The following is a 102,044-nucleotide window of genomic DNA, read 5'->3' as shown; positions in this document are numbered from 1 at the left end:
CGCGCGGGACGGAAGGTGCGGACCGCCGCCTTCCGTCCCGCGCGGTTCCCCGCGCCCCCGTGGGTCGCCCCTGATTCCGGGCTGCGCCCTAGCTCGCGGCCTGGTCGAAGGCGGTCGCGAGGACCGGGGCAACCAGGTCGGTCTGCCACTGGCGGGCGCCGAGCCGGCGCAGCGAGGCGGCGATGTTGTCGGCGTCGGACACCGCCGGAGGCTCCCAGCAGACCCGCCGCACGAGGTCCGGCGTGATCAGGTTCTCCGCCGGCAGGTGCTTCTCCTCGGCCATCGCCGTCACCGCGGCCCGCGCCGCACTGAGCCGTGCCGCCGCCACCGGGTCCTTGTCGGCCCACGCCCGCGGCGGCGGCGGTCCGTCGTGCGGTGCCGTGGCGGCCGGCAGCTGCGACTCGGGCAGTTCGCGGGCCCGCTGCAGCGCGGCGAGCCACTGCTCGACCTGGCGGCGGTTCACCCGGGGGCCGAAGCCCTGGACGGCGACCAGGCCGGCGGCGTTGGTGGGCATGGCGAGGGCGGCGTTGACGATGGCGGCGTCGGGCAGCACCCGGCCGGGGGAGACGTCCCGCTCGCGGGCCATCCGGTCGCGGGTCTGCCAGAGCTCGCGGACGGCGGCGAGCTGGCGGCGGCGCCGGACCTTGTGCAGCTGGGAGGTGCGCCGCCAGGGGTCGACCCGGGGGGAGGGGAGCGGTGCCGCGGCGAGCGCCGCGAACTCCTGCAGCGCCCAGTCGAGCTTGCCCTGGGCGTCCAGCTCCTGCTCGAGTGCGTCGCGCAGCTCGACCAGCACCTCGACGTCCAGAGCGGCGTAGCGCAGCCAGGGCTCGGGCAGCGGGCGGGTGGACCAGTCGACGGCCGAGTGCTCCTTGGCCAGGGAGAGGCCGAGGACGTTCTCGGTCATCGGGCCGAGGCCCACCCGGGGGAAGCCGGCGAGCCGCCCGGCCAGCTCGGTGTCGAACAGCGTCCGCGGGCGCATGCCGACCTCGCCGAGGCAGGGCAGGTCCTGGGTGGCGGCGTGCACCACCCATTCGGCGTCGGCGAGGGCCGTGCCGAGGGCGTGCAGGTCCGGGCAGGCGATCGGGTCGATCAGCGCGGTGCCCGCGCCAGCCCGGCGGAGCTGGATGAGGTAGGCCCGCTGGCCGTAGCGGTAGCCGGAGGCTCGCTCGGCGTCGACGGCGACCGGGCCCCGCCCGGCGGCGAAGGCCGCGACCGTGGCGGCGAGCGCCTGCTCGTCGGCGACGACGGGTGGCAGCCCCTCCCGCGGTTCGAGGAGCGGGACCGGGGCTGTCTCTTCTGGGATGGCTGCTACGGCGTCGGTCACCCCCCAAGGGTACGACGGCGTACGGGGCCGGGAGTGTTGTCGGACTGGTCAGACCGCGTTCGGACATATGCCCCCGGCCCGTGGCCGGTCGGCCATCGGTCCCGGACGGGTGGGCCGACCTGGTCCGGACCGGCCGATCACCGGTCTTCGGACCGGGTGGAGGCCCGGAGGAAACGTTCCTCCGGGCCTCCGCCGGACGGTTGCGCCGGAGCCGGCCCGCGCGGGGGCCGGGCCGGTCCGGTCGTCAGTGGATGATGCCGGTGCGCAGCGCGACCGCGACCATGCCGGCCCGGTCGCCGGTGCCCAGCTTGCGGGCGATCCGCGCGAGGTGGCTCTTGACGGTCAGTGCGGACAGGCCCATCGCCACGCCGATCGCCTTGTTGGACTGGCCCTCCGCCACCAGCCTCAGCACCTCGACCTCGCGGCCCGAAAGCTCCCGGTACGCGGTGGGCTGCGCACCGGGGGCGCCCGGCGCGCCGGGTGCTCCGGGCGTGCCCGCCGCTCCGGGGGCGCCGGGGACTCCCGGCATGCCGGGACGGCGCATCCGGCCCGCCAGGTGGGCGGCGCCGAGCGGCAGGCCGGGCCGGCCGGGCATGGCGAGGTTGGTGCGGGTGCCGGTGACCACGTAGCCCTTGACGCCGCCGGCGAGCGCGGAGCGGACGGCCCCGATGTCGTCGGCCGCGGAGAGCGCGAGGCCGTTGGGCCAGCCCGCGGCGCGGGTCTCGGCCAGGATGGTCAGCCCGGAGCCGTCCGGGAGGTGCACGTCGGCGATGCAGATGTCGCGTGGGGTGGCGACCCGCGGACGGGCCTCGGCGATCGAGGAGACCTCGATCACGTCGCGCACACCCAGGGCCCACAGGTGCCGGGTGACGGTGTTTCGGACGCGCGGGTCGGCGATGACCACCATGGCGGTGGGCTTCGTCGGACGGTACGCGACCACGTTTGCGGGGTGCTCGAGAAGGACCGACACCAGGCCTCCTGTGGGGAGTGGCGGACGGAACCCCGATGGGGGCGGTCGGAGTGTTCCGCGTTCGGAAAGGGTCACTGACACCTTCGGCATCATCCGTGCCCGGCTTTAGCGAAAGATCACGATCTAGTGAGTAACAATACGGACAAATCGCGCAGGTGACTGATACGACATGCCCTGGAATCGCACGGATTCGATCGCAACCGGATCGAAATGATCAATTTCAGCCGGGTAATTGACACAGACCGGGGCGGAAGTCACACTCCATCAGCCCTGGGGGTGGCGCTGCGCCGGACCGCCCGGGCGTCCCCCGGAAGGGCAGCGGCCCGGGACGGGCGGGGCCCGCCGGGGCTCGGTGCGGGGCCGCCGCGGGGCTCAGTGCGGGCGCGGCCGGCGCCGGGCGGGCATCGGCACCACGCCGCCGAGTGACGGGGCGTCCGGCAGCGGCATCGGCGCCCCCGCGGTGGGCGGCAGGCCGGCGCAGATGCACAGCAGGTCGCCCCAGGCCGCCAGGTGGCGCTCGAACCGCTTGTCGGCCGGCGTCCAGGACGCCCGCACCTCGATCTCGGTCGACGCCGGGCGTTCGGCCAGCGCGCCGAAGTAGTGCGAGGCGCAGCGGGTCACCGTGCCGCCGGGCTCCCCGTAGCCGGCGCCGTGCGCCTGCAGCGCGTCCATCAGCCAGGCCCAGCCGACCTCGCCGAGCATCGGGTCGCCGGCGATCTCAGGCTCCAGCTCGGCACGGGTCATGGTGACGACCCGGAAGTCGCCGTTCCAGGCGGACTGCCCGGCGGGGTCGTGCAACAGCACCAGTCGGCCGTCCGCGAGCTCGTCGCCGTCCACCTCGACCGTGGCGGTCACCGCCCACGCGAACGGTGCCAGCCGTCGGGGCGCCGGCGCGGGGGAGAGCTGCACCTCGGGCCGGAGCCGGGCGCCCGCGAGCGCCTCGACCGCACGGCGGAACTCGATCGGCGCCGCCTCCTTGTCCGTTCCGCCACCTTGTGCGGGGTGTCCGCCGACCGCTGCCATGGAGGGAAGCCTAGGTCGCCCGCGGCCCCAATCCGAGCAACTTCCCGCGGTGCGGCGCGCCGTAGCGCCACAGGTCGGACATCTCGGACGAACCTACGAGGCGCCCGGGGCCGCCGCGCGCACGGCGCGTGCGAAGATTTGACCCGTGAGCGAGACACCCGCGGCGAGCCCCGCAGCCCAGACCGACCCGCAGTCCACCGTGCGCCGCGGCGCCGCGTACGACTCCGTCTTCCTGCGCGCCGCCCGCCGCGAGCCGGTGCCGCACACCCCCGTCTGGTTCATGCGGCAGGCCGGCCGCTCGCTGCCGGAGTACCTGAAGGTGCGCGAGGGCATCCCGATGCTCGACTCCTGCATGCGGCCCGAGCTGGTCAAGGAGATCACGCTGCAGCCGGTCCGCCGGCACGGGGTGGACGCGGCGATCTTCTTCAGCGACATCGTGGTGCCGCTCAAGGCCGTCGGCATCGACGTGGACATCAAGCCCGGCGTCGGCCCGGTGATCGCCGACCCGATCCGCACGGTCGAGGACCTGCAGCGGCTGCGCCCGCTGGAGCCGGACGACATGCCCTACATCACCGAGGCCGTCGGCCTGCTCGTCGACGAGCTCGGCGCCACCCCGCTGATCGGCTTCGCCGGCGCCCCCTTCACGCTGGCCAGCTACCTGGTCGAGGGCGGCCCGTCGAAGAGCCACGAGAAGACCAAGGCCATGATGTACGGCGCGCCCGAGCTCTGGGCGGGCCTGGTCGACCGGCTGGCCGAGATCACCTCCGCCTTCCTGAAGATCCAGATCGAGGCCGGCGCCTCCGCCGTGCAGCTCTTCGACTCCTGGGTCGGCGCGCTCGCCCCGGACGACTACCGCCGCTCGGTGATGCCCGCCAGCACCAAGGTCTTCGAGGCGGTCGCCGACTACGGCGTGCCGCGGATCCACTTCGGCGTCGGCACCGGCGAATTGCTCGGACTGATGGGCCAGGCCGGCGCGGACGTGGTCGGCGTCGACTGGCGGGTGCCGCTGAACGTCGCCGCCGACCGGGTCGGCCCGGACAAGGGCCTGCAGGGCAACCTCGACCCGGCCGTGCTCTACGCCCCCACCCACGTCGTCGAGACCAAGGCCCGCGAGGTGCTGCACGCCGCCGCCGCGCTCGGCGACAGCGGCCACATCTTCAACCTCGGACACGGCGTCATGCCGACCATGGACCCGGACGCGCTGACCCGCCTGGTCGCCTTCGTGCACGAGGCCAGCGCCCGCTGACCGGACGGGCGGGGCCGGTCTCCCGGCCCCGCCGCCCCGTCACTCCCCGTCCGCCTGCTGCGGACCGGCCGGCGGCTCCGGGTCGACCGACGGCTCCGGGTCGGCCGACGGCTTCGGTCCGGCCGCCGCGGCCTGCGGCTGCGCGGGTGCCTGGACGGGCGCACCGGCCTGCCGCGGCACTCCCCAGACCGGCACCGGCGGCGCCGGCCGCGCGGGCCGGGACGCCGCCCGCCGCTTCAGACCGCGCCGCAGCAGCCAGGCCGCCGGGGCCAGCACCGCCAGGAACGGCGCCAGCGCGGCCAGCGCCACCAGCAGCCCGCGCACCAGCAGCAGTAGGGCGTGCCAGCCTCCCGCGAACGCGTGCCCGACCGCCGACCACAGCCCCCGCTCCGGCTTCTCCTCCGCCACCGGCACATCGGCGGCCCGGCGCAGCTCGACCGTGATCGTGGAGAGCGAGGTCTGCGAACCCAGCTCCTGCAGGCGCTGCTTCAGCGACTCCAGGTCCGCCTCCCGGCGGGTCAGCTCGCTCTCCAGCGACACCACCTCGGAGAGCGACTTCGCGTCCGCGAGCAGCGCCCGCACCCGGTCCACCGACGCCTGCTGGGTCTTCAGCCGGCTCTCGGTGTCCACCACCTGCTCGGTGAGGTCGTCCGCGTCGCTGCTGCGGGAGGCCACCGTGCCGAGGCCGGCCAGCCGGTCCATCGCCTGCTGGTAGCGGGCCGACGGCACCCGCAGCACCAGCCGCCCGGCCTCCGCGCCGCCGCTGTCGGAGAGCGACTCGCTGCCGACGTAGCCGCCGGTGTCCGTGGCCGTCCGGCGGACCGCCTCCGCCGTGCCGCCCTTGTCGTCGGCCTTCAACTGCAGCACCAGGCGGCCGGAGTAGGCGATGTAGCGGTGGTCGGCGGCGTTCTGGGCGGGGGCGCCGGACGGGTTGCCGGTGCCCGCCGCGGTCGGCTGCCCGGCCGGCCGGTCCGCCGCCCCCGCCCCGGCCGCGCCCCCGCCCGCGGTCGGCTCGGCCTTCGGCGCCGCCGCCCGGGCGGGTGCCGCGGCGTCCGAGGAGGAGCGGCCGCCGCCCTCCGCGCCGCAGCCGCTCAGCAGCAGCACCGCCGCCAGTGCGGTGCCCGCCAGCACCCGTCTGCCCGTGCGCCCCGTGTCCGTGCGCCCCATGTCCGTCCTCCCCTGGTCCCTCCGCGCGGCCTTCCGCGCAGGTCGCACCATTGGACGCGCCCGCGGCCCGTCCGGACCCGTCCCGGCGGTCCCGAACGGGTCACGGTCCGGCCTCGCCCCGGTGTACACCGCCCGTGCGGGGAAGCGGAGTTGACGGGCCGCCGACAGTCCGGCCGGGACGGACCGGCCGCGGCCGAGCGGGGCACCCCGGGCCCGGGGGTTAAGGAGTGCGAGACTGCGGGACATGGCAGAACCTCATGTCGTGGTGATCGGCGGCGGCATCGCCGGACTCGCCGCAGCGGTGTTCCTGACCGACGGCCCGCACCGGGTCACCGTGTTGGAGGCGTCCGAGCGCTTCGGCGGCAAGCTGATGGCGGGCGAGGTCGGCGGCGTCCGGGTCGACCTCGGCGCCGAGTCGATGCTCGCCCGCCGCCCCGAAGCGGTGGAGCTGGCCCGCGCCGTCGGCCTCGCCGACGAACTGGAGCCGCCCACCGGCGCCAAGGCCGCCATCTGGACCCGCGGCGCCCTGCGCCCGCTGCCCGGCGGCCAGCTGATGGGCGTGCCCGGCGACCTCGACGCGCTGGCCGCCACCGAGGTCCTCTCCGCCGACGGCCTGGACCGCGCCCGCCACGAGCGCCCGACCAGCGTCGGCGAGGACGTCGCGATCGGCGCCTACGTCTCCGCCCGGCTCGGCCGCGAGGTCGTGGACCGGCTCGTCGAACCGCTGCTCGGCGGCGTCTACGCCGGCCACGCCGACGAGATCTCGCTGCGCGCCGCCGTCCCGCAACTGCTCCCGCTCGCCCGGAGCGGCGGCCCGCTCGTCGACGGCGTGCACGAGCTCGTCGGCCGGGCCCGCCCCGACGCCGGCCCGGTCTTCCAGGGCATCCGCGGCGGACTCGGCACCCTGCCGGAGGCCGCCGCGGCCCACCTGCGCCGCGCCGGCGCCGACCTGCGCACCGCGAGCCCCGTCGACGCACTGCGCCGCACCCCCGAGGGCTGGCGGGTGGCCGTCGGCGGCGAGGTGCTGCACGCCGACGCCGTGGTGCTGGCCGTGCCCGCCCCGCAGGCGGCCGCGCTGCTGCGCCCCGACGTCCCCGCCGCCGCGGCCGAGCTGGACGCCGTCGAGTACGCCGGGATGGCCCTGGTCACCATGGCCTTCGAACGCACCGACGCGGCCGCCCTCCCGTACGGCAGCGGCTTCCTGGTCCCGCCCGTGGACGGCCGGGCGATCAAGGCCTCGACCTTCTCCTCCTACAAGTGGGGCTGGCTGGACCGCGCCGCCCCCGGGGCCTTCCTGCTGCGGACCTCGCTCGGCCGGCACCGCGAGGAGGCCGCCCTCGACCTGCCGGACGAGGAGCTCGTCGCCCGCTCGCTGGCCGACCTGGAACGGGCGACCGGGCTGCGCGCCGCGCCGTTCGCCACCGCGGTCACCCGCTGGCGGGCCGGACTGCCGCAGTACCCGGTGGGCCACCTGGACCGGACGGCCCGGGTCCGCCGGCTGGTCGCGCAGGCCGGCCGGCTGGCGGTCTGCGGCGCCGCCTACGACGGCGTGGGCATCCCTGCCTGCATCGGCAGCGCCCGCCGCGCCGTCAACGACTTGTTGACCCCGGCGGACGGCGTCGGGGCCCCGGAAGGGACAATGAGGACATGACTGAGAGCACTGAACAGCAGCCCGTGAAGAAGAAGGCCCGCGACCTCAACCAGGTCATCCGCTACACCATGTGGTCGGTGTTCAAGCTCAAGGGTGAGCTGCCCGAGGACCGTGCCGCCCTGGCCGCCGAGGTGGACGAGCTCTTCGCCCAGCTCGCCGCCAAGGACGTCACCGTGCGCGGCACCTACGACGTGTCCGGCCTGCGCGCCGACGCGGACGTCATGGTCTGGTGGCACGCCGAGGACTCGGACGACCTGCAGGAGGCGTACAACCGCTTCCGCCGCACCGCCGTCGGCCGCGTGCTGGAGCCGGTCTGGTCGAACATGGCGCTGCACCGCCCGGCCGAGTTCAACAAGTCGCACATCCCGGCGTTCCTCGCCGACGAGCGCGCCCGCGACTACGTCTGCGTGTACCCGTTCGTCCGCTCCTACGAGTGGTACCTGCTGCCCGACGAGGAGCGCCGCGCCATGCTCGCCGAGCACGGCAGGATGGCCCGCGGCTACCCGGACGTCCGGGCCAACACGGTCGCCTCCTTCGCCCTCGGCGACTACGAGTGGCTGCTCGCCTTCGAGGCCGACGAGCTGCACCGGATCGTCGACCTGATGCGCGACCTGCGCCCGTCCCGGGCCCGGCTGCACGTCCGCGAGGAGGTGCCGTTCTTCACCGGCCGCCGCAAGCCGGTCGCCGAGCTCCTCGCCGGCCTGGTCTGAGCAGGCTCCCTCCGGGCTGTCGCGCGGGCGGTGCGGCGGACTCAGGTCCGCAGCGCCGCCCGCAGCCGTTCGTCGGTCAGCGCGGCCGGGCCGACCATCGCCACCGCGGTGAGCAGCGCCTGCTCCGGGTCGCGGGTGTGGCCGAGCTGCCGGGGCACCCGCGCGGTGCGCAGCACCTCCAGGCCGGCGGGCGCGGCGAACCGGGTGTAGGTGTGCACGTCCACCCGGGCCATCAGCAGGGTGCCGCAGGTGAGGATCAGCGGCAGCGAGAACCAGGCGATCGCCGCACTGGCGTCCCCGCTGCCGGGGGCGGCGAGGGCGAGCGAGGCGGCCAGCAGCAGGACGCACAGCAGCAGCGCCGTCCGGACCTGCCGCACCGCCCGCGAGGTGTCCCGGCGGACGGTCTCCGGCGTCGCCAGCCCGGCACGGGCGAGGCGGTCACCGATCTCCCGTACGGTCGGGTGCGCCGCCAGCGAGGCCCGCAGCGGCCCCGTCCGGCACTGGCCCTCGGGGCCGATCTGCTCGATCAGCGCCCGCTCCAGCCGACTGCGGCCGCGCGGGTCGACCACGGTCGTCCAGCCGGTGTGCGCGAGGTGCAGCCGGCCGCGGCCGGCCATCAGCACCAGCGCCAGCTCCACCACCCGGCCCGGTCCACCGGCCAGGTAGGCGGTCTCGTACAGGCCGATCCCCACCGCCTCGGGCGGCCGGGGGCCGAAGCCGTCGAGCAGGTCGGCCCTGGTCGCGACCCGGACCAGCTGCAGGCAGGAGAACGCGGCAGCCGCGCAGGCCGGGATCAGGAGGAGCACCCACATGGGCTTGTTCTAGTCCCGGCAGGGGCGGGCGGGGAACACATGCCCCGCCCGCGATACGAAACTGTGACAAGCCGGGTCAGGAGCTGCCGCACCCGCCGCCGCAGCTGGAGCCGCAGGAGCTCCCCGACGAGCAGGAGCTGCCCGAGGACCCGCACGAGCTCCCGGACGAACCGCAGCCCGACGAGGAGCCGCAGCTCGACGACGAGGACCCGCAGCCGGACGAGCCGCAGCTCGACGAGGAACCGCTGTCCGAGCCGGAGCCGCACCAGGTCGCCGTGGAGCAGGACGAGGACGACGAGGCCGAGGACGAGGACGAGGAGGCCAGCTGCCGGGCGGTCAGCGCCGCCCGCATCTCCTCGTCCAGCTCGTCGGTGCCCTCCAGGGCGAGCGCGCCGAGCACCGTCAGCGCGGCGACGGGCGCCACCACGTCGTACGGGCGCCAGGCGCCGCCCTCCTTCATCATCGACAGCTGGCGGCGGCCCGCCGGGGTGACCCGCCCCCGGTCCGGCCTGGTCGCCACCAGGTAGACCACGCCGGCCACCAGCAGCACCGCGAACGGGAAGACCGGCGGCGGGCCGGTGTACCGGCCGTTGAAGGTGCGGTCCGTCCAGTCGACCATCGCGAACACGCCGAGCACCACCGTCGCCAGCAGCGCCAGGCCCAGCACCCGGCGGGCCCGCACCACCGCGCGGTGCCGGTCCGGCCGGCGCATCAGACCCCGGTCGGCCAGCCGGTCGCCGATCTCCTGCACGGCGGCGCTGCGCGCCACCCGGCGGCGCAGCACGTCGGCGTCCTGCTGCCGGCCGGGGCCGGCCGCGTCGATCAGCGCCGCCTCGACGGCGTCCCGCGGCGCCGGGTCGGTGACGGTGACCAGACCGGACCGCGCCACGATCACCCGGCCCTCCTGCTGCATCCGCACCAGGGCGGTGACCGCGACCCGGGTCGGGCCGCCGGCCAGGAAGGCCGTCTCCATCAGTTCCAGGCCGCGCCCGGACAGGCCCTGCGGATGCGGCACCCGGCGCAGCCGCGCCCGGGTGACGCCCACTGCCGTCCCGGTGGCCAGCACCAGGACGAGGGCCACGGTGAACTCCGTGCTCCACATCGTTGTCTCCCCCGTGGGTCGAACGGGTCCGGCGGACCCGGTGGTGCCGTGCTCAGCCCCGGGACGGGGCCGGCCGGCCGTGGGTGGCCGCGCCGCCGCGGCGGCGCAGGCGGTCGTGCACCGCGCGGGCCAGCACGGCCCGGGCCGCCCGCAGCGGGCCCGGGGCGTGCGCGTCGGCCGCGGGCCGCAGCCAGTGCTCCAGTTCGTCCCGCCAGGCGGCGGCCGGTTCCGCGGCCAGCGCCCAGGCGGCGAACTCCCGTGCGTCGGCCCGGTACCCGCCGCGCTGCGGGCCCTGCCGGGCGTACCGCTCGAACAGCGGGCGCCAGTCGCCGCCGAGGATCCGGGCCGGCTCGGGCACCACCCGTGCGGTGGTGTCCCGGCGTTTGGCGAGCAGCCCGCGGGCCTGGGTGGCGACCTGCGCCGGATCGAAGCCCTCCGGCACCGGCCCGCCCGCGACCAGCGCGGCCATCAGCCCGCTCTGCCGCTCGGCGAGCCGCGCCCGCGCCAAGGCCAGCTCGGCGTCGTCCCCGCGCAGCAGGTACTCGTCGGGTTCAGCCACCCTGCCGCACCCCCTCGGCGAGCGGGGCCCGCTCCAGGACGGCCCGGATCGCGTCGAGTTCACCGGCCAGCTCGGCCGGCGGCGGGAAGGCGTCGTCGCGCTCCAGCAGCACACCGGGCGGCACCGCACGCCCGCACAGTTCGGCGAGCACCTCCAGCACCGGCGCGGTGACCGGGTGGGCGTGGGTGTCGTGCCAGACGCCGTCCCGCTCCACCCCGCCGGCGACGTGCACGTAGGCGAGGGCCTCCAGCGGCAGCCGGGCCAGTTCGGCGGTGACGTCCAGACCCAGGTTGACCCGGTTGGTGTGCAGGTTGGCGACGTCCACCAGCAGCCGCACGCCCGTCCGCTCCACCAGCTCGGCGAGGAACTCGCCCTCGGTCAGCTCGTCGTCCGGCCAGCGCAGGTGGGCCGCGATGTTCTCCAGGGCCAGCGGCACCGGCAACTGCTCCTGCGCGATCCGGACGTTCTCCGCGACCACCCGCAGCGCGTCCCGCGACCGCGGCACCGGCAACAGGTGGCCGGACTCCATCCCGCCCGCCCGGACGAACGCCAGGTGCTCGGTGACCAGCGGCGCACCGAGCGCCTCGGCCACCTCGGCCAGCCGCTCCAGCCGGTGCGCGGCCGGCGGCTCGGCGCCCCCGAGGCCCAGTGACACCCCGTGCGGGACGACCGTGACGCCGCGCTCCCGCAGCACCTCCAGCGAAGGCGGCAGGTGACCGGCGCAGACGTTCTCCGCGACCACCTCCACCCAATCCACGCCGGGCAGCCGCTCGACCGCGGTGTCGATCTCCGCCCGCCAGCCGATCCCCACCCCCAGCCGGGGCGGCTCCGTCGAGTGCGCCATGCGCGCTCCCCCTCTCCTGCGTCCGATGCTGCCCGTGTCCGCTGCTGAGGGTGTACCGGCCGGACACGGCTGCCAACCACCGGCAGCCGAACTCAGAGCTGAACTTGAGCTTTCTCCGCGGTGCCACCCGATTCGCGGGCAACTCCCGTCCTGGAGACCGATATTCGAGGGCGCGGAGGCGGCCGAGTCGTTAACGTGACGTGTCTATGACGCTCACGATCCGCGCCTTCCGGCCCGACGACGCGACAGCGGCCTGCGCCGCCCTGCGCGCCGGCCGCCCGTATCTTGTCACCACCCCCGAGACGGTCGCCTGGCAGGTCGCCGCCCAGCCCCACCTGCGGATGCTGCTCGCCGAGGCGGACGGGCGGATCGTCGCCACCGCCCGGTTCGGCGCCTACCCGGACAGCGAGGAACCCGGCCACGGCTTCGCCGCCGTCCACGTCGTCCCCGGAGAGCGCGGGCAGGGCACCGGCACCGCCCTGCTCACCGCCACCGAGGAGGCGCTCGCCGCCGAAGGCGTCCGGCACGCGCACTGCTGGGTGGACGACGAACCGGCGGCGCACGGCTTCGCCGCCGCCCGCGGCTACACCCGCGGCCGGGTCGCCTACTTCGCCGGACGCGACCTCACCACCCCGCTGCCGCCCCTGCCGGCCCGCCCGCCCGGCGTCGAACTGCGCACCGCCGCCGAGTACGCGGACGACCCGCACCCGCTCTACCTGGTCGACGTCGAGGGCACCCGGGACGAACCCGGCGACGTCGACCTCGCCGACCAGGGCTACGCCTCCTGGCTGGCCGAGATCTGGCACCGGCCCGACCTCGACCGCGAGCTCACCACCGTGGTGCTCGCCGACGGCCGGCCGGTGGGCTTCTCCGCCGCACAGACCGACGGCGAGGGCCGCTACTGGTCGTCCTTCACCACCACCGTCCGGGCCCACCGCGGCCGCGGCCTCGCCAAACTCGCCAAGGCCGACTCCCTGCACCGGGCCCGCGCGGCCGGCATCACCGCCGCCTTCACCCACAACGACGGCGGCAACGCCCCGATGCTGGCGGTCAACGACTGGCTCGGGTACGAGCGCTGCGCCGCCGAATGGAAGTACAGCCGCGAACTCACCGCGTGAGCCGGCACGGGGAGCGGGAACTGCGCAGTCCGAGTGCGGCTGTCACCACGGATTCGGGCCGACCCCGATCCGTACGGTGGCCCGCATCCGAATTGCGCAGTTCCCCGCGCCCCTGACGGGCTGCCCCTCAGCCGACGTCGACGCCGTGGGCACGGGCGAGGCCGGCGAGGCCGTCCGCCCAGCCCTGGCCGACCGCGCGGACCTTCCACACCTCGGGGCCGCCGGCCGGCCGGTGCCGGTAGACCTCGGCGACCAGCATCGCCGACACCGCGGGGTCGGACGGCGGGCGGAACGACCAGGCGGTGCCGTCCTCGGCGTGCAGCAGCAGGTCCGCGTCGGTGAGTCCGGCGCAGGTCAGCCCGGTGTCGGCGTCCATGTTGACGGAGACGGCGACCCGGTGGACGTCCGGCGGGAGGTCCGCCGGCCGCAGCACCGCCGACTCGGTGCGCCGCCCGTCCGCGGCGGCCTTCTCGCCGAGCAGCACCGCCCCGCCCGCGGCGCTGCGCTGGTGGTAGAAGACGAAGTCGCCGTCGGAGCGGACCAGGCCCTCGGCGGTGAGCAGCAGCAGCGTCAGGTCGGCGTCCGCGCCGGCGGAGGAGAAGCGGACGGTCAGCGCGGCGAGCGCGCTCTCCGGCAGCACCGCGTTCTGCCCGGGTGCGAGCACCGTCGCCGCCGCGGCCGCCGCGGGCACGGCGGGTGCCGTCCGCCGCCCGGTGCCGCTGCCCGCCGCGCCCTCCGTCCCGAGCCGTCCGGCGAGCCCGTGCTCGCGGAGCAGGGCGACCAGCATCGGGCCGTCCACCAGGGTCAGCGGCCGGCCCTCGACCCAGCGCCGGGAGCCGGGCCCGAAGCCGGAGGTGGTGACGAGGATGCCGCGGTTGGCGCCGCAGCGGGCCATGGTGGCGTCCAGGTCGCGGACGGCGGTGGGCGGCACGGTGTGCCGGTAGCGCTTGGCCTGGATGACGATCTGCCCGCCGGTGATCGGGTCCGGGTCCTCCGCCAGCACGTCGACGCCCTCGTCGCCGCTGCGGGCGGTCGTCCGGGTGCGCAGGCCGCGGCGGCGGAAGAGTTCGGCGATCAGTTCCTCGAAGGCGATCGGATCCATGGTGAACAGGTCCGGCCCCTCGTCGCCGGCCGGCGCGGCCGCGGCGACGCCCGGGGAGCCGGTGGCGTGCGGACGGACGGCCTCCGGCTTGTCCGGGCGCGCGGACAGCCGGCCGTCCAGCGCCTCCACCAGGCAGTCCACCGGCTCGACCCGCTCCAGGTCGAGCGCGAGGAAGTCGGCCCGTCCGGCGGCCACCGAGACCAGGCAGCGGCTCTCCTCCCGGCCGGTCGCCGGGTCGACGGCCTCGACCACGCCGTGCACCACGACGGAGGAGAGCAGGCCCGCGTCGTCCGCCCGGAACGCCTCCGCGAGCACCCGCAGCGCGCACTGCGCCACGACCTCCCGGTAGAGCGCCCGCCGCTCGCCGGCCGGGCGGGCCACCTCGGCGTCCCGGTCGTCGGTCTTCACGTACCGGTGCCGGGCGACGGCCGGCACCACCGAGAAGTCGGGCAGCGACCACTCCACGACCAGTTGGCGGGCCCCGGCGTCCCAGCGGGCCTCGGCCGTGTGCGGGAAGCCCTCGGGCCAGTCGTCGCGCCACCCGAGCGCCGTCTCGAAGTACTCCTCGACGGCCTCCGGGGCGCCCGAGCGCAGTCCGGCCACCAACTGCCCGGCGTGGGCCGCGAGCCGCTGCCGGGAGGCCAGCCAGCCGTCGAACTCGGCCCGGTACTCGGCGAGCCGGCGCTGCCGTTCCTGCTCGGCGGCCTGCGCCGCGTACCAGTCCTGCTCGAACCGGGCGCGGGCCTGCGCGGCCTGCTCGTCCCACGCCCGCCGGGCCGCCGGGTCGAACGCCTGCGCGCCCGTCAACGGCGGTATCAGATACCAGGACTGGTCGGGCACCGGCACCGGCACGCCCAGCTGCCCGGGGTCGAAGGCGGCCGCGGGCGCCGCCAGGTCCGCGGGTGAGAAGGGCCGCCCGCGCAGGCCCGCGGCGAGCGTCCCGCGCAGCGCCGCGACGCGGTCCTCCAGTTCGGCCGTCCGCCGGGCCGCGTCCGCCTCCCGGCTCTGCCGGTACGCCTTGAGAGCCTCGCGCTGGCCCTGGGCGGCCGCCCGTTCCGCCTCCCGGCGGGCCCGCTCGTACTGCCGCTGCGCGGCCGCGTCGGCGCGGCGCTGCGCCTCCTCCCGGCGGTGCTGTTGGCGCTGTGCCTCCGCCAGCATGGCCAGTACTCCGGAAGTGCGACGCCCTGCCACCGTTGTCCTCTCGTGCGGTTCGACCGATGATCAGTCTGGCACGGTGTGGCACTGCGGTGACAGGGCGTGCGGGAGCGCGCTCCCGGGGCCGGGCCCTACTCGGCGGGCCGGAGGGTCAGCGAGATGCTGTTGATGCAGTACCGCTGGTCGGTCGGGGTCTCGTAGCCCTCGCCCTCGAAGACGTGGCCGAGGTGGCTGCCGCAGCGGGCGCAGCGGACCTCCACCCGGCGCATCCCGAAGGACGTGTCCTGGATGTACTCGACGCGGTCCTCGGCCAGCGGCGCGTAGTACGAGGGCCAGCCGCAGTGGCTCTCGAACTTCGTCTCACTGCTGAAGAGCTCGGCCCCGCAGGCCCGGCAGCCGTACACGCCGACCGTCTTGGTGTCGGTGTACTCGCCGGTGAAGGCGGGCTCGGTGCCGGCCTCGCGGAGCACGCGGTACTCCTCCGGCGACAGCTCGGCACGCCACTCGGCGTCGGTCTTCTGGATCTCGTGGGTCACGGAAGTCCTCCCATCAGGCACCGGGTGCAACGTCCGCGAGGCGGGCGAGAATTTCCGGGCCCAGGTTGGTCACGTCGCCCGCGCCCATGGTGAGCACCAGGTCGCCCGGCTTCGCCAGGGCGGCCATCCGCTCCGGGGCGGCGGCGAAGGCGTGCTCCGCGGCCACGTCGGCGCCGGCCTTCCGGGCGGCGTCGATGATCAGCTCGCTGGTGACGCCGGGGATCGGGTCCTCGCGGGCCGGGTAGATGTCGAGCACCACCGAGGCGTCGGCCATCGCCAGCGCGTCGCCCATCTCCGCGGCCAGCTGCTGGGTGCGGCTGAACAGGTGCGGCTGGAAGACCACCAGCACCCGGCCGGCGCCCGCGGCCTCGCGGATCGCCTCCAGGTCGGCGGCCATCTCGGTCGGGTGGTGCGCGTAGGAGTCGATCACCTGCACGCCGGCGGCCTCGCCCTTGAGCTGCAGCCGGCGACGCACGCCGGTGTAGCTGCCGAGCGCCTTCGCCAGGTCCGCGGCGGGCACGCCGAGCGCCACGCCGGCGGCCAGCGCGGAGACCGCGTTGTGCGCGTAGTGCCGGCCCGGCACGGAGACGGTGAAGGAGAGCTCCTCGCCGCCCAGCTCCACGGTGACCTCGCTGGTCATGCCGCGCGGCGAGACCGAGAGCACCCGCACGTCGGCGTCCTCGGCGGCGCCGACCGTCACCACGTTCAGGCCCACCCGGCCGCGGACCCGGCGGGTCAGCTCCCGGGCGCCCTCGTGGTCGGCGGAGACCACCAGGGTGCCGCCGGGCACGATCCGGCCGACGAAGGTCTCGAAGGACTGGTGGATCTCCTCGATCGAGGCGTAGTTGGCGTGGTGGTCCAGCTCCACGTTGAGGACGATCGCCACCTCGGGCGCGTACTTGTGGAAGCTGCGGTCGCTCTCGTCGGCCTCCGCGACGAAGATGTCGCCGGTGCCGTGGTGCGCGTTGGAGCCCGGCGCGTCCAGGTCGCCGCCGATCGCGTACGAGGGGTCGAGGCCGAGCTCGCCGAGGCTGACCGCCAGCATGCTGGTGGTGGTGGTCTTGCCGTGGGTGCCGGCGACGGCGAGCGCGCGGCGGCCGCCCATCAGCGCGGCGAGCGCGTCGGACCGGTGCACGACCGGGATCCCGCGCTCCCGGGCGGCGGCGAGCTCCGGGTTGTCCGCGCGGATCGCGCTGGAGACGACCACGCTGCTGGTGCCGGCCGGCAGGTTCTCCGCGGCGTGGCCGACGGCGACCTCGGCGCCGAGCGCGCGCAGCGCCAGCACCGTCTCGGACTCCTTCGCGTCGCTGCCGGAGACCTCGGCGCCCCGCACCGCGAGGATCTTCGCCAGTCCGGACATCCCGGCGCCGCCGATGCCGATGAAGTGCGGGGCGTGCAGGTCGTGCGCGGCGTCGTTCAAGGGATGCTCCGTACAGCCGGGGACTGGGAGGACGAGAACCGTCCTCGCGGTGGTTCCGCAAGGACGATTCTGCACCACCGGCGGAGGAGCTCAGGAGTCGCTGGCGAACAGCTTGAGCACCGGGACGCCGACCTTGTGCCGCGCCCGCGACGCCCAGTCGCGGTGGAAGAACTCCTCCACGAAGTGCGGCGAGGTCAGCACCAGCACCTCGTCCGCGCCGTGCTCCTCGACCACGCTCCGCAGGCCGTCGAGCGGATTCTCCTGCACCACCCGGCCGGTGGCCTCGGCACCCGACTCGCGCAGGTGGCGCAGGCTGTGCTCCAGGGACTCCTCGGCCACCGTGGGCACCGACTCGTCGTCGTGCTCGTGCACCGCCTTGTCGAGATGGCCCAGTGCCACGTCGTCGAGTGCTCTCAACAGCTCGTCCTGTTTTCCGCGCGGCTGCATCAGCACCACGAAGGAGACCTTCTCGTCGCCGTGCAGGGTGGTGACCAGCTCGACGTCCGCGTCGGACAGCGCCTTTTCGATCATCAGTACGGTCTTGAACACGTGAGTCCCTTCGTACAGTGCAGGCCCCGGGTCCGCTGTCCTCATCTTGCCCGGCGGAAGCTTTCCGCACGCTGCACACGCACCACACGGGCCACAGCGGCCGCCCGGGTCACCCCGCAGCCGGTCCGGTCGGGCCGACCGGACCGTCCTCGACCCGGACGTAGCGGGTGAACAGGAAGCCGCCCTCCTCGATCAGCGACTCCAGCCGCATCGCCCGCACCTGCTCGACCGCGGCCCCGTACGCGATCCTCGGCGCGTCGCCGGCCGTCAGCAGCGGCGCCAGCGACAGGCACAGCTCGTCCAGCAGCCCGGCCGCCGCCAGCCCGCCCAGCAGCCGCGGGCCGCCCTCGGTCAGCTGCCGGGTCCAGCCGCGCGCCGCCAGCGCCGCCACCGCCGCGGCCAGGTCCACCGACCGCTCGCCGGCCACCACCACGTCCGCCACCGCGGCCACCGCCCGGCGCGCCTCGGCCGGGGAGTCCTCCGTGGTGACCACCACCGTGCGCACCAGCGGCTCGGTGAACAGCGGCGCCGACAGGTCCAGCGCCAGCCGGCGGCTGACCACCGCGATCGCCGGCGCCGGGGCCTGGCCCGCCGCCGCCCGGGCCGCCGCGAACTCCTTCCGCGCCCGGGCCGGCCGGTAGCCCTCCGCCCGGACGGTCTCCGCCCCGACCAGCACCACGTCCGCGAGCGCCCGCAGCACCCCGAAGATCCGCTTGTCCGCGGCGCTCGACAGGCCCTCCGACAGGCCCGCCAGCCGGGCCGAGCCGTCCAGGCTGGACACCATGTTGGCGCGCAGCCACGGCCGCCCCCCGCGCACCCCGTCCGGGTAGGCGTACAGCGCGGCGAGCGCCTCCAGCGCGGCCGGGTCGGCGACGGGGGCTGTGAGCGGATTCATCAAGAGCTGCATGGTGGCGAGTCTTCCACGGGGCGTACCCTGTACTACCGTGCCCGCAGCCCCCCACGCCGACCCCACCGCCTCCGAGACGGCCACCGTGACAGCCCTCACCGACCGACGACCGGTCGTGCCCGCCGAGCGCCTGGTGGCCGAGATGGTCCCGCCGCCGCGGTTCGCCGGCGTCAGCTTCGGCAGCTACCTCCCGGACAGCACCCAGCCCAGCCAGTACGAGGCGGTGCAGGTCCTGGAGCAGTTCGCGGCCTCCCTCAACGGCAGCGGCGCGGCCCCGAAGCGCAGCTGGTTCCGGCGCGGTCCCGCCGCCCCGGCCGGTCCGGCCGGCATCTACCTCGACGGCGGCTACGGCGTCGGCAAGACCCACCTGCTCGCCTCGCTCTGGCACGCCACCCCCGGGCCCAAGGCCTTCGGCACCTTCGTCGAGCTGACCAACCTGGTCGGCGCCCTCACCTTCAAGGGCGCCGTCGAGACCCTCTCCGGGCACCGGCTGCTCTGCATCGACGAGTTCGAGCTCGACGACCCGGGCGACACCGTCCTCGTCTCCACCCTGCTCAGCCGCCTCGTGGAGAACGGCGTCAAGCTCGCCGCCACCTCCAACACCCTCCCCGACAAGCTCGGCGAGGGGCGCTTCGCGGCCGCCGACTTCCTCCGCGAGATCCAGGGCCTCTCGGCGCACTTCCGGCCCGTCCGGATCGACGGCCAGGACTACCGCCACCGCGGCCTGCCCGACGCCCCGCCGCCGTACACCGACGACGAGGTCACCGCCCGCGCCGCCACCGCCCCCGGCGCCTCGCTGGACGACTTCGACGCCCTGCTCGAACACCTCAAGAACGTCCACCCGAGCCGGTACGGCGCCATGCTCGACGACGTCCACGCCGTCTTCCTGCGCGGCGTCCGGCCGGTCGACGACCAGTCCACCGCCCTGCGGCTGGTCGTCCTCGCCGACCGCATGTACGACCGGGAACTCCCCGTCACCGCCTCCGGCGTCCCCTTCGACCGGGTCTTCCCCGAGGACATGCTGCGCGGCGGCTACCGCAAGAAGTACCTCCGCGCCGTCTCCCGCCTGGTCGCCCTCGCCCGCGACAGCTCCAAGGGCTGACACCGCCGCCCGGGCAGGGCCCGGCTCCCCGCACGGCCCTGCACTGTCGGTGCGGGGCCGTACGGTGGAGTGGTGCGCCCCATCACGAGTATCGAGCGGTCCACGACGCCCTTCGAGGTCGTCAGCCCCTACCAGCCCAACGGCGACCAGCCGGCGGCCATCGCCGAGTTGGAGCGCCGCATCCGCGGCGGCGAGAAGGACGTCGTCCTGCTCGGTGCGACCGGCACCGGCAAGTCCGCGACCACGGCGTGGATGATCGAGAAGCTGCAGCGCCCCACCCTGGTGATGGCGCCGAACAAGACGCTGGCGGCCCAGCTGGCCAACGAGTTCCGCGAGCTGCTGCCCAACAACGCGGTCGAGTACTTCGTCTCGTACTACGACTACTACCAGCCCGAGGCGTACGTCCCGCAGACGGACACCTACATCGAGAAGGACTCCTCGATCAACGAGGAGGTCGAGCGGCTGCGGCACTCCGCGACCAACTCCCTGCTGACCCGCCGCGACGTGGTCGTGGTCGCCTCGGTGTCCTGCATCTACGGCCTCGGCACCCCGCAGGAGTACGTCGACCGGATGGTGCCGCTCAAGGTCGGCGAGGAGATCGACCGGGACGCCCTGCTCCGCCGGTTCGTCGACATCCAGTACACCCGCAACGACCTCGCCTTCACCCGCGGCACCTTCCGGGTCCGCGGCGACACGATCGAGATCTTCCCGGTGTACGAGGAGCTCGCCGTCCGGATCGAGATGTTCGGCGACGAGATCGAGGCGCTCTACACGCTGCACCCGCTCACCGGCGAGATCATCAGCCAGGACGACTCGGTCTACGTCTTCCCCGCCTCGCACTACGTCGCCGGCCCGGAGCGGATGGAGCGCGCGGTCAACGACATCGAGAAGGAGCTCGGCGAGCGCCTGGCGGTGCTGGAGAAGCAGGGCAAGCTGCTGGAGGCCCAGCGGCTGCGGATGCGCACCACGTACGACATCGAGATGCTCCGCCAGATCGGCAGCTGCTCCGGCGTCGAGAACTACTCGATGCACTTCGACGGCCGCGCGCCCGGCACCGCGCCGAACACCCTGCTCGACTACTTCCCGGAGGACTTCCTCCTGGTCATCGACGAGTCGCACGTGACGGTGCCGCAGATCGGCGCGATGTACGAGGGCGACGCCTCCCGCAAGCGCACCCTGGTCGACCACGGGTTCCGGCTGCCGTCCGCGATGGACAACCGCCCGCTGAAGTGGGAGGAGTTCCTGGAGCGGATCGGGCAGACGGTCTACCTCTCGGCGACCCCCGGCAAGTACGAGCTGTCCCGTGGCGACGGCGCGGTCCAGCAGATCATCCGTCCGACCGGCCTGATCGACCCCGAGGTGATCGTCAAGCCCACCGAGGGCCAGATCGACGACCTGGTGCACGAGGTCCGCACCCGCGTCGAGCGGGACGAGCGCGTCCTGGTCACCACCCTCACCAAGAAGATGGCCGAGGACCTCACCGACTACATGCTCGGCCTGGACATCCGGGTGCGGTACCTGCACAGTGACATCGACACGCTGCGCCGGGTCGAGCTGCTCCGCGAGCTGCGGGCCGGCGAGTACGACGTGCTGGTGGGCATCAACCTGCTCCGCGAGGGCCTGGACCTGCCCGAGGTGTCGCTGGTGGCGATCCTGGACGCCGACAAGGAGGGCTTCCTGCGGTCGGGCACCTCGCTGATCCAGACCATCGGTCGTGCGGCGCGCAACGTCTCCGGCCAGGTCCACATGTACGCGGACCGGATCACCCCGGCGATGGAGCTGGCGATCGAGGAGACCAACCGGCGCCGGGCCGTGCAGCAGGCGTACAACGAGGCGAACGGCATCGACCCGCAGCCGCTGCGCAAGAAGATCGGCGACATCCTGGACACCCTCGCCCGGGAGGACGTCGACACCGAGCAGCTGCTCTCCACCGGCTACCGCGGGTCGGGCGGCAGGACCCGCACCCCCGTCCCGGCGCTCGGGGCGGACCGCAAGCCGGCCAAGAGCCTGCCCGCGGCCGAGCTGGCCCAGCTCATCCAGGACCTCACCGACCGGATGCACGCCGCCGCAGCCGAGCTGCAGTTCGAGGTGGCCGCCCGGCTGCGCGACGAGGTCGGCGAGCTGAAGAAGGAGCTCCGGCAGATGCGGGAGGCCGGGATGGCCTGAGCCCGCCCGGCCGGACGCGCTCCCACGGGCCGTCCCGAGCAGGAACACCCTGCATGACATGTGCCCGCAGGCCCTAGGCTGGCCTGCGGGCACCGGTCGTCGAACAGGAGACCCGGCCGCGCGGGCGCGGCGGGCGGCGGCGGTGCGGTCGCAGGGCACTGGGGGCCTCGGCCGGGGGACGGCAACGGGGTGTTCCGTCCGAGCGCGGTGGGACCGCTCCCGCCGGGCCGAGCAGAGAGAGGGAAGCACCGTGTCGGTGAATCTGGCCAAGGGGCAGAGCGTCAGCCTGCAGAAGAGCTCGGGGGAGTCGCTGACGGTCGTGCGGATGGGCCTGGGCTGGCGGGCCGCCGTCCGCAAGGGCCTGTTCGGCAGCCGCAGCCGCCAGGTCGACCTGGACGCCTCGGCCTTGCTGTACGCCGAGCGCACCCCCTCCGACGTGGTGTTCTTCCAGCACCTGGCCAGCAACGACGGCTCGGTGCAGCACACCGGGGACAACCTGACCGGTGGTGCCGGCGGGGGCGACGACGAGGTGATCCTGGTCGACCTGATGCGGGTGCCGGTGCACATCACCCAGATCGTGTTCACCGTCAGCTCGTACACCGGGCAGAGCTTCAGCGAGGTGCAGGACGCGCACTGCCGGCTGGTCGACGAGTCCACCGGCCAGGAACTGGCCCGCTACGAGCTGGCGGCGGGCGGCCGGCACACCGGGCAGATCATGGCGAAGGTGTACCGCGAGCCGGAGGGCGGCTGGGCGATGCAGGCGATCGGCGCACCGGCGCGGGCCAGGACCTTCCAGGACATGCTGCCCGCGATCGAGCCCTACCTCTGAGACCGCCGGGGCGTCCGGCGGCACCCCCCGGGCGGCTCCGCCCCCGACGGCTCTTTACCTTCTTTACCTTGTCTTGGGGATTCTGTTAGCCTCGGCGTAGACGGAGGGGAGTACTCCCCAGCGGCAGCCCCGTCATCACGGACGTCCGCCCATCGGGTGTCCCGGGGTGCCGGCCCGCGTGCTCCTTCGGTGAGCCGCAGGGTGGAGGAGACCTCCGGCAGTGACGATGCCTGTTCGCCTACCTGCCGGAGGAGCAGACGTGGACGTTTCCCTTGGCCTGTGGATCGGCACGATCGGGGTGCTGGTCGCCCTGATCGTGGCCGACTTCTTCATCGGCGGCCGCAAACCGCACGAGGTCTCCGTCAAGGAGGCCGGGATCTGGACGGTCGTCTGGATCGTCCTCGCGGTGCTGTTCGGCGCCTTCCTCTGGAAGCAGTACGGCTCGCAGCCCGCGAGCGAGTTCTTCGCCGGCTACATCACCGAGAAGTCGCTGAGCGTCGACAACCTCTTCGTCTTCATCCTGATCATGGGCAAGTTCGCGGTGCCGCGGATCTACCAGCAGCGCGTGCTGATGTTCGGCGTGATCATCGCGCTGGTGCTGCGGGCGGTCTTCATCGCCGGCGGCGCGGCCCTGGTCTCCACCTTCTCGTGGGTCTTCTACATCTTCGGCGCCTTCCTCGTCTGGACGGCGTGGAAGCTCATCCAGGACGCCCGCTCCGACGAGGAGGAGGAGTTCGAGGAGAACCGCCTGCTCAAGGCGATCGAGAAGCGCTTCCCGGCGACCGACAAGTACCACGGCACCAAGCTCTTCGTCGTGGAGAACGGCCGCCGGCTGATGACCCCGATGCTGATCGTCATGCTGGCGATCGGCACCACGGACGTGCTCTTCGCCCTGGACTCGATCCCCGCGATCTTCGGCCTGACCCAGGACCCGTACATCGTGTTCACCGCGAACGCCTTCGCGCTGATGGGCCTGCGCCAGCTGTACTTCCTGATCGGCGGCCTGCTGAAGAAGCTGGTCCACCTCGCCTACGGCCTGTCGGTGATCCTCGGCTTCATCGGCGTCAAGCTGGTGCTGCACGCGCTGCACGAGAGCGGCGTGCACGTGCCGGAGGTCAGCATCGGCGTCTCGCTGGGCTTCATCGTGGCGGTGCTCGCCGTCACCACGGTCACCAGCCTGGTCGCCTCCCGCCGGCAGGAGCGCGCGGCCCTCGAAGCGGCGGACGAGCGCGACGGCGCGGACGTCTGACCCACCCGATCCCGCAGCGGCGGGGTGCGACCGCGGGGACCGGTCACACCCCGCCGCTGCGTCCGCGTGCGGCGGCCACCGCGTCGGTGTACGCCTCGGCCGTGAGGTCCGCGGGCGGCACGCCCAGCTCGGCCAGGACGCCGCGGACGGCCGCCAGGGCCGCCGGCAGCTCGTCCTCCCCGCAGACCGTCTCCACCTCCAGGAAGACCCCGGTGAGCTCCGGGACCTCGACCAGGGTGGCCAGCAGCTCGCGGCCGTCCCGGCGGAGCGGATGGTTGCGGCAGTGCTTCTCGAAGGCCAGCGCCGGCCGGTAGCCGAGCCCGTGCAGCACCGCCGCGGCGCCCGTCGGGTCGGCGACGGCGGTCTCGGCCTCCGGCTTGGCCCCGGACACCGCGTCGAGGCGGGCGTCCTTCCAGGTCAGCAGGGTGCGGCTGCCCGCCGGGCCGGTGACGGTGCGCAGCCGCAGCTCGCGGTCGCCGCGGGCCAGCGAGCCGTCCGGCAGGTCGTAGTAGGTGTCCCGGTACACCTCGGCCCGGCCGGGGCCGGCCAGCGCGCGGAGCCGGGCCCGGACGGCGGCGGGGTCGCGGACGACGGCCTTGAGCTCGGCCTCGACCGTGCGGCCCGGTGGCGCGCCGCCGCCGTCCCGGTGCAAGGTCACCGGCCGGTCACCAGCCGCGCTCGCGCCACTCGCCGAGGTGCGGGCGCTCGGCGCCGAGCGTGGTGTCGTTGCCGTGGCCGGGGTAGACCCAGGCCTCGTCCGGCAGCACGTCGAAGATCTTCTCGTTGACGTCGCGGAAGAGGCTGGCGAAGGCCTCCGGGTCCTTCCAGGTGTTGCCGACGCCGCCGGGGAAGAGGCAGTCGCCGGTGAACACGTGCGGATGGCCCTGCGGGTCGTCGTAGACCAGCACGATCGCGCCGGGGGTGTGGCCGACCAGCTTGCGCACGGTGAGCTCGACCTGGCCGACCCGCAGCACGTCGCCGTCGTCCAGCAGCAGCTCGGTGGGGACGTCGATGGCCTCGGCGTCGATCCGGCCGGCCGCGGTGCGGGCGCCGGTGGCGGCCACCACCTCGGCCAGCGCGGCCCAGTGGTCGTGGTGCCGGTGGGTGGTCACCACCGTGGCCAGGGTGTCGCCGACCGTCTCCAGCAGGGTGGGCGCGTCGGCCGCCGCGTCGATCAGCAGCTGCTCGTCGGTGGCGCGGCAGCGCAGCAGGTAGGCGTTGTTGTCGTACGGCCCGACCGCCACCTTGGTGACGATCAGGTGGGCGAGCTCCCGCACGTCGGGCGGGCCGCCGACCTTGACCGCTCCGTGGTAGGACATCGCTACGCTCCTCGATCGTCGGGGCCGGGCACCGTGGCGCGGCCGGGTGCCGGCTGAAGGTCCGTCACCTGCAATCATCGCCTGTTCAGTTCAGCGGCGGAAGCTGCGGCAGCACGGTCCGCGGGTCGGGCAGCAGCACACCGGCCCGGTGCACCTGCAGGCCGTCGCCGTCGGAGCGGCCGGAGAGCCAGGCGGTGAGCGCCCGGACGGGACCCTCCACGGCCAGCTCGGGGCCGGCCGGCTCGCCGATCCTGGCGCGGGCCCCGGTGTCCTCGGCGGTCAGCGCGACGCCGGGCAGCCCCTCGGCGCCGTCCAGCCGGGCGGCGAGGCGGGCCAGCTCGGCCGAGGCGAAGGACTCCGGCCAGTGCGCGGGGGTGTACCCGGCGTCCAGGTCGACGTGGTGGTACTCGACCTCCATCAGCCGCTTCCAGGGCACGTCGTACGCGGGGAAGACGTAGCCGGTGCGGTGCCGCAGCGGCACCGTCCAGGCGGTGTCCGGCAGGCTCCCGGCGGCCGCGGCCAGCCGCTCGGAGCTCCGCCGCAGGTCGGCCAGCTGCTCGTCGAGCGGGCGGCCGGCGCCGTCCCGGATGCCCTGCTCGCGCGCCTCCGGGCTCGCGTACTGGGGGACGTCGACGCCGGTGCGGGCGGTCTCCAGCAGGTTCACCAGGGAGTCGGCGTTGCGCGAGAGGTGGGCCAGCACGTGGCCGCGGGTCCAGCCGGGCAGTGCGGAGGGGCCGCCGAGGGCGTCCGGACCGAGGTCGGCGACGGTGCGCAGCAGGTGGCCGGTGCCCTCGGCGACGGCCTTGAGGTTCTCGGCGGCCCTGGCCGCGGCCTCCTCGGGCGGGATGCCGGCGGATGCGGGGTCGGTCATGGCGGTCTCCCGGGTGGTGCCGTGGTGCGTCCGGCGTTTCCCCTCGGGGCCGCCGGTCGTTGTCACGGCGACGCTACCGCCCGTCGACCGCGCCGAGCTGGGGCTTTCCCCGCCTTGATGATCAACGTGCCGAGGTCGCATCACTCATTCGGGTGGTCTCCACTGGACAAGGTCGATATTCGAACGCCTGCGCTATAGGCTGGCTGTCCCGAGTCGGAAGAAATCGCCCGTCCAGCTGGTTGCCTTCCCTGGGGCATGCTCGCGGCCGCCACCGGTGCGGCCGCTGCCGCCAGGGCCGGGCCGCGGTGGGATCCGAGGACGCGCCGACCGCCCGCACGCATGCCCAGAAGCACCCCGAAGCACTCCAGAACCACTCCGGAGCGCTCCAGAACCCCTCTGAAGCGCTCCGAAGCCCTCAAGCCCCCGAAGCCCCACCTCCCCGGAGAAAGGCGCCAGAAGCAGTGGCCGACCGCCTGATCGTCCGCGGTGCTCGCGAGCACAACCTCAAGAACGTCTCGCTCGACCTGCCCCGCGACTCCCTCATCGTCTTCACCGGCCTCTCCGGGTCCGGCAAGTCCTCGCTGGCCTTCGACACGATCTTCGCCGAGGGCCAGCGCCGCTACGTCGAGTCGCTGTCCTCCTACGCCCGGCAGTTCCTCGGCCAGATGGACAAGCCGGACGTGGACTTCATCGAGGGCCTGTCGCCCGCGGTCTCGATCGACCAGAAGTCCACCAGCCGCAACCCGCGGTCCACGGTCGGCACCATCACCGAGGTCTACGACTACCTCCGCCTGCTGTTCGCCCGGATCGGCAAGCCGCACTGCCCGCACTGCTCGCGGCCGATCGCCCGGCAGTCGCCGCAGGCCATCGTCGACCGGGTGCTGGAGCTCACCGAGGGCACCCGCTTCCAGGTGCTCAGCCCCGTGGTGCGCGAGCGCAAGGGCGAGTTCGCCGACCTCTTCGCCGACCTGCAGTCCAAGGGCTACGCCCGGGCCCGGGTGGACGGCGCGACCGTCCAGCTCACCGAGCCGCCGGTGCTCAAGAAGCAGGAGAAGCACACCATCGAGGTGGTCGTCGACCGCCTGACGGTCAAGGAGAGCGCCAAGCGCCGGCTGACCGACTCGGTCGAGACGGCGCTCAAGCTCTCCGGCGGCATGGTGGTGCTCGACTTCGTCGACCTCGCGGAGGACGACCCGGAGCGCGAGCGGATGTACTCCGAGCACCTCTACTGCCCGTACGACGACGTCTCCTTCGAGGAGCTGGAGCCGCGCTCCTTCTCCTTCAACTCGCCGTTCGGCGCCTGCCCGGAGTGCTCCGGCCTCGGCAACCGGATGGAGGTCGACCCGGAGCTGGTGATCCCGGACGAGGAGAAGTCGCTCGACGAGGGCGCCATCCACCCGTGGTCCCAGGGCCACACCAAGGAGTACTTCCAGCGCCTGATCGACGCGCTCGCCGGCGAGCTCGGCTTCCGCACCGACATCCCCTGGGCCGGGCTGCCCGCCCGCGCCCGCAAGGCCCTGCTGTACGGCCACCGCACCCAGGTCGAGGTCAAGTACCGCAACCGGTACGGCCGCGACCGCTCGTACACCACGTCCTTCGAGGGCGCGGTGCCGTTCGTGCAGCGCCGCCACTCCGAGGCCGAGAGCGACTCCAGCCGCGAGCGCTTCGAGGGCTACATGCGCGAGGTGCACTGCCCCGCCTGCAACGGCACCCGGCTCAAGCCGGTGGTGCTCGCCGTGACGATCCAGGACAGGTCGATCGCCGACGTCTCGGCGATGTCGATCAGCGACTGCGCCGAGTTCCTCGGCGCGATGAAGCTGACCGCCCGCGACAAGAAGATCGCCGAGCGGGTCCTCAAGGAGGTCAACGAGCGGCTGCGCTTCCTGGTCGACGTCGGCCTGGACTACCTCTCGCTCAACCGCGCCGCGGGCACCCTCTCCGGCGGCGAGGCCCAGCGCATCCGGCTCGCCACCCAGATCGGCTCCGGCCTGGTCGGCGTGCTCTACGTCCTCGACGAGCCGTCCATCGGCCTGCACCAGCGGGACAACCACCGGCTGATCGAGACTCTGGTGCGGCTGCGCGACATCGGCAACACCCTGATCGTCGTCGAGCACGACGAGGACACCATCAAGACGGCCGACTGGGTCGTCGACATCGGCCCCGGCGCCGGCGAGCACGGCGGCAAGGTCGTGCACTCCGGCTCGCTGAAGGAGCTGCTGGCCAACGACGAGTCGCTGACCGGCCAGTACCTCTCCGGCCGGCGCTCCATCCCGACCCCGGCCGTCCGCCGCCCGCGGGACAAGAAGCGCCAGTTGATCGTGCACGGCGCCCGCGAGCACAACCTGCAGGACGTCACCGTCGGCTTCCCGCTCGGCACCTTCACCGCGGTCACCGGCGTCTCCGGCTCCGGCAAGTCCACCCTGGTCAACGACATCCTCTACACCCACCTCGCGCGGGAGCTCAACGGCGCCCGCAGCGTGCCCGGCCGGCACACCCGGATCACCGGCACCGACCTGGTGGACAAGGTGGTGCACGTCGACCAGTCGCCGATCGGCCGCACCCCGCGGTCCAACCCGGCCACCTACACCGGGGTCTTCGACCACGTCCGCCGGCTCTTCGCGGAGACCCAGGAGGCCAAGGTCCGCGGCTACCTGCCCGGGCGGTTCTCCTTCAACGTCAAGGGCGGCCGCTGCGAGAACTGCTCCGGCGACGGCACCATCAAGATCGAGATGAACTTCCTGCCGGACGTCTACGTCCCGTGCGAGGTCTGCCACGGCGCCCGCTACAACCGGGAGACGCTGGAGGTCCACTACAAGGGCAGGTCCATCGCCGAGGTGCTGGACATGCCGATCGAGGAGGCGCTGGCCTTCTTCGAGGCCGTCCCGGCGATCGCCCGGCACCTGCGCACCCTCAACGACGTCGGCCTCGGCTACGTCCGGCTCGGCCAGTCCGCGCCGACCCTGTCCGGCGGCGAGGCCCAGCGCGTCAAGCTCGCCTCCGAGCTGCAGAAGCGCTCCACCGGCCGCACCGTGTACGTCCTCGACGAGCCGACCACCGGTCTGCACTTCGAGGACATCAGCAAGCTGATCAAGGTGCTGGAGGGCCTGGTCGACAAGGGCAACACGGTGATCGTCATCGAGCACAACCTCGACGTGATCAAGACCGCCGACTGGATCGTCGACATGGGCCCGGAGGGCGGCAACGGCGGCGGCACGGTCGTCGCCGAGGGCACCCCCGAGGAGATCGCCGCGATCACCGCCAGCCACACCGGCAAGTTCCTGCGGGACATCCTCGCCGGGGTCTCCGACGCGGCCGTTCCCGCCGCCCGCCGCGGCGGCAGCCGCAGCACGGCGGCCAAGGCCGCGGGCAGCACCGCCGGGGCCGCGGGCGCCGCCGCCAAGTCCGGCACCGGCACCGCCCGCAAGCGGGCCGCCGCCAAGAAGTAGCCGGGCACACGCTCACCGAACCTCCCCGGCCCGCTGCCGGCCGGGGAGGTGGTGTGTCAGTACCTCTCGGCCGGGCGGGAACGCCCAGGTACGGGGCATAGACTGCGGCCGGTCCGCCCGTACCCGCGTCCGAGGAGTCGCCCGCATGAACGAGCCCGTCGCCACCGCCTCCACCGCCGAGACCGACCGCGGCCCCGCCGCCTCCCGCCGCACCCTGCTGTGCGGCGCGGCCGCCGTGCTCGCCGCGGGCGGCGCCGTCGCGGTCACCGGCTGCTCGTCCTCGGGATCCTCCGGGTCCTCGGGCTCGTCCGGTTCGACGGGCGGCTCCGGCGGCACCCAGGCGCAGAACGCGGCCCCGGTCGACCTCGGCCCGGCCGCCGACATCCCGGTCGGCGGCGGCAAGGTCTTCCGCGAGCAGAAGATCGTGGTCACCCAGCCCGCCGCGGGCGAGTACAAGGCGTTCAGCGCCAAGTGCACCCACGCCGGCTGCATCGTCGACGAGGTCAAGGACAAGACGATCGACTGCCCCTGCCACGGCAGCCGCTTCTCGATCACCGACGGCGCCGTCGAGGGCGGCCCGGCCCCCAAGCCGCTGCCCTCCTACAAGGTGGCCGTCGTCAACAACAACGTCCAGGTCACACCCGCCTGATCGGTTCGCGGCCGCACCCCGGGAAACCGGCCACGGGCGGTCATCGGCAGTCGGTACGGTAGGGGGCATGGCAGACCCGTCCACCTACCGTCCGGCGCCCGGTGCGATCCCGCTCTCACCCGGGGTGTACCGGTTCCGCGACGAGCACGGCCGGGTCATCTACGTCGGCAAGGCCAAGAGCCTGCGTCCCCGGCTCTCCTCCTACTTCCAGGACCTCGCGGGCCTGCACCCGCGCACGGCCACCATGGTCACCACCGCCGCCTCGGTGGAGTGGACGGTGGTCGGCACCGAGGTCGAGGCGCTGCAGCTGGAGTACTCCTGGATCAAGGAGTTCGACCCCCGCTTCAACGTCAAGTACCGCGACGACAAGAGCTACCCCGAGCTCGCCGTCACCCTCAACGAGGAGTTCCCCCGCGTGCAGGTCATGCGGGGGGCGCACAAGAAGGGCGTGCGCTACTTCGGCCCGTACGGCCACGCCTGGGCGATCCGCGAGACCGTCGACCTGCTGCTCCGCGTCTTCCCCGTCCGCACCTGCTCCAACGGCGTCTTCAAGCGCGCGAGCCAGGTCGGCCGGCCCTGCCTGCTCGGCTACATCGGCAAGTGCGCCGCACCCTGCGTCGGCAAGGTATCCGCCGACGAGCACCGCGCCCTCGCCGAGGAGTTCTGCGACTTCATGGCCGGCCGCACCGGCGGTCACCTGCGCCGCCTGGAGCAGCAGATGCAGGAGGCCGCCGCCGCCATGGAGTACGAGAGGGCGGCCCGGCTCCGCGACGACATCGGCGCCCTCAAGCGCGCCATGGAGAAGAACGCGGTCGTCCTCGCCGACGGCACCGACGCCGACGTGCTCGCCCTCGCCGAGGACGAGCTGGAGGCCGCCGTCCAGATCTTCCACGTCCGCGGCGGCCGGGTCCGCGGCCAGCGCGGCTGGGTCACCGACCGGGTCGAGGACGTCGACACCGCCTCCCTGGTCGAGCACGCCCTGCAGCAGCTGTACGGCTCCGGCACCGAGAACGTGCCCCGCGAGGTGCTCGTCCCGGCGCTGCCCGAGCCGGCCGGGCCCGTCCGCGAGTGGCTCACCGGCCTGCGCGGCGCCCAGGTCGACCTCCGCGTCCCGCAGCGCGGTGACAAGAAGGACCTGATGGCGACGGTGCACCGGAACGCCCAGCAGGCGCTCGCACTGCACAAGACCAAGCGCGCCTCCGACCTCACCACCCGCAGCCGCGCCCTCCAGGAGATCGCCGACGCGCTGGAGCTCGACTCCGTGCCGCTGCGCATCGAGTGCTTCGACATCTCCCACCTGCAGGGCGAGGACGTGGTCGCCTCGATGGTCGTCTTCGAGGACGGCCTGGCCCGCAAGAGCGAGTACCGGCGCTTCCAGATCAAGGGCTTCGCCGGGCAGGACGACGTCCGCTCGATGCACGAGGTGATCGGCCGGCGCTTCCGCCGCTACCTCCAGGAGCGCGAGCGGACCGGCGAGTGGGCCGTCCCCGAGGACACCGGCGCCGACGAGGCACCCGACGGCGCCCCCGGGCCCGGCGGGGACGCCACCGGCCCGGTCGACCCGGAGACCGGCCGCCCCCGCCGCTTCGCCTACCCGCCGCAGCTGCTGGTCGTCGACGGCGGTCAGCCGCAGGTCGCCGCCGCCCGCCGGGCCCTCGACGAGCTCGGCATCGACGACGTCGCCCTCTGCGGCCTCGCCAAGCGGCTGGAGGAGGTCTGGCTGCCCGGCCAGGACGACCCGGTCGTGCTGCCGCGCACCAGCGAGGGCCTCTACCTGCTGCAGCGGGTGCGCGACGAGGCGCACCGCTTCGCCATCGCCTACCAGCGGTCCAAGCGCTCCAAGCGCCTCACCACCGGCGGACTGGACGCGGTGCCCGGGCTCGGCGAGACCCGCCGCCAGGCACTGCTCAAGCACTTCGGCTCCCTCAAACGGCTGCGGTCCGCCACCGTGGACGAGTTGTGCGAGGTGCCCGGGATCGGCCGCCGCACCGCGGAGACCGTTGCGGCCGCGTTGGCCTCCCGGCCACCTGCCGTCCTCGCGGTGAACACCGCCACCGGCGAGATCATTGACGACAGCGCCGACCCCGCAGGGGCCGGCGCGCCCCGGGAGACGCCATGACGGCCGATGACGCCCGTCGCCGCGCTGTCCCCGGCACCGCCCCTGCCGGTGGTGCCGGGAAGCACCGCCGGGTCCGGGGCGTTCTTCCGAAGCGAATCACCGAGAGCGGGGAACCGAAGTGAACGTGTCCGACGTGGGCGACAACGCACCGGAGCTGGTGATCATCTCCGGCATGTCCGGCGCCGGCCGGAGCACCGCGGCCAAGTGCCTGGAGGACCTGGGCTGGTTCGTGGTGGACAACCTGCCGCCCGCGCTGATCCCCACCATGGTGGACCTCGGCGCCCGCTCGCAGGGCTCCGTGCCCCGGATCGGCGCCGTCGTCGACGTCCGCGGCCGCAGCTTCTTCGACGACCTGCTCACCTCGCTGGAGGAGCTGGAGAAGCGCGGCGTGCGGCTGCGCGTCGTCTTCCTGGACTCCTCGGACGAGGCGCTGGTGCGCCGCTTCGAGTCCGTCCGCCGTCCGCACCCGCTGCAGGGCGACGGCCGGATCGTCGACGGCATCGCCCAGGAGCGCGAGCTGCTGCGCGACCTGCGCGGCGAGGCGGACCTGGTGATCGACACCTCCAACCTCAACGTCCACCAGCTGCGCGCCAAGCTCGACGCCCAGTTCGCCGACAACGACGAGCCCGAGCTGCGCGCCACCGTGATGTCCTTCGGCTTCAAGTACGGCCTGCCGGTCGACGCCGACCTGGTGGTGGACTGCCGCTTCCTGCCGAACCCGCACTGGGTGCCGGAGCTGCGGGCCCACACCGGTACGGACAGCGACGTCGCCGACTACGTGTTCAAGCAGCCCGGTGCCCAGGAGTTCCTGGACGGTTACGCGGAGTTGCTGAGGATCGTGACCGAAGGGTATCGCCGGGAAGGCAAGCGCTACATGACTCTTGCCGTAGGCTGCACCGGTGGCAAGCACCGCAGCGTCGCCATGTCCGAGCGGCTGACCAGGCGTCTGATCGCGGACGGCGTCGAAACGGTGCTCGTCCACCGCGACATGGGCCGGGAGTGACCGGCCGGGGCTGACCCCGGCCGGACGTTCCGGTCCGCCCAAGGGAGCACGAGACAGGAACATGGGGTCGGTGTGACGGGATACTCGCCAGCACGGCAGTTCCAGCAGAGGTCTGGCGAGCGAGCCCCGGCCGGAAGCAGTCCGGCTGCCCAGAAGTCGCGCCCCGGTGCACCCAGGATCACCGCGCTCGGCGGCGGCCAGGGGCTGTCCGCCTCGCTCTCCGCGCTGCGCCGGCTGACCAACGAGCTCACCGCCGTGGTCACCGTCGCCGACGACGGCGGCTCCAGCGGGCGGCTGCGCGCCGAGCTCGGCGTGCTGCCGCCGGGCGACCTGCGCAAGGCGCTCGCCGCGCTCTGCGGCGACGACGACTGGGGCCGCACCTGGTCCGAGGTCCTCCAGCAGCGCTTCACCGGCGACGGCGACCTCGGCGGCCACGCCGTCGGCAACCTGCTGATCGTCGCCCTGTGGGAGAAGCTCGGCGACCCGGTCGAGGCGCTCAACTGGGTGGGCCGGCTGCTCAACGTGCAGGGCCGGGTGCTGCCGATGTCGGCCGTCCCGCTGGAGATCGAGGCCGAGGTCCGCGGGCACGACCCGGCCCGTCCGTACGAGCTCAGCGCCGTCCGCGGCCAGGCCAGCGTCGCCGTGACCCCCGGCACCGTGCAGTCGGTGCGGCTGCTGCCGGAGGAGCCGCCCGCCGTGCCGGAGGCCGTGGAGGCCGTGCTGGAGGCGGACTGGGTGGTGCTCGGCCCCGGCTCCTGGTTCACCAGCGTGCTGCCGCACCTGCTGGTGCCCGAGCTCGCCAAGGCGCTGGTCGAGACCCGCGCGCGCCGGCTGCTCACCCTGAACCTCGCCCCCCAGCCCGGGGAGACCGAGGGCTTCAGCCCGCAGCGGCACCTCGACGTGATCGCCGACCACGCGCCGGACCTCGAGGTCGACGCCGTGCTGGTCGACGAGCGGGCGGTCACCGGCGGGGCGTTCGGCCTCGCCGACCTGGCCGGGCTGGAGAAGGCCGCCGAGCGGATGGGCGCGGCCCTGGTGCTCGGGCGGGTCGCCCGGGCGGACGGGACCCCGCGACACGACCCGGAGCTCCTGGCGGCTGCGTACGACCGGATTTTCCGGACACATGGAAGGATCGGCCCATGGCGATGACTCCTGCGGTGAAGGACGAAATCTCCCGGCTCCCGGTCACCCGGGCCTGCTGCCGGAAGGCCGAGGTCTCGGCGATCCTGCGGTTCGCGGGCGGCCTGCACATCGTGAGCGGCCGGATCGTGATCGAGGCGGAGCTGGACACGGCCATCGCGGCCCGGCGCCTGCGCAAGGACCTGCTGGAGATCTTCGGACACTCCTCGGACCTGGTCGTGATGGCCCCCGGCGGGCTGCGCCGCGGCAGCCGGTACGTGGTCCGGGTGGTCAAGGACGGCGAGCTGCTCGCCCGGCAGACCGGCCTGGTGGACGGGCGCGGGCGGCCGATCCGCGGCCTGCCGCCGGCCGTGGTGTCCGGTGCGACCTGCGACGCCGAGGCCGCCTGGCGCGGCGCCTTCCTGGCGCACGGCTCGCTCACCGAGCCCGGCCGCTCCTCCTCGCTGGAGATCACCTGCCCCGGCTCCGAGGCGGCGCTCGCCCTGGTCGGCGCGGCGCGCCGGCTCGGCATCCCGGCCAAGGCCCGCGAGGTCCGCGGCGTCGACCGGGTGGTCATCCGGGACGGTGACGCGATCGGTGCGCTGTTGACCCGGCTGGGGGCGCACGAGGCGGTGCTCGCCTGGGAGGAGCGCCGGATGCGGCGCGAGGTGCGCGCCACCGCGAACCGGCTCGCGAACTTCGACGACGCCAACCTGCGCCGCTCGGCGCGCGCGGCGGTCGCGGCGGGCGCGCGCGTGCAGCGCGCGCTGGAGATCCTGGGCGACGAGGTGCCCGAGCACCTGGCCGCCGCCGGCCAGCTGCGGATGCAGCACAAGCAGGCCTCGCTGGAGGAGCTCGGTGCGCTCGCCGACCCGCCGCTGACGAAGGACGCGGTGGCCGGCAGGATCCGCCGCCTGCTGGCGATGGCCGACAAGCGCGCCGCGGAGCTCGGGCTGCCGAGCACCGAGGCCAACCTCACCGACGAGATGGCGCTCAGCTGACAATCCATGTTTCGCCATTCGGACACATAAAGGGGCGCGGGGAACGGCGCGAATCGGCTGGTGCGCAGTTGCGCCTTCCGATTCGCGCCGTTCCCCGCGCCCCTTTATGCACGCCCGCCACAGGAGTTACTCGCGGGTAATCCGATGGGCGGTCCGCGCTGTGCCTGGCCGCCCCCGGGCGGAGAGGCGATGTGCCCAGCGGAGCCGCGGGGAGGTAGGGTCATGGGTGGTCGGGGACATCCCATTTCAACCCCCGTCGGAATTCAGTCCGGCGTACCTAAGAGGAGATCGGTTCGTGACGATCCGGGTAGGCATCAACGGATTCGGCCGCATCGGCCGCAACTTCTTCCGTGCGGTTCAGGCTCAGGGCGCGGACATCGAGATCGTCGGTGTCAACGACCTGACCGACACGAAGACCCTCGCGCACCTGCTCAAGTACGACTCGATCCTCGGCACCCTGCAGTCCGAGGTCTCCCACACCGCCGACAGCATCACCGTGGACGGCAAGACCTTCAAGGTCGTCGCCGAGCGCGACCCCGCGAACCTCCCCTGGGGCGAGCTGGGCGTCGACATCGTCATCGAGTCCACCGGTATCTTCACCAAGGCCGAGCTTGCAAAGAAGCACGTCACGGCCGGCGCGAAGAAGGTCATCATCTCGGCACCCGCGACGGACGAAGACGTCACCATCGTCATGGGTGTCAACGACGACAAGTACGACCCGGCGAACCACACCGTCATCTCGAACGCCTCCTGCACCACCAACTGCGTCGCCCCCCTGGCGAAGGTGCTGAACGAGAACTTCGGGATCGTCAAGGGTCTGATGACCACCGTCCACGCGTTCACCAACGACCAGGTCACGCTGGACTTCCCGCACAAGGACCTGCGCCGTGCCCGTGCCGCGTCGCTGAACATCATCCCGACCTCGACGGGTGCCGCGAAGGCCACCGCCCTGGTCCTGCCCGAGCTCAAGGGCAAGCTCGACGGCACCTCGCTGCGCGTCCCGGTGCCGACCGGCTCGATCACCGACCTGGTCGTGACCCTGGAGCGCGAGGTCACCGTGGAGGAGGTCAACGCGGCCTTCCAGAAGGCGGCCGAGGGCGACCTCAAGGGCATCCTGCAGTACACCGAGGACCCGATCGTCTCCTCCGACATCGTGAACTCGCCGTTCTCCACGATCTTCGACTCCCTGATGACCATGGCCCAGGGCAACCAGGTCAAGGTCTTCGGCTGGTACGACAACGAGTGGGGCTACTCGAACCGTCTCGTCAACCTGACCACGCTCGTCGGCGGCCAGCTCTGACCCCTGCGCGGGAGCTGACGTGACGTGAGGTGCGGGGCCCGGAAGGCTGACGCCGTCCGGGCCCCCGCTTCGCGTCTCCACCCTCGCCCGTCGTGTTATCTGGTGGCCCGCCGCCGTGCCGCCGACACGCACCACCTTCCTCGGGAGACCCAAGACCGTGAAGACGATCGAAGACCTCCAGGTCGCCGGCAAGCGGGTGTTCGTCCGCGCCGACCTGAACGTGCCGCTGTCCGGCGGGACCATCACCGACGACGGCCGGATCCGCGCCGTCGCGCCGACCATCGCCAAGCTGGTGCAGGCCGGCGCCAAGGTGGTCGTCGCCTCGCACCTGGGCCGCCCGAAGGGCGAGCCCGACCCGCAGTACTCCCTCGCGCCGGTGGCCGTCCGCCTCGGCGAGATCCTCGGCGTCCCGGTGTCCTTCGCCACCGACACCGTGGGCGAGAGCGCGAAGGCCACCGTCGCCGCCCTGGCCGACGGCGAGGTCACGCTGCTGGAGAACCTGCGCTTCAACGCGGGCGAGACCGCCAAGGACGACGCCGAGCGCGGCGCGTTCGCCGACGAGCTGGCCGGCCTGGCCGACGTGTACGTGGGCGACGGCTTCGGCGCGGTGCACCGCAAGCACGCCTCGGTGTACGACCTGCCGGCCCGCCTGCCGCACGCGGTCGGCGACCTGATCGCCACCGAGGTGGGGGTGCTGAAGCGCCTCACCGACGAGGTGGCCCGCCCGTACGTGGTGGTGCTCGGCGGTTCGAAGGTCTCCGACAAGGTCGGCGTGATCGAGAACCTGCTCGGCAAGGCCGACAAGATCCTCATCGGCGGCGGCATGATGTACACCTTCATCGCGGCCCAGGGCCACGGCGTCGGTGCCTCGCTGCTGCAGGAGGACCAGATCCCGGTCGTCCAGGACTACCTGAAGCGCGGCGCCGAGCAGGGCGTGGAGTTCGTGATCCCGGTGGACACCGCGGTGTCCGGTTCGTTCCCGGACGTCAAGGGCGGGGCCCCGGTGGAGGACTTCGCGGTGGTCGACGCGGACGCCATCCCGGACGGCGCGCTCGGCCTGGACATCGGCCCGCGGACGGCGCAGCTGTTCGCGGAGAAGATCGCCGACGCGAAGACCGTGTTCTGGAACGGCCCGATGGGCGTGTTCGAGCACCCGGCGTTCGCCGAGGGCACCCGGGTCGTGGCCCAGGGCCTGATCGACTCCGACGCGTTCACCGTGGTCGGCGGCGGCGACTCCGCCGCGGCCGTCCGCACCCTGGGCTTCGACGAGACGAAGTTCGGGCACATCTCGACCGGCGGTGGCGCAAGCCTCGAGTACCTGGAGGGCAAGACCCTCCCCGGTCTCGCCGCCCTGGAAGGCTGAGGAAGATGACTGAGCGCCTCCCGCTGATGGCGGGCAACTGGAAGATGAACCTCAACCACCTCGAGGCCATCCAGCACACCCAGAAGCTGGCCTTCGCGCTGGCCGACAAGGACTACGAGGCCGTCGAGGTCGCCGTGCTGACCCCGTTCACCGACCTGCGGTCGGTGCAGACGCTGGTCGACGGCGACAAGCTGAAGATCAAGTACGGCTCGCAGGACATCTCGCAGCACGACTCCGGTGCCTACACCGGTGAGATCTCCGGGCCGATGCTGGCCAAGCTGAAGGTCACCTACGCGGTGATCGGCCACTCGGAGCGCCGCCAGTACCACGGCGAGGACGAGGAGATCGTCAACGCCAAGGTGAAGGCCGCCTACCGCAGCGGGATCACCCCGATCCTGTGCATCGGCGAGCCGCTGGACGTCCGCAAGGCGGGCACCCACGTCGAGCACACCCTGGCGCAGCTGGACGGCGCCCTGGAGGGCGTGCCGGCCTCGGACGCGGAGACGGTCGTCGTCGCGTACGAGCCGGTCTGGGCGATCGGGACCGGCGAGGTGGCGACCCCGGAGGACGCCCAGGAGGTCTGCGGTGCGATCCGCGCCCGCCTGGCCGAGCTGTACGACGCCGAGCTGGCCGGCAAGGTCCGCATCCTGTACGGCGGTTCGGTGAAGTCCTCCAGCGCGGCCGGCCTGATGGCCAAGCCGGACATCGACGGCGGTCTGATCGGCGGTGCCTCGCTGGACGCCGAGGAGTTCGTCAAGATCGTGCGCTACCGCGAGCAGGCAGTAGGCTAACGCCGCCGCAGCAACGTAGGCTTTGGGGCCGGACCGCTTCCACGCGGCCCGGCCCCTTCGCCGAAGATACGAGAGAGTTGGTCCCGCCGTGGTTCTCGGGTTCTCGATTGCCCTGATCATCTTCAGCCTGCTGATGATCCTCCTGGTGCTGCTGCACAAGGGGAAGGGCGGCGGCCTGTCCGACATGTTCGGCGGTGGCGCGATGTCCACCGGCGGCGGCTCCGCGGTGGCCGAGCGGAACCTCGACCGCATCACGATCCTGGTGGGCATCGCCTGGTTCGCCTGCATCGTGGTGCTGAGCCTGCTGCTCAAGTACAAGTAGCCGACGTCCCGTCCGCCCCCCGCGGGCCGGTCGCAGCCCGGTTCGGCAGGCGGTGGTGGCAGAGCTTTAACTCCCGCTTACACTAGGACGACTTCGCCACCGTCCGCACAGCCGCGGCCGGGCGGCACCAGCACGCAGGGAGTCCAACCGTGGCAAGTGGCAACGCCATCCGAGGAAGCAGAGTCGGCGCAGGCCCCATGGGCGAGGCGGAGCGCGGCGAGTCCGCCCCCCGTAACCGGATCTCCTTCTGGTGCGCGAACAAGCACGAGACGCGCCCCAGTTTCGCCGCCGAGGCGGCGATCCCGGAGACCTGGGACTGCCCGCGCTGCGGGTTCCCGGCAGGCCAGGACGAGCACAACCCCCCGGCCCCGGCCCGCAACGAGCCGTACAAGACCCACCTCGCGTACGTGCGCGAGCGCCGCACCGACGCCGACGGCGAGGCGATCCTCGCCGAGGCGCTGGCCAAGCTCCGCGGCGAGATCTGAGGGAGCGACACGAAGGGCGCCGCCGGTGACGGCGGCGCCCTTCGGGCTGTTCCGAGCGAGCCGTCCCCGTACCACCGACTGGAGTGACCCCGTGCGCAAGCTGACCCACGCCGAGTTCCTGGGGATGCGCAGGTTCGACGCGCTCGACGGTCTGCGCGCCTTCGCCGCGGTGATCGTGGTGTTCTTCCACTTCGCCGGGCCGCGCGCGGCGTTCCTCTCCGGCTGGATCGGAGTGCACGTCTTCTTCGTGGTGTCCGGCTTCCTGATCACCACGCTGATGCTCCGCGAACGGGACCGGACCGGCCGGATATCCCTGCGCGACTTCTACCTGCGCCGGATCTTCCGCATCATGCCCCTCTACTACGTGGTGCTGGCGGCGACCGCGGTCACCCAGTACCACAACGGCCAGGGCTGGAAGCTGCTCCGCGGCCACCTGACGCACTACGCGACCTTCCTCAACGAGTACGACCTGGCCGCCGACACGCCGTTCTTCCACTCCTGGACGATCGGCATCGAGCAGAAGTTCTACCTGGTCTGGCCGCTGGCGCTGATCCTGGCCGGCGCGGTCGCGCTCCGGCTGCGGATCCCGGTGGCGCTGCTCGGCATCGCGGTGCTGCTGGTGCCGTTCTCGGCGGCGTGGGAGTCGCTGGCCGTCCACTACACGGTGCTGATGACCGGCGCGCTGCTGGCCCTCGTCCTGCACAGCCGCCGCGGGTTCGCCCTGCTCGCCCCGCTGACCCATCCGGTGGCCGGGGCGGTGGTGGGCGCCGCGTTCCTGGTGCTGCACCTGTCGGTGCCCCGGCTCACCGCGGCCCTGCACGGCGAGCGCCACGCCGTCGTGGTCTACGGCGTGGGCGTGGCGCTGCTGTTGCCCTCGCTGCTCGGCCCGGGAGCCGGGCGCTGGCTGCTCTCCCGCCGTCCGCTGGTCTTCGTCGGCGAGCGCTCGTACGGCCTCTACCTGGTGCAGGCGGTGGCCGCGTCCGCGGTCTTCGGCATGGCACCGAAGCTGCACCACGGCTCGCCGGCCGCGGGCGTCGCGGTGGCGGTCGTCGCGTTGTTCGCGGCGGACGTGCTGTACCACCGGGTCGAGCAGCCGATGATCGTCCTCGGCCGGAAGCTGATCAAGCGGCTGGACGCCCGCGGTGCCGCGGGCGGGCCGACCCCGCCCGCGCCGGAGGCCGGCCCGGCCGCCGAGGAGCGGGCGCCCGCCCCGGCCGCCGCCTGACGCCGGCCGCCGCCCGACCCCGTACGCACGTGCGCCCCGCCGGACAGGACGTCCGGCGGGGCGCAGGCGTGTGCCGCAGGCTCGGTCAGGCCGAGGCGGGCGGGTACAGCTGGGGCGGCAGCTCGGCCGCCGCGGAGCGGTCGAGCAGCCAGAGGGTCCGGGCGGTGCCGTACGCGCCGGAGGCGGGCGCCTGGAGCTCCCCGGGGCCGCGCAGGGCGAGGGAGACCGCCCCCGCCTTGTCCTCGCCGGCGGCGAGCAGCCAGACCTCGCGCGCCGCCCGGATCGCCGGGAGGGTGAGCGAGATCCGGGTGGGCGGCGGCTTCGGCGCCCCGCGGACGCCGATCACGGTCAGCTCCTTCTCCCGGACACCGGGGTGTTCCGGGAAGAGCGAGGCGACGTGGGTGTCCGGGCCGACGCCGAGCAGCAGCACGTCGAAGGCCGGCACCCCGGCGTGCTCGCCGGGCCCGGCGGCCCGGGCGAGCTCCTCGGCGTACCGGGCGGCGGCCGCCTCGACGTCCGAGCCGTCCGGGCCGTCCGAGGCCGGCATCTCGTGCACCCGGGCCGGGTCCAGCGGGACGCCGTCGAGCAGTTCGGCACGGGCCTGGACGGCGTTGCGGTCCGGGTCGCCGGCGGGGACGAAGCGCTCGTCGCCCCACCAGAGGTCGAGCCGCGCCCAGTCGACCGCGTCGCGTGCCGGGGAGGCGGCGATCGCGGCCAGCAGGGCGTTGCCGTTCCGCCCGCCCGTCAGCACCACCGAGGCGGTACCGCGGGCGGACTGGGCGTCCACGATGCGGGTGATCAGCCGGGCCGCCGCGGCCTGCGCCATCAGCTCCTTGTCCCGGTGCACCACCAGCTGCGGGGTCGCCGCCGTCACGAGGTGCTCCGCTTGCGCGGGGCGGCCTTCTTGGCGGACGGCTTCTTCGGCGTCGGCTCGGCGTCCGTGGGCTCGGGACCGGCCGGCTCCGCTGCCGCCGGCTCGGCGTCCGGCAGCTTCGCGGTGACCCGGGCCGGCGCCGCGGCCTCGGCCGGGACGGCCTCGGACGACGGCGCGGGCTCCGCGGGCAGCTTCTCGCGCAGCCGGTCCACCGGAGTGCGGACGGCCGCCGCGTAGATGTCGTCCGGGTCGAGCCGGCGCAGCTCCTCCGCGATGAGCTCGGCGGTGTCGCGGCGCTTGAGCGCGACCATCCGGTCCGGCGAGCCGGGCATGGACAGCGTGCCCATCAGGCCGTCGGGACGGTCCAGGACGATCTCGCCGTCCTGGGTGCGCAGCCGGACGGCGGTGATGCCGGGGCCGCCGGTGACGATCCGCTCGACCGGCACCCGCAGCCGGTTGGTCATCCACAGGCCGAGCAGCTCGACGCTGGGGTTGTACGACTCGCCCTCGACGACCGCGCCGGTGATCGTGGCGGGATGCTGGTCGAGCGCGGCGGCCAGCATGGAGCGCCAGCCGGTGATGCGGGTCCAGGCGAGGTCGGTGTCGCCGGGGGTGTAGCTGGCCGCCCGCTGGGCGAGCTGGCCGACCGGGGACTCGGCGGTGACCGCGTCGGTGATCCGGCGCTGGGCGAGCGCGCCGAGCGGGTCGTTCGCCGGGTGCAGCGGGGCGTTGTCCGGCCACCAGACGACGACCGGGGCGTCCGGCAGCAGCAGCGGCAGGACGACGGACTGGGCGTGCGCGGCGAGCTCGCCGTGCATGCGCAGGACGACCGTCTCGCCGGAGCCCGCGTCGCTGCCGACCAGGATCTCGGCGTCGAGGCGGGTCTCGGCCCGGGCGCGCGGCGAGCGCCCGGCCCGCTTGATGACCGCCAGGGTGCGCGAGGGGTGCTCGCGGGAGGCGTCGTTGGCGGCCTTGAGGGCGTCGTAGGCGCTGCCCTCGTCGGTCACGATCACCAGGGTCAGGACCATGCCGGCCGCGGTGGAGCCGCTGGCCCGGCGGGCGTCCATCAGCGCCGCGTTGATCCTACCGGAGGTGGTGTGGGTCAGGTCGATCTTCATGGCCGGCGCCAGCTCCTGCCGTCTCGTGCGAGCATCTCGTCGGCCTCGATCGGGCCCCAGGTCCCGGCCGCGTACTGCGCGGGCTTGCCGTGGGCGTCCCAGTACTGCTCGATCGGGTCGAGGATCTGCCAGGAGAGCTCGACCTCCTGGTGCCGCGGAAAGAGGTTGGCGTCGCCGAGCAGCACGTCGAGGATCAGGCGCTCGTACGCCTCCGGGCTGGACTCGGTGAAGGACTCGCCGTAGGCGAAGTCCATCGTGACGTCGCGGACCTCCAGCGCGGTGCCGGGCACCTTGGAGCCGAACCGCACGGTGACGCCCTCGTCCGGCTGCACCCGGATGACCAGGGCGTTCTGCCCCAGCTCCTCGGTGGCGTAGGAGTCGAACGGCAGGTACGGGGCCCGCTGGAAGACGACCGCGATCTCGGTCACCCGGCGGCCGAGGCGCTTGCCCGTCCGCAGGTAGAACGGGACGCTGGCCCAGCGCCGGTTGTTGATCTCCAGCTTGATCGCCGCGTAGGTGTCGGTCTTGGACTCGGGGTTGATGCCGTCCTCGTCCAGGTAGCCGACGACCTCCTCGCCGCCCTGCCAGCCGGACGCGTACTGGCCGCGCACGGTGTGCTTGCCGAGGTCGGCGGGGAGCTTCACGGCGCTGAGCACCTTGAGCTTCTCGGCGACCAGGGCCTTGGGGTGGAAGGACGCGGGCTCCTCGATGGCGGTGAGCGCCATCAGCTGGAGCAGGTGGTTCTGGATGACGTCGCGGGCCGAGCCGATGCCGTCGTAGTAGCCGGCGCGGCCGCCGATGCCGATGTCCTCGGCCATGGTGATCTGCACGTGGTCGACGTACGACCGGTTCCAGATCGGCTCGAACATCTGGTTGGCGAAGCGGAGCGCCAGGATGTTCTGGACGGTCTCCTTGCCCAGGTAGTGGTCGATCCGGAAGACCTCGTCCCGGGGGAAGACCTCGTGGACGATCCGGTTCAGCTCCTGGGCGCTCTCCAGGTCGTGGCCGAACGGCTTCTCGATCACCGCGCGGCGCCAGGAGCCCTTCGGCGGGTCGGTCAGACCGTGCTTCTTGAGCTGCTGGACGACGGTGGGGAAGAACTTCGGCGGCACCGACAGGTAGAAGGCGAAGTTGCCGCCCGTGCCCTGGGCCCGGTCGAGGTCCTCGATGGTCTTCCGCAGGGTGTCGAAGGCCTCGTCGTCGCCGAAGTCGCCCTGGACGAACCGCATGCCCTTGGCGAGCTGCTGCCAGACCTCCTCGCGGAACTGCGTGCGCGCGTGCTCCTTGACCGCGTCGTGCACCTCCCGCGCGAAGTCCTCGTCCTCCCACTCGCGGCGGGCGAAGCCGACGAGCGAGAAGCCCGGCGGCAGCAGTCCGCGGTTGGCGAGGTCGTAGACGGCCGGCATGAGCTTCTTGCGCGACAGGTCGCCGGTGACGCCGAAGATCACCAGGCCGGACGGCCCGGCGATCCTCGGCAGCCGGCGGTCCGCCGGATCGCGCAGCGGGTTGGAGGGCAGCAGGGGGTCACCCTGCCCGACCTCGGCCCCCTCGACATCGGGAAAAGCAGGGGTGTTGCTCACTGGTGTTGGCTCCGCTCTCCGTGCGCTTGGTCGTGAGCAGTCGTGTCAGTTCTGGTCGCCGTGTGCGGCGAGCGAGGCCGCGACCGTGTCCAGCAGTTCCTTCCAGGAGGCCTCGAACTTCTCGACGCCCTCGTCCTCCAGCAGCTGGACGACGTCGTCGTAGTCGACGCCGGCCGCGGCGACGGCGTCCATCACGGACTTGGCGTCGCCGTAGTTCGGGGTGATGGCGTCGCCGGTGACCACGCCGTGGTCGTCGGTGGCGTTGAGGGTGGCCTCCGGCATGGTGTTGACGGTGCCGGGGGCGGCCAGCTCGGTCACGTAGAGGGTGTCCGGCAGGTTCGGGTCCTTGACGCCGGTGGACGCCCAGAGCGGGCGCTGCGGCTTGGCGCCGACGGCCTCCAGGGCCTTCCAGCGGTCCGAGTCGTCGCGCTTGGCGTCGACCGGGCCGAAGACCTCCTCGTACGCCTGGTAGGCGAGGCGGGCGTTGGCCACGCCGGCCTTGGAGCGCAGCTCCTTGGCGTCGCCGCCGATCTTGTCGAGGCGCTTGTCGATCTCGGTGTCCACGCGGGAGACGAAGAAGGAGGCGACCGACTCGATCTGCGAGAGGTCGAGGCCGGCGGCCTTGGCCTTCTCCAGGCCGGACAGGTAGGCGTCCATCACGGCGCGGTACCGCTCGAGCGAGAAGATCAGCGTGACGTTGACGCTGATGCCCTTGGCGATGACCTCGGTGATGGCGGGCAGGCCGGCCTCGGTGGCGGGGATCTTGATGAACACGTTCGGGCGGTCCACCAGCCACCACAGCTGCTTGGCCTCGGCGATCGTGGCGGCGGTCTCGTGCGCCAGGCGCGGGTCGACCTCGATGGAGACCCGGCCGTCGCGGCCGTTCGAGGCGTCGTAGACCGGGCGCAGCACGTCGGCCGCGTCGCGGACGTCCGAGGTGGTGATCATGCGGACGGCCTCGTCCACGGTCACCTTGCGGACGGCCAGGTCGTTCAGCTGGCCGTCGTAGGCCGCGCTGCCGCCGCCGATGGCCTTCTGGAAGATGGTCGGGTTGGTGGTCACGCCGACGACGTGCTTCTCCTGCACCAGCTCGGCCAGGTTGCCGCTGTTGAGCCGCTCGCGGCTGAGGTCGTCCAGCCAGATCGCCACGCCTTCGTCGCTGAGGCGCTTCAGAGCGTCAGTCATGGTGCTACATCCTCTGTGTTTCGTACGTCTGCTGTGGGGTCGTCAGACAGGCCGGGTACCCGATGTGCGGTCGGACACCCGGCCTGGAGCGAAACTGCTAGCGGGAGACGGCCTCGACCGTGCGGAGCGAGGCGCGGGCGGCGTTGGCCACGGCGTCGGCGGTCAGGCCGAACTCCTGGAACAGCACCTTGTAGTCGGCGGAGGCACCGAAGTGCTCCAGGCTGATGATCCGGCCGGCGTCGCCGACCAGCTCGCGCCAGCCCTGGGCGATGCCCGCCTCGACCGAGACCCGGGCACGGACGTTCGGCGGCAGCACGCTGTCGCGGTACGCCTGGTCCTGCTCGTTGAACCACTCGATCGACGGCATCGAGACGACGCGGGTCGGGATGCCGTCCGCCTCCAGGGCCTCGCGGGCCTGGACGGCCAGCTGCACCTCGGAGCCGGTGCCGATCAGGATGACCTTCGGCGAGGCGCCCTCGGCCTCGGCCAGCACGTAGCCGCCCTTGGCCGCGCCCTCGGCGGAGCCGAACACCTCGCGGTCGTAGGTGGGCACGCCCTGGCGGGTGAGCGCCAGGCCGACCGGGCCGGGGTGGCTGGTCTGCCGCTCCAGGATCGTGCGCCAGACGACGGCGGTCTCGTTGGCGTCGCCGGGGCGGACGACCGCGAGGCCGGGGATGGCGCGCAGCGCGGCCAGGTGCTCGACCGGCTGGTGGGTCGGGCCGTCCTCGCCGAGGCCGATGGAGTCGTGCGTCCACACGTAGGTGACGGGCAGCTTCATCAGCGCGGCGAGGCGCACCGCCGGGCGCATGTAGTCGGAGAACACCAGGAAGGTGCCGCCGTAGATGCGGGTGCGGCCGTGCAGCGCGATGCCGTTCATGATCGCGCCCATGGCGTGCTCGCGGATGCCGAAGTGGATCGTCCGGCCGTACGGCGAGGCGGTCTTCAGCGGGTTGCTCGCCGGGAGGAAGGAGGACTCCTCGTCGATGGTGGTGAGGTTGGACTCGGCGAGGTCCGCCGAACCGCCCCACAGCTCGGGGACGTGCTTGCCGACCGCCTTGAGGGTGTCGCCGGAGGCCTTGCGGGTGGCGACGTCCTTGCCGGCCGGGAAGACCGGGAGGGCCTTCTCCCAGCCGTCGGGCAGCTCGCCGATCTGGATCCGGTCGAACTCGGCGGCGCGCTCCGGGTTGGCCGCGCGCCACGCGTGGAAGGAGGCCTCCCACTCGGCACGGGCGGCCTTGCCGCGGTGCACCACCTTGCGGGCGTGCTCGATGACCTGCTCGGTGACCTCGAAGGTCTTCTCCGGCGAGAAGCCGAGCACCTTCTTGGTGGCGGCGATCTCGGCGTCGCCGAGCGCGGAGCCGTGCGCCTTGGCGGTGTCCTGGGCGTTCGGGGCCGGCCAGGCGATGATGGTGCGCATCGCGATGATCGACGGGCGCTCGGTCTCGGCCTTGGCGGCGGCCAGCGCGGTGGCCAGCGCGTGCACGTCGACGTCGCCGTCGGACTTCGGCGTGATCCGCTGGACGTGCCAGCCGTACGCCTCGTAGCGGGCGAGGACGTCCTCGGAGAAGGCCGTCTCGGTGTCGCCCTCGATGGAGATGTGGTTGTCGTCGTAGAGCGCGACGAGGTTGCCCAGCTTCTGGTGGCCGGCCAGCGAGGACGCCTCCGCGGAGATGCCCTCCTCCAGGTCGCCGTCGGAGACGATGGCCCAGATGGTGTGGTCGAAGGGGGACTCGCCCTCCGCGGCCTCGGGGTCGAACAGGCCGCGCTCGTAGCGGGCGGCCATCGCCATGCCCACCGCGTTGGCGACGCCCTGGCCGAGCGGACCGGTGGTCGTCTCGACGCCCGCGGTGTGGCCGTGCTCGGGGTGGCCCGGGGTGCGGCTGCCCGCGACCCGGAAGGCCTTCAGGTCGTCCAGGGACAGACCGTAGCCCGAGAGGTAGAGCTGGGTGTAGAGAGTCAGCGACGTGTGCCCGGGGGAGAGGACGAAGCGGTCGCGGCCGACCCAGGCGGGGTCGGTCGGGTCGTGCCGCAGGAAGCGCTGGAAGATCACGTATGCAGCCGGGGCCAGCGACATCGCGGTGCCGGGATGCCCGTTGCCCACCTTCTGCACGGCATCCATCGCGAGGACGCGGGCCGTGTCGACGGTCCGCTGGTCCAGTTCGGTCCATTCGAATGCGTTCGTCGGCGTGGTGCTCACCCTGTCTCAGGGCTCCTTCCTGGTGGTGAAGAGTGACCCCGTGAAGGGGACCGGTCGGCCACGTCGCTGTGGTCCTGACGTTCGCTGGTGCCGGTCACGGAGGGTTGATCCCGCTTCTCTGTGCGAGCCTACCGCTCACAAGGGGCCTCACCTTGCGTGCCGGGGCAACCGGGGTGGCGCTATCGGCATTCCCGAAGGGCTTCGCGGGCTCTGTCCTACCCTCACCCGGACGCGAACGGTCCGCTCGTCCGAGGGGCAAGACGGGCGGGCCGCGCCCGTCCGGTGCGAGCTGCGGCGATTCACCCGCGGGTGTGCGGCTCCGGCTCGCCGGGGCACCCCGGGGCGGGACGGGACATATGGAGCGTCTAAGGTGGCGTGGTACGCGCAGCGCGGACGCACCGGAGCCCACGGGCCCAGAGGACGCCTGTGGAAGTTCATCGTGAGTTGGGGTGTTCGTGACCGCCGTCGAATCCCGCCCCGCCGGGGCGGTCGGGGCGACGCCTGCGCACCGGCCGTTCGGGGCCCGTGTCGGCGCATTCGTCGCACTGACCAAGCCGCGGATCATCGAGCTGCTGCTGATCACCACCGTCCCGGTGATGTTCCTGGCGCAGCACGGTGTACCCGACCCGTGGCTGGTCGTCAAGGTCGTGGTCGGCGGCTACCTCTCCGCGGGTGGCGCCAACGCCCTCAACATGTACATCGACCGCGACATCGACGCGGTGATGTCCCGCACCGAGCGGCGGCCGATCGTCACCGGCATGGTGTCCCCGCGCGAGGCGCTGGTCTTCGGCATCGCGCTGGCGATCGGCTCGACCCTCTGGCTGGGCCTGCTGGTCAACGCGCTCTCCTCGGCGCTGGCGCTGGCCGCGCTGCTGTTCTACGTCTTCGTCTACACCCTCGGCCTGAAGCGCCGCACGGCCCAGAACATCGTCTGGGGCGGCATCGCCGGCTGCATGCCGGTGTTCGTCGGCTGGGCGGCGGTGACGAACTCGCTCTCGTGGTCCGCGCTGGTGCTCTTCCTGGTGATCTTCTTCTGGACGCCGCCGCACTACTGGCCGCTGTCGATGAAGGTCCGCGAGGACTACGCCAAGGCCGGCGTGCCGATGCTCCCCGTCATCAAGGGCAACCTGGCCGTCGCCCGGCAGATCGTCGCCTACTCCTGGGTGATGGTCGCCGTCTCGCTGGCCCTGTGGCCGCTCGGCCACACCAGCTGGCTGTACCCGGTCTCCGCGGTGCTGCTCGGCGGGTTCTGGCTGAAGGAGGCGCACGGCCTGCACGCCCGCGCCAAGGCCGGGGTCGTCGGCGCCAAGCTCAAGGAGATGCGCCTCTTCCACTGGTCCATCACCTACCTGACCCTGCTCTTCGTGGTCATCGCGGTGGACCCGTTCGTCAAGTGACGGCGAGCGCCTGACACCGACCGGAGCCCCGGGGCCTGCGCCCCGGGGCTCCGTCGTTCCCGTCGCTTCCCGTCGCGCTCGTGCGGCTAGGCCGTTTCTTTCGGATCTTGCCGGATCAGCGCGCGGCGTTGGGCGCCCGGCTGGGTGTGCCGGCGGATCGGCCTCGTACTGGACCGTACTTGGACGATTCGCCGGTGCGTCCAGGTTGGGGGTACCTCCCGGCCCCCTCGGGGCTGGGGGAGATGCCCGGCGTCGCGCGCCCGGCAAGATCCGAAAGAAACGGCCTAGCGGCCGAGGACGGCCATCGCGGCGTTGTGCCCGGGGATCCCGCTGACCCCGCCGCCGCGCACCGCGCCGGCCCCGCAGAGCAGCACGTTCGGGTGGGCGGTGGCGACGCCCCAGCGGTCGGCCGGGTCCTCGCCCCAGGGGAAGGCCAGCTCGCGGTGGAAGATGTTGCCGCCCGGCAGGCCCAGGTCGGCCTCCAGGTCCAGCGGACTCTTCGCCTCGATGCAGGGCCGGCCCTCGCCGTCCACCGCCAGGCAGTCGGCCAGCGGCTCGTCCAGGCACTCCTGCAACGGTGCGAGCACCGCCTCCAGCGCCGCCGCCCGGGCCTTCTCCGGGTCGTCGGCGAACAGCCGGGCCGGCTGGTGCACCCCGAACAGGGTGAGGGTGTGGAAGCCCTGCGCGGCGAGCTCCGGGCCCAGGATCGACGGGTCGGTCAGCGAGTGGCAGTAGATCTCGGACGGCGCCGGCGCGGGCGTCCGGCCCTCGGCGGCCTGCCGGTAGGCGGTCTCCAGCTCGGTGTACGACTCCGCCAGGTGCAGGGTGCCGGCGAAGGCGTCCCGCGGGTCCACCGCGGTGTCCCTCAGCCGGGGCAGCCGGTGCAGCAGCATGTTGACCTTCAGCTGGGAGCCCTCCGGGGCGGGCTCCGGCGGCGCCTCGCCGAGCAGCCGGGCGAGGGTCTGCGGGGCGGCGTTGCACAGCACCGCCCCGGCGCCCACCCGGTGCTCGCGGCCGTCGTGCCGGAAGGCGACCTCGGCGGTGCCGCCGGCGGTGCCCGGGTCGATCGCGGTGGCCTCGCAGCCGGTGCGGATCTCGGCGCCGGCCGCCCGGGCCGCGTCCGCCAGCGCGTCGGTGAGCGCGCCCATGCCGCCCACCGGCACGTTCCAGTCGCCGGTGCCGCCGCCGATCACGTGGTAGAGGAAGCAGCGGTTCTGCGCCAGCCCCGGGTCGTGGGCGTGGGTGAAGGTGCCGATCAGGGCGTCGGTGAGGACCACGCCGCGGACGAGGTCGTCGGCGAAGGCGCCCTCCACGGCCTCGCCGATCGGCCGCTCGAACAGCGCCTCCCAGGCGGCCGGGTCGTCGACCCGCCGCCGCAGCTCCGCGCGGGTGGGCAGCGGCTCGGTGAGGGACGGGAAGACCCGCTCGGCGACCCGGGCGGTCCGCCCGTAGAACTCCTGCCAGGCCGCGTACTCCCGGTCGGAGCCGGTCAGGGCGCGGAAGGACGCGGCGGTGCGGGAGTCGTCCGCCCGGTCCACCAGCAGCCCGGTCGGGCGTCCGCCGCGCACGGCCGGCGTGTACGAGGAGATCCGCCGGGGCCGCACCGCGAAGTGCAGCCCCAGCTCGTCGACGATCTTCTGCGGCAGCAGGCTCACCAGGTACGAGTACCGGGAGAGCCGGGCGGCGACGCCGGGGAAGGCCTCGGTGGAGACCGCGGCCCCGCCGGTGCGGCCGAGCCGCTCCAGCACCAGCACGCTGCGGCCGGCCCGGGCCAGGTAGGCGGCGGCCACCAGGCCGTTGTGGCCGCCGCCGACCACGACGACGTCGTAGCGGCCGCGGACGGGGGATTCGGGCGTGTTCGCGTCACCTCGGGGGGGCTGCATGCGGCAGGTCTACCAGAGGCGGTGCGGGGCTGCCAGGGTACGGACAGGAGTGCCGGGCGGCTGCGCCGGTGTCAGCGAGGCGGGAGCTCGCTCGGGCCGACGTGCCCGTCCAGCCAGTCCTTGAGCGGACGGGAGGCGCGCAGGAAGCCGGCGATCCGCTCGTACGCCTGCGCGGTGCCCAGCCAGGCGGCGGGCTCCCACTCCTGCCAGGCGATCAGGCCCTTGTTCCGCAGCAGCCCGATCCGCGGATGGTCCTTGGGATAGCCGCGCGGCGCCGACTTCAGCGGGTCCCGGCCGACCACCGAGGGCCCGGCCTCCTCGACCGAGGCGATCACCCGCTCCAGCTCGGCGCCCGTGACGTCCTCCGCGACCGCCTCCCGGTAGCGGCGCAGCTGGTCCGTCGCCAGCCGGTACATGCCGTTGCCGCAGGCCAGGCCGTCCGCCGAGAGCTGGATGTAGCCGCCGGCCTCCAGGAAGGCGCCGATGTGCGTCTTGTACGGCGACTTGTCGGCGCTGAACCGGACGTCGCGGTTGGGACGGAAGATCTTCCCCGGGCCGAACTCGTCCTCCAGGGCGTCCAGCAGGTCGGCCGTGGGGGCCCGGACGGACTGCTCGTAGCGGTCCCTGTGCGCCGTCCAGAAGGTCTTGGAGTTGTCGGCCTCCAGTTGCTCGTAGAACTCGAGCGCCTCGGCCGGCCAGCCATCGAAGGTCATCCCGCCAGGGTAGGGGGCCGGTGTGGCCCGCCGCACACCTCGCCGCCGTCGCCACGCGTTCTACCGCTCGGTAGCATGCGGGCATGACCAGCGCAGAGACCGCCACCCCCACCGCGCAGGACGCGCGCGCCGAGCGGCGCGCCAAGCGCATCGCCAAGCACATCACCGCCTTCACCGCCCGGCACGGCGGCAGCGCGGACGGCGTCGTCGAGTACGTCGGCCGCACCGCCACCCGGATCGTGCTCGTCGGCGCGGACGGCACCTGGGGCGACCAGGTCGCCCCGACCTACGCCATCGGGCAGCGTGCGGCGCAGCTCGCCGGCGTCACCCTGCACGACACCTTCGAGGGCGAGCTCGGCCTGAAGGTGAAGACCGGTGCCTACGAGTGGAAGCGGATGGCCGGCATCCAGATCTGAGGCACGCGGAGAACCGCTCAGGGGCGCGGGGACCGCGCGAATCGGAGGGCCACGGTCGGCCTCCTCCGGTCTCGCGCAGTTCCCCGCGCCCCTGACGTGCGTCCGCGTCAGCTCGCGGGGACCAGCTGGGCGGGGACGGGGGCCGGGTCGGTGGCGGGGCGGGTGCGCAGGGCCAGCGGGATGCGGAGGGCGGCGGCCCAGGTGAGGGCGGCGCCCAGCATGTGCAGGCCGACCATGATCTCGGGGGCGTCGGTGAAGTACTGGACGAAGCCGAGGACGCCCTGCAGCAGCAGCACGACCAGCAGGTCCCGGACCCGCGCCCGGGCCGCCGGCGGGGCCTTCACCGCGGCGAGCACGAACACCGCCGCCAGCGTCAGGCCGATCGACAGGAAGGCCAGGTCGGCGTGGGCCTGGGCGAGGCGGTCGTAGTCGACCGGGATGCGCCAGACGTCGCTGGAGGAGCCGGGGTGGTGGCCCGCGCCGGTGACCAGGGTGCCGGCCGCGACCAGCAGGCCGACCACGGTGACGAGGACGTACGACAGCCGCTGCAGCGGCCGCGGCACCAGGAGTTCGGGGGCGCCGTCGCCCTCCGCCGTGCGCTCCCACATCAGCACGGCGACCCAGACCAGGCCCATCGCGGCGACCATGTGCACCGCCACCACGTACGGGTTCAGGCCGGTGAGCACGGTGATGCCGCCGATCACGGCGTTGCTCATGACCAGCCAGAACTGCGCCCAACCGAGCCGGGTGAGCGAGCGGCGCCACGGCGTGGCGCAGCGCGCGGCCAGGGTGGCCCAGGCGATCGCCGCGCACAGCACGTAGGTGAGCATCCGGTTGGTGAACTCGATGACGCCGTGGATGCCCATCTCGGGCGTCGGCGTGATGCTCTCGCCGGTGCAGCGCGGCCAGGTGGTGCAGCCGAGGCCGGAGGCGGTGAGCCGTACGGCGCCGCCGGTGAGCACGATGACCACGCTCATCACCAGGGCGGACAGCGCCGCCCGGCGGACGGTCGCGGCCGTCGGGTGCCAGCGGTCGGCGAGGAGTGCGGTGGGGGTGAACACCGCTTCATCCTAGATTGCCCTTATCCGATCACCGACCGCGGCCCGGTCGCGGGCCGCCCGTGCGGGCCGGCGCGCGACCGGGCCGCGGTCGTCAGGCTGCGGCCCGCCGTTTTCCGCGGACCTTGCGGGGATACGGGAAGAGCCGTGGCGAGCGTTTCGCCGCGACGTCCTCGATCCAGCCGAAGCTGAGGACGAACAACCCGATCAGCGGGATCGCCGCGAAGAGCTGCGGATAGGGGCTGCCGAGCACCGAACCCCAGTTGTCGGCGAGGTAGTCGACCCGCCAGAGCTGGTCGATCACCGGGACGGACAGCTCCAGGGCGAGCGTGTGCCAGAGGTAGACGCTGACGGCCCGGGCGTTCAGCAGGCTGATGATGCCGTTGAACGGTTCCAGGCGTCGCGGCCACTGCTCCCACGAGGGGCTGAGGTGGAGCAGCAGCAGCACGTAGCCGAAGGACCAGACGGCCTGGGCGATCGGCACGCCCTCCAGGTCGCCGACGTCGGTCGGGTCGAGCACCGGCCGGCTGACGTACCACCAGTACCCGGCGACCATGATCATCGGCGCCACCGAGGGGGCGACGTACTGCGGGAGCTTCTTGAGCAGGCCCTCGTTGTGGGCCATGCCGAGGATCCAGCAGGAGCCGAAGATCGTGAAGTCGGACCAGGTCTCCCAGATCCGGCCGTCCTCCGGGAGCAGGCCGGAGAAGAAGGTCAGCACCAGCGGGGTGAGCACCGTCACCAGCGGGAAGCGGCGCAGGGCGCGCAGCATCAGCGGCGACAGCAGCACGTACCAGAGGTAGGCGCGCAGGTACCAGAGCGGGACGCCGACCTGGGTGCCCCAGCTGTCCTCCATGAGCCCGAAGCCCGGCAGGTCCCCCTGGGGGTAGGGCGGGGTGCTGATCGGCAGGATCCAGAAGGCGAGTTTGCCCCACCACCAGTTCGGGTGGCCCTCGGCGTCGGGGCCCCAGCCGTCCAGGATCCACAGGGTCATCACCACGACGCCGAACAGCCACATCGGCGGCAGCAGGCGGCGCAGTCGGCCGCGGATGACGGTCAGCGCGGGCCGCTTCAGCGAACGGGCCATCAGCGAGCCGGCCAGCGCGAACATCACGCCCATGGACGGGAAGACCAGCGGCAGCCAGGCCCAGCTGAAGTTGTGGTACAGCACGACGCGGACGAGGGCCAGGCCGCGCAGCATGTCGAGGTAGCGGTCGCGGCCGCCGCCGGAGCGGGCGGGCTTCTGCTCGGGGGCGGCCTCCTCCTCGTCCTCCGCGGGGGTGCCCGGCGGCCGGGCGTACTGGGCGTCGAAGGCCTTGGCGAGCGCGGCGAGCTCGTCCGGGACGCGGAGCTTGAGGGTCTCCTCGTGCCGGGGCAGGGTGCTGCGGCCCGTGGCGGGCGGGGCCGTCCAGCCGGCCTCGGCGGCCCGGTCGTGCGCGGGCTCGTCGAAGGACGGCCGCTCGGCGGTGCGCTGTGCGGCCGCAGGCCCGGGCTGGGGGCGGCCGGGCGCCGAGGACCCGGGTGAGCGGCGCTGCGGGGGCAGGCCGCCGCGGCCGCCGGGCGGCGGCGGAACGCGCAGGGCCATGGTCTCGTCGGGGGAGAAGCCGCTCCGGGGTGCGGACGCGGGGTGCTCCCCGCCGCCCGGACGCTCGGCGGCACGGGGCCGCGGCCGACCGGTGCCGTCGGCCGGGCCCTGCGGGCGGTGGCCGCCGCCCGTCCCCTGCGGCGGGTTCGGTGCACCCGGACCCTGCGGTCCGCCCTGCGGGCCCGGACGGCCCGGGCCGTCCGGGCGCGGCATGCCGCCGGGACGGCCGGCCGGACCGGGGTCGCGGCCCGCACCGGGGTCGCGGGGGACGCCGGGCGGGGGGCCCGACGGCGCACCCGGCCGACCCTGCGCGGTCGGGCGGTCGGTGCCCTCGGCGGGCTGCGGCTGGGGGCGCTTGCGCGGGGTGAAGAAGCTGTCGGCGGGCTCGGTCGGCTCGGACACGCTCAGACCTCCACGATCGGGGCGGAGACCTCGCCGGTTCGCGGCGCCGTGGACTGCAGCGCGAGGTCGGGGTGGGTGAAGGTGCGCAGGCCGGTCCCGTGGCCTCCGTCGGAGCCGAGCACGAGGGCGGGGCCGGGGGTCCGGTGGCTGACCGGCCCGGCGTGGAACACCTCGCCGGTCGCCGTGTCGCCGAGCACCGTCGGGCCGAGCGGGCGGACCGCGGGGGCCGCCGGCAGGGGGCGGCGGGGCGGCGGGGCGGCGGGGCGGCAGGAGCGGTGGACCGACTGCCGGCGGTGCTGACTGCGGGACAAGGGCTTTCCTGGTGGGCCGGTACGGGCGACGGACGGCGGTGCGCCGGCTCAGTGGCCGACGGAGCCGGTGGTCGCGGTGACGCCGGTCGTGCCGGTCCTGGTGGTGGTGCCGGTCTTCGTCGCGGTACCGGGCTTGGCGGAGGTCTTGGTGCCGGTCGGGTGCGAGGCGGTGGCCTTGGCGGTGCCGGACTTGGACGCGGAGGCGCTCGGCTTGCCGGACGCGCCGGCGTGGCCGACCTGCGTGGCCTTGCCGGACGCGGTGGGCGAGGGGGCGGCGGTCACGGAGGGCTGGGGCTGCGGACTCGGCACGGCGGTGGACGAGGCGAGCGAGTCGGGCAGCTCCAGCGGAGGGGCCTGGGCGACCGCGCCGAAGAGGCTCACCACCATGGCCATGGCGAAGAGCAGGCCGCTGCCGCCGACCAGCCAGCCCAGGTGCCGCAGACGGCGGCCGCGGGTCCCGGACTCGTCCACGAAGACCGGCGCCGGTTCGGCTTCGGCGGGTATGCCGCTCCGGTCGTCGGTCCGGGGTTGGGAGATCGACATCGGGATCCGGGCCTTCCAGGGTCAGGCGGGCAGGCAGAACCGCCGAGCCAGACCGTAGTGCACCCGGTCGACCTGAATCAGTGTCAATGTCCGATGTGGGGAGATATGCGGTGAGCTTGTGACCGGATCGAGACGTGCGGCGCGCGCCTCCGGTGCGGACCCGACCGCCTCGGAGGGGGCGCGGGCGTGCGCGGTTCCGGGCATCCGGCACTGCACGTGGGAAAGCGGGCAATCGGGGACGCTCCGCCCATTGGTCTTGACCAATGTCCCGGCGGGTCGGGAGAGTGCGCAGTGATCACTCCCACTCTCTCCGCGGAGCCCCCCTTCCCATGCGCATATCCCGACCCGCCGCCGCCCTGGCGCTCGGCGGATCCCTCGCCCTCGGTGCCCTCGCCGTCCCGGCCGCGTACGCCGCCCCGGCCGGCAGCACCTGCCGGAGCCTCGGCACGGCCACCCTCTACGGCGAGTTCGTCGAGGGCGACGACACCCACTCGCCGGACGCCGAGGGCGCGGTCGCGGTCGGCGGCAACGCCGACTTCCGCGGCGGCTTCTCGGTCGGCAACGAGCTGACCGACGCCCAGGTCGCCGCCCTGCCCGGCGGCAACGCCCTGGTCGTGGCCGGCGGCATCAGGGGCGGCGTCCAGGTCATGAAGGGCAACGGCGTGTACGGCGGCACCCTCGCCGGCACCGCCGAGGCCCACCACGGCAAGGTGGTGCACGGCGCCTCGCCGATCGACTTCGCCGCCGAGTTCGCGAAGCTGCGCGCGGTCTCCGCCGACCTGGCGGAGCTGACCACCCCCGGCACCGCGATCAAGGCCGCCGGCGGCACCCTGACCCTCACCGGCACCGACGCCGGCCTCAACGCCTTCGTCGTGACGGCCGCGCAGCTCCAGGGCGCCAAGGAGGTCTACCTCCACGTGCCGGCCGGCGCGGTCACCGTGGTCAGCGTCACCGGAAACGGCTACGACCAGGCGGCGGCGCACACCGGCGGCTTCTTCCTGTGGGACGCGGCCGCCGGGAGGTACGTCCTGGACGACAAGACGCAGTCCGCCTCCGGCGGCGCCGTCCGGGCCCGCCTGCTGTGGAACTTCCCGACCGCCACGAAGGTCGTCAAGAACAGCGGCAACGCCTGGCCCGGCAGTGTGCTCGCGCCCGACGCCCACGTCGACCTCGGCTCCGGCGGCCCGGTCAACGGCTCGGTGATCGCCAAGTCGCTCAAGGGCAGCGGCGGGGCCGAGACCCACCACTACCCGTTCGAGGGCTGCCTGCCGGGCGCCGACACCCCGAAGCCCACGCCCTCCGGCTCCACCCCGCCCGCCACCACCGGCGGCTCCACCGGCACGACCGGCACCACGGGCGGCACGACCACCACCGGCGGCACCACCACCGGCACGACCGGCACGACGGGCACCACCGGCGGCGGAAGCCCGTCCCCGACGCCCTCCGGCTCCGTCCCGGCGACCCCGCCCGCCACGACCGGCTCCACCACCGGCGGCCTCGCCTTCACCGGCGCCGACGGCGTGATCCCGCTGGCGGTCGGCGGCGCCCTGGTGCTCGCCGCGGGCGGCGGCATCGTCCTCGCGGTGCGCCGGCGCCGCGCCTGACCGGCCCCGGACGCGGCGGTGCCCCCGCACCCCTCGGGTGCGGGGGCACCGCCGCGCCGGGACTCACTCCCAGCGGAAGAACCGCGCCGCCGCGGCCAGCCCCAGCACCGACCAGACGGCCAGCACCCCGAGGTCCGACCAGGGCACCCCTGCGCCGTACTGCAGCACCGAGCGCAGCCCGTCCGAGAGCGCGCTGATCGGCAGCAGCTCCAGCACCGGGCGGACGGCCTCCGGGAAGCGCGACAGCGGCACCACCACGCCGCCGATCAGCAGCAGCAGGACGAAGACCAGGTTCGCGCCGGCCAGGGTGGCCTCGGCCTTCAGCGTGCCGGCCATCAGCAGGCCCAGGCCCGAGAAGGCGGCGGTGCCGAGCACCAGCAGCCCGGCGACGGCGAGCGGACCGCCCTGCGGCGACCAGCCCAGCGCCAGCGCGATCACCGTCAGCAGCGCCACCTGCAGCACCTCGGTCACCAGCACGCAGCCGGTCTTCGCGGTGAGCAGCGCCCAGCGCGGCAGCGGCGTCGCGCCGAGCCGCTTCAGCACGCCGTAGCGCCGCTCGAAGCCGGTGGCGATCGCCTGGCCGGTGAAGGCGGTGGACATCACCGCGAGCGCCAGCAGGCCCGGCGCCAGGAAGTCGACCCGCTTGCCGGGGCCGTCGGCGGCGACGATGTCCACCGCGCTGAACAGCACCAGCAGCACGGTCGGGATGATCACCGTCAGCAGCAGCTGCTCGCCGTTGCGCAGCAGCATCCGGGTCTCCAGCGCGGTCTGCGCCAGCAGCATCCGGCCGACCGGGGCGGCGCCCGGCCGCGGCGAGTGGTCGGTCACGAGCGCAGCTCCCGTCCGGTGAGTTCCAGGAAGACGTCCTCCAGGCTGCGCCGTCCGACGGCCAGCCCCTCCGGCATCACGCCGGCCTCCGCGCACCAGGCGGTGACGGCGGCGAGCAGCTTCGGGTCGACCGGGGCGTCCACCCGGTACGCGCCGGGGGCGTGCTCGACGGCCACCGCGCCGGCCGGCAGCACGGCCCGCAGGCCGGCCAGGTCGAGCCCGCCCGGCGCGCCGAAGCGCACCCCGGCCTCGGCGCGGCAGAGCTCCTCGGGGGTGCCGGTGGCGACGACCCTGCCGTGGTCGACGATGGCGACCTCGTCGGCGAGCTCCTCGGCCTCGTCCATGTGGTGGGTGGTGACCACCACGGTGACGCCGTCGGCCCGCAGCTCGCGGACCAGCTCCCAGGTGGCGCGGCGGGCCTGCGGGTCCAGGCCGGCGGTGGGCTCGTCCAGGAAGACCAGCTCGGGGCGGCCGACCACGGCCATGGCGAGGGCGAGCCGCTGCTGCTGGCCGCCGGAGAGCCGGCGGTAGGCGGTGCGACCGCAGGAGCCGAGGCCGAGGCGCTCGACCAGGGCGTCCACGTCCAGCGGGTCGGCGTACAGCTTGGCGGTGTGCCGGAGCATCTCGACGGCGCGGGCGCCCGGGTAGACGCCGCCGGCCTGCAGCATCACGCCGATCCGCGGGCGCAGGGCGGCGCCGTCGGCGACCGGGTCGAGGCCGAGCACCCGGACGGTGCCCGCGTCGGCGCGGCGGTAGCCCTCGCAGACCTCGATCGTGGTGGTCTTGCCGGCGCCGTTGGGGCCGAGCACGGCGGTGACGGTGCCGCGGGCGATGGTGAGGTCGAGGCCGTCCACGGCCGTCTTCTCGCCGTACCGTTTGACCAGCCCGGCCACCTCTACGGCGGGTTCGAGTCGCATACCGGCGAGTGTAAGAGGCGGCCGGCCCGGCCCCGGACACCGGGCCGCCGGCCCCGTCCGCGCAGGCCAGGTAAGCCTTACCTGCGTGATTGAGGACACCGCTGAGGCGTGGATCACGGCTTGTTCCCCCGGAACGAATTACGCAACAATGGTGTTGTGAAAAACATGCGCGAGCACCTGGCACAGGACGGGGCGGCCGAGACGGCCCCCGGCTGCGCCGTGCCCGCGACGGCTGCGGAGGTCCTGCTGGAGGGCCATCGGGCGACCCGGGACCGGGTCGCCCGCTCGATCCTCGACCACGGCCCGTCCTCCGCCGCCGACCTGGCCAGCCGCCTCGGCCTGACCGCCGCCGCCGTCCGCCGCCACCTCGACTCGCTGGCCGCCGCCGGCCTGGTCGAGTCCCGTGAGCAGCGGGTCTACGGCAGTCGCGGCCGCGGCCGCCCGGCGAAGGTGTTCGCCCTCACCGAGTCCGGCCGGGACGCCTTCTACCAGGCGTACGACCAGATCGCCGCCGACGCCCTGCGCTGGATCTCGGAGTCGGTGGGCGGCGGCAAGGCGGGCGAGGAGGCGGTCGCCGCCTTCGCCCGGGCCCGCTTCGCCAAGCAGGGCCAGAAGTACCTGAGCAGCGTGGAGCGGGCGGCGGCCGGCCACCGCGCCGAGGCGCTGGCCGAGGCGCTGAGCGCCGACGGGTACGCTGCCACGGTGCGGCGTGTGCCCTCCGCCGCGGCCGCGAAGGCCCCGGCGGGCGCCCAGCTCTGCCAGCACCACTGCCCGGTCGCGCACATCGCCGAGCAGTTCCCGCAGCTCTGCGAGGCCGAGACCGAGGTCTTCTCGCAGCTCCTGGGCACCCATGTGCAACGGCTGGCCACGATCGCCCACGGCGACGGGGTCTGCACCACCTATGTGCCGGCATCCGGTGCCGCACCGTCGTCCGCCGAGCGGGCGCCCGGTGCCGTGCCGACTGCCGGTACGTCCCCCAATGAAACGGCTCGTCCGCGCGGAGGAAATTCGCATGACTGACATCGCACACCCCGAGCTCGAGGGCCTGGGCACCTACGAGTACGGCTGGGCCGACTCCGACGAGGCCGGCGCGGTCGCCAAGCGCGGTCTCAGCGAGGAGGTCGTGCGCGACATCTCGGCGAAGAAGAACGAGTCCGAGTGGATGCTCAACCTGCGTCTCAAGGGCCTGAAGCTCTTCGGCAAGAAGCCCATGCCGACCTGGGGCTCCGACCTGTCGGGCATCGACTTCGACAACATCAAGTACTTCGTGCGCTCGACCGAGAAGCAGGCCGAGTCCTGGGAGGACCTGCCCGCCGACATCAAGGCGACGTACGACAAGCTGGGCATCCCGGAGGCGGAGAAGCAGCGCCTGGTCGCCGGTGTCGCCGCCCAGTACGAGTCCGAGGTCGTGTACCACCAGATCCGCGAGGACCTGGAGCAGCAGGGCGTCATCTTCCTGGACACCGACACCGCGCTGCGCGAGCACCCGGAGCTCTTCAAGGAGTACTTCGGCACCGTCATCCCCGCGGGTGACAACAAGTTCGCCGCGCTGAACACGGCGGTGTGGTCCGGCGGCTCGTTCATCTACGTGCCGAAGGGCGTGCACGTCGACATCCCGCTGCAGGCCTACTTCCGGATCAACACCGAGAACATGGGCCAGTTCGAGCGGACGCTGATCATCGTCGACGAGGACGCCTACGTCCACTACGTCGAGGGCTGCACCGCGCCGATCTACTCCTCGGACTCGCTGCACTCCGCGGTCGTCGAGATCATCGTCAAGAAGGGCGGCCGCTGCCGCTACACGACCATCCAGAACTGGTCGAACAACGTCTACAACCTGGTCACCAAGCGCGCCGTGGCGTACGAGGGCGCGACCATGGAGTGGGTCGACGGCAACATCGGCTCCAAGGTCACCATGAAGTACCCGGCCGTCTACCTGATGGGCGAGCACGCCAAGGGCGAGACGCTGTCCATCGCCTTCGCCGGCGAGGGCCAGCACCAGGACGCCGGCGCCAAGATGGTGCACATGGCGCCGAACACCTCGTCGTCCATCGTCTCCAAGTCGGTGGCCCGCGGCGGCGGCCGCACCTCGTACCGCGGCCTGATCGAGATCGGCGAGGGCTCGCACGGCGCCAAGTCCAACGTGCTCTGCGACGCGCTGCTGGTCGACACCATCTCCCGCTCCGACACGTACCCCTACGTCGACGTCCGCGAGGACGACGTCTCCATGGGCCACGAGGCGACGGTCTCCAAGGTCAGCGAGGACCAGCTCTTCTACCTGATGAGCCGCGGCCTGGGCGAGACCGAGGCGATGGCGATGATCGTCCGCGGCTTCGTCGAGCCGATCGCGCGCGAGCTGCCGATGGAGTACGCGCTGGAGCTCAACCGGCTGATCGAGCTGCAGATGGAGGGAGCGGTCGGCTGACGCCCCGCCGCCCCCGTCCGTCCCGTTCCCCAGGAAGAGAGCACTACGACAGCCATGGCTGACGTCAACACCCCTAGCGGTGCCACCACCGCCGGTTCGATCGAGGTCGGCACCGCCGGAGCCGGCGCGCAGCTGGCCGGCCCCGGCACCGGCCGCAGCACCGCCGTGCAGCAGCCGATCGACGCCCGCGTCGCGGTCAAGCCGTCCTACGACGTGAACGACTTCCCCGTGCCGCACGGCCGCGAGGAGGACTGGCGGTTCACCCCGCTGCACCGCCTGAACGGCCTGCACGACGGCACCGCCGCCGAGGGCGCCACCGGCCAGGACAAGCTGGAGCTGGCCCTGCCGGACGGCGTCACCGCCGAGACCGTCGGCCGCGACGACGCCCGCCTGGGCACCGCCGGCAAGCCGGTCGACCGGGTCGCCGCCCAGGCGTTCAGCGCCTTCGAGCAGGCCCTGGTGGTGACCGTCCCCAAGGAGCAGGTGCTCACCGAGCCGGTGAAGATCGACGTGCACGGCGAGGGCGGCGTCCGCTTCGCCCACGTGGTCGTCGACGTCAAGCCGTTTGCCGAGGCCGTCGTGGTGATCAACCACACCGGCACCGGCACCCGCGCCGCCAACGTCGAGCTGCTCGTCGGCGAGGGCGCCAAGCTGACCTTCGTCTCCGTCCAGGACTGGGAGCGCGACGCGGTGCACGCCGCCCAGCACACCGCCCTGGTCGGCCGCGACGCCACCTTCAAGTCCGTCGCGGTCACCTTCGGCGGCGACCTGGTCCGCATCCACCCGCGGGTGGTCTACGCGGCCCCAGGCGGCGAGGCCGAGCTCTTCGGCCTGTACTTCGCCGACGCCGGCCAGCACCTGGAGCACCGCCTGGTCATCGACCACGACACCCCGCACTGCCGGTCCAACGTGGTCTACAAGGGCGCCCTGCAGGGCCAGGACGCGCACGCGGTCTGGGTCGGCGACGTGCTGATCCGCGCCGCCGCCGTGGGCACCGACACCTACGAGCACAACCGCAACCTGGTGCTCACCGACGGCGCCCGGGTCGACTCGATCCCGAACCTGGAGATCGAGACCGGCGAGATCGTCGGCGCCGGCCACGCCTCCGCGACCGGCCGCTTCGACGACGAGCAGCTGTTCTACCTGCAGGCCCGCGGCATCCCGGCCGAGGAGGCCCGCCGCCTGGTGGTCCGCGGCTTCTTCGCCGAGCTCGTCCAGCAGATCGGCGTCGCCGAGATCCAGGACCACCTGATGGAGAAGATCGAGGCCGAGCTGGAAGCGACGGTCGCATGAGCTTCCTCCGTGCGTGTGCGCTGAGCGACCTGGCCGAGGACGTCCCCCGCCGGGTCGAGCTCAACGGTGTCGCGGTGTCGGTGGTCCGCACCGACGAGGGCGTGTTCGCCGTCAACGACACCTGCTCGCACGCCAACGTCTCGCTGTCCGAGGGCGAGGTCGAGGACTGCATGATCGAGTGCTGGCTGCACGGATCGAGCTTCGACCTGCGCACCGGCAAGCCGTCCGGGCTGCCCGCCACCAAGCCGGTCGCCGTCTACCCCGTAAAGATCGAAGGGGACGACGTGCTCGTCTCCGTCAACCAGGAGTCCTGAGCCCCATGGCAACGCTTGAAATCCGCGACCTGCACGTCTCCGTCGAGGCCGAGAGCGGCCCGCGCGAGATCCTCCGCGGCGTCGACCTGACCGTGAAGCAGGGCGAGACCCACGCCATCATGGGCCCCAACGGCTCCGGCAAGTCCACCCTCGCCTACTCGCTGGCCGGGCACCCGAAGTACACCGTGACCGGCGGCTCGGTGCTGCTGGACGGCGAGGACGTGCTGGCGATGTCCGTCGACGAGCGGGCCCGCGCGGGCGTCTTCCTGGCCATGCAGTACCCGGTCGAGGTCCCCGGCGTCTCGGTCTCCAACTTCCTGCGCACCGCCGCCACCGCGATCCGCGGCGAGGCCCCCAAGCTGCGCACCTGGGTGAAGGAGGTCAAGGAGGCCATGGCCGCGCTCCAGATGGACCCGGCCTTCGCCGAGCGCAACGTCAACGAGGGCTTCTCCGGCGGCGAGAAGAAGCGCCACGAGATCCTCCAGCTGGAGCTCCTCAAGCCGAAGATCGCGATCCTCGACGAGACCGACTCCGGCCTGGACGTCGACGCGCTGCGCGTCGTCTCCGAGGGCATCAACCGGGTCCGCTCGACCGGCGAGGTCGGCACCCTGCTGGTCACCCACTACACCCGCATCCTGCGGTACATCAAGCCCGACCACGTCCACGTCTTCGCGGGCGGCCGCATCGTCGAGTCCGGCGGTGCCGAGCTGGCCGACAAGCTGGAGGAAGAGGGCTACGAGAGCTACGTGAAGGGCGGCGCTTCCGAGTGACGACGACTCATACCGGCTCGGCGCTGACCGGGCTCCTCGACACCGACGCGATCCGCAAGGACTTCCCCGTCCTGCAGCGCCTGCTGCACGACGAGAAGCCGCTGGTCTACCTGGACAACGCGGCCACCTCGCAGAAGCCGCGCCAGGTGCTGGAGGCGCTGAACGCGTACTACGAGCGGCACAACGCCAACGTGCACCGCGGTGTGCACGTGCTGGCCGAGGAGGCCACGGCGCTGTACGAGGGCGCCCGCGACAAGGTCGCGGCCTTCGTCAACGCGCCGAGCCGGGACGAGGTGATCTTCACCAAGAACGCCTCGGAGTCGCTCAACCTGGTGGCCAACATGCTCGGCTGGGCCGACGAGCCCTACCGCGTCGACGCGGACGCCGAGATCGTGATCACCGAGATGGAGCACCACTCCAACATCGTTCCGTGGCAGCTGCTCTCGCAGCGCACCGGCGCGAAGCTGAAGTGGTTCGGGCTGACCGACGAGGGCCGGCTCGACCTGTCGAACATCGACGAGCTGATCACCGAGCAGACCAAGGTGGTCTCCTTCACCCTGGTCTCCAACCTGCTCGGCACGCTCAACCCGGTCGAGACCATCGTCCGCAAGGCCCAGTCGGTCGGTGCGCTGGTCGTGATCGACGCCTCGCAGGCCGCCCCGCACATGGTGCTGGACGTGCAGGCGCTGGAGGCCGACTTCGTCGCCTTCACCGGCCACAAGATGCTGGCCCCGACCGGCATCGGCGTGCTGTGGGGCCGCCAGGAGCTGCTGGAGGACCTCCCGCCGTTCCTCGGCGGCGGCGAGATGATCGAGACCGTCACCATGGGCTCGTCCACCTACGCCCCGGCGCCGCACAAGTTCGAGGCCGGCACCCCGCCGATCGCGCAGGCGGTCGGCCTCGGCGCGGCCGTCGACTACCTGTCGGCGATCGGCATGGAGAAGATCGCCGCCCACGAGCACGCGATCACCGAGTACGCGATTGAGCGCCTGCTGGAGGTCCCGGACCTGCGGATCATCGGCCCGCGCACGGCCGTGGACCGCGGTGCCGCGATCTCCTTCACGCTCGGCGACATCCACCCGCACGACGTGGGCCAGGTCCTCGACGAGCAGGGCATCGCCGTGCGCGTCGGCCACCACTGCGCCCGGCCGGTCTGCCTGCGGTACGGAATTCCGGCGACCACCAGGGCGTCGTTCTACCTGTACTCCACGCCGGGCGAGGTCGACGCGCTGATCGACGGTCTGCACCACGTCCGCAACTTCTTCGGCTGAGGTGACGGGATGAAGCTCGACTCGATGTACCAGGAGATCATCCTGGACCACTACCGCAACCCCCACGGCAAGGGGCTGCGGGAGGGCGACGCCGAGGTGCACCACGTCAACCCGACCTGCGGCGACGAGATCACCCTGCGGGTGAAGCTCGACGGCGCCACCGTGGCGGACGTCAGCTACGAGTCGCAGGGCTGCTCGATCAGCCAGGCCAGCGCCTCGGTGCTGAACGACCTGGTGGTCGGCAAGACCGTCGGCGAGGCCCAGGCCGTCCAGGAGGCCTTCCTGGAGCTGATGCAGAGCAAGGGCCAGGGCGAGGGCGACGAGGACGTGCTGGAGGACGCCGTCGCGTTCGCCGGCGTCTCCAAGTACCCGGCCCGGGTCAAGTGCGCCCTGCTCAGCTGGATGGCCTGGAAGGACGCCACCGCCAAGGCCCTGGGCGAGCAGCCCGCCATCAACGACTGAAACGGACGGACTCTCCCATGAGTGACAGCGAGACCCCGGCCGAGCAGGCCGCCGAGCCCGTGGCCGAGGCCCCAGGCGCCTTCACCACCGCCGGCACGGTGTCCGTCGAGGACCTCCACGAGGCCCTGATGGACGTCGTCGACCCCGAGCTCGGCATCGACGTGGTCAACCTCGGCCTCATCTACGGCATCCACATCGACGAGGACGACGTGGCGACCGTCGACATGACGCTCACCTCGGCGGCCTGCCCGCTGACCGACGTCATCGAGGACCAGGCGAAGACCGCCACCGACGGCCTGGTCAAGGACCTGCGGATCAACTGGGTCTGGATGCCGCCGTGGGGCCCCGACAAGATCACCGACGACGGTCGCGACCAGCTCCGCGCCCTCGGCTTCAACGTCTGAGTCCCGCGCCCGCGCGGTGCTCCCGCCGCCCCCGTCCCGCTCGCCGGGCCGGGGGCGGCGGCGTTCCCGCTTCCCGGCTTTGGGCCGTACGGGTCCGGCCAGGTGTCGGCGCCCGTCCCCGCCGGGAATGTCATCCCCTCGTCCGCACCGGTCGAGACCAGGGAGCACAGCGTGGCGACGGGCAGTTGGCAGGTCCCCCAGGGCAGCATGCCGCTGGAATTCCTCCCGGAGCTGGACGTCCCGAAGGCCGGGCCGCAACGCCGCTGGACGATCCTGCTGCGCTGGCTGCTGCTGATCCCGCAGTTCGTCGTGGTGTGGGTGCTGGGGGTGCTGGCGATCCCGGCCGTCATCGTCGGCTGGTTCGGCGCGCTGTTCCTCGGCCGGCTGCCGGAGCCGATCGAGGAGTACCTCTCGGGCTTCGTCGGCTGGGACACCCGGGTGCGAGCCTCCGCCATGCTGCTGGTCGACGACTACCCGCCGTTCGCCTGGCGCCCCGAGGACTACCCCGTCCGGGTGGAGTTGCGGCCGGGCGAGCTGAACCGGCTCGCCGTGTTCTTCCGCCTGATCCTGATGATCCCGGCGGCGATCGTGCAGAGCCTGGTGCTCAGCGGCTGGTACGCGGCCGCCTTCGTCATCTGGCTGATCGCGCTGATCCTCGGCCGGATGCCCGACCCGCTGTTCGGCGCGACCGCCGCGACCCTGCGTTACGCGATGCGCTTCAGCGCCTACGTGCTGATGCTCACCTCCGCCTACCCCAAGCGGCTCTTCGGCGACGACGGGCTGCCGCCGGTGGCGGCAGCCCGTTCCGCGACCCGCCCGCTGATCCTCTCGGGCGGCGCCAAGGCGCTGGTCGTGCTGTTCCTCGTGCTCGGCCTGGTCAGCGGAAGCGTCCGGGCCTTCGTCAACGACGACGACAACGGCTACTACGGCCTGCGGGCACCCCGCGGCAGCAGCACCGCGCCCGCCAGCCCGAGGCAGACCAGCGCCGCCACGGCCGCGAATCCGCTCACCGCGGGCAGCAGGCCGTAGCGCTGGGTCAGCCAGCCGACCGCCACGATCGGCAGCGAACTGCCCAGGTAGACGATCACCCACAGCGCCGATAGCTCGCTGCCCCGGCGCTCCGGGTCCATCGCCGCGACCGCCGTGGTGAACAGTGAGCGGAACGCCACGCCCTGGCAGGCCCCGCCCAGCACGCTGCCGATGAACAGCAGCGCCGGCGTGCCCGTGTACCCGGCGGCCACCACCAGGGCCAGGCCCGTCGCCAGGCCGCCCAGGCCCGCGGCGATCACCGGCCGGTCCGCGGTCGGCGGCACCAGCAGCTGCGCCGCGGCCGAGGAGCCCAGCAGCAGCGCCGCCACCACCGCGCCGGTCAGGTGCGAGTCCGAGTGCAGCAGCCGCGCCGCGAAGGCCGGCGCCAGCGACAGGTACACCCCGAACACCGCGTACGACACGAAACCGGCGCCGGCCGTCAGCAGGAAGGTCCGGCGACCGCGGCGCGGCAGCCGCAGCCGCTGCGGACGCAGGTGGGCCGGGGTGGTGATGCGCGGCGGCGCGGCCGGCGGGCGCAACCGGCCGGGCATCCGCGGGTGCACGACGGCCAGCGGCACGCACAGCGCCAGCAGCGCCAGCGCGTGCAGCAGGAACGGGGTCAGCAGCGGGTGCGCGCCGGTGGCGAGGCTCGCCCCGACCACCGGGCCGAGCGCGACGCCGCCCGCCGAACAGGCCAGGGTCAGCTTCGCGGCCAGCGAGGGCCGGTCCGGCAGCAGGTCGCCGAGCGCCGCACCGGCGGCGCCGGTCGACAGGCCGACCGCCACGCCCTGGACGGCGCGGCCCGCCACCAGCAGGCCGAAGCCGTGCGCGTAGGCGAACATCAGGTCGCCGACCGCGGCCAGCGCCACCGCCGGCAGGATCAGCGCCCGCCGGCCCAGGTGGTCCGACCAGTGGCCGACCACGGCGAGCACCGGGACGACCGCGAAGACGTACACCGTGAACAGCACGGTGGTGTGCAGCGGCGTCAGGCCGAGCTGCTGCTGCAGCAGCGGGTAGATCGGCGTGGCCAGGTTGGCGCCGACCAGCATCAGCAGCAGGGCGCCGGCCACCAGGCCGACGCGGATGCCGCGCAGCGCGTTCCAGCGGCTGATCGCGGCGAGGCGGAGCTGCGCGCGCGGCGCGAGTTCCGGGGGGAGCAGGGCCTCCGACAGTCGGCGTCCGGGGAAGTGCGCGGAGCGCAGGCCGGGGCCGGCGGGGGAGAGGTCCGCCATGGCAGGGGTCTCCTGTGGCCGGGCACCACCGGGGACGACGTGGCCAGGGGTGGCGGCCGCGACAACGAGCCCGGGCGGCGCGGTGAGCGTACGGACCCTCCGGCCCGTGGGAGGGGCGGAGGGAGGAGGGCTTCGTTGCCCGAGGGGCCCGCGCGGGGTGTGCGCGGCGCCCGGAGCAGTTTACGCGCCCGAGCGGGGCCGCCGGGCCGTCCGGACCCCCCTCCACCGGCGGTTCTGCGTCACACCCCGGGCGGCGCGCGCCCCGCGGGCACGGCGGCGGGCCGCCCCGCCCGATACGCTGAGTGGATGGGCCGACACGCGACGGCCCGGGCCCAGCACAGCCACCACGGGAGATCGCCAACGATGGCCGGACGACGCCGCAACACCCCTGACCACTCGGCCGGTGCCGGGCCGCAGGCGGCACCCGCCGAGAGCCTGCTGCCCGCCGACTACGACCTGGCCGAGCTGTACGGGGCCGGCGGCCGCGACGAGGACGACGAGGACCTCGACGACACCGCGGTGCTCGTCCCGCCGATCGCGCTGCCCCCCGAGGCGGAGCTGGCCGCCGCCGCGCTGGCCGTCCCGCTGATCGCCCGGGCGGTCGCACTGGCCCGCTGGGCCGCCCCGCACCGGGTCGTGGACGAGTTCGGCGACCTAGTCGAGGACGACCGCGGCCCGGCCGCCCGGCTGATCGGGCTCGCCCCGGAGGAGGGCGAGGTGCCCGAGGAGGCCGTGGTCGAGGTGCTGCGGGCCTGGTCGCTGGCGTGCGACCTCGACCTGGTCGAGCTCGGCACCACCCAGGCCGGCGAGCACGTCGCCGTCCCCATGGAGGAGGTCGCGGACGCCGAGGCCGGCGACCCGTCCACCGTCCTCGACCTGTGGCTGACCGCGGCCGGCATCGTCCGCGAGCTCGCCGTCGACACCGACCTGCTCGACATCGAGGGCGAAGGCCCGGGTGAGGGGGCGGGGGCGGGCGCCGCCGGGGACGCCGACGACGAGGACGCCGCGGAGAGCGCGCTCGCCGAGGTCGAGGAGGCCAGCGAGGCCGCCGCCGAGCTCCTCGACGAGGCGCTCCAGGTGCTGTACGAGCTGACCGCGTTCGCCGAGCCCGGCGAGGAGACCGTGCCGCTCGGCGTGCTCGCCGCGCTGCTGGTCGTTCCCGAGGGCGAGGAGCCGGACGAGGAGATGCTCGGCCAGATCACCGACCTCATGGTCGAACTCGACCCGATGCTCGCCGACCTCGCCGAACTCGGCCTGGTCGAGCACCGGCCGATCGACCCGGAGCTCTTCGAGGAGGAGGAAGAGGGCGAGGAGGCGGCACCCGCCGCCGAGGCCGCCGGCGAGCCCGGCGAGGAGGACACGGCCCGCTTCGGCCTCGTCCGGCTCACCCCGCTCGGCCAGTACGGCGTCCGCGAGTGGCTGCTCGCCGACGGCTACGACGCCCCGCTGATCGGCGACCTCGCCCAGGGCGACGCCGCCGCCCTGCTGCGCGGACTCACCGAGTCCCCGAACGTGCTGCCCGACCGGGAGATCCGGGTCTGGCTCGCCCGGCGCGAGCCGCTGGACGGTGCCCGCGACCTGCTCGCCGCCTCCCGCGGGCTGGACGCGCACAGCCCGGTGCGGCGGATGTTCACCGCGGCCGCGCTCGACGACCTCGGCGAGGCCGGCGACACCGCACTGGCCGAGGTCGTCGACGACCCGGAGCTCGGCGGGCTCGCCCGGGAGCTGCTGCGCAGCCACGGCCACGACGTCGCCGCCGCCGAGCGGCCGGTCGCCCTCTGGCGCACCGTCGACCACTTCTCGGCCGTGCTGCTGGTCGGTCGCGGCGACGCCGGCCAGCTCCGCGAACTGGTCGCCGGCCTGCCCGTGACCGACAACCCGGCCTCCTACTTCGGCGAGCTCTGGCGGGTGCCGCACCCCTACACGGCGCTGGTCCTCGACACCGTCGGCGAGCTGCACACGGACCGCGCCGTCGCCAAGGAGGCCCGCAAGGCCGCCTTCAAGGCCAAGTCCCAGCAGGGCAACGGCTGACCGGGCCCTGCTGCGGACGCGGCCGGCGGGACCGCGGGGCGGGGCCTACGGCAGGTCGAGGCTGCCGTCCTCGGTGAAGGGGAAGAAGGGGTTGTGGGCCAGCTCCCAGAGGTGGCCGTCCGGGTCCTCGAAGTAGCCGGAGTAGCCGCCCCAGGAGGTGGCGGTCGGGGGCTTGACCACGGTGGCGCCGGCGGCGACGGCCGTGGCGAGGGCGGCGTCCACCTTCGCGGTGGACTCCAGGTTCACCGCGAGGGTCACCCCGCGGAAGGAGGGCTCGCCGGCCGCCGGGACGCCGGCGTCGGCGGCCAGTTCGTCCGCGGGGAACAGGCCCAGGACGGAGTCGGCGGTGCGGAACCAGACGATCTCCGGGCTGGACGCCGCCGAGCGGCGCCAGCCCAGTGCCTCGTAGAAGGCCGTGGAGCGGCCCAGGTCGGTGACCCCGAGGGTGACGATGCTGATCCGGGCCGGGAAGTCGGTGGTCGAAGTCATGCCGCTCAGGGTAGGCAGCGCCGCCGACATCCGGCGGGTGTTCCCGGGCGGTCGGCGGGTCGTGCGGCCTGATGGCCTGCCAGGTGCGCCGACCCGTATCGTGGGGCGGACGCGGTGCGGTGGTCGGGTCGGCGCCCGGCGGCCGCCGCGGACGGCGCGGCGAGGACCGGGGGTGCGGCCAGCATGACGAGACGGCACGTGGGCGGGCCCCACGACCCCGAGGGCGCGGCCGGCCCCGCGCGGACCCCGCAGGAGCGGCACCGGGAGCACGAGGAGCACGACCTCCGGGTGCTGGCCGGTGCGGACTTCCCGTTCTACGCCGCCGCCGGCGGTCCCGCCGGCCGGGACTGCCTGGCCGGGTACGAGGTGCTCGACGGCCGGCTCCGCTGGGTCGAGCTGCGCTCCGGCGACTGGACGAGCCCGCAGGGCCCCCACGTCACCGTCCGCACCCAGCGCACCGCCGACCCCGCCGATCCCGCCCGGGCGCTGCCGCTGCCCGAGCTGGAGGACGCGGTGGAGGACGAACGCGACCGCGTCTACGACCAGTTGGACATCGACGAGGGCGACGGGCCCGGGCGGACGAGGGCGCTGCGCGGCTGGATCTCCGTCGACGGAGAGCCCTGTCCGGTGGAGATCCACGAGGACGTCCGGCCGTCCGGCCCCGAGGGCACGGACCCCGCCGGGGGCGCACCGGTCTGGGCCGGCCGGCTGCAGCTGGGCGGCGTCGCCGTGACCGTCACCGCGCGGGGGCTGCCGCCGGGCGGCGTCGAGCTGCGCCGGGTCGGCGACGCCGCTCCCTTCGTGCGCGGCCGCACCGCGCAGGCCCGTGAGCTGGCGGCACGTCAGTGGCGGCGTGCCGTACCGGTGGAGGAACGGGAGCTGCCGCCGGCCGTCGGGCTGGAGGCGCACCGGGCGGTGGTCGAGCACGGCATACAGGAGGCCATCGCGATGGAGGCGCAGCTGTGCGCCCGGCGGACCGGCCGGATCCCGCGGCGGCTGCGCGGCGAGGCCGGGGCGGAGTGCTGGGAGTCGGCGGTGCGCCAGCAGATGCGGCTGGCCTCGGAGTCCCGCCGGGAGGCGGTGGAGGCGGTGTCCGCCCTGGTCAACCAGTTGACCTGGCTGGCGCAGCGGACGGACTGGCTGGTGGGGACGGCGGAGGGCGAGGCGGCCGTCGCGGAGTCCGTCCGGTACACCGTCTTCGCCAGCGAGGTGCCGAGCCTGGCGGCGCAGCTGGCCTGGGCCCGGCTGTGGGCGGGCGGGGCGCCGGGCGGAGCGGACGGTGCCGAGGAGGCGTGGCTGGCGGCCTGGGAGGACTGGCGGGCCCTGCGCCGCGACTGAGGCGTTGCCGACCGGGGCGGTCGGGCCCCGGTGCGGCTCGCGCGAGAGCCCCGGTGCGGCTGGAGCGGTTTCTGCGGTCCTTGGTGAAGAGCAGGTCATGGGTTCGCATGAGGACGGCAAAACACCACCGCGCCGCAGCCCCCGGTTCACACCGGGTTCACCCGCCGCGAAGAGTCTGCTGCGCGTCCTTCCCGTACGCCCACCCTCAGGAGTGACCGCCATGTCGCTGTCCCGCCGGGACTTCGTGAACCGCTCGACCGTGCTCGGGGCCGGTGTCCTCATCGCCGGCAGCGCCGAGGTGCTGGCCACCGCCCCGGGCGCGATCGCGGCCCCGCTCGGCGGTGACGCCCCGGCGGCCGGGAAGGGCGCGCACACCGCGCTCGGCTACGGCCCGCTGGTCTCCGACCCGGACGGCATCCTGGCCCTGCCCAAGGGCTTCACGTACCGGATCATCACCCGGACCGGGAAGACCACGCTGGTCACCGGCGAGTCGACGCCCAGCAACCACGACGGCACCGCGGCCTTCCCCGGCCGGCACGGCGCCACCCTGCTCGTCAACAACCACGAACTGAAGGGCAAGCGCAGCAACTGGCCGCACCCGGTGCCGCTGCTGGAGGGCCACGTCTACGACCCGGCCGCGGCCGGCGGCTGCACCGTCGTCGAGGTCGCCGGGCACGGCAGGCGGGTCCGCGAGTGGGTCGGCATCGCCGGCACCTCCACCAACTGCGCGGGCGGCGCCACCCCGTGGGGCACCTGGCTGTCCGGCGAGGAGACCGAGGACCGGGCCGGCCAGAACGGCATGACCAAGGACCACGGCTACATCTTCGAGGTGGACCCGTACGACCAGGACGCCAACCGCGACCCGAAGCCGGTCAAGGCCTTCGGCCGCTACCCGCACGAGGCGGTGGTGGTCGACCCGAAGCGCGGCCACGTGTACCTGACCGAGGACGCGTCCGGCCCGAACGGCCTGCTCTACCGCTGGACCCCGCCGGCCGGCTTCCACCACGGCCGGGGCAGGCTGCGGACGCTGGCCGACGACGCCGGCGTGCTGGAGGCCTTCAAGTGCTTCGACCCGCACGGCAAGCTCGTCGACGACCTGTCCCGGGCGACGGCGATCGGCACCACCTACGGCGTGGACTGGGTGAAGGTGCCGGACCGCGACGCGAAGACGGTCTCCGTCCGCAAGCAGTTCAAGGACGGCGAGATCACCCGCTCCCGCAAGCTGGAGGGCATGTGGTGGGGTGACGGCGGCACCTACTTCGTGGCGAGCTACGCCCGCGAGGAGAGCCCCGTCCAGCACGACGGCCAGGTGTGGTTCTACAACCCGGCCCGCCGCACCGTCACCCTGAAGGTGCTGCTCGGCGTCAACAAGGACGTCTGGGCGGACAACGGCAACTTCGACGGCCCGGACAACATCACCGTCTCCCCGCACGGCGGCCTGGTGATCGCCGAGGACGGCGAGGGCCAGCAGCACCTGTTCGGCACCACGGACGAAGGCCGGACCTTCCCGATCGCCCGCAACGAGCTCAACCTCGGCACCGCGGAGGAGCCGGAGTACAGCGAGTTCACCGGCGTCACCTTCTCGGCCGACGGCGGAACGCTGTTCGCCAACATCCAGGAGCCGGGCATCATGCTCGCGATCACCGGCCCGTGGCACCGCCTGCGCCGCCACCACTGACCGTCCCGGCCCGCGGGCCGGACAGGACCGGTGCGCTGCCCGTCGTCGACGCCGTCAGGCGTCCTCGGCGGGCAGCCGCAGTTGCAGCATCGCCAGCAGCCGCTGCTGCGGCTGGGCGAGGTCGAGCCCGGTGATCTGCTCGGCCCGGCGGACCCGGTAGCGCAGGGTGTTGGGGTGGATGTGCAGGGCGTCCGCGGCGACCCGGACCTCGCCGAGCGCGTCCAGCCAGGCGAGCACCGACTCGGCGAGCCGGGTGCCGTGCTTCCGGTCGTACTCGGCCAGTTCGGTCAGCCGCGGGTCGCGCAGCCGGGCGTGCTCCTGCAGCAGCGCCAGCACCTCGCTGACCAGCACCTCCGCCTGGACGTCGGAGAGCGCAGCGACCTGGCGGGCGACCCCGCCGCGGACCATCGCGTCCAGGATCCGGTCGGCCTGCGCCCGGGACTCGGTCACCTTGGCCAGGCCGTCCACGGTGGTGCCGATCGCGGCCCGCAGCCGCACCCCGAGGTGCTCGTGGGCCGCGTCGACCACCTCCTGCGCCCAGCCGCGCAGGGTGGCGGCGGGCAGCGCGGGCGGCAGTTCGGGCAGCAGCACGTACACCCGGGACTCGATCGGGGCGAGCAGCGCCCCGCGGTGCCGGGCCGCGGCGTGCACCGAGATCAGGCCGGTCACCTCGGCGCGGGTGAGTTCGGGGTCGGCGCCCCCGGTGGGGGAGTCGGCGGCGTACGCCAGGACGGTCGCCGGGCGGCGCAGGCCGAGGCCCAGGTGGGTGGCCAGCGACTGCGGCCCGGTGGAGCCCTCCAGCAGGCCGGTCAGCAGGGTGCGGGTCAGCCGGACGTCCGCGGACAGCTCGCGCCGCCGCCGCACCAGCTGCCCGGCCGCGACCCGGGCGGCACCGACCAGCGCCTGCTCGGACTGCTCGGCGAGCGGCTGGGCGCCCTCCTGGACCCAGATGGTGCCCAGCGGCTGCGCGCCGGCCCGGATGCCGATCGCGAGCCGGCGGCGGATCCCGAGGTCCGGGTGGGCGTCGATCTCGATCACCGCGTCGGAGCCGCGCAGGTGCTGGAAGACGCCCCACTCGCGCAGCTTGGACAGGTACGGCTCCGGCCCCTGCCAGCCGAGGATGGACAGCCGGCGCAGGTCGTCCAGCTCGTCCGAGTCGGAGGAGCGGGAGTAGGCGAGCACCCGGCTGGAGGTGTCCTCGATGGAGACCACGCCGTGGGTGAGCACCGCGACCGTCTGCGCGAGCGAGAACAGGTCGCCGGCGTTCGGCTCGGCGGCCTCCGGGGTGTCGGGGCCGGCGATCAGCATCCGGGCCAGCCCGTCGAGGTGCTCCCAGCGGGTCTCCGGGCGCACCGACAGCAGCGCCACCCCGGCCTCCGCCGCGGCCTCCCGCAGCGCGTCCGGGACACCGCCCGCGTCCAGTTTGACGGCGACCGCGGCGGCCCCGCCCCGGCCCGCCGCGCGCACCACCGGCAGCGCGGCCCGGCCGCGGACGCCGATCGCCAGCACCAGCTCGCCGGGGCCGGCCGCGGGCGGCTCCTCCGGGTCGAGGATCGCCACGTCGCGCACCGGCACGTCCAGGCCGGCCGGGGCGGCCTGCAGCTCGACCAGCGGCTCGCCCAGGGACATCAGCAACTGCCGCAGCGGCAGGCCCGGAACGGCGGTCACCGGACCGCCCCGGGCGCGGAGCGGGCGCCGCTCACCGGACGGCGGCCTTCGGCTGGTCGGCGGGTCTGTTCACACGTACAAGGGTATCGGCCGCACTTTGGCGGCCAGGCCAATCAAGCGGGCCCCGGCCGCGGCATAGCGTTGCCGCATGGCCGACGTGCGACCCCCGCCGGCCGACCCATGACGAGAAGGAGAGCGTGCGCGCCATGGATGCTGTGACCCAGGTCCCCGCGCCGGTGAACGAGCCGGTCCACAGCTACGCCCCCGGCAGCCCGGAACGGGCCCGCCTGGAGGCGAAGCTGAAGGAGCTGGGTGGCCAGGAGCCGCTCCAGCTCACCATGACCATCGGCGGCGAGCACCGGATGGGCGGCGGCGACGAGATCCACGTCGTCCAGCCGCATAATCACGCCGCCCGCCTCGGCACCCTGCGCAACGCGACCCGGGACGACGCGAAGGACGCGGTCGAGGCCGCCCTCGCCGCCGCCCCGGCGTGGCAGGCGCTCTCCTTCGACTCCCGCGCCGCGATCTTCCTCAAGGCCGCCGACCTGCTGGCCGGCCCCTGGCGCGAGACCCTGGCCGCCGCCACCATGCTCGGCCAGTCCAAGACCGCGCAGCAGGCCGAGATCGACACCCCCTGCGAGCTGGTCGACTTCCTGCGCTTCAACGTGCACTTCGCCCGGCAGATCATCTCCGAGCAGCCGATCTCCTCGGACGGCGTGTGGAACCGCAGCGACCACCGCCCGCTGGAGGGCTTCGTCTACGCGATCACCCCGTTCAACTTCACCGCGATCGCCGGCAACCTGCCGACCGCGCCCGCGCTGATGGGCAACGTGGTGATCTGGAAGCCGTCCCCCACGCAGCAGTTCGCCGCGCACTACCTGATGCAGCTGCTGGAGGCCGCCGGCCTGCCCAAGGGCGTCATCAACATGGTCACCGGCGACGGCCTGGCCGTCTCCGAGGTCGCCCTCAAGCACCCCGCGCTCGCCGGCATCCACTTCACCGGCTCCACCGCCACCTTCCAGCACCTGTGGCGCGAGGTCGGCACCAACATCGCCGGCTACCGCACCTACCCGCGGATCGTCGGCGAGACCGGCGGCAAGGACTTCCTGGTCGCCCACCCGTCCGCCGACAAGGCCGTGCTGAAGACCGCGATGACCCGCGGCGCCTTCGAGTTCCAGGGCCAGAAGTGCTCGGCGCTCTCCCGCGCCTACGTCCCGGCCTCCCTGTGGGCCGAGCTGAAGGACGAGTTCCGCGACGAGGTCGAGTGGCTCACCATGGGCGACGTCTGCGACCTGTCCAACTTCATGGGCGCCGTCATCGACGAGCGCTCCTTCGCGAAGAACAAGGCCGCGATCGACCGCGCCAAGGCCGACCCGAAGGTCGAGGTCCTGGCCGGCGGCACGTACGACGACTCGGTCGGCTACTTCGTCCGCCCGACCGTCCTGGTCTGCGAGGACCCGGCGAGCGAGTACTTCCGCGACGAGTACTTCGGCCCGATCCTCGCCGTGCACGTCTACCAGGACGAGAAGTACGACGAGATGCTGGCCCAGATGGAGTCCGTCGCCGCGTACGCCCTGACCGGCTCGATCATCGCCCAGGACCGCGAGGCCGTGCAGCACGCCATGCACGTGCTGCGCCAGGCCGCCGGCAACTTCTACATCAACGACAAGCCGACCGGCGCCGTCGTCGGCCAGCAGCCCTTCGGCGGCGGCCGCGCCTCCGGCACCAACGACAAGGCCGGCGCCAAGCAGAACCTGATGCGCTGGACGTCCACCCGCTCCATCAAGGAGACGTTCGTCCCGCCGACGGACTACCGCTACCCGCACATGGGCTGACACCCCGTTGCACCTCCGGGACGGCGGCCGGCACCCCGGGCCGCCGTCCCGCCCTCTCCACCACTCCGGAAGAAAGCCCAGGAGTCACCGATGCTCCGTTCCGCCCTCCTCGCAGCGTCCCGTTCCCCGCAGGTGCGCACCGTCGTCGAGAAGTTCCCGCCGACCCAGGCCATCGTCAAGCGCTTCGTCGCCGGCGAGACCCTGCAGCAGGGCATCGACGCCACCGCCGAACTGGTGGCCAGCGGCCGCCGGGTGACCCTGGACCACCTCGGCGAGGACACCGCCGACGCCGCCCAGGCGGCCGGCACCGCGGAGGCGTACGAGCACCTGCTGGCGGCCCTGGCGGAGACCGGCCTCGCCGCGAACGCCGAGGTCTCGGTCAAGCTCTCCGCGGTCGGCCAGTTCCTGCCGGCGGACGGCGAGAAGATCGCGCTGGAGAACGCCCGGCGGATCTGCGAGGCCGCCGCCGCGGCCGGCACCACGGTGACCCTCGACATGGAGGACCACACCACCACCGACTCCACCCTGGAGATCGCCCGCGAGCTGCGCGCCGACTTCCCGTGGCTCGGCGTCGTCCTCCAGGCCTACCTGCGCCGCACCGAGGCCGACTGCCGCGACCTGGCGCACGCCGGCTCGCGCGTCCGCCTCTGCAAGGGCGCCTACAAGGAGCCCGAGTCGGTCGCCTTCCAGGGCAAGGAGCAGGTCGACCTCGCCTACGTCCGCGCGCTCAAGGTCCTGATGGGCGGCGAGGGCTACCCGATGATCGCCAGCCACGACCCGCGCATGGTCCGCATCGCCGGCCAGCTCGCCGAGTGGAACAAGCGCGACACCGACAGCTTCGAGTACCAGATGCTGTACGGCATCCGCCCCGAGGAGCAGCTGCGCCTCGCGGAGGAGGGCAACACCATGCGCGTCTACCTGCCCTACGGCCAGGAGTGGTACGGCTACTTCATGCGCCGCCTCGCCGAGCGCCCGGCGAACCTGACCTTCTTCCTGCGCGCCATGGCCACCCGCGGCTGATCGCACCGTCCGCCGCGGGGGATGTGGGACCGGCCGACAGCTGCCGGCCGGTCCAAGGAGGGGACGGGCGTGTGGGCGCCCGTCCCCTTCGTCATGCCGTGCTGCGGGCCCGCCGGGCCCAAGCTGCGTGTTCAAAAGCCGGGGGAGACCTGCGCAGTCGGGATGCGCGCGGCGGTACGCATCAGGGCTCGGCCCGTGCCCTCGTGACACCCACCCCCGGATCGCGCAGTTCCCCGCGCCCCTGAGTGACCCCCCGAGCGCGTTCGAAGACACGTCCCTAGAGCATGCGGGCCGCGGGGTCGACCATGCCGCGTGCGGTCTTGGCGTCGACGTACTCCTCGAGCGCGGTCATCACCCACTCGCCGGAGAACTGGCGGACCAGCTTGCACATGGCCACGCCGGTGCGCGACTCGGCGTGGGTGAGGTCGAAGCGGACCAGCTCCTGGCCGCTGCCCGCGTCCAGCAGACGGCAGTAGGCGTTCTTGACGTCGGTGAACTTCTGGCCGGAGAAGGAGTTGACGACGAAGACCAGACCGCACACCTCGGGCGGCAGCCCGTCCAGGTGGACGGTGATGGACTCGTCGTCCCCGGCGCCGGCACCGGTGAGGTTGTCGCCGGAGTGCGCGATCGCGCCGTTGAAGATCGACAGCTTCATGAACCAGGCCGTCTCGATCTTCTTGCGCTGCGCGTCGAAGGCGATGCAGGAGGCGTCCAGGTCGACGTTGCGGCCGCGCCCCGCAGGCTCCCAGCCGAGGCCCATCCGCACGGCGGACAGGAACGGCTTGCCGCCCTTCTCCAGCGAGACCGAGCCGCCCTTGGTGAGGCTGACCCGGCCTTTGTCCAGGGTCACCTTGTTCATCGAAGGCGCAGCAGGCGCAGCAGGAGCGGGCGCAGCGGCCGCCGGGGGTGCCGAGGGCTGCGGCGGCGCGGCGGGCTTCTGCATGTCCTGTGCGGGAGGGGCCTGCAGGGGCGGCGCGGCGGGCATCGGCGGCGGCGCCGCGGCGGCCGCCGGACCCGGGTCCTCCACGTTGACGCCGAAGTCGGTGGCGATACCGGCCAGGCCGTTCGCGTAGCCCTGGCCGACCGCGCGGACCTTCCACACGCCGCCGCGCCGGTAGACCTCGACGACCACCAGGGCCGTCTCGCTGCTGAGTCTGGGCGGGGTGAAGGTCACCAGCACCTCGCCGCTGCCGGCGTCCCGCACGGTGGCGGTCGGCTCGGTGCCGGCGAAGGTCGCGCCCGCCTCGTCGAGGCTCGCCGTCACCACGATCTTGTCGATGCCGTCCGGCACCGACGCGGTGTCCACGGTGATCGCGTCGGGCGTGCCGCCGCCGCCCGGCCGGTGGGTGACGCCGGGGCCGTGCGGGGCGTTGAAGAAGACGAAGTCGTCGTCCGAACGGACCTTGCCGGCCTCGGTCAGCAGCAGGCCGGAGACGTCCAGGGCCTTGGGTGCCGTCACCTCGACCGTCACCCGGGCGGCGTTGAGTGGGGCGTTTCCGCCCTGGGTCAGGACCGTGGTCACGGTGCTCCTCCTCGCTCCTCGCGGCGGCCGGGCTTCTTCCCGGCCACCCTAGGACACCCCGGCCGCCGGACGGCGGGTGACCCGCTGTCAGCCGCTTCCCGCTGTGAGAGAACAGGGCTTGTCGCACCCGCCCGGCTGGGAAAGCATGCTGGAATGCCAGCACTGCAACGTTCCGAGGCCGCCGTCCGTGCCCAGCTGCTCGACGTGCGCTCGTACTCCGTCGACCTCGACCTCACCCGGGGCGAGGACCTCTTCCGCAGCGCCACCGTGATCCGGTTCGGTTGCGCGGAGCCCGGGCAGGACTCGTTCGTCGACGTCAACCCCGCAGCGCTGCTGCGCGCCGAGCTGAACGGGCGGCCGCTCGACCCCGCCGCCCTCGACGGCAACCGCCTCGTGCTGCCCGGGCTGGCCGCCGAGAACGAGCTGCTCGTCGAGGCCGACATGGCCTACTCGCGCACCTGCGAGGGCCTGCACCGCTTCGCCGACCCGGCCGACGGCGCCGTGTACGTCTTCGCGAGCCTCGGCCCCGACCTCGCGCCGCAGATGTTCGCCTGCTTCGACCAGCCGGACCTGAAGGCGCCGTTCACCGTTACCGTCACCGCACCGGACGACTGGACGGTCATCGGCAACGGCACCTCCGCCCGGCTGCCCGACGGCCGCTGGGAGATCGCCCCGGTCGGCCCGGTCTCCACCTACCTGGTGACCGTGGTCGGCGGCCCGCTGCACGCCGTCCGCACCGAGCACGACGGCATCCCGCTCGGCCTGTACGCCCGCCGCTCGCTCGCCGCCGAGCTCGACCGGGAGGCCGAGGAGCTGTTCGAGGTCACCCGGGCCTCCTTCGACCGGCTGCACGGCCTCTTCGACGAGCGCTACCCGTTCGGGACGTACGACCAGGCCTTCGTCCCCGAGTTCAACTGGGGGGCGATGGAGAACCCGGGCTGCGTGGTCTTCCGCGACGAACTGCTCTTCCGCTCCGCGCCGACCGAGGCGCAGCGCGAGATGCGGGCCATGGTGGTCTGCCACGAGATGGCGCACATGTGGTTCGGAGACCTGGTCACCATGGCCTGGTGGGACGACCTGTGGCTGAACGAGTCCTTCGCCGAGATGCTCGGCTACCGGACGGCCGCCGACTCCACCCGCTTCACCGGCGCCTGGACCTCCTTCGCGGTCAAGCGCAAGGGCTGGGGCTACGACGCCGACCGGCGCGGCTCCACCCACCCGGTCGCCGCCGTCGGGATGGGCTCGGTCGCCGAGGCGCTGGTCAACTTCGACGGCATCTCGTACGCCAAGGGCGCCTCGGCGCTGCGCCAGCTCGTCCACTGGCTGGGCGACAAGGCCTTCTTCGCCGGCCTCAACGCGTACTTCGCCGAACACCGCTGGGGCAACGCCGACCTCGCCGACTTCCTCGCCGCGCTGAGCGCCGCCGGCGGCCGGGACGTGCCCGCCTGGGCCGAGGCCTGGCTGCGCACCAGCGGCGTCGACACGTTGCGCCTGGAGGTCGAGGCCGAGGGCGACGTGCTCGCCTCGGTCGCCCTGGTCAACGACGGCATCCGCCCGCACCGGGTGAAGGTCGGCGTCTACGACCTGGCGGACGGCGCGGTGGTGCTCCGCGGGCGGATCGACGCGGAGGTCGCCCCCGGCGGCCGCACCCCGCTGCCCGAGCTGGCCGGCGCCGCCCGCCCGGCGCTGCTGCTGCCCAACGACGGCGACCTCACCTGGGCGCTGATCCGCCTCGACGAGCACTCCGCCGCGACCGTCGGCAGCTCGCTCTCCCGGATCGAGGACGGGCTCGCCCGCGCGGTGCTCTGGGAGCACGCCCGTGACCTGGTGCGCTCCGCCGAACTGCCGGCCGCCGGATACCTGCGGCTGGTCGCCGACCACCTGCCCGCCGAGACGGCGGTGACCATCGTCGAGGCGGTGCTGAAGTTCGCCGCCGAGCACGTCGTCGCCCGCTACCTCGACCCCGCCGACCGGCCCGCCGCGCTGGCCCTGGTCAACGGCGCCGCCCGTGCGGTGCTGGCCCGGCCGGACGCCGGGGAGAGCCTGCGGATCGCCGCGCTGCGTGCCGCCGTCGCCACCGCCGCCGGCCCCGAGCGGCTCGCCGAACTGGCCGGCTGGCTGGACGGCCGCGACCTGCCCGGCGGGGTGCCCTTCGACACCGAGCTGCGCTGGGCCGTGCTGGTGCAGCTGGCCGCCGCGGGCGAGGCCGACGAGGAGCGGATCGCCGCGGAGCTCGCCGCCGACCCCAGCAACACCGGTGAGCAGGGCGCCGCCCGGGCCCGCGCCGCGCTGCCCGACGCGGCCGCCAAGGAGCGCGCCTGGCAGGCGATGTTCACCCCGGACGGGCTCTCCAACCACCTGCTCGTCGCCACCGCGGACGGCTTCTGGCGCTCCGGCCGGCCGGACCTCCAGCAGGCCTACATGCGGCGGTACTTCGAGCAGATGCCGGCGGTGGGTGCGCGCGGCGGCGCGGTCGTGAAGGCGCTCGGCCACTCGCTCTTCCCGGTCGGCCTGGCGCTGTCGGGCACCGTCCGGGCGGCCGAGGCGTGCCTGGCCCGCACCGACCTCACGCCCACCGTCCGCCGGGTGCTCGCCGACGAACTGGACGACCTGCGGCGGGCGGTCGCCCACCGGGCCTGACCCGCCCGGACGGCTCCGTCCCCCGCCCGGGGACGGAGCCGGCTGCGGGGCACCCGGTCAGGAGCTCCGAGGCCGCTCGAAGACGCCGCGGACGGCGACCGCCCGCGGATCGCGGCCGTACGGGACGAACGCCGAGGCGCTCCAGACCTCCTGGGCGGTGTCCGCGGGCCGGCCGCCGGGCAGCCGGGTGCCGAGCACCTCGAAGGTGTACGTGCCGGGCTCGACGTCCAGCCCGGGCTGCAGGGTGTACCGGTGGACGAGGACGCCGTGCTCCTGGGAGACGGTGGTGACCACCCCCGGCAGGCTGGTCCACGGCGCCGTGCCCGGCAGCACGGCCGGACGCTGCAGCCGCAGCTCCACCTGGAGCGCGGTCATCGGCTCGCGCACCTCCAGCACCAGGGTGTGCCGGGTACCGACCGGGCCGATCAGTTCGACGCCCGCCCGGCCGGAGAGCGGCTCGATCCCGACCGGCTCGTCCGGGGACGGGCCGCCGGTCGACAGGGTCGGGCCGGGCCGGGTCGGCCCCGGGGCGGCGGGCCGCGCGTCGGTCGGCTGCGGGGAGGGCGAGGTGCCGGCCGTGCCGGTCGTCGTGGAGCCGGACGGCGAGGGCGAGCCGCTCGGTGCCCCCGCGGACGGCGTGCCGCCCGAGGACGCCGCCGCCGAAGGGCGCCCGGAGGCGGCCGCGGGCGCGCTGCCGGTGTGGGTGCTGCGGGTCGGCGCGGTGGGCGCGGTGTGCACGGTCTCCGCCACGGGGGCGGTGCTCGCGGTGCCGTGTCCGTCCTGGCTGGGCAGCGGCGGGCTGGCGCCCACGTTCGACATGCCCGGCCGGCGCCCGATGCCCTGCTGCTCGTTCAGCAGCCAGGTCGTGGCGATGCTGATGCCGACCACGGTGGACATCGCCACCGCCGCACCCGAGAAGCGGATGGTGGGCAGCCGGAACCTGCCCCCGATCGGTTTGGGCCGGCTGTGCCGTCCGTACCGGACGGCCGTGCGGACCGGCCCGGTGTCCTCGCGGAGCGCCACCGGCTCCCCTCCTCCCCACCCGACGCCGTTGCTCCCGGGCTCGCCACGGGCCCTGGGCCGCAGTGACAAGGGCACGAATGTAGCAGCGGTGACCGCGGTCTCCGCCAGTCCCGGAACGCAACGGATGTGTTAACCGTAATGACGTACTGTGTCGGATAACTGACGCACCGTCCAATCGGGCGGTCACCCGATCGCTGCAACCTCTTGCAACCGTTGCCGCGCGCGCCCGCGTGCCGCAGGCTGGAGCGAACCCCAGCCGCCTCGGAGAGACCGTCATGCCGCGCGACCCGCTGTCCGTACCCTCCGACCCGATCGCCGCCACCCCCACGGGCGACGACCCGGGCCGAGCCGGCACCGCACGAGCGGTGCTGGACGAGGTGATGACCCTGCGGATCGCACTGGACGACGACCAGGTGGGAGAGGTGCGTACCCGGTTCCGGTACGACACCGAGCGGCCCTGCGAGGTGCTGCTCACCTTCCACCTGGGCCGTCCCGACGAGGCGGACTGGGTGTTCTCGCGCGAGCTGCTGCGCGACGGGCTGGACGCGCTCAGCGGACAGGGCGACATCAAGCTGTGGCCGGCGTACTGTCCCTGCCACGGCTCCACCCTGCACGTCGCGCTGGACTCCCCGCACGGCAGCGCCCTGCTGGAGGCCTCGTTGCCGCGGGTGCGGGCCTGGCTGGAGCGCACCTACGCGCTGATCTCCGCCGACGAGGAGCTGGGCGCCGGCCCCACCGACGCCGAGCTCGCCGCGCTCCTCGCCGCGGGCTGACCGGCGGGCGCCCCTCGGGGGCCGCTCAGGCCGGCAGGCGGGCGGTGCCGGCGTGGAGGGCGGCGCGGAGGTCGCGGACGGCCGGGGCGGAGGAGGTCGCGAGCAGGTCCAGCGGTTCCGTCGGGCCGTCGACCGTGACGGCGGCGGAGGCGGTCAGCCGGTACGGGCGGTGGTCCAGCAGGGCGCCCAGGTAGCGCCGCAGCCGGGAGAGTTCGGCGCGGACGGTGACGGTGCGGGCCCGGTCGCCGAACAGCCCCTCGGCGAGCTGGGCGGCGCTCAGGCCGGTGCGGTGCACCGCGAGCAGCAGCAGCACCTCCGCGTGCCGCGGGCTGAGCACGTGCGACCAGCTGCCGGCCCCGCCGGAGACGTGCAGTTCGGGCCGTCCGGGCTGCCGCAGGTCGAGCCGGATCCGGGCGCCGGTGCTCAGTTCGTCGATGCCGGCGGCCGAGGTGCCGAGCGGGCGGACCAGCCAACCGCCGCCGAGCGGCTCCACCGCGCACTCGCCGAGCGTCGGCAGCCACTCCACCGGCCGGCTGCCCCAGCCCTCGGCGGGCAGCCGCAGCCGCTGCACCGGCGGGACGCCGACCGCGGCGGCCGTCCAGCCGGCCCCGTCGACGACCAGGGCCGGGCCGCTGACCCGGGCGAGCAGGCCGGTGGCGAGGGTGCGCAGGCGGTGCAGCGACTCCAGCTGGGCGGCCCGCAGTTCGGTCTCGGCGAGCCGGGCGGCGGTGGCGGTCAGCCGCATCAGGTGGGGCTGCACCTGGTGGGCGGGCCCGCTCAGGTCGAGGATGCCGAGCAGCCTGCCGGTGCGCGGGTCGCGGACGGGGGCGGCGACGCACGTCCAGGAGTGGTGGCTGCGCAGGTAGTGCTCGGCGGAGTGGACCGCGATCGGCCGCTCGGTGCGCAGCGCCATGCCGATGCCGTTGGTGCCGACCTCGTCCTCCGTCCAGCGGGCGCCCGTCTCGAAGCCGATGTCGTCGGCGTTCCGGCGCAGGTGGCGGGCGCCGTCGAGCCAGAGCAGGTGGCCCTGGGGGTCGGTGACGGCGAGCAGGACGGGCGCGTCGTCCGAGGCGAGCAGGGTGGTGCGGAGCATCGGCAGGACGGTGTCGAGCTGCGACTCGCGGCGGCGGTGCTGGACGTCGGCGACGCCGATCCGGCGGACGTTGCGGCCCGCGTCCGGGTCGAGGCCGAGCCGGCGCAGGCGTTCCCAGGAGTCGGTGATCTCGGGTCTGGGGACGGGGCCGGCGAAGTCGGCGTCGTGCGGGCCGCTGCCGAGGACGAGGTCGTAGGTGGTGGTGAGGGCGGCGGTGGAGATCGGTGCGCGGTGGTTCCGGGCAGGCCGGTGCGTACTGCGCATGCCCATCACCCGCCCCTCGTCGACTCTCCCCGGTCCGCAGACAGGGTAAGGCTGCTCGATCTGGACATGCCGAGGGAGTCGGAATTCTCATTTTTCCCGTCCGGGATCGGCCATGATGGCCGGTTCGTGTGGTTGCGGGGGCCGGACGGCGACGTGGATGTCCGCCGCGTGCACGGGTGGTGACGTTGCGTCAGGGATTGCGCCCGGGGCGCGCGGGGCGGGCGTGCGGGCCGGCGTGCGGAGGGTGCGGCGGCGGGGCGTCCGGCGGTCGTCTACAGTCGTGTCGACCGTCTACACCTGTGTAGACGATTGCGGTGTCCCCGCCAGGCGCCGCTGCACACGCACCGGAGGTCCGCCGATGACACCTGCACTGCTCGCCTACGACGGGAGCGGGATCGACGGCGGTCTCTACACCCGGGTCGTCGGCTGGGCGGCCTCCGCCCCGGCCTGGCTGGACGGGCTGATCGCCGACTGGTCGGCGCTCGGGCTCGGCGTGTTCGCCCTGCTCATGCTCGGCGGCTGGTGGCGGGCGAGGGGCGCCGCACCGGAGGTGATGGCCCGGGCGCTGGCCGCCCCGGTGGTGGTGGTCGCCGCGTACGCCGCCGACACCGTGTTCAAGTCGGCCGTCGAGGAGGTCCGGCCGTGCCGGCAGCTCGCCGTCCGGGCCACCCTGGAGGGCTGCCCGGCCGCCGGCGACTGGTCCTTCCCCAGCAACCACACGGTGATCGCCTTCGCCGCCGCGGCGGCGCTGTGGACGGCGGACCGGCGGCTCGGCGCGGTGGCGCTAGTCGCCGCCGTGCTGATGGGCGCCTCCCGGGTCTGGGTGGGCGTGCACTACCCGCACGACGTGCTGGCGGGCGCCGTGATCGGGGTGGCCGCGGGCGTCCTGCTCGGGGCTGCCGCGGGCCGGGCCGCGCCGCTGGTCGAGCGGGCCCGGGCGGGGCGCCTCGGCGGGGTGCTCGGCGTGGGCGCCCCGGCCTGAGAACCGCGCCCCCACCCCCGGCCCCCGGCTTCCGGTCCCCGGCGCCGGGGGCCGCGGCGTCCCGGCCTCCGGGCGGTCAGCGGCGGATGAGGCCGCGGGTGGTGGCGGCGGCGACGGCGGCGGTCCGGGAGTCGACGCCGAGCTTGGCGTAGATGTGCACCAGGTGGGACTTCACGGTGGCCTGGCTGATGTGCAGTTCGCGGGCCACGTCCAGGTTGGCCAGGCCGCGGGCGACCAGCTCCAGGACCTGCACCTCGCGCAGGCTGAGCGCCGTCGCGGGGGCGCGCATCCGGTGCAGCAGCCGGTCGGCCACCGCCGGGGCGAGGGCGGTGCGCCCGGCGGCCGCGTCCCGCACGGCGGCGGCCAGTTCGGCGGGCGGCGCGTCCTTCAGCAGGTAGCCGGTGGCTCCCGCCTCGATCGCGCTCAGGGTGTCGGCGTCGCTGTCGTAGGTGGTCACCACCAGCACCCGGGGCGCCCCCGGCCGGGCGGTGATCTCGGCGGTGGCCTGCGAGCCGTTCATCCCGGCGCCGAACTGCAGGTCCATCAGCACCACGTCGACCGGCTGCTCGGCCGCGAGCCGGACGGCCTCCTCGGCGGTGGCCGCCTCGGCGACGATCACCAGGTCCGGTTCGGTCTCCAGGACGGCGCGCAGCCCGGCCCGCACCACCGGGTGGTCGTCCGCGAGCAGCAGCCGGATCGGGGCGGTCATACCCGCTCCTCCTGCGCCTCGCGCGCCGCCGGCACACCCCGGTCCGCAGGCTCCGCGGGGGCCGTCGCGCCGCGGTGGGCGGCGGGGGCGGGCAGCGGGAGCTGGGCCGCGACCGCGGTGCCCTGGCCCGGCGCGGACTCCACCGTCAGGCTGCCGCCGAGCGCCTGCACCCGGTGCCGCATCGCGGCCAGCCCGAAACCGCCGCCGTCGTCGCCGTGGCTGCCGCCGTTGCCGTGGCTGCGGTCGGCGACGGCCGCGGGGTCGAAGCCGGAGCCGTCGTCGACCACGTCCAGCGCCACCTCGGCGCCCATGTAGCTGAGGGTCACCTCCACCTGCCGGGCGCCGGCGTGCTGCGCAGCATTGGCGAGGGCTGACTGGGCCACCCGCACCAGCGCGGGCTCGAACGGGCCGGGCAGCGGCGCCGGGGAACCGGAGAGCGTGAAGTGCACCGGCAGCCCGTACCGCTCGGCGGAGGTCGTGCAGAGCCGTTCCAGGGCGGTGGCCAGCGGCAGCCCGTCCAGCACCGGCGGGGCCAGCTCGCGGACGAAGCGCCGGGCCTCCGCCAGGTTGTCCTGGGCGGCCTCCCGGGCCACCCGGACGTGCCGTTCGGCGGCCGCCGGGTCGGCCGGCAGGGCGCGCTCGGCGGCGCGCAGCAGCAGCTGGATCGAGGACAGGCCCTGCGCCAGGGTGTCGTGGATCTCGCGGGCGAGCCGCTCGCGCTCGGCGAGCACCCCCGCCGCGTGGTCGGCCGCCGCGAGGTCGGCCCGGGCGGCGCGCAGCTCGTCGATCAGCCGCCGCCGCTGCTCGCTCTCCCGGTACAGCGCCTGGTAGCCGAGCACGGTCGCGGTGGCGACCGCCGCGCCGAGCACCGGGCCGATGAAGACGGCCGCCTCCAGCGTGCCCTGGTGCAGCGCGAATCCGCCGGCCGCGGCCAGTGCGGTGGCGAGCACCGCGGCGAGGCCCGCCCGGCGCGGCAGCAGGTGCAGCTGCACGAAGTACAGCGGGAAGGCCAGCCACACGCCGTCCCGGCTGACCGCCAGCAGCGTCAGCCAGACGGCGCCCAGCGCGGCCAGCCACAGCGCGGTGGCCGCCCGCCGCCGGCCCACCGCAGGGGTGAGCGGACCCGCCGCGTACACCGCGCCCGCGGCCAGTGCGGCGAGCACCGCGCGCGGCGCGTCCGGGCCGCCGCCGTGCACCGCCCGGGCCGCCGCCAGCGCCAGCAGCCCGGCGACCAGCAGGTGCAGGCAGTGGTTGACGACACGCAGCACGGGGGTCAGGGCACGGGGGTTCATGGTCCTTCCACGGTACCGGGCGACACCCCGCCGACCGATCGATCAAAAGGTTGATTCCGGTCACCGCCCTTCGATTCCGGAGGATCGAACCGCGGCGCGATGTGAAGGCGAGGCGCGGTGGCGAGAGTGGATCCCGTCCACCGGAACCACCGCGGAAGGAGCCCGCGCCGTCATGTTCGTCGCCTGGAGGGACCTGAGGTTCGCCAAGGGCCGGTTCGCCCTCATGGGGGCGGTGGTCGTGCTGATCACCGTGCTGGTCGGGCTGCTGTCCGGCCTCACCGCGGGCCTCGCCCGGGGCAACGTCTCCGCCGTCACCGGACTGGACGCCGACCACCTGGCGTTCGCCGCCCCGGCCGACGGACGGGGGCCCTCTTTCGGGGACTCCGTCCTCCCCGAGCGGAGCTGGCAGCAGTGGGCGGCGGTGCCCGGCGTCCGCGCCGCCGAACCGCTCGGCATCACCACCGCCAAGGCCACCGCCGGCAGCCGCTCCACCGCGGTCTCCGCCTTCGGCAGCCGCCCCGACGCCGGCCTCGCCCCACAGCCCGTGCAGGACGGCACGGCCGTGCTCTCCGCCACCGCGGCCGAGGACCTCGGGGTGCGCACCGGGGACACCGTCCTCCTCGCCCGCCGCCCCCTCACGGTCGCCGCGGTCGCGGGGGACGCCGCCTACAACCACACCCCGGTCGTCTGGACGGGCCTCGCCGACTGGCAGGCGATCGCCCCCGGCGCCGCCGGGGACGGGCCGCACGCCACGGTCGTCGCCCTGCGCACCGGCCCCGGCACCGACCTCGCCGCCGCCGACGCCCGGCTCGGCACCCGCACCCTGAGCCGCGGCGACTCGCTCACCGCGATCGGCGCCTACACCTCGGAGAACGGCTCGCTGCAACTCATGCGCGGCTTCCTGTTCGCCATCTCCGCCCTGGTGATCGGCGCCTTCTTCACCGTCTGGACGATCCAGCGGACCGGCGACATCGCCGTCCTCAAGGCGCTCGGCGCCTCCACCCGCCGCCTCACCGGCGACGCCCTCGGCCAGGCCGCCGTCCTGCTGGTGCTCGGCACCGCGCTCGGCAGCGGCATCGCCGCCGTGGCCGGCGCCGCCGTCTCCGGCACCGTGCCCTTCGTCCTCGACGCGCCGACCCTGCTGCTGCCCGCCCTGGTGATGGTCGCGCTCGGCTCCGCCGGCGCCGCCCTCGCCGTGCGCCGCATCACCGCCGTCGACCCGCTGACCGCCCTGGGGAGCACCCGATGAGCCTCCACATCTTCGACGTCACCCTCAGCTACCCCGACGGCGACGGCCGCCTCACCGCCCTCGACCGGGTCGGCCTGGACGTGCCGCGCGGCTCGCTCACCGCCGTGGTCGGCCCGTCCGGCTCCGGCAAGTCCAGCCTGCTCGCCGTCGCCGCCACCCTGATCACCCCCGACAGCGGCCGGGTCCTCGTCGACGGCACCGACACCGCCGGCCTCACCGCCGCCGGACGCGCCGAACTGCGGCGCGACCGGATCGGCATCGTCTTCCAGCAGCCCAACCTGCTGCCCTCGCTCACCGCCGCCGAACAGCTCCAGCTGATGGCCCACCTCGCCGGCCGCCCGGCCCGTGCCGCCCGGGCCCGCGCCCTCGACCTGCTCGACGCGGTCGGCCTCGCCGACCTCGCCGACCGGCGCCCCGGCAGGCTCTCCGGCGGCCAGCGCCAGCGGGTCAACATCGCCCGGGCACTGATGAACGAACCGCGGGTGCTGCTGGTCGACGAACCGACCAGCGCCCTCGACCACGAGCGCGGCGCCGCCGTCGTCGACCTGCTCGCCGCCCTCACCCGCGAGCGCTCCACCGCCACCGTGCTCGTCACCCACGACCGCACCCACCTCGCCGCCGCAGACCAGGTCGCCGAGGTACGGGACGGACACCTGCGGGTGCTTGCGCAGGAAAGGTGATCCCCCACGCGCCCCGAGCTGACAACGGCCCGAATTGCCGCGGCGACCGCTCCCCGATTGCGCAGTTCTCCCCCAGCCTTCGGCCGGGAGGTGCCCCCACGCGCCCCTGGGTGGTTGCTGCCATCCCTGAAACGGTGGTTGCCGGGGGGCGGGTGCCGTGCTGGGGTGGTGGTCGAGGACGGGGGGTCGGCGGTGGTGGTCGTGCGGGTCTGTCTGCGGGACGGGCGCGGTGGCAGTCCGACGGCGGTGGTGGTCGGGGCCGAGGCGGGGGAGGCCGTGGGGCGGGACGTGGCCGTTCGGGCGGGGGCCTCGCATGCCGTGTTCGTGTCGGTGGGGGACACCGGGCCGGGCGGTCGGGAGGTGGCGTTGCGCTTCTTCACCGCCGCGGGGGAGCTGCCCGCGTGCGGCCACGGGACGCTGGCGGCGCTGGCCCTGCTGGCCGAGCGTGCCGGGGGCGGGGAGCTGCGGGCCGTCGTGCGGACGGCGGCCGGGGTCTTCGCAGGTCGGGCGGCCCGGGTCGGCGGCGTGCTCACGGCCTCGTTCGACGTCGGGGCCGTCGAAGTGTGCGGGCCCGCGGCGGCCGGTGCGTTCGACGAGGTGCTGGAGGCGCTCGGTCTTCCGCCCGGCGGGCCCGCGGGGGGTGCCCGGGTCGCCTCGGCGGGGCGGCCGCGGCTGCTCGTCCCGGTGGCCGGCCGGTCCGAACTGGCCGCGCTCGCCCCGGACGCCGACCGGCTCCGGGCGGCCTGCGACCGGCTCGGCCTGCTGGGCTGCTACGTGTACAGCCCGCCGACCGCCGAGGGCCGGCTGGCGGCCCGGATGTTCGCCCCGTCGATCGGCGTCCCCGAGGACATCGCCAACGTCAACAGCACCGCGTGCGTCGCCGCCCGTCTGGCCGGGGCCGGTGTGCCCTCCGTCGCGGTCGACATGGGTGACGCGCTCGGCGCCCCCGCCACCGTCACGGCCGCGCTGCGGGGGAGCGGGCCCGGGGCCGCCGTGCGGGTCGGCGCCGAGGCGGTGGTCGAGCGCACCGTCCGTCTGCGCTGACGGCTGGTCCGGAGCCGCGTCCGGGGACGACCGACGCATCTTGTCTGTACAACTTTGCGGCCGGTTCATCTCCGGGCCGCCGACCGGACGACCCTCCGACACCCGGGCGCCCGAGGCTGGCCGCATGAGAGTCATCGTCGTAGGAGCCGGGGTGCTCGGCACCATGCACGCCTGGCACGCCGTCGAGCGCGGCCACGAGGTCGTCCACCTGGAACGCGAGGCGGAGGCCCGTGGCGCCTCCGTCCGGAACTTCGGCCTGATCTGGGTCGGCGGCCGCGCCCGGGGTGAGGAGCTCGCCACCGCACAGCGCGCCCGCGAGCTGTGGCAGCGGATCGGCGAGCGGATCCCCGGCCTGCACTTCCGGGCCAACGGCTCGCTCACCGTGCTGCGCACCGAGGCCGAACTCGCCGTCGCCGAGGAGGTGGTGAAGGGCGAGGAGGCCGCCGGACGCGGCTTCCGGCTGCTCGACGCCGCCGAGACCCGGGCCGTCAACCCGGCCCTGCGCGGCAACCACCTCGGCGCCCTGCACTGCACCCGCGACGCCGCCGTCGAACCCCGCGCCGCCCAGCCCGCGCTGCGCGCCGCCCTGGAGGCCACCGGCCGCTACACCTTCCTGCCCGGCCGCGAGGTCCGCGAGGTGATCGGCAGCTCCGCCGTCCGCGACGACCACGGCCGGGTGCACGCCGGCGACCTCGTCCTGCTCTGCACCGGTGCCTGGACGGGCGGCCTCGTCCGCGAACTCGCCCCCGAGCTGCCCGTCCGCCGCGTCCGGCTGCAGATGATGCAGACCGACCCGCTGGACGAGCCGCTCACCACCTCCGTCGCCGACGGCGACAGCTTCCGCTACTACCCCGCCTACGCCGGCACCGCCCTGGACGCCCTGAAGGCCGGTCAGCCGCAGGGCGCGACCGCCGCCGAGCACCGGATGCAGCTGCTCGTGGTCCAGCGCACCGACGGCGGGCTCACCATCGGCGACACCCACGAGTACGAGCAGCCCTTCGGCTTCGACACCGTCGAGGAGCCGTACGAGCACTTCACCGCCGTCGCCGAGGCCCTGCTCGGGCGGCCGCTGCCGCGGATCCGCCGCCGCTGGGCGGGCGTCTACGCCCAGTGCCTCGACACCACCCGCGTCGTCCACCGCGAGCGGATCCGCGACGGCGTCTGGCTGGTCACCGGGCCCGGCGGCCGCGGCATGACCTGCTCCCCGGCCATCGCCGAGACCACCGCCGACCTCGCCGAGCTGTAAGCCGAGCCGTAAGGAACACCCCGCATGAGCACCGACATCCGCCTCGTCGTCCTCGACATGGCCGGCACCACCGTCGCCGACGGCGGCCTGGTCGAGCGGGCCTTCCGCGCCGCCGCGGCCGAACTCGGCGTCGCCGACGGCAGCGCCGAGCACGCCCGCATGCTCGACCACGTCCGCGCCACCATGGGCGAGTCCAAGATCTCCGTCTTCCGCCACCTCTTCGGCGACGAGGACCGCGCCCGGCAGGCCAACCGCTCCTTCGAGGCCGCGTACCACGACCTCGTCGACGCCGGGCACTGCAGCCCGCTGCCCGGCGCCGCCGAGGCGATCGGGCGGCTGCGCGGCGCCGGCCTGAGGACCGTCCTCACCACCGGCTTCTCCCGTGCCACCCAGGACCGGATCCTCGCGGCGCTCGGCTGGCAGGACATCGCCGACCTCACCCTCTGCCCCGCCGACGCCGGCCGCGGCCGCCCCTACCCGGACATGGTGCTGACCGCGCTGCTGCGCACCGGCACCGACTCCGTCCGGCAGGTCGCCGTGGCCGGGGACACCGGCTACGACATGCTGACCGGCACCCGGGCCGGTGCCGCCGTCGTCGCGGGCGTCCTCACCGGCGCCCACGAGGAGCAGCGGCTGCGTGCGGACGGTGCGACCCACGTGCTGGCCTCGGTGGCCGACCTTCCGGAGCTGCTCGGCGTCTGACGGCGGGTCGGGGCGCCTCAGGCCGCCTTCAGCCGGGCCACCTCGCGGGCCCGCTGGTCGAGGTGGGCGACCGTCCGGTTGCCCAGGTGCGGGCGCAGGCCGCTGCGCAGCGCGCCGAAGTGCTCGTCGCCGCGGACGCTGCTGATCCCGGCGTAGTCGTCGAGGAAGGACGACCAGGTCGCGGCGGCCGCCTCGACGTGGCCGTGCTCCATCTGGCGGCGTGCCAGCAGGCCGAGGCCGTGCACCCGGCCCTGCCGCTCGGCCCGCGGCCGGACCCGGTTGGAGGTCTGCAGCGCCGCGATCGAGCCCGGCAGGTCGCCCAGCTCGTACAGCACGTGCGCGAGGTGGAACTGGTACGCCGCCAGGTCGTAGCCGCCGACGGCGTCGTTGCGGCCGTCCGCCTTCGCGAGCGCCGCCTCGGTCTCGGCCAGCCGGGCGAAGGCCTGCCGCCGGTCCTTCACCATCGCCGCCCCGTGCGCCTGCTGGCCGCGCAGGAAGGCGGTGAGCCGGGGACCGGCGGCGGGCGCGGCCTGCGCCGCCGAGTCCGCGTACTCCAGGGCGCGCGGCCCGTGGCCCAGGCTGGAGGCCTGCAGCGACATGCCGCGCAGCGTGCGGCAGTACGTGACGTGGTCGCCGGCCTGGTCGGCGAGGCGCAGCGCCTGCACGTAGTACGACTGGCCGAGGCCCTGCGCGAGCTCGTAGACGGCGGACCAGCCGGCCAGGTAGGTCAGGTCCGCGGCGGCGGCGAGCATGTCGGCCTTCGACCGGTCGCTGCCGGCCGCCTGCAGCCACGGGCCGACGCTGTTCACCAGGAAGCTCGCCATCATCGGGCGGGCGTGCGCCGCCCCCAGTTCGTCCAGGATGCCGGCCAGCCGGTCGGTCATCGTCCGGACGGTGGCCACCTCGCCGTCGCCGATCCGCACCGTGCGGCCCGCGGCCGCCCGGTCGATCCGCTCGGCGGCCTCGCCGAACCCGGGCACCGCCAGCGCCGCGGAGTACAGTCCGGCGGCCAGCACGCTCCGGCGGGACGGGTCCATGTCGGCCCGACCGAGCGCCACCAGCCCGCTGACCGGATCGGTGGCCTCGTGGTCGCCGAGCCCGGTCTCCTCGGCCGCCACCGGCCGGCCCAGCCGCCGCGCGAACGCCTCCCGCACGACCCCGGCGACCTCCGCGCGCGGCCGCGACCCGGCCAGCCAGTGCGACACGGTGGTCTTGTCGTACGTGAGTCTGAGCCCGGCCTCCGCGCCGGTGCGGCGGACCGCCCGGGCGAGCTGGTCGTTGCCCCAGTCCGCCTCGCGCATCAGCGCGGCGAGAGCGGCGTTCGGTGTACGCGTGCGTCGTCCCATGTCGGCCTCGACTCGTGTTCAACCGGTTCAACCCTGTCCACAGCATGGACTGTTCTCTCCTGTGGAGTAAACGAGTTGACTGAACGTGAGCCGTTGGAGGGACTGGATCCGGCGGCTCCCCGCGGCCTGCCCCGGTTTTCCCCCCACCGGCGGCAGGCCGCGTCCCCCGCCGTCCCGGGAGAGCAGGAGCGACCCATGACGACCGCCGCGAGGTCATCGACCGCCGTGACGCGCCAGGCGCCGCCCGCCGTCGCCGAACTGCCGTGCGAGGAGCGGTCGGCGCAGCTCGCCCGCGGGCTCGTCCGGGCCCGCCTCGGCCACCTCGGGCTGGCCGCGCTCGTCGAGGACGCCGAACTGGTGGTCTCCGAACTGGTCGGCAACAGCGTCCGGCACTGCGGCGGGCGGCGGATCCGGGTCGCCGTCCGCCGCCGGCTCGACGGCCGGGTCCGGATCAGCGTCGAGGACGCCTGCCGCACCCCGCCGACCCTGCTCACCGCCACCGAGGACGACGAGTGCCACCGCGGACTCGCCCTGGTCGACACGCTGGCGGACCGGTGGGGGACGGCGCCGACCGCGTGCGGGAAGGTGACCTGGGCCGACCTGCGCTGAGGGCCCGCGTCCGCGGTGTGTCGCCCGGACGGCGTGCGTGGCTCCGCCGGTGATCGGGACGGCCCGGTCTAGCGTGAGGGGGTCGGCCGGACCGGCCGCGGCTGAGGAGGGCGCCCGTGTCGTCGCATGCCCGCTGGTTGACCGTCTCCCTGGTGATGCTCATGGCGGCCTGCGCGACCGCGCCGCGGACCGGCGCCGGACAGTCGTCCGCGACCCCGCGGCCGGGGTCGACGTCCGCGTCGAGAGCGGGGAGTGCCGCCGTGGGTCCGTCGCAAGCGCCCTCGTCCGCGTCGGCCGACTCGGCGGAGCCGACCCGGCGGACGCTGACGCCCCCGGCGGCCGGGCCGGTCACCGACGAGCAGCTGGCCGGGCAGCGGATCGTGTACTCCTACCCGGGCCCGGTCGTCCCCGACTCCGTGCTGGCGGCCGTCCGCGACGGACGGGCCGCCGGGGTGATCTTCTTCGCGGAGAACATCCCCGACACCGCCACCCTGCGGACGGCGGTGGACCGGCTGCGCGAGGCGCAGCGGCAGAGCCCGGTGGCGGCCCCGCTGCTGCTGATGACCGACCAGGAGGGCGGCAAGGTCCGGCGGCTGCCGGGCGCGCCCGAACTCTCGGCGCGGGAGGTCGGCGAGTTTGCGGACGCGGTGGCGGTGGCCGCCCGCACGGGCACCGAGGCGGGCAGGAACCTCGCCGCCGCCGGACTGAACGTCAACCTGGCGCCGGTGCTGGACGTGTACGGGGCGCCCGGCAACTTCATCGACGCCAAGCACCGCTCCTACGGCCAGGACCCGGCCGTGGTGGCCGACCTGGCGGCGGCCTTCGCGGTGGCCCAGCGGCAGGAGGGGGTGGCCGCCACCGCCAAGCACTTCCCGGGGCTGGGCACGGCGCCGGCCGGGATGAACACCGACGCCGGCCCGGTGAGCCTGCCGGTGCCGCTGGAACGTCTGCGGTCCGCGGAGGAGGCGCCCTACCGGGCGGCGCTGGCGGTCGGAGTGCCGCTGGTGATGCTCTCCTGGGCGGTCTACCCGGCGCTGGACGCCGCACGGCCCGCCGGGCTGTCGCCCACCGTGGTCCGCGGCGAACTGCGCGAGCGGCTGGGCTTCCGCGGGGTGACGGTGACCGACGCGCTGGAGGCCGGGGCGCTCGACGGCTTCGGCGACACCGGCGCGCGGGCGGTGGCGGCCGCCGCGGCCGGGATGGACCTGATGCTCTGCTCCGCCCGCGACGCCGACCAGGGCGGGCGGGCGGCGCAGGCCCTGGCCGGGGCACTCGCCGACGGCCGGCTGGACCGGGCCGGCTTCACCGCCGCGGCCGCCCGGATCGCCGCCCTGCGGGGCGCCCTGCGGTGAGTCGCCGGGCGTCCCGCGGGCGGGACGTCAGTGCAGGGTGCCCGCGTACCGGCGCAGGAAGCGGGTGCCGGTTCCGGCGGTCACCACGACGTCGTAGCGGCCCCGGTCGAGCGGCCAGTCGACGGTGGTGGCCGAGCCGGGGGCGACCCAGACCGTGCGGGCGGTGCCGGCGTAGTCGTTCGGGGTCAGGGCGAACGAGCACTCGGTGCGGCCGTCGTTGGCGAGCCGCAGGGTGATGCTGCCGGTGCCGACGGCGGCGGTCACCGAGGGCACGGCGACGTCGTCCTGCGCGGCGCGCACCACCGTGCCGGCGAAGCGGCGGACGAAGCCGTCCGGGCCGTGCACGGTGAAGTCGTAGCGGCCGTCGGTGGACGCGGCGTCCCAGGTGTACGTGCGGCTCCCGCCGGCCGGGACGGTGTACGGGGTGCCGGCGAACGGCAGCGCGATGTTCGGGTAGACGGTGTACGGGAAGGCCACCGCACCGGAGTTGGCCAGCGTGCAGGTGACCGCGCCGGTGCCGCGGTCGACCGCGGCGTCCGCCCACGGCCGGTACGGCAGCTTCCGGTGCGGCCGGCCGCCCGGCTCCTGGGCGGGCATCGCCTGGGCGCCGGTGGCGGGCAGCTTGACCGCGGGCAGTTTGGCCCCGGCGTCGGCCTTGGCCATCAGGGCGACGGTGTCCGGCAGTGCGGGGATGCTGAAGTCCGGTGCGGTGAAGTCGAGGCAGCTGGTGAGGTCGCCGCAGACGGCCCGCCGCCAGGCGGAGATGTTCGGCTCCTGGACGCCGGTCACCAGCTCCAGGAAGCGCAGCACCGAGGTGTGGTCGAAGACCTGCGAGTTCACCCAGCCGCCGCGCGACCAGGGCGAGGCCACCCAGAGCGGCACCCGGTTGCCCAGGCCGATCGCCCGGCCCTGGGTGTACTCCTCCGCCGTGCCCGGCTCCGGGGTGGGCGGCACGACGTGGTCGAAGTAGCCGTCGTTCTCGTCGTACATCACCAGGAAGACGGTGTGCTGCCAGACCGCCGGGTTCGACATCAGCGACTGCAGCGCGGTGTTGACCCAGTGCGCGCCGTAGTCCGGGCTGGCGCTGGGGTGTTCGCAGAACAGGTAGGGCGCGACCAGCCAGGAGACGGTCGGCAGGGTGCCGTCCTTGCAGTGCTGGTCGAAGGCGGTGGGGTCCCACTTCGTCATCGCGTTCACGTACCGCGGGTCGGTGGCGGGGAAGTTGTGGAACTGCTTGAAGTAGGAGAGCGCGTTGTCGTCGTAGTCGCCGGTGCGGTCGTCCTTGCTCGGGTTGTGGTAGACCCGCCAGCTCACCCCGGCGGTCTGCAGCCGCTCGGCGTAGGTCGTCCAGTCCGCGACGGGATTGTCGGTGACGGGGGTGTTGTCGATCCACGGCCCGGTGGTGCCGTCCCGGCCGGGGCCGGCGGTGCCCGTCCACAGGTAGAGCCGGTTGGGGTCGGTCGGTCCGGCCATCGAGCAGAAGTACGCGTCGCAGAGCGTGAAGGCGTCGGCCAGCGCGTACTGGTAGGGGATGTCCTCGCGGGTGAAGTAGCCCATGGCGCGCTCGCCCTTGGCGGCGATCCACTTGTTCATCGCGCCGCCGTTGATGGCCTGGTGGCCGGTCGCCCAGTCGTGCGCGAGGCCGCCGGCGTTCTGCGCGTTGTACCGGGTGGTGTCCATCCGGAACGGCAGCATCGCGCCGCCGTCGCTGCGGCCCGCGTCGGGCTGGCGGAAGACGTCGGTGCCGTCCGGGAACTGCAGCGCCTGCTTGTCGGCGAAGCCGCGGACACCGTTCAGGGTGCCGAAGTAGTGGTCGAAGGAGCGGTTCTCCTGCATGAGGATCACCACGTGCTTGACGTCGGCGATCGAACCGGTCGCACCGGCCGCCCGGGCGGCGGTGGCGGGCAGGCCGACGGCGGCGGCCGTGCCGGTGGCCGCCGTCGCGGCGACGAAGCTGCGGCGGCTGAGCTGGGGGGTCATGGCACGGCCTCTCAGAGGGTGAAGGTGGCGACGGCGGCGGCGGTGTCGCTCGGCCAGCCGTTGGCGGCGGCGTTCGGCTCGGCCTGCGGCCAGCCGGTGGCGAGGGTGTGCGCCTCGACGAGGGTCAGCGCGCCCGCGAACTGGACCTGGTCGATCCGGTCCTGCGGTTCCGCCTTGCCGCCGCGCACCGCCCGGGTCGGCGACCAGGTGTTGCCGGGGGAGGCGACCGGGTCGGGGTGCGCACCGCGGTAGGCGTCGGTCAGGCCGGCGTCCCGCAGGGCGGTGGTGACCGGCCAGGCCAGCGCCGGACGGCCGCCCTGGCCCGTCCAGTCCAGGTGCGAGGGCGAGGCGAGGTCGGCGGCGAGCACCACCCGCTGCCCGGCGGCGATGTCGGCCTGCACGGCGGCGGCCAGCGCGACGGCCTGCTTGCCGCGGGTGGAGGCGGCCTCGGCGGCCTGCACCTGGGTGGCACTCTGCCCGTCCTGGACCGCGTACGGGCCGTAGTTCGACTCGTCCAGGTGCGCGGCCCAGAAGCGGACGGTGCGGCCGCCCGGCAGCTGCACCGTGGCGCCGGCGGCGGGCAGCGAGGCGGTCGGCGCGGTGACGGAGGTGAGCGGCCAGCGGCTGAGGATGCCGACACTGCCGGAGCTCTGGTACGCGTACCAGCCGAGTGCGGTCGCCAGGGACTGCGCGGCGGTGCCGGCGGTCTCCTGCAGCGCGACCACGTCCAGGCCCTGGGTGAGGACGGCGGCCAACTGCTTCTCCACCGCGTCGGTGAACGCCGCACCGGCGTTCGCCAGGTTCCAGCTCGCCGACTTGAGGGTGAGCGGGCCGGCCGGGTCGCGGACCGGGACCTGCACCGTCACCGTGTCGGCGGCACCCGCCGGGTCCTTGATGCCGACGGTCACCACCGCGGGGTGCGCCTGCACGGCGGGCGCGGTGCCGCTCACCGTGCCGACGGTCACCACCGCGGGGTGCGCCTGCACGGCGGGCGCGGTGCCGCTCACCGTGCCGTCGGCCGCCACCGACAGCCAGGAGTCGCCGGAGACCTTCCGGTACACCGCCGTGCCGGTGCCCTTCGTCCACAGGCCGGCCAGCTTCACCGAGACGGCCGCGCCGGGCGCCACCTGAGTGGTCGTCAGGGCGTCCACCACGGCGTGTGGCCGCGGCGCCGCAGGCTTCGGGCGGAAGGTGAACGGCGCGGTCTGCGCCAGGACGCCGTAGCCGTCCTTCGCCAGCAGGTACGCGGTGTACGGGCCGCCGGTCAGCGCCGAGGTGTCCAACTGGACGTCCCCGGAGGTGCCGGGCGTGTACTTCCACAGCAGCGAGGACCCGTTGCCCGGCTGCCGGGTGCCGTCGTAGATCCCCACCCAGTTCTTCGGGTCCGGGGAGCCGGTCGTCCAGTGGAAGGTGATCCGGTCGCCCTCGGTCGGGTTCGCCGGCGTCGCGATGACGAGCGTCGAGCCTGTCGCCACGGAAGTCCTGTCCGCCGCACCGCCCTTGGCGCAGCTGGTTCGAGTTGGCTGAACAACTCGGACCATTGACCCGGCCCTCGGCGGCCCGCGGATGAACGTGACATGACGCCCCGTCGGAAGAACCGCGAACCCTGCCCCGAACCGGCGGGTCACCCCGTGCCCGCCGGTCCGGACGTCAGTGGCCGCCGCGGAGGTTGATGACGACGACGCCCGTGATGACCAGGGCGATGCCCAGCCACTGGAGGCGGCCCAGGGGTTCGGCGAAGAAGGTGGCGCCGATCGCGGCGACGGCCGCCGTGCCCGCGCCGGACCAGACGGCGTAGGCCACCGAGACGGGGATGTGCTTCAGGGCGCGGCCGAGCAGCAGGAAGGAGAGCACGTAGCCCAGGGCCACCCCGATGCTCGGCCACAACCGGCTGAAGCCGTCGGTGAGTTTGAGCAGGCTGGTGGCGCAGACCTCGCTGGCGATGGCGAGCGCGAGCAGCAGGTACGGCATCAGGCCGGCCGGGCGGCGGCGAGCGCGTGCAGCAGGGCCACGTCGGCCTCTTCGAGGCTGCCGAGCAGGGTGATCCGGCCGTGCGCGGCGATCGGCACGGTGGACGGCACGGCGAGCACCGCGCAGCCCGCCGCCGCGGCGGAGGCGACCCCGGCCGGGCTGTCCTCGACGGCGACGCAGGTGGCCGGGTCGAGCCCGAGGCGGGCGGCGGCGGCGAGGTACGGGTCCGGGTCGGGCTTGGTGCGCTCGGTGTCCTCGGCGGCGAGGGTGGTGGTGAACCAGCGGTCGCCGATCGCGCCCAGCACCAGGTCGACGACGCGCCGCGGCGAGGCGGAGACGAGTGCGGTGGGCACCTCGGCGGTGCGCAGGGCGGCGAGCAGGCCGAGGGCGCCCGGTCGGGGGACGACCTCGGCGGCGACCTTGCCGGCGAAGGCCCGGTTGAGCTGCTCGACGAGTTCGGTCTCGGCCCGGTCGGTGCCGCTCGCCCGGCGCAGGTGGGCGGCGGTGTGCTCGGCGGCCCGGCCGAGCACGTGCGGGAGGTCGGAGTCGTCGAGGGAGAGGCCGAGCTCGGCCGCGGTCTCGGCGGCGGCCTGCCACCAGAGGGGCTCGGTGTCGACGAGTGTGCCGTCCATGTCGAACAGGACGGCGGCGGGGGTGTGCGGCATGGGTGAACCTTACGCAGTCGGATGAAATGAGGGGCGCGGGGGACCGCGCAGTCCGGTGCGGGTGTCGCGACAGCACGGGCCGAGCCCGGATCCGTACGTGACCCGCATCCGAATCGCGCAGTTCCACGCGCCCCTGACGGGTTTCCCGATCTACCGCCGGCGGTCGACCAGGACGGGGCGGTCGACCAGGACGGGGCGGTCGGGCAGGGCGAGGTGGGCGCGGCTGCCGGGGGGCAGGGCGGCGGCCGCCTCGGTGGCCAGGTCGGCCTTGACCTCGGTGCCGTCGGCGAGCCGGGCGGTGAGCCGGGTGACGGCGCCGAGGAAGGAGGCGCCGGTGACCTGGGCGGTGCCGTCGGCGTCGGGGCGCAGTACGACGTTCTCCGGCCGGACGAGCACCTCCAGCGGGCCGTCCGCGGGCAGCGTGCCGTCGACCGGGTACGTCCGGCCGAGCAGGGCGACGCCGGCGCCGGCGCGCTCG

At 74.0% G+C, this 102,044-nt stretch carries 88 protein-coding genes and 1 pseudogene (1 of these 89 only partly in view); 47 read left to right on the top strand and 42 right to left on the bottom strand.

The annotated features are described in order from the left end of the window. Positions 1 to 88: 88 nt before the first annotated feature. The 3 genes from AB0O09_RS15190 to AB0O09_RS15180 all read right to left on the bottom strand — a co-directional run bounded on the left by AB0O09_RS15190 (position 89) and on the right by AB0O09_RS15180 (position 3,317). On the bottom strand, positions 89 to 1,324 hold the full coding sequence (locus AB0O09_RS15190; RefSeq protein WP_363542105.1) for a ribonuclease D: 1,236 nt from the start codon (positions 1,322 to 1,324) through the stop codon (positions 89 to 91). Positions 1,325 to 1,568: 244 nt separating this feature from the next. After that, positions 1,569 to 2,294, bottom strand: a complete 726-nt coding sequence (locus AB0O09_RS15185; RefSeq protein ID WP_359981895.1) for a response regulator transcription factor — start codon at positions 2,292 to 2,294, stop codon at positions 1,569 to 1,571. 372 nt (positions 2,295 to 2,666) lie between these two features. Beyond that, positions 2,667 to 3,317 carry a DUF3000 domain-containing protein gene (locus AB0O09_RS15180; protein ID WP_344625725.1) on the bottom strand — a complete coding sequence of 217 codons (651 nt, stop codon included), beginning with the start codon at positions 3,315 to 3,317 and terminating at the stop codon, positions 2,667 to 2,669. A gap of 199 nt (positions 3,318 to 3,516) precedes the next feature. On the opposite strand from AB0O09_RS15180, the gene hemE reads away from it, so the two are divergent. After that, on the top strand, positions 3,517 to 4,563 hold the full coding sequence (gene hemE / locus AB0O09_RS15175; protein ID WP_363542117.1) for a uroporphyrinogen decarboxylase: 1,047 nt from the start codon (positions 3,517 to 3,519) through the stop codon (positions 4,561 to 4,563). 39 nt (positions 4,564 to 4,602) lie between these two features. Here the strand turns inward: hemE and AB0O09_RS15170 are convergent, their stop codons facing one another. Continuing rightward, positions 4,603 to 5,730, bottom strand: coding sequence for a DUF4349 domain-containing protein (locus tag AB0O09_RS15170; RefSeq protein WP_363542104.1), 1,128 nt, complete (start codon positions 5,728 to 5,730; stop codon positions 4,603 to 4,605). A 244-nt stretch (positions 5,731 to 5,974) separates the two neighbouring features. Here AB0O09_RS15170 and hemG point away from each other — a divergent pair, with 244 nt between their 5' ends. Both hemG and hemQ read left to right on the top strand, forming a co-directional pair. After that, entirely contained in the window at positions 5,975 to 7,381 is a 1,407-nt protein-coding gene (gene hemG / locus AB0O09_RS15165; RefSeq protein ID WP_363542103.1) for a protoporphyrinogen oxidase, read from the top strand. Continuing rightward, positions 7,378 to 8,091: a hydrogen peroxide-dependent heme synthase gene (gene hemQ / locus AB0O09_RS15160; protein WP_363542102.1), complete on the top strand. Its 714-nt coding sequence runs from the start codon at positions 7,378 to 7,380 to the stop codon at positions 8,089 to 8,091. Before hemG ends, hemQ begins: the two co-directional genes overlap by 4 nt. Before the next feature lie 41 nt (positions 8,092 to 8,132). Here hemQ and AB0O09_RS15155 read toward each other — a convergent pair whose 3' ends face one another. The 3 genes and pseudogenes from AB0O09_RS15155 to AB0O09_RS15145 form a co-directional block, all read right to left on the bottom strand. Beyond that, positions 8,133 to 8,903 carry a TIGR04222 domain-containing membrane protein gene (locus AB0O09_RS15155; protein WP_363542101.1) on the bottom strand — a complete coding sequence of 257 codons (771 nt, stop codon included), beginning with the start codon at positions 8,901 to 8,903 and terminating at the stop codon, positions 8,133 to 8,135. A 76-nt stretch (positions 8,904 to 8,979) separates the two neighbouring features. Further along, a complete protein-coding gene (locus AB0O09_RS15150; RefSeq protein WP_363542100.1) occupies positions 8,980 to 10,005 on the bottom strand; it encodes a TIGR04222 domain-containing membrane protein in 1,026 nt (341 codons plus the stop codon). Between the two features lie 52 nt (positions 10,006 to 10,057). After that, a pseudogene (locus AB0O09_RS15145) lies at positions 10,058 to 11,408 on the bottom strand (DUF692 domain-containing protein). Between the two features lie 206 nt (positions 11,409 to 11,614). Between AB0O09_RS15145 and AB0O09_RS15140 the strand changes: the two are divergent. Further along, the gene (locus tag AB0O09_RS15140; RefSeq protein WP_363542099.1) at positions 11,615 to 12,526 is read left to right on the top strand and encodes a GNAT family N-acetyltransferase; all 912 of its coding nucleotides are present in this window, start codon (positions 11,615 to 11,617) and stop codon (positions 12,524 to 12,526) included. A gap of 127 nt (positions 12,527 to 12,653) precedes the next feature. On the opposite strand, the gene AB0O09_RS15135 is transcribed toward AB0O09_RS15140, so the two are convergent. The 5 genes from AB0O09_RS15135 to AB0O09_RS15115 form a co-directional block, all read right to left on the bottom strand. Beyond that, positions 12,654 to 14,786: a restriction endonuclease gene (locus tag AB0O09_RS15135; protein WP_363542098.1), complete on the bottom strand. Its 2,133-nt coding sequence runs from the start codon at positions 14,784 to 14,786 to the stop codon at positions 12,654 to 12,656. Positions 14,787 to 14,914: 128 nt separating this feature from the next. Beyond that, positions 14,915 to 15,319: a peptide-methionine (R)-S-oxide reductase MsrB gene (gene msrB, locus AB0O09_RS15130; RefSeq protein WP_344626228.1), complete on the bottom strand. Its 405-nt coding sequence runs from the start codon at positions 15,317 to 15,319 to the stop codon at positions 14,915 to 14,917. Between the two features lie 13 nt (positions 15,320 to 15,332). Beyond that, positions 15,333 to 16,739, bottom strand: coding sequence for a UDP-N-acetylmuramate--L-alanine ligase (gene murC, locus AB0O09_RS15125; RefSeq protein WP_363542097.1), 1,407 nt, complete (start codon positions 16,737 to 16,739; stop codon positions 15,333 to 15,335). 90 nt (positions 16,740 to 16,829) lie between these two features. Further along, entirely contained in the window at positions 16,830 to 17,288 is a 459-nt protein-coding gene (locus AB0O09_RS15120) for an indole-3-glycerol phosphate synthase (protein WP_363542096.1), read from the bottom strand. A gap of 109 nt (positions 17,289 to 17,397) precedes the next feature. Then, complete coding sequence (locus AB0O09_RS15115) at positions 17,398 to 18,195, bottom strand: dihydrofolate reductase family protein (protein WP_363542095.1); 798 nt, start codon at positions 18,193 to 18,195, stop codon at positions 17,398 to 17,400. Positions 18,196 to 18,232: 37 nt separating this feature from the next. Here AB0O09_RS15115 and zapE point away from each other — a divergent pair, with 37 nt between their 5' ends. From zapE to AB0O09_RS15095, 4 genes are all read left to right on the top strand, one after another. After that, complete coding sequence (gene zapE / locus AB0O09_RS15110) at positions 18,233 to 19,297, top strand: cell division protein ZapE (RefSeq protein WP_363542094.1); 1,065 nt, start codon at positions 18,233 to 18,235, stop codon at positions 19,295 to 19,297. Between the two features lie 72 nt (positions 19,298 to 19,369). Continuing rightward, complete coding sequence (gene uvrB / locus AB0O09_RS15105; protein WP_363542092.1) at positions 19,370 to 21,463, top strand: excinuclease ABC subunit UvrB; 2,094 nt, start codon at positions 19,370 to 19,372, stop codon at positions 21,461 to 21,463. 250 nt (positions 21,464 to 21,713) lie between these two features. Then, on the top strand, positions 21,714 to 22,292 hold the full coding sequence (locus AB0O09_RS15100) for a TerD family protein (RefSeq protein ID WP_363542091.1): 579 nt from the start codon (positions 21,714 to 21,716) through the stop codon (positions 22,290 to 22,292). 259 nt (positions 22,293 to 22,551) lie between these two features. Beyond that, the gene (locus tag AB0O09_RS15095) at positions 22,552 to 23,541 is read left to right on the top strand and encodes a TerC family protein (RefSeq protein ID WP_363542090.1); all 990 of its coding nucleotides are present in this window, start codon (positions 22,552 to 22,554) and stop codon (positions 23,539 to 23,541) included. A 43-nt stretch (positions 23,542 to 23,584) separates the two neighbouring features. On the opposite strand, the gene AB0O09_RS15090 is transcribed toward AB0O09_RS15095, so the two are convergent. The 3 genes from AB0O09_RS15090 to AB0O09_RS15080 all read right to left on the bottom strand — a co-directional run bounded on the left by AB0O09_RS15090 (position 23,585) and on the right by AB0O09_RS15080 (position 25,731). Then, complete coding sequence (locus AB0O09_RS15090; protein ID WP_363542089.1) at positions 23,585 to 24,199, bottom strand: CYTH domain-containing protein; 615 nt, start codon at positions 24,197 to 24,199, stop codon at positions 23,585 to 23,587. 7 nt (positions 24,200 to 24,206) lie between these two features. Then, positions 24,207 to 24,860, bottom strand: a complete 654-nt coding sequence (locus AB0O09_RS15085; RefSeq protein ID WP_344626237.1) for an MBL fold metallo-hydrolase — start codon at positions 24,858 to 24,860, stop codon at positions 24,207 to 24,209. Positions 24,861 to 24,945: 85 nt separating this feature from the next. Continuing rightward, positions 24,946 to 25,731: a maleylpyruvate isomerase family mycothiol-dependent enzyme gene (locus AB0O09_RS15080; RefSeq protein WP_363542088.1), complete on the bottom strand. Its 786-nt coding sequence runs from the start codon at positions 25,729 to 25,731 to the stop codon at positions 24,946 to 24,948. 461 nt (positions 25,732 to 26,192) lie between these two features. On the opposite strand from AB0O09_RS15080, the gene uvrA reads away from it, so the two are divergent. The 12 genes from uvrA to AB0O09_RS15020 all read left to right on the top strand — a co-directional run bounded on the left by uvrA (position 26,193) and on the right by AB0O09_RS15020 (position 40,554). Beyond that, positions 26,193 to 29,177, top strand: coding sequence for an excinuclease ABC subunit UvrA (uvrA, locus tag AB0O09_RS15075; RefSeq protein ID WP_363542087.1), 2,985 nt, complete (start codon positions 26,193 to 26,195; stop codon positions 29,175 to 29,177). Positions 29,178 to 29,322: 145 nt separating this feature from the next. Next, on the top strand, positions 29,323 to 29,826 hold the full coding sequence (locus AB0O09_RS15070; RefSeq protein WP_363542086.1) for a Rieske (2Fe-2S) protein: 504 nt from the start codon (positions 29,323 to 29,325) through the stop codon (positions 29,824 to 29,826). 67 nt (positions 29,827 to 29,893) lie between these two features. Next, positions 29,894 to 31,945 (top strand): excinuclease ABC subunit UvrC, encoded by a 2,052-nt coding sequence (uvrC, locus tag AB0O09_RS15065; protein ID WP_363542085.1) that lies wholly within the window; start codon positions 29,894 to 29,896, stop codon positions 31,943 to 31,945. Between the two features lie 124 nt (positions 31,946 to 32,069). After that, on the top strand, positions 32,070 to 32,948 hold the full coding sequence (gene rapZ / locus AB0O09_RS15060) for an RNase adapter RapZ (protein ID WP_363542116.1): 879 nt from the start codon (positions 32,070 to 32,072) through the stop codon (positions 32,946 to 32,948). Between the two features lie 72 nt (positions 32,949 to 33,020). Beyond that, on the top strand, positions 33,021 to 34,097 hold the full coding sequence (gene yvcK / locus AB0O09_RS15055) for a uridine diphosphate-N-acetylglucosamine-binding protein YvcK (protein ID WP_363542084.1): 1,077 nt from the start codon (positions 33,021 to 33,023) through the stop codon (positions 34,095 to 34,097). Beyond that, on the top strand, positions 34,088 to 35,068 hold the full coding sequence (gene whiA / locus AB0O09_RS15050; RefSeq protein ID WP_030266394.1) for a DNA-binding protein WhiA: 981 nt from the start codon (positions 34,088 to 34,090) through the stop codon (positions 35,066 to 35,068). The genes yvcK and whiA overlap by 10 nt, the downstream gene beginning before the upstream one ends. Positions 35,069 to 35,363: 295 nt before the next feature. After that, positions 35,364 to 36,368 carry a type I glyceraldehyde-3-phosphate dehydrogenase gene (gene gap, locus AB0O09_RS15045; protein WP_344626243.1) on the top strand — a complete coding sequence of 335 codons (1,005 nt, stop codon included), beginning with the start codon at positions 35,364 to 35,366 and terminating at the stop codon, positions 36,366 to 36,368. Positions 36,369 to 36,525: 157 nt separating this feature from the next. Then, complete coding sequence (locus tag AB0O09_RS15040; RefSeq protein ID WP_363542083.1) at positions 36,526 to 37,731, top strand: phosphoglycerate kinase; 1,206 nt, start codon at positions 36,526 to 36,528, stop codon at positions 37,729 to 37,731. A gap of 5 nt (positions 37,732 to 37,736) precedes the next feature. After that, complete coding sequence (gene tpiA, locus AB0O09_RS15035) at positions 37,737 to 38,522, top strand: triose-phosphate isomerase (protein WP_363542082.1); 786 nt, start codon at positions 37,737 to 37,739, stop codon at positions 38,520 to 38,522. 88 nt (positions 38,523 to 38,610) lie between these two features. Continuing rightward, positions 38,611 to 38,844: a preprotein translocase subunit SecG gene (gene secG, locus AB0O09_RS15030; RefSeq protein ID WP_263103283.1), complete on the top strand. Its 234-nt coding sequence runs from the start codon at positions 38,611 to 38,613 to the stop codon at positions 38,842 to 38,844. 197 nt (positions 38,845 to 39,041) lie between these two features. Beyond that, complete coding sequence (locus AB0O09_RS15025) at positions 39,042 to 39,329, top strand: RNA polymerase-binding protein RbpA (RefSeq protein WP_257019256.1); 288 nt, start codon at positions 39,042 to 39,044, stop codon at positions 39,327 to 39,329. A 91-nt stretch (positions 39,330 to 39,420) separates the two neighbouring features. Then, entirely contained in the window at positions 39,421 to 40,554 is a 1,134-nt protein-coding gene (locus tag AB0O09_RS15020) for an acyltransferase (protein ID WP_363542081.1), read from the top strand. Between the two features lie 85 nt (positions 40,555 to 40,639). Here AB0O09_RS15020 and pgl read toward each other — a convergent pair whose 3' ends face one another. From pgl to tkt, 5 genes are all read right to left on the bottom strand, one after another. Next, positions 40,640 to 41,428 (bottom strand): 6-phosphogluconolactonase, encoded by a 789-nt coding sequence (gene pgl / locus AB0O09_RS15015; protein ID WP_344626247.1) that lies wholly within the window; start codon positions 41,426 to 41,428, stop codon positions 40,640 to 40,642. After that, the gene (gene opcA, locus AB0O09_RS15010) at positions 41,425 to 42,546 is read right to left on the bottom strand and encodes a glucose-6-phosphate dehydrogenase assembly protein OpcA (protein ID WP_363542079.1); all 1,122 of its coding nucleotides are present in this window, start codon (positions 42,544 to 42,546) and stop codon (positions 41,425 to 41,427) included. Before opcA ends, pgl begins: the two co-directional genes overlap by 4 nt. Beyond that, complete coding sequence (gene zwf, locus AB0O09_RS15005; protein ID WP_363542115.1) at positions 42,543 to 44,066, bottom strand: glucose-6-phosphate dehydrogenase; 1,524 nt, start codon at positions 44,064 to 44,066, stop codon at positions 42,543 to 42,545. Before zwf ends, opcA begins: the two co-directional genes overlap by 4 nt. A 105-nt stretch (positions 44,067 to 44,171) precedes the next feature. Next, the gene (gene tal / locus AB0O09_RS15000) at positions 44,172 to 45,311 is read right to left on the bottom strand and encodes a transaldolase (protein WP_363542077.1); all 1,140 of its coding nucleotides are present in this window, start codon (positions 45,309 to 45,311) and stop codon (positions 44,172 to 44,174) included. 97 nt (positions 45,312 to 45,408) lie between these two features. Beyond that, the gene (gene tkt, locus AB0O09_RS14995) at positions 45,409 to 47,508 is read right to left on the bottom strand and encodes a transketolase (protein WP_363542075.1); all 2,100 of its coding nucleotides are present in this window, start codon (positions 47,506 to 47,508) and stop codon (positions 45,409 to 45,411) included. Between the two features lie 455 nt (positions 47,509 to 47,963). On the opposite strand from tkt, the gene AB0O09_RS14990 reads away from it, so the two are divergent. After that, on the top strand, positions 47,964 to 48,905 hold the full coding sequence (locus AB0O09_RS14990; RefSeq protein ID WP_344626251.1) for a heme o synthase: 942 nt from the start codon (positions 47,964 to 47,966) through the stop codon (positions 48,903 to 48,905). A 284-nt stretch (positions 48,906 to 49,189) separates the two neighbouring features. Here AB0O09_RS14990 and AB0O09_RS14985 read toward each other — a convergent pair whose 3' ends face one another. Together AB0O09_RS14985 and AB0O09_RS14980 are read right to left on the bottom strand one after the other, a co-directional pair. Continuing rightward, positions 49,190 to 50,788: an NAD(P)/FAD-dependent oxidoreductase gene (locus AB0O09_RS14985; protein ID WP_363542072.1), complete on the bottom strand. Its 1,599-nt coding sequence runs from the start codon at positions 50,786 to 50,788 to the stop codon at positions 49,190 to 49,192. Between the two features lie 71 nt (positions 50,789 to 50,859). Beyond that, on the bottom strand, positions 50,860 to 51,501 hold the full coding sequence (locus AB0O09_RS14980) for a DUF2461 domain-containing protein (RefSeq protein ID WP_363542070.1): 642 nt from the start codon (positions 51,499 to 51,501) through the stop codon (positions 50,860 to 50,862). Between the two features lie 83 nt (positions 51,502 to 51,584). Here AB0O09_RS14980 and AB0O09_RS14975 point away from each other — a divergent pair, with 83 nt between their 5' ends. Continuing rightward, positions 51,585 to 51,917, top strand: a complete 333-nt coding sequence (locus AB0O09_RS14975; protein ID WP_363542068.1) for a hypothetical protein — start codon at positions 51,585 to 51,587, stop codon at positions 51,915 to 51,917. Positions 51,918 to 52,024: 107 nt separating this feature from the next. On the opposite strand, the gene AB0O09_RS14970 is transcribed toward AB0O09_RS14975, so the two are convergent. The 4 genes from AB0O09_RS14970 to AB0O09_RS14955 form a co-directional block, all read right to left on the bottom strand. Further along, on the bottom strand, positions 52,025 to 52,978 hold the full coding sequence (locus AB0O09_RS14970) for a COX15/CtaA family protein (RefSeq protein ID WP_363542066.1): 954 nt from the start codon (positions 52,976 to 52,978) through the stop codon (positions 52,025 to 52,027). Positions 52,979 to 53,069: 91 nt separating this feature from the next. Continuing rightward, on the bottom strand, positions 53,070 to 54,962 hold the full coding sequence (locus tag AB0O09_RS14965; protein WP_363542064.1) for an acyltransferase family protein: 1,893 nt from the start codon (positions 54,960 to 54,962) through the stop codon (positions 53,070 to 53,072). Positions 54,963 to 54,964: 2 nt separating this feature from the next. After that, positions 54,965 to 55,273 carry a hypothetical protein gene (locus AB0O09_RS14960; RefSeq protein WP_363542062.1) on the bottom strand — a complete coding sequence of 103 codons (309 nt, stop codon included), beginning with the start codon at positions 55,271 to 55,273 and terminating at the stop codon, positions 54,965 to 54,967. Positions 55,274 to 55,321: 48 nt separating this feature from the next. Next, positions 55,322 to 55,816 carry a hypothetical protein gene (locus AB0O09_RS14955; RefSeq protein WP_363542060.1) on the bottom strand — a complete coding sequence of 165 codons (495 nt, stop codon included), beginning with the start codon at positions 55,814 to 55,816 and terminating at the stop codon, positions 55,322 to 55,324. Between the two features lie 329 nt (positions 55,817 to 56,145). Between AB0O09_RS14955 and AB0O09_RS14950 the strand changes: the two genes are divergently transcribed. Continuing rightward, positions 56,146 to 57,420 (top strand): choice-of-anchor A family protein, encoded by a 1,275-nt coding sequence (locus AB0O09_RS14950; RefSeq protein WP_363542058.1) that lies wholly within the window; start codon positions 56,146 to 56,148, stop codon positions 57,418 to 57,420. A 63-nt stretch (positions 57,421 to 57,483) separates the two neighbouring features. On the opposite strand, the gene AB0O09_RS14945 is transcribed toward AB0O09_RS14950, so the two are convergent. Together AB0O09_RS14945 and AB0O09_RS14940 are read right to left on the bottom strand one after the other, a co-directional pair. After that, positions 57,484 to 58,203 (bottom strand): ABC transporter permease, encoded by a 720-nt coding sequence (locus AB0O09_RS14945; protein ID WP_052390284.1) that lies wholly within the window; start codon positions 58,201 to 58,203, stop codon positions 57,484 to 57,486. A gap of 41 nt (positions 58,204 to 58,244) precedes the next feature. Continuing rightward, positions 58,245 to 59,165 (bottom strand): ABC transporter ATP-binding protein, encoded by a 921-nt coding sequence (locus tag AB0O09_RS14940; RefSeq protein WP_363542056.1) that lies wholly within the window; start codon positions 59,163 to 59,165, stop codon positions 58,245 to 58,247. Positions 59,166 to 59,330: 165 nt separating this feature from the next. Between AB0O09_RS14940 and AB0O09_RS14935 the strand changes: the two genes are divergently transcribed. From AB0O09_RS14935 to AB0O09_RS14895, 9 genes are all read left to right on the top strand, one after another. Next, positions 59,331 to 60,185: a helix-turn-helix domain-containing protein gene (locus AB0O09_RS14935; protein WP_363542054.1), complete on the top strand. Its 855-nt coding sequence runs from the start codon at positions 59,331 to 59,333 to the stop codon at positions 60,183 to 60,185. After that, entirely contained in the window at positions 60,178 to 61,590 is a 1,413-nt protein-coding gene (gene sufB / locus AB0O09_RS14930; protein ID WP_363492338.1) for a Fe-S cluster assembly protein SufB, read from the top strand. The genes AB0O09_RS14935 and sufB overlap by 8 nt, the downstream gene beginning before the upstream one ends. 54 nt (positions 61,591 to 61,644) lie before the next feature. Continuing rightward, positions 61,645 to 62,883: a Fe-S cluster assembly protein SufD gene (gene sufD / locus AB0O09_RS14925; protein ID WP_363542052.1), complete on the top strand. Its 1,239-nt coding sequence runs from the start codon at positions 61,645 to 61,647 to the stop codon at positions 62,881 to 62,883. After that, positions 62,880 to 63,197, top strand: a complete 318-nt coding sequence (locus tag AB0O09_RS14920) for a bifunctional 3-phenylpropionate/cinnamic acid dioxygenase ferredoxin subunit (protein WP_344628247.1) — start codon at positions 62,880 to 62,882, stop codon at positions 63,195 to 63,197. The genes sufD and AB0O09_RS14920 overlap by 4 nt, the downstream gene beginning before the upstream one ends. 5 nt (positions 63,198 to 63,202) lie before the next feature. Continuing rightward, positions 63,203 to 63,967, top strand: coding sequence for a Fe-S cluster assembly ATPase SufC (gene sufC / locus AB0O09_RS14915; protein ID WP_359980859.1), 765 nt, complete (start codon positions 63,203 to 63,205; stop codon positions 63,965 to 63,967). After that, positions 63,964 to 65,238 (top strand): cysteine desulfurase, encoded by a 1,275-nt coding sequence (locus AB0O09_RS14910; protein WP_363542049.1) that lies wholly within the window; start codon positions 63,964 to 63,966, stop codon positions 65,236 to 65,238. The genes sufC and AB0O09_RS14910 overlap by 4 nt, the downstream gene beginning before the upstream one ends. Positions 65,239 to 65,247: 9 nt before the next feature. Continuing rightward, entirely contained in the window at positions 65,248 to 65,700 is a 453-nt protein-coding gene (gene sufU, locus AB0O09_RS14905) for a Fe-S cluster assembly sulfur transfer protein SufU (protein WP_344628244.1), read from the top strand. 17 nt (positions 65,701 to 65,717) lie between these two features. Then, positions 65,718 to 66,104 (top strand): metal-sulfur cluster assembly factor, encoded by a 387-nt coding sequence (locus tag AB0O09_RS14900; RefSeq protein WP_363542047.1) that lies wholly within the window; start codon positions 65,718 to 65,720, stop codon positions 66,102 to 66,104. A gap of 207 nt (positions 66,105 to 66,311) precedes the next feature. Next, positions 66,312 to 67,133, top strand: a complete 822-nt coding sequence (locus tag AB0O09_RS14895; protein ID WP_363542113.1) for a DUF4389 domain-containing protein — start codon at positions 66,312 to 66,314, stop codon at positions 67,131 to 67,133. Here AB0O09_RS14895 and AB0O09_RS14890 read toward each other — a convergent pair. After that, positions 67,028 to 68,365: an MFS transporter gene (locus AB0O09_RS14890; RefSeq protein ID WP_363542045.1), complete on the bottom strand. Its 1,338-nt coding sequence runs from the start codon at positions 68,363 to 68,365 to the stop codon at positions 67,028 to 67,030. The genes AB0O09_RS14895 and AB0O09_RS14890 overlap by 106 nt on opposite strands. A 363-nt stretch (positions 68,366 to 68,728) precedes the next feature. On the opposite strand from AB0O09_RS14890, the gene AB0O09_RS14885 reads away from it, so the two are divergent. Beyond that, the gene (locus AB0O09_RS14885; RefSeq protein WP_363542043.1) at positions 68,729 to 70,396 is read left to right on the top strand and encodes a hypothetical protein; all 1,668 of its coding nucleotides are present in this window, start codon (positions 68,729 to 68,731) and stop codon (positions 70,394 to 70,396) included. A gap of 45 nt (positions 70,397 to 70,441) precedes the next feature. Here the strand turns inward: AB0O09_RS14885 and AB0O09_RS14880 are convergent, their stop codons facing one another. Continuing rightward, entirely contained in the window at positions 70,442 to 70,885 is a 444-nt protein-coding gene (locus tag AB0O09_RS14880; RefSeq protein ID WP_363542041.1) for a VOC family protein, read from the bottom strand. 183 nt (positions 70,886 to 71,068) lie between these two features. Here AB0O09_RS14880 and AB0O09_RS14875 point away from each other — a divergent pair, with 183 nt between their 5' ends. Together AB0O09_RS14875 and AB0O09_RS14870 are read left to right on the top strand one after the other, a co-directional pair. Then, the gene (locus tag AB0O09_RS14875) at positions 71,069 to 72,223 is read left to right on the top strand and encodes a hypothetical protein (RefSeq protein ID WP_363542040.1); all 1,155 of its coding nucleotides are present in this window, start codon (positions 71,069 to 71,071) and stop codon (positions 72,221 to 72,223) included. A gap of 220 nt (positions 72,224 to 72,443) precedes the next feature. After that, positions 72,444 to 73,901, top strand: coding sequence for an alkaline phosphatase PhoX (locus tag AB0O09_RS14870; RefSeq protein ID WP_363542039.1), 1,458 nt, complete (start codon positions 72,444 to 72,446; stop codon positions 73,899 to 73,901). A 54-nt stretch (positions 73,902 to 73,955) separates the two neighbouring features. Here AB0O09_RS14870 and AB0O09_RS14865 read toward each other — a convergent pair whose 3' ends face one another. Next, on the bottom strand, positions 73,956 to 75,569 hold the full coding sequence (locus AB0O09_RS14865; protein ID WP_363542038.1) for a helix-turn-helix domain-containing protein: 1,614 nt from the start codon (positions 75,567 to 75,569) through the stop codon (positions 73,956 to 73,958). Between the two features lie 206 nt (positions 75,570 to 75,775). Between AB0O09_RS14865 and pruA the strand changes: the two genes are divergently transcribed. Together pruA and AB0O09_RS14855 are read left to right on the top strand one after the other, a co-directional pair. Continuing rightward, positions 75,776 to 77,404: an L-glutamate gamma-semialdehyde dehydrogenase gene (gene pruA / locus AB0O09_RS14860; RefSeq protein ID WP_363542037.1), complete on the top strand. Its 1,629-nt coding sequence runs from the start codon at positions 75,776 to 75,778 to the stop codon at positions 77,402 to 77,404. Positions 77,405 to 77,494: 90 nt separating this feature from the next. Continuing rightward, on the top strand, positions 77,495 to 78,424 hold the full coding sequence (locus tag AB0O09_RS14855) for a proline dehydrogenase family protein (RefSeq protein ID WP_363542036.1): 930 nt from the start codon (positions 77,495 to 77,497) through the stop codon (positions 78,422 to 78,424). Positions 78,425 to 78,701: 277 nt separating this feature from the next. Here the strand turns inward: AB0O09_RS14855 and AB0O09_RS14850 are convergent, their stop codons facing one another. Then, positions 78,702 to 79,934, bottom strand: coding sequence for a TerD family protein (locus AB0O09_RS14850; RefSeq protein WP_363542112.1), 1,233 nt, complete (start codon positions 79,932 to 79,934; stop codon positions 78,702 to 78,704). A gap of 165 nt (positions 79,935 to 80,099) precedes the next feature. Between AB0O09_RS14850 and pepN the strand changes: the two genes are divergently transcribed. Next, complete coding sequence (pepN, locus tag AB0O09_RS14845; protein ID WP_363542035.1) at positions 80,100 to 82,586, top strand: aminopeptidase N; 2,487 nt, start codon at positions 80,100 to 80,102, stop codon at positions 82,584 to 82,586. Positions 82,587 to 82,643: 57 nt separating this feature from the next. Here pepN and AB0O09_RS14840 read toward each other — a convergent pair whose 3' ends face one another. After that, positions 82,644 to 83,609 carry a hypothetical protein gene (locus tag AB0O09_RS14840; RefSeq protein WP_363542034.1) on the bottom strand — a complete coding sequence of 322 codons (966 nt, stop codon included), beginning with the start codon at positions 83,607 to 83,609 and terminating at the stop codon, positions 82,644 to 82,646. 275 nt (positions 83,610 to 83,884) lie between these two features. Between AB0O09_RS14840 and AB0O09_RS14835 the strand changes: the two genes are divergently transcribed. Then, positions 83,885 to 84,382: an SsgA family sporulation/cell division regulator gene (locus AB0O09_RS14835; protein WP_363542033.1), complete on the top strand. Its 498-nt coding sequence runs from the start codon at positions 83,885 to 83,887 to the stop codon at positions 84,380 to 84,382. A 25-nt stretch (positions 84,383 to 84,407) separates the two neighbouring features. Here AB0O09_RS14835 and AB0O09_RS14830 read toward each other — a convergent pair whose 3' ends face one another. Further along, a complete protein-coding gene (locus tag AB0O09_RS14830) occupies positions 84,408 to 85,739 on the bottom strand; it encodes a GAF domain-containing protein (RefSeq protein ID WP_363542032.1) in 1,332 nt (443 codons plus the stop codon). 358 nt (positions 85,740 to 86,097) lie between these two features. Here AB0O09_RS14830 and AB0O09_RS14825 point away from each other — a divergent pair, with 358 nt between their 5' ends. Next, complete coding sequence (locus AB0O09_RS14825) at positions 86,098 to 86,721, top strand: phosphatase PAP2 family protein (protein ID WP_363542031.1); 624 nt, start codon at positions 86,098 to 86,100, stop codon at positions 86,719 to 86,721. Positions 86,722 to 86,797: 76 nt separating this feature from the next. Here the strand turns inward: AB0O09_RS14825 and AB0O09_RS14820 are convergent, their stop codons facing one another. Both AB0O09_RS14820 and AB0O09_RS14815 read right to left on the bottom strand, forming a co-directional pair. Further along, positions 86,798 to 87,430 (bottom strand): response regulator transcription factor, encoded by a 633-nt coding sequence (locus AB0O09_RS14820; protein WP_344621995.1) that lies wholly within the window; start codon positions 87,428 to 87,430, stop codon positions 86,798 to 86,800. Continuing rightward, on the bottom strand, positions 87,427 to 88,722 hold the full coding sequence (locus AB0O09_RS14815; protein WP_363542030.1) for a sensor histidine kinase: 1,296 nt from the start codon (positions 88,720 to 88,722) through the stop codon (positions 87,427 to 87,429). Before AB0O09_RS14815 ends, AB0O09_RS14820 begins: the two co-directional genes overlap by 4 nt. A gap of 172 nt (positions 88,723 to 88,894) precedes the next feature. On the opposite strand from AB0O09_RS14815, the gene AB0O09_RS14810 reads away from it, so the two are divergent. From AB0O09_RS14810 to AB0O09_RS14790, 5 genes are all read left to right on the top strand, one after another. Then, positions 88,895 to 89,971, top strand: coding sequence for an FtsX-like permease family protein (locus AB0O09_RS14810; RefSeq protein ID WP_363542029.1), 1,077 nt, complete (start codon positions 88,895 to 88,897; stop codon positions 89,969 to 89,971). Continuing rightward, on the top strand, positions 89,968 to 90,651 hold the full coding sequence (locus tag AB0O09_RS14805) for an ABC transporter ATP-binding protein (RefSeq protein ID WP_363542028.1): 684 nt from the start codon (positions 89,968 to 89,970) through the stop codon (positions 90,649 to 90,651). Before AB0O09_RS14810 ends, AB0O09_RS14805 begins: the two co-directional genes overlap by 4 nt. A gap of 165 nt (positions 90,652 to 90,816) precedes the next feature. Beyond that, a complete protein-coding gene (locus AB0O09_RS14800; RefSeq protein WP_363542027.1) occupies positions 90,817 to 91,695 on the top strand; it encodes a PhzF family phenazine biosynthesis protein in 879 nt (292 codons plus the stop codon). A 124-nt stretch (positions 91,696 to 91,819) separates the two neighbouring features. Next, on the top strand, positions 91,820 to 92,941 hold the full coding sequence (locus tag AB0O09_RS14795) for a TIGR03364 family FAD-dependent oxidoreductase (protein WP_363542025.1): 1,122 nt from the start codon (positions 91,820 to 91,822) through the stop codon (positions 92,939 to 92,941). Positions 92,942 to 92,965: 24 nt separating this feature from the next. Beyond that, positions 92,966 to 93,643 carry a phosphonatase-like hydrolase gene (locus AB0O09_RS14790; RefSeq protein WP_363542024.1) on the top strand — a complete coding sequence of 226 codons (678 nt, stop codon included), beginning with the start codon at positions 92,966 to 92,968 and terminating at the stop codon, positions 93,641 to 93,643. Positions 93,644 to 93,660: 17 nt separating this feature from the next. Here the strand turns inward: AB0O09_RS14790 and AB0O09_RS14785 are convergent, their stop codons facing one another. After that, entirely contained in the window at positions 93,661 to 94,989 is a 1,329-nt protein-coding gene (locus tag AB0O09_RS14785) for a hypothetical protein (protein ID WP_363542023.1), read from the bottom strand. Between the two features lie 195 nt (positions 94,990 to 95,184). Between AB0O09_RS14785 and AB0O09_RS14780 the strand changes: the two genes are divergently transcribed. Then, a complete protein-coding gene (locus AB0O09_RS14780) occupies positions 95,185 to 95,598 on the top strand; it encodes an ATP-binding protein (protein WP_344621987.1) in 414 nt (137 codons plus the stop codon). 260 nt (positions 95,599 to 95,858) lie between these two features. After that, entirely contained in the window at positions 95,859 to 96,950 is a 1,092-nt protein-coding gene (locus AB0O09_RS14775) for a glycoside hydrolase family 3 N-terminal domain-containing protein (RefSeq protein ID WP_363542022.1), read from the top strand. A 27-nt stretch (positions 96,951 to 96,977) separates the two neighbouring features. Here AB0O09_RS14775 and AB0O09_RS14770 read toward each other — a convergent pair whose 3' ends face one another. From AB0O09_RS14770 to AB0O09_RS14750, 5 genes are all read right to left on the bottom strand, one after another. Beyond that, positions 96,978 to 98,930, bottom strand: a complete 1,953-nt coding sequence (locus tag AB0O09_RS14770; RefSeq protein WP_363542021.1) for a phosphocholine-specific phospholipase C — start codon at positions 98,928 to 98,930, stop codon at positions 96,978 to 96,980. Between the two features lie 11 nt (positions 98,931 to 98,941). Beyond that, a complete protein-coding gene (locus tag AB0O09_RS14765; protein ID WP_363542020.1) occupies positions 98,942 to 100,405 on the bottom strand; it encodes an endonuclease/exonuclease/phosphatase family protein in 1,464 nt (487 codons plus the stop codon). 175 nt (positions 100,406 to 100,580) lie between these two features. Beyond that, complete coding sequence (locus AB0O09_RS14760) at positions 100,581 to 100,901, bottom strand: multidrug efflux SMR transporter (RefSeq protein ID WP_030266578.1); 321 nt, start codon at positions 100,899 to 100,901, stop codon at positions 100,581 to 100,583. After that, a complete protein-coding gene (locus AB0O09_RS14755) occupies positions 100,901 to 101,566 on the bottom strand; it encodes an HAD family phosphatase (RefSeq protein WP_363542019.1) in 666 nt (221 codons plus the stop codon). Before AB0O09_RS14755 ends, AB0O09_RS14760 begins: the two co-directional genes overlap by 1 nt. Before the next feature lie 150 nt (positions 101,567 to 101,716). Continuing rightward, positions 101,717 to 102,044: the 3' portion of an ABC transporter ATP-binding protein gene (locus tag AB0O09_RS14750; protein ID WP_363542018.1), read on the bottom strand. Its footprint extends 773 nt past the window's final position; only the last 328 of its 1,101 coding nucleotides appear in the window; the start codon falls outside the window, past its right edge; the stop codon is at positions 101,717 to 101,719.

It is taken from the genome of Kitasatospora sp. NPDC093679 (genome assembly GCF_040683455.1).
Lineage (GTDB): Bacteria > Actinomycetota > Actinomycetes > Streptomycetales > Streptomycetaceae > Kitasatospora > Kitasatospora arboriphila.
The sequence above is the reverse complement of the archived record's forward strand: the minus strand, read 5'-3'. Positions and strand labels throughout refer to the sequence as shown.

Coding starts and splice junctions, on each gene's coding strand:
- AB0O09_RS14795 (WP_363542025.1), top strand. CDS start 91,820: ATGAGAGTCATCGTCGTAGGAGCCGGGGTGCTCGGCACCATGCACGCC.
- AB0O09_RS14855 (WP_363542036.1), top strand. CDS start 77,495: ATGCTCCGTTCCGCCCTCCTCGCAGCGTCCCGTTCCCCGCAGGTGCGC.
- AB0O09_RS14830 (WP_363542032.1), bottom strand. CDS start 85,739: ATGCGCAGTACGCACCGGCCTGCCCGGAACCACCGCGCACCGATCTCC.
- AB0O09_RS14955 (WP_363542060.1), bottom strand. CDS start 55,816: ATGTCGATCTCCCAACCCCGGACCGACGACCGGAGCGGCATACCCGCC.
- AB0O09_RS15080 (WP_363542088.1), bottom strand. CDS start 25,731: ATGACCGACCCCGCATCCGCCGGCATCCCGCCCGAGGAGGCCGCGGCC.
- AB0O09_RS15170 (WP_363542104.1), bottom strand. CDS start 5,730: ATGGGGCGCACGGACACGGGGCGCACGGGCAGACGGGTGCTGGCGGGC.
- AB0O09_RS14950 (WP_363542058.1), top strand. CDS start 56,146: ATGCGCATATCCCGACCCGCCGCCGCCCTGGCGCTCGGCGGATCCCTC.
- AB0O09_RS15155 (WP_363542101.1), bottom strand. CDS start 8,903: ATGTGGGTGCTCCTCCTGATCCCGGCCTGCGCGGCTGCCGCGTTCTCC.
- AB0O09_RS14890 (WP_363542045.1), bottom strand. CDS start 68,365: ATGGCGGACCTCTCCCCCGCCGGCCCCGGCCTGCGCTCCGCGCACTTC.
- sufB (WP_363492338.1), top strand. CDS start 60,178: ATGACTGACATCGCACACCCCGAGCTCGAGGGCCTGGGCACCTACGAG.
- AB0O09_RS15085 (WP_344626237.1), bottom strand. CDS start 24,860: ATGTCCTACCACGGAGCGGTCAAGGTCGGCGGCCCGCCCGACGTGCGG.
- whiA (WP_030266394.1), top strand. CDS start 34,088: ATGGCGATGACTCCTGCGGTGAAGGACGAAATCTCCCGGCTCCCGGTC.
- AB0O09_RS14760 (WP_030266578.1), bottom strand. CDS start 100,901: ATGCCGTACCTGCTGCTCGCGCTCGCCATCGCCAGCGAGGTCTGCGCC.
- AB0O09_RS14835 (WP_363542033.1), top strand. CDS start 83,885: ATGCCGCGCGACCCGCTGTCCGTACCCTCCGACCCGATCGCCGCCACC.
- AB0O09_RS14810 (WP_363542029.1), top strand. CDS start 88,895: ATGTTCGTCGCCTGGAGGGACCTGAGGTTCGCCAAGGGCCGGTTCGCC.
- AB0O09_RS14870 (WP_363542039.1), top strand. CDS start 72,444: ATGTCGCTGTCCCGCCGGGACTTCGTGAACCGCTCGACCGTGCTCGGG.
- pepN (WP_363542035.1), top strand. CDS start 80,100: ATGCCAGCACTGCAACGTTCCGAGGCCGCCGTCCGTGCCCAGCTGCTC.
- tpiA (WP_363542082.1), top strand. CDS start 37,737: ATGACTGAGCGCCTCCCGCTGATGGCGGGCAACTGGAAGATGAACCTC.
- AB0O09_RS14770 (WP_363542021.1), bottom strand. CDS start 98,930: ATGACCCCCCAGCTCAGCCGCCGCAGCTTCGTCGCCGCGACGGCGGCC.
- AB0O09_RS15140 (WP_363542099.1), top strand. CDS start 11,615: ATGACGCTCACGATCCGCGCCTTCCGGCCCGACGACGCGACAGCGGCC.
- AB0O09_RS14920 (WP_344628247.1), top strand. CDS start 62,880: ATGAGCTTCCTCCGTGCGTGTGCGCTGAGCGACCTGGCCGAGGACGTC.
- AB0O09_RS14900 (WP_363542047.1), top strand. CDS start 65,718: ATGAGTGACAGCGAGACCCCGGCCGAGCAGGCCGCCGAGCCCGTGGCC.
- AB0O09_RS15135 (WP_363542098.1), bottom strand. CDS start 14,786: ATGCTGGCGGAGGCACAGCGCCAACAGCACCGCCGGGAGGAGGCGCAG.
- uvrC (WP_363542085.1), top strand. CDS start 29,894: ATGGCAGACCCGTCCACCTACCGTCCGGCGCCCGGTGCGATCCCGCTC.
- AB0O09_RS14935 (WP_363542054.1), top strand. CDS start 59,331: ATGCGCGAGCACCTGGCACAGGACGGGGCGGCCGAGACGGCCCCCGGC.
- hemG (WP_363542103.1), top strand. CDS start 5,975: ATGGCAGAACCTCATGTCGTGGTGATCGGCGGCGGCATCGCCGGACTC.
- AB0O09_RS14780 (WP_344621987.1), top strand. CDS start 95,185: ATGACGACCGCCGCGAGGTCATCGACCGCCGTGACGCGCCAGGCGCCG.
- AB0O09_RS14755 (WP_363542019.1), bottom strand. CDS start 101,566: ATGCCGCACACCCCCGCCGCCGTCCTGTTCGACATGGACGGCACACTC.
- AB0O09_RS14880 (WP_363542041.1), bottom strand. CDS start 70,885: ATGACTTCGACCACCGACTTCCCGGCCCGGATCAGCATCGTCACCCTC.
- sufC (WP_359980859.1), top strand. CDS start 63,203: ATGGCAACGCTTGAAATCCGCGACCTGCACGTCTCCGTCGAGGCCGAG.
- AB0O09_RS14980 (WP_363542070.1), bottom strand. CDS start 51,501: ATGACCTTCGATGGCTGGCCGGCCGAGGCGCTCGAGTTCTACGAGCAA.
- AB0O09_RS15070 (WP_363542086.1), top strand. CDS start 29,323: ATGAACGAGCCCGTCGCCACCGCCTCCACCGCCGAGACCGACCGCGGC.
- AB0O09_RS15150 (WP_363542100.1), bottom strand. CDS start 10,005: ATGTGGAGCACGGAGTTCACCGTGGCCCTCGTCCTGGTGCTGGCCACC.
- AB0O09_RS15025 (WP_257019256.1), top strand. CDS start 39,042: ATGGGCGAGGCGGAGCGCGGCGAGTCCGCCCCCCGTAACCGGATCTCC.
- AB0O09_RS14815 (WP_363542030.1), bottom strand. CDS start 88,722: ATGAACCCCCGTGCCCTGACCCCCGTGCTGCGTGTCGTCAACCACTGC.
- AB0O09_RS14945 (WP_052390284.1), bottom strand. CDS start 58,203: ATGCTGCTGGCGCAGACCGCGCTGGAGACCCGGATGCTGCTGCGCAAC.
- AB0O09_RS14790 (WP_363542024.1), top strand. CDS start 92,966: ATGAGCACCGACATCCGCCTCGTCGTCCTCGACATGGCCGGCACCACC.
- AB0O09_RS14895 (WP_363542113.1), top strand. CDS start 66,312: ATGCCGCTGGAATTCCTCCCGGAGCTGGACGTCCCGAAGGCCGGGCCG.
- AB0O09_RS14975 (WP_363542068.1), top strand. CDS start 51,585: ATGACCAGCGCAGAGACCGCCACCCCCACCGCGCAGGACGCGCGCGCC.
- AB0O09_RS14940 (WP_363542056.1), bottom strand. CDS start 59,165: ATGCGACTCGAACCCGCCGTAGAGGTGGCCGGGCTGGTCAAACGGTAC.
- AB0O09_RS14875 (WP_363542040.1), top strand. CDS start 71,069: ATGACGAGACGGCACGTGGGCGGGCCCCACGACCCCGAGGGCGCGGCC.
- tal (WP_363542077.1), bottom strand. CDS start 45,311: ATGACTGACGCTCTGAAGCGCCTCAGCGACGAAGGCGTGGCGATCTGG.
- AB0O09_RS14885 (WP_363542043.1), top strand. CDS start 68,729: ATGGCCGGACGACGCCGCAACACCCCTGACCACTCGGCCGGTGCCGGG.
- AB0O09_RS14825 (WP_363542031.1), top strand. CDS start 86,098: ATGACACCTGCACTGCTCGCCTACGACGGGAGCGGGATCGACGGCGGT.
- AB0O09_RS14820 (WP_344621995.1), bottom strand. CDS start 87,430: ATGACCGCCCCGATCCGGCTGCTGCTCGCGGACGACCACCCGGTGGTG.
- sufD (WP_363542052.1), top strand. CDS start 61,645: ATGGCTGACGTCAACACCCCTAGCGGTGCCACCACCGCCGGTTCGATC.
- sufU (WP_344628244.1), top strand. CDS start 65,248: ATGAAGCTCGACTCGATGTACCAGGAGATCATCCTGGACCACTACCGC.
- AB0O09_RS15115 (WP_363542095.1), bottom strand. CDS start 18,195: ATGCAGCTCTTGATGAATCCGCTCACAGCCCCCGTCGCCGACCCGGCC.
- AB0O09_RS15180 (WP_344625725.1), bottom strand. CDS start 3,317: ATGGCAGCGGTCGGCGGACACCCCGCACAAGGTGGCGGAACGGACAAG.
- opcA (WP_363542079.1), bottom strand. CDS start 42,546: ATGAAGATCGACCTGACCCACACCACCTCCGGTAGGATCAACGCGGCG.
- hemQ (WP_363542102.1), top strand. CDS start 7,378: ATGACTGAGAGCACTGAACAGCAGCCCGTGAAGAAGAAGGCCCGCGAC.
- AB0O09_RS14785 (WP_363542023.1), bottom strand. CDS start 94,989: ATGGGACGACGCACGCGTACACCGAACGCCGCTCTCGCCGCGCTGATG.
- AB0O09_RS14805 (WP_363542028.1), top strand. CDS start 89,968: ATGAGCCTCCACATCTTCGACGTCACCCTCAGCTACCCCGACGGCGAC.
- pruA (WP_363542037.1), top strand. CDS start 75,776: ATGGATGCTGTGACCCAGGTCCCCGCGCCGGTGAACGAGCCGGTCCAC.
- AB0O09_RS14985 (WP_363542072.1), bottom strand. CDS start 50,788: ATGCAGCCCCCCCGAGGTGACGCGAACACGCCCGAATCCCCCGTCCGC.